The organism is Microbacterium sp. NPDC055502 (assembly GCF_053643635.1).
In genome coordinates this window covers 1-114,230 of record NZ_JBSHKJ010000002.1, presented here as the reverse complement: position 1 = coordinate 114,230, position 114,230 = coordinate 1, and the positions used below count along the sequence as shown (strand labels likewise).

Sequence of the window (114,230 nt, the reverse complement as noted above, 5' to 3'; positions counted from 1 at the left end):
TGTCGTACGTGTAGCGCACGGGCAGGCGGCTGATGATGTCGCCGGACAGCTTCTGCGGGTCGGTCTGCCACTGCTTGGCGGTGTAGTCGCGGAAGAACGCCTCGAACAGCGGACGGCCGACGAGCGCGATGCCCTTCTCCTCGAAGTTCGCGGCGGACTTCACGTCGAACTCCCCCGCCTGCTCCTTCACCAGAGCACGCGCCTGGTCCGGCGTGTAGGCCGCCTGGAAGAACTGGTTGATCGTGCCCAGGTTCACCGGCATCGGGAACACCGTGCCCTTGTGGGTCGTGTAGACCCGGTGCACGTAGTTCGTGAACGTGGTGAAGCGGTTGACGTACTCCCACACGGTCGCGTTCGACGTGTGGAACAGGTGCGCCCCGTAGCGGTGCACCTCGATCCCCGTCTCGGGTTCCGCCTCACTGTAGGCGTTGCCGCCGATGTGGGGGCGGCGGTCGATGACGGTCACCTTGCGGCCGGCTTCCGCGGCACGCTCAGCGATGGTGAGGCCGAAGAAACCCGACCCGACGACGAGAAGATCCATGCCTCAATCGTATCGGCGCGCGGCTGGGAGCTTCAGCCGCGGCGCCCGGTCGCGGGTCGTCAGACCGTGGCGGAGGCGCGGCCGGCGCCGACGACCATGCGCGGCGTGCCGGCCCAGGCCTCCGCGTCGGTCACGGCGCGGCCGTCGACCAGGAGCCGCACGCCCGGCAGCTGGACGGGACGGAGCGTGCGGTACTCGGCGTGATCGGTCTGCACGATCGCGAGGTCGACGCCCTCCCCGAGCGCGTAGGGCTCGAGTCCCAGGGCGCGCAGCTCGTCGTCCGTGTACAGCGGGTCGTGCACGCGCACCTCGGCGCCACGGCGTCGCAGTGCCTCGACGGTGGGGAAGACACCGGAGAACGCGGTCTCCTTCACCCCGCCGCGGTACGCCGCGCCCAGCACGACCGCCCGGAGTCCGGACAGGTCGCCGAGCATGCCCTCGGCCTGAGCCACCAGGCGCTCTGGCATCGACTCGTTGAACACGCGCGCCGTGCGCACGATGTCGGCGTCGGGGTCGGTCGACAGGTACAGCTTGGGGTAGACCGGGATGCAGTGGCCGCCCACCGCGATGCCGGGGCGGTGGATGTGACTGAAGACCTGCGAGTTGCACGCCTCGATCACCTGGTACACGTCGATGCCGTTGGCACCCGCGAAGAGGGCGAACTGGTTCGCCAGGCCGATGTTCACGTCGCGGTAGGTGGTCTCGGCGAGCTTGGCCATCTCGGCCGCCTCGGCGCTCTGCAGGTCCCACACCCCGTTCGTGCGCGGCAGGTCGGGACGCTCGTCGAAGTCGAGCACCGACTCGTAGAACGCGACGGCGCGGCGGGCCCCCTCGTCGGAGAGCGCGCCGATCAGCTTGGGGTACTTGCGCAGGTCGGCGAAGATCCGCCCCGAGAACACACGCTCCGGGGAGAACACCACGTGGAAGTCCTCCCCCTCGCGCAGCCCGGAGACCTCCTCGAGCAGGGGCTTCCAGCGGCCGCGCGTCACCCCGACCGGCAGCGTGGTCTCGTACGACACCAGCGTGCCGGGGGTCAGGTGCTCGGCGAGCGAGCGGGTGGCCGCGTCCATCCACCCGAACTCGGGCTCCGCGGTCTCCTCGTTCACGAACAGCGGCACGACCACGACCACGGCATCAGCCCCGGGGATCGCCTCCGCGTAGTCGGTCGTCGCCCGCAGCCGTCCGGCCTCGAGCGCCGCCGTCAGCTTCTCCTGCAGCTGCGCCTCGCCGGGGAACGGCTCGACGCCCCGGTTGACGCTGTCGACGAGGGCCGCATTGACGTCGACCCCGACCACGTCGTGTCCCTTGCTGGCGAACTGGACGGCGAGGGGCAGGCCGATCTTTCCGAGGGCCACGACGGCGATACGCATGGGTTCGAGTATATTCCGGCGCGGGTACCCGGCTCCTCGCGGGTGGGCCTCAGCGACGCTCGGACAGCACCGCGATCACGCGCTCGGCGGCGTGCCCGTCGCCGTACGGTGCCGCGTCCGTGACCGCCGGTCGAGGACGCGTCACGGCCGCCGCGATCTCCTCGCGCGTGTTCGCGAGCACGTTCCAGCCCAGCTCCACCGTCTCGACCCACTCCGTCTCGGTGCGCACGGTCGTGCACGGCACGCGCAGCAGGAACGCCTCCTTCTGCAGCCCGCCCGAGTCGGTCACCACACCGGCACTCGCCGCCGCGGCCGCGATCAGGTCGGGGTAGGCGAGCGGCGGGCGGGAGGTGAGCGAGCCGCGGTCGAGGTCGATGCCGTGCGCGGCCGCCTTGGCCACCACGCGCGGGTGGGCCAGCAGCACGACGGGACGGTCGAGCCCCGCCAGGGCCTCGACCACCTGCCGCAGCCGCGCCGGGTCATCGGTGTTCTCGGCGCGGTGGATCGTCGCCAGGTAGTACTTCCCCTCGGCGGCGTCCAGGCGCTCCCCCTCGTCGGCGGCACGCCGGGCGACACGGTCGCGCACGTCGAACAGCACATCGGTCATCACATCGCCCACCAGCACGGTGCGCTCGGCCAGCCCTTCGCGCGTGAGGTGGTCGACGGCGACCTGCGTCGGTGCGAGAAGAAGGTCGGCGGCGTGGTCGGTCAGCACGCGGTTGTGCTCCTCCGGCATGCGACGGTTGAAGCTGCGCAGCCCCGCCTCCAGGTGCGCCACAGGGATGTGCAGCTTGACCGCGCTCAGCGCCGCCGCCACGGTCGAGTTCGTGTCGCCGTACACCAGCACCCAGTCGGGGCGGTGCTCGTCGAACACCGCGTCGAGGGCACCCAGCATCGCTCCGGTCTGCACGCCGTGCGAGCCGCTGCCCACGCCGAGGTGCACGTCGGGGGCGCCGATCCCCAGATCCTCGAAGAACACGTCAGACAGCAGCGGGTCGTAGTGCTGTCCGGTGTGCACGATCACGTGCTCCACCCCGGCCGCGCGGGCGGCATGGTGGATCGGGGCGAGCTTGACGAACTGGGGGCGCGCGCCGACGACGCTGACGATCTTCACGAGCATCTACTCTACGGAGCCCGGCGGCTCACGCGTCGAGGAACGGCCGCAGCGCCTCCGCCGACATCGTCCCGTCGTGCACCGCGCGCACGAACGCCGGCCCCGCGGCGGCTCGCGTCGCAGAGCGCGCGCGATTCGCGGCGACCTCGCGCAGCACGCTTTCCAGCTCCGCCGCCCTGGCCTGCACCACGGGGAGCTCGTGTCCGCTGGCCGCGCGCACCGCACCGCGGGTCTCGTCCGACACGTGGCTGACCACCAGGCGACCGGCCGCCAGTGCCTCGCACACCGCGACGCCGTAGGCACCGGCGAGGAACTGGTCGAGGACGACGTCGGCGCCGCCGTACAGCTCCGGCATCCGCTCGGCGGGGACGCCCCGCACCTCGGTGTAGTCGATGAGGCCCTCGGCCTCGAGCCGCTGCACGGCTGCGGCGATGCGGTCGCTGCCCTTCAGGCCGGCGCTCGACGGGGCGTGCACGACGCGCAGTGGCCCGTCGCCCGAGAGCGCAGGGCGGTCCCCCGCCGCGGCCCAGGATCGCGGATCCACCACGACGGGGAGCCAGGTGGCACCCGGCGCGAACGGCAGCAGATCCGGAGTCGAGACGAACACGGGCACCCCGGCGGCCTCTGCGAAGCGCGCGTGCCGCTCGGCGATCTCCTCCAGCACGGCTGTCCCGGCGTAGCGATCACCGTGGAAGGGCGAGTCCGGCTCGCGCGCGGCGTGCGCACTCGGGAGACGGATGTCGCTCCCGTGCCACACGAGCGCCACGCGGACCCCCGCCGCCTGCAGCTCTCGCACCAGCTCCAGCGGGTCGCCGTCGAGCTCGGAGAGGTGCCGCCCGGATTCGATCAGCACGTGCGTGAAGCCTTGAAGGATCGCACGGTGCTGCGCCCGGCGCCAGCGAGCGTTGCCGACCAGTGCCGTCGCGGGGATGAGGTGATCGGCGTGGAACCCGAACACGTCGTCACCCCCGCGGAACATGGCGCTGGCGGCGGCGACGCCGGGCAGCGTCTCGGCGGCGCGCGCCCACGCGTACCCCTGCCCCGCCGAGTTCACCGGCGCGATGAGCAGTCGCCGCGGGGCGTCGCGGGCCACGGTGACACCGGTCTCGCGGAACTGGCGCACGTGCCCGGGGAGCACATACCCCGCGACCGACGAGGGCACCAGCTTCTGCGCGAGGCGATACGCCCGCGCTCCGAGGTCAGGCACGGCCCGCCGAGCCGGCGACGATCTCCTCCACGGCCCGCGCCCACACCTCGACCTGCCGCTCCGCGGAGAGCGCATCGGCCGCCCGCATCGCGGCCTGCTTGAACCCGTCGACGCGCTCGGGGGTGAGCGCATCGATGGTCGCGGCGATCGATGCCTCGTCGAAGCCGTCCGTGACGACGCCGAGGCCATGGTCGCGCACGATGCGCGCCATCTCGACCGACGGGCCGACCACGATGCCGAGGCGCGCCTGGACGTAGTCGAAGAACTTGTTCGGCAGTGCCATCACGTTGTTGGTGCTCACCGGCTGCAGGATGTGGATGCCGAGGTCGTACTCGTTGAGCGTCTCGATGAGCACGGACTGCGGCACGGGGTCGTGCACCGTGATCCGCGGCCCCAGCTCCTCGGCGAGCGCCACGAACTCGGAGCGCGTCTTCTCGGGCTGCCACGTGAGGTAGAGGTCGAAGGTGACCTCGACCGGGGACGCCGCCACCGCACGCATGATCTCGCCGAGGCTGCGCTCGTGGAACGGGTTGCCGCTGTGCACGAGCCGGATCGCGGAACCCACGGGACGGTACGGGAGGTCGCGCAGGTGCGTCGAGTTCGTCACTACCCCGGGCTGGAGGCCGTACTCGTGGTACCGCTTGGCGATCTCGCCGCCGACCGTCGTGGACGAGTGCGCCTGCGACACCAGGTGCTTCGTCATCCACGACCAGTAGCGCTGGTGCCGACGGCCGAGCGGCGTGTCCTCGAAGCCCATGTCCGGGAAGAACTCGTGCAGGTCGGCGTGCACGCGGTCGGCGCCGAAGAGCCGGCACGCGACGCCCACGGTCTCGGCGTCGTTGGCGATCACCGCGTCGAAGCGCCGCCCGCGCAACAGGTGGATGGTCTCGAGCACACCGGGCGACTGGAAGTACATCCGGCGGAACCCCTCGGTCCGCCGCGCGAACTCGTCGCGCACCCTGGTCACGATGTCCTGCTTGGGCGGGAGGTCGCCACGGATCTCGACGTGCGTGACGCCGGGGTGCGGCGACGGTCCGGGCGAGCACGTCGTCACGTCGTACTCGTCGACGAAGCGGCGCACCTGCTTGATGACGCGCGGGTCGCCGTCGATCGGCACGAAGGACAGGATGAGGAGCGTCGGGCGCGGGGCGGAGGCGCTCACCACGTCGCGACCAGCCCACCCCAGGAGAGACCGACACCGAAGCCGAGGAGCATCACGCGCATGCCGGGCACCAGGGCGCCCTGGCGTTCGGCGTCGGCGAGCGCGATCGGGATGGTGGACGACACCGTGTTGCCGGACTCGGCGAGCGACACGAAGAACTTCTCGGCGGGCACCTTGAGCTTCTTGCGCAGGTGCTCGAGCATGAAGGCGTTCGCCTGGTGGAACACGAACAGGTCGATGTCGTCCTGCTCCAGCTGCGCCTTGGCGAGGATCTCCTCGACCGTCTCCGGCACCACGCGGAGGGTGAAGTTGAAGATGTCGGGGCCGTCCATGTACAGGTCGTAGCCCGAGGCCACGAGCTCCCGCACGGCCGTGTCGGCCTTCGGCTGGAGTGCGGCGCCCGCGCGCAGCCCGCCGTTCGGGACGATGAGGCTCTTGCCGCCCGAGCCGTCCGTGCCGTACGTCATGGCGGTGAGCGAGGTGTCGGAGCCGTCCGCGGTCACGAGGGTCGCTGCCGCGCCGTCGCCGAAGATCGTGCGCACGGACTTGTCGGCCGGGTTGATGAACTTCGTGTACGTGTCGGCCGTGACGACCAGGACGTTCGCCGCCTGGCCCGACTCGATCAGGCCCTTGGCGAGGCCCAGGGCGTAGATGTAGCCGGAGCAGCCGAGCGTGATGTCGGTCGCGCCCGCCGAGGTCGGGATGCCCAGGGCGTCCTGCACGATGCAGGCGGTCGAGGGGAGGTAGTAGTCGGGGCTCTGCGTGCAGAGGATCACGTAGTCGATCGACTGGGGGTCGATGCCCTCGCGCTCGAACAGACGTCGTGCTGCCGCGATGGCCAGGTCGGACGAGAACTCGTCGGGACCGGAGATGTGGCGGCGGTCGATCCCGGTCTTGCCGGAGATCTTCTCGACGCTCCACTCCGGGAACTCTCGGGAGAGATCCTCATTGCTGAGGACGGCCTCGGGCAGGTAGTAGTCGACGGCAGCGATGCGGGCACCCATGCCCCCAGTCTACGGGTCGGGAGCGGTCACCTCGCGGTGTACCCGCCGTCCACCACCATCACCGAACCGGTGACCCAGCGCGAGACCGGGGAGAGCAGATACAGCGCCGCCCCCGCCACGTCTTCCACGGTGCCGAGGCCGAGCGGGTGTGCCGCCTCGATCTCGTCCCAGGCCGCGGCACCCACCGAGGCGCGCAGCCGTTCGGTCAGCGCGGTCTCGACGATCCCGGCGGCGATGCTGTTGACGCGCACACCCTCCCGCGCCAGCTCGAGCGCGAGCGATTTGCCGAGGGACGCCACGGCGGCCTTGCTCGCCGCGTACGCGCTCACTCCGGCTTCCCCGACCAGGCCGACCGCCGACGACAGCAGGACGATGCTCGACGACTCGGCGCGCACCTTGGGGTGACGGAACGCCTTCGCGAGCATCAGCGCGCTCGTGACGTTGATGTCGAACACGGCCGAGGTCTGATCGGCCGTCGCGATCCGCAGCGGAGCGGTCACGTGGACGCCCGCCGCGTGCACCAGGCCGTCGAGCGGTCCGAGCTCCGCGGCGATCCCGCGCAGCAGCGCCGCGACGCCCGCGTGGTCGGTCAGGTCGAACGGCGCCAGCAGGTGCCCCTCGCCCGCGAGCAGGTCGCGGCTCTCCTCCAGCTCGGCCTCGCGGCGTCCGATCAGCGCGACCCGGGCGCCGTGACGCGAGAGGTCGATCGCGGTCTGCCGACCGATGCCCGAGGTTGCGCCCGTGACGACGACCGCGCGGCCGTCGAGGTGCAGGTAGTCGGAGGTCTCAGGCACCGGCACGGGTGAGTGCGTGCAGGTCGGAGACGGTCTTCGCGTTCGCGAGCTCGTCCGCATCGATCGTCACGCCGATCGCCTCGTCGACCTCCGCGATGAAGCTGATGTTCGCGAGCGAGTCCCAGCCCACCGCGTCCAGCTCATCGGTCAGTGCGACCTCGTCCACCTCGACCTCGAGGATCTCCGCCACCAGCTCCAGAAGCGCCTTCTCATCCATGCGTCGATCATATCCGCCGCCCCTCGCACCGCCGGGGCGCCCCGCCGTTCGCAGTAGGGTCGGAGCATGAACGCGCCCCACGTCACCGCCTCCGCCCTCGCCCAGCAGCTGTCGGGCGAACTCGTCGGCACGGATCGCTCCGTCACGGGTCTCGCCCCGCTCGGCGAGGCCGGCGAGGGAGACCTGACGTTCGTGGTCGATCCGGTCGCGGCGGCGGCCGCTGCCGCGAAGGCGCTGGAGGCCGGAGCCGTGCTCCTCGCCCCCGCCACCCTCCCCGACGACGCCCGCTCGGGGACGGCGGTGCTGGTGGAGAACCCGCGCGCCGCCTTCGCCCTGGCCGTCGCCGAGCACTTCGCCCGCAAGCCCGTTCCCGGGATCGCACCGACCGCTCGCATCGACTCGACCGCCGAGGTGCACCCCGGCGCCCACATCGGGGAGTACACCGTCGTCCGCGCCGGCGCCGTGATCGCCGACGGCGCCGAGATCCGCGATCACGTGGTGATCGGACACGACGTCCGCATCGGGGCGCACGCTCTCATCAAGAGCCACGCCGTGATTGGCGAGGAGGGCTTCGGCATGGAGCGCGACGCCGACGGCGACAACATCCGCATCCCGCACCTCGGCTCGGTCGTCATCGAGGACCACGTCGAGGTCGGCAACTTCACCACGGTCTGCTCCGGCACCATCGCCCCGACCCGCGTCGGCGATCACACCAAGATCGACGACCACGTGCACGTGGCCCACAACTGCCGCATCGGCCGCAACGTGATCATCACGGCCTGCGCGGAGATCTCCGGCAGCGTCGTGATCGAGGACGACGCCTGGATCGGCCCCAACGCCTCCGTCATCCAGGGCGTCACGCTCGGCCGCAACTCCCTGCTCGGCATCGGTGCGGTCGCGGTGAAGTCGGTGCCCGACGACGAGATCCGCATCGGCAACCCCGCCCGTCGGCTCGGCGACAACAAGCGCTGAGCCGGGGCGGCCGGCTGCGGACTCCGTCGTTCCGGCCGGATCAGTAGTTCTCGGCCGGAACCTTCTCGAACCACCAGAACGGGTGGGTGAGCACCTGCACCACGGGCACCTTGCCGACCCACTCGGCGAAGTGACCCTCACGCCAGTTGCCGCTGCTGTCGCTCAGGTACTTCATGTTCGGCATCATGAACCGCGGCTCGTAGGCGTGGTAGCGCACCGTGTCGGACCAGCGGTCGAGGAGCTCCGCCGCGAACTCGAATCCGCCCAGTCGCGCCGGCTCGTGCAGGCTGAACCCGCCGACCGGTCGGCCGACCGCCGTCTCGAAGACCGTGCGCTGACGCTCGGCCCACTCGAAGTTGTCACCGCCGAGCACCTCGCCGATGCCGCCCTCGAGGTGCAGCTGGACCTCGTGCCCGAGCTCCTCCATCTCGCGGATCATCATGAGCGACGGCAGACTCATCAGGCTGTAGCCGCGGGCGTGCACGCGCAGGAAGATGCTCGACGAGCACCCGGCCTCCGCGTCGACCCGCGCGACGCGCATGGCCTGCTCGATGCTGTTGTCGATGTCGTGCCGGAGGATGAGGTGCTTCTCCTGCGGGGCATCGAGGTACTTGTCGAAGCTCGTGACGGCGTATCCGTCGTCGAGATAGGCGTGAAGCGTCTCCGCGTAGTCCTTGAGCGAGAAGCCCTTCTTGCCCGGCTCTGACGAGGCCATCGATCCCACCGTTCCATTCGGTCCCGGTCCACCGGAACGGGACCGCGGCAACCCCGCCCATGATAGTCGCCCGCCGTCGGACCGCCGTTGCGCCCCCTCGGTATACTGACGGGATGAGTTCCTGTCCCCCGGAGAATGCACGCACGACGTGAACCGGAACAGACTCCCCCGGTGGGTCAACGCCACGATCGACCGCATCGCCGACTCCCCCACCAGCCCCCTCGGGCGGATCGCCGCCCGCCGCTACGGAAAGCCCGTCCCCGGAGCCGTCGGCACGACCGCGTTCGACGACCGAGCCGTCCGCGTCCTCATCGCGCCGGTCAACTACTCCGGCCAGGCGTTCGCGTGGAGCAGGGCCCTGGAGCGCCGCTCGCCGCGCATCTCGGCGCGCACCATGGCCATCGAGGTCCCGGGCGGCTTCGACTACCCGTCCGACCTGCTCGTGCCGATCCCGACCTACCACAACGACACCGCGTGGCAGCGTGACCAGTTCGCCGCGGCGACCGCGGCCACGCACGTGCTGATCGAGGCGGAGGAGCCACCCTTCGGTCGCCTCCTCGGTCGCTCGGTGGCCGCGCAGGCGGCAGCGCTCGTCACCCGCGGCGTGGACGTGGCCTACCTCGCCCACGGCACCGACGTGCGGCTGCCGTCGCGGCACATGCGCGACCACCCGTGGTCGCACTACGCAGACCCCGAGATCTACGCCGCGCGAGACGAGGTGGTCGCTGCGCGCAACATCGCATTCCTGGAGAGCAGCGGGCGCCCCGTGTTCGTCTCCACCCCCGACCTGCGCGAAGACCTCCCCACCGCACGGTGGCTCCCGGTGGCCGTCGACGTCGCACGCTGGGAGCGACCGCGGACGGCGCGCGCGCCCGGCGCGCGTCTCCGGGTCGCCCACGCCCCCTCGGTGTCGGTGATCAAGGGCACGCACCTCATCCGCGACACGCTCGAGCGGCTGCAGGCGGAGGGGGTCATCGAGCTCGACCTGATCCAGGGCGTGCCGACCGCGCAGATGCCCGACCGCTTCGCCGCGGCCGACGTGGTGATCGATCAGCTGCGCATCGGCTCCTACGGCGTGGCGGCGTGCGAGGCCCTCGCGTCCGGCTGCATCGTCGTCGGGCACCTGAGCGAGCGGGTGCGCGCGACCGTCCGTGAGGAGACCGGGCTGGAGCCGCCCATCGTCGAGGCCACGCCCGACACGATCGAGGGCGTCCTGCGCGAGCTCGCCGCACACGAAGGCCTCGACGCCCTCCGCGCCACCGGCGACACGTTCGTCCGCGCCGTCCACGACGGCCGTCGCTCCGCCGCCGTGCTCGACGAAGCCTGGCTGCATGCCACCGCCCCTGATCCGCACGAGGAGGACACCGATGCATCCCCGCGTTGAAGCCGCCTGGAAGCTCGTCCCGAAGCCGGTGCAGGACGCGATCGCGTCGACCGTCGACCGGGCGAAGGGCGTGACCCCGCCCCCGCCGCCGCTGCCCGACCTCTCCCGTCCGATCCGGATGCTGGTGGGACCGGTGAACTACGCCGGCCAGGGGTACCGGTGGTCGCGCGCGGCCGAGTCGACGGGTGAGGTGTCCGCGGTCAACTACGTGCACGCGGGCAACAACCTCCTGCAGTACCCCGCCGACTACACCGTGACCTGGCGCACCGCGGAGCACTCCCGCGCATGGCAGCGCTCGATGCTCGATGCGATCGCGACGAACTACACGCACGTGCTCATCGAGGCGTGCTTCCCCATCCTCGGCGGGATGTTCTCCGGCGACCTGCGCCGTCAGACCGCACTGCTGCAGGAGCGCGGTGTGCGCGTGGGCATCGTCGGACACGGCACCGACGTGCGACTGCCGTCGACCCACCTGGAGTCGACGCCGTGGTCGCTGTTCGTCGACAGCGAGGACTGGGTGCCCTTCGACCTCGCGGAGAAGGCCGTGGCCGACAACCTCGCGGCGATCGCCGACCTCGACGTGCCCACGTTCGTCTCGACCGCCGGCCTGCTCGTCGACCTTCCCCGCGCGCACTTCCTCGGCGTGGTGATCGACCAGGAGCAGTGGATCAACGACGAGCCGCTCCTGGAGCGCGAGCGCATCCGCGTCATCCACGCGCCCACCAACGCGCACGTCAAGGGCACGCCGCTCATCGTCCCCGTAGCGCAGAAGCTGCACGACGAGGGGCTCATCGAGTTCATCCAGCTGGACCGCGTCCCCAACCACGAGATGCCGGCCGTGGTCGCGTCAGCCGACGTCGTGCTCGACCAGTTCCGGGTCGGCGACTACGGTGTCGCGGCGTGCGAGAGCATGACCGCCGGGCGGGTGGTGCTGGCCCACGTCACGGAGCAGGCCCGGCGCGAGGTGGAGGGGCACGCGGGCATGACCCTGCCGATCCCGGAGACCACCCCGGACACGCTCGAACACATGCTGCGCGACATCGCCGTGCGACGGGACCACTACCGCGCGATCGCCGCGACCGGGAGGGAGTTCGTCCGACGCGTGCACAACGGCGACTTCTCCCGCGCGCAGCTGATGACGCACTTCCTCTCCGCATGAGCATGAGCATGCGCCTCGCGATCGTCTCGCGCATCTACCGCCCCGAGCCCTCGGCCGCGTCGTCGTTCCTCGGCGCCGTCGCCGACGAGGCGGTCGCCCGCGGGCACCGCGTCACCGTGCTCACCGTGCGTCCGCCGCACGGCCTCGACGAGGGGACACCCGTCGAAGACGTGCGCATGGCCCCGGTGCTGCGCGACCGCAGCGGCTACGTGCGCGGCTACCTCCCGTACGCCAGCTTCGACGTGCCGCTGTTCTTCCGACTCCTGTTCCTGCGGCGCCCCGACGTGGTGTTCATGGAGCCGCCGCCCACCACGGGGTTCGTGGTGCGGCTCGTGTGCGCGCTGCGGCGCATCCCCTACGTGTACGACGCCGCCGACGTCTGGTCCGATGCCGCGGAGCAGGTGACCTCGTCGCGCCTGGTGATCCGCGTGCTGCGCGCGACCGAGCGTTTCGCGATGCGGGGAGCGCGGCGCATCGTCACGATCTCCCAGGGCGTGCTCGACCGGATCGCCGCGCTCGGCGTGGACCGACCGGCCGTCGTGACCGGGTTCGGGGCGGACACCGGTGCCTTCCTCCCCCCGGCCGACGCCGAGGCGGAGGCGCCGACCGAACCCGTGTTCCTGTACGCCGGCACCTACTCGCACTGGCACGGCGCCGACATCGCCGTCGACGGGTTCGCCGCGTTCAGCCGCAGCACCCCCGGGTACACCCTGCGCTTCATCGGCAACGGCAGCGAGCGCGCCTTCCTGGAGCAGCGGGCCCGCGAGCTCGGGGTCGCCGACTCCGTGGAGTTCGTCGAGACCATGCCCAGCAGCGAGCTGGTCCCGCATCTGCACCGCGCCGTCGCGACCATCGCCACCCAGCGCCCCGGCACCGGCTACGAGTACGCGTTCGCCACGAAGGCGTACTCGTCGATGGCCGCCGGATGCCCCGTCATCTTCGCCGGTCCGCCGAACGGACCCACCGGCGCCTACCTCGACCAGGCGAACCTGGAGGTGCGCGGCGGCATCGTCAGCGGCTACGCCGCCGAGTCGGTCGCGGTGGCCATGGCCGCCCTCGCGGCCCGCCCGCTGAGCGCGGCGGAGCGGCGGAGCGTCGCCGACTGGACGGCGGAACGGCACTCGATGGCCGCGGTCGCCGGCCGCGTCGTCGACGTGATCGAGTCGGTCGGCCAGACGAGGGACGGACGCTGAAATGCGCGCGCGGCTGAACGCGATCGCCGGCTGGATCATCCGGCACCGCTCCCGACTGCCCCGGTGGGTCAACCGCGCCCTCGACTCGGCGGCGCGCGACCCGGACGGCCTGATCGGTCGGCTGGCGCATCGCGCGCTCGGCGGCGGCGACGCCCCGGTGGCCGACGTGCCGGATGCCGGGGTGCGGGTCTTCATCGGCCCGACGAACTACTCGGGCCAGGGGTATCGCTGGGCGCGCGCCCTGGAGCAGGCGGACCCGGAGATCGCCGCCCGCAACATGGAGGAGGTCTTGCCCGGCGGGCTCTCCTTCCCCGCGGACGTCCCGGTCCCGATCTCCTCCACCTCGTCCACCGAGTGGCAGCAGTCGGAGTGGGAGGCCGTCAGCCGGTTCTCGCACGTGCTGATCGAGGCGGAGCGCCCGCTGTTCGGCCGCCTGTTCGACCGGCAGGTCCGCGCGGAGGTCGCGGCGCTGGAGGAGGCGGGGGTGTCCGTCGCGTACCTGTGCCACGGCACCGACATCCGCAGCCCCCGCGACCATGCGCTGCGCACCCCGTGGTCGCCGTACCCCGACGATCCGCGCACCGCCGTGCTGCAGGCCGATGCGGACGCCAACCTCGCACTGCTGACGGAGCTGCGTCGCCCGACGTTCGTGTCCACACCCGACCTGCTGCACGATGTTCCGTGGGCGACGTGGTGTCCCGTGGTCGTCGACACCGCGCGGTTCCGGGCGCGGCGCCCCGCCATGGACCGCGACCGGGTGCGGGTGATCCACTCCTCCACCTCCGTCGTGCAGAAGGGCAGTCACCTGATCGAGCCCGCCCTCGCCTCCCTCATCGCGAGCGGTGACATCGAGTACGAGCTCGTGACCGGCGTCGCCGCCGACCGGATGCCCGAGGTGCTGAGCGACGCCGACATCGTGCTCGACCAGTTCCGCGCCGGCTCCTACGGAGTCGCGGCCTGCGAGGCCATGGCGACGGGTCGCGTGGTGGTCGGACACGTGCTGCCCGACGTACGCCGCGCCATCGAGGCGGAGGTGGGACTGCCGCTGCCGATCGTCGAGGCCACGCCGGACACCCTCGGCGAGGTGGTCGCCGGACTGATCTCCGACCGTGAGGCAGCGGCCGCCGCGGCCGCGGCGGGGCCGGTGTTCGTCGAGGCCGTGCACTCCGGGCGCCGGAGCGCCGCGGTCCTGCTCGACGGCTGGATCCGCGCCTCAGGCTGACGCGACCGCCTCTCGCGTGCGGCGGCGCGCGTCCCGGTCGTCCTTCCAGCGGCGCATGCGCTTCTCCAGCGTGCGCTCGACGAACGTGTGGAGGGCCCATGCGGCCACCAGGTCGACCACGAACAGGGCGGCGAACCAGAGCAGGTTGCTCCACGACGCGGGCTGGTAGCCGAAGACGCGCAGCGCCACGTAGATGAACGTCGCGTGCACGAGGTAGAAGGCGAAGGACCACTCACCCAGCCGCACCTGCCACTTCGACGCGAACCACAGCCGTCCGCCGCGCAGTGCATGCACGGCGAGCGAGACGATCGCGATGCCGCACGCGACCGTGAACAGCTCGTTGAGCATGCCACTGATCGCCGGGGTCACGCTCCAGGTCGGGATGAACCGCCCGGAGGCGTAGTGCGCCAGAATCACCGCCACGGGAGCGGCGACGCCGATGAGCGGGTGGATGCGCGGTCGCCAGCCGGAGCGGATCGCCCACGCGAGCGCCATGCCCAGCACGAACTCCGGAAGCCGCTGCACGGGCACCGGGAGCGCGGCGAGTCCGAGGTCCGGGGCGAACAGGACCACCGCGCGGTACACGAACGCGTAGGCGACGACACCGACCGCCAGCAGCAGCGCCCCGCGCTTGGCCATCGGCACCAGGACCCGGGAGATCCACGGGTGCAGCGCATAGAAGAAGGCCTCGCAGGTGAGCGTCCACGCGGCCGGGTTGCCGGAGAAGAGGATGGCGGGGTTGGACCACCAGGCCTGGATCACGACGACCGACAGCAGGAGGATGCCGAGGTCGAACGGCTTCAGAAAGCTCCCCTCCGGAACCGGCGCCAACGTGTAGAACACGGGGATCGCGATCAGGAGCGCCACCATGTGCGATGGCCAGATGCGTGCGAAGCGACGCCAGTAGAACGTCGAGGTGGGCACGTTCGGCCGCGCCGACCACGTGAGCACGAAACCGGAGAGCACGAAGAAGAACGTCACGCCGAGATAGCCGTTCAGCAGCACCGACTGCACCGAACCCGGCAGAGGTGCGAACACATTCATGTGGTACAGGAAGACCGCGAACGCTGCCCACCAGCGCAGCCCGGTGAGCGAGTCCAGCCGCTGCGTGGGCTGAGCGAGGGTGGAGGCGGAGTGCACGCGACGAGACTCTCTGATCGAGGACAGGGCTCCGGAAAGGATACAGTGCCGACCCCCGCGCCCCGTCCGTCCGCAACGCCCGCGATAGGATCGACGACATGCCGTCGCCCGACGTGGACGTGGTCATCCCCGTGCACACGCCCGCTCGTCCCATCCGCCGCGCGGTCTCCTCCGTGCTCGACACGACCGCCGCCGTGCGGGTCACCGTGGTCGCGCACAACACCGATCCCGAGGCGATCTCCGCCAACCTCGGCGACCTGGGCACGCGGCCCGAGGTGCGCGTCGTGTCCCTGCAGGACGGCATCCCCTCCCCCGCCGGGCCGATGAACCACGGCATCGCGCTGGCCGAGGCGCCGTACTTCTCGGTCATGGGCTCGGACGACGAGCTGGAGCCGGGGGCACTCGACTCCTGGCTCGCGGTCGCCCGCTCGACCGGCGCGACCACCGTCATCCCGCGCGTGCGCGTGGACGAGGCGGCAGAGCCGACACCGCCGCGACGTCGCGGACGGGTGCGGGAGCTCGACGTCGATAAGGACCGCCTCAGCTACCGCTGCATGCCGCTCGGCCTCATCGACCGGACGCGCTTCCCCGACCTGCGCTTCACCCCGGGCCTCGAGTCCGGCGAGGACCTCGAGTTCACCGCGGAGCTGTGGTTCACCGGCGCGCACATCGCCTACGACCGTACGGGCCCGGCGTACGTCGGCCACGACGATGCGGTCGACCGTGTGACCCGCACCGTCCGACCCCTGTCGGCCGACTTCGCGTTCCTCGACATCGTCGCCGCCAAGCCCTGGTACCGGGCTGCCTCGCGCTCGGCGCGCCGGGGGTTCGGCGTGAAGAACCTCCGCGTGCACCTCATGGATGCCGTCGCCTCCCGGCTGGACGCCCCGGGCGGGATCGCCGCCTACCGCGCCGAGCTGCTCGACACCGCCGCGGCGATCGAGCGGATGTCCCCTGGCGCGACCGCGCTGCTGTGCCGCGCGGACCGGAAGGTGCTCCGTGAGCTCGAGACGAGCGCGCCGTCGGCCGACCGGATCCGCGCCCTCCTCTCGGCCCGCTGGGGCGGCGGGCTCGATGCGCGGCTCACGGCGAACCCGTTCCTCGCCCTGCACCGGCACGCCCCGTACCGGACCCTGCGCGACATGATGGCGTAGGCCTCCGCGGTAGCATCGATCCGGTATGGAATCCCCACTTGTCGACGTCACGATCGCCGTCCACTCCGCCACCCGGCCCATCGCGCGCGCCGTCGCCTCGGTCATCGAAGGCACGACCGCTCCGGTGCGCGTGAACGTGGTGGCACACAACATCGACCAGGAGATCATCCGCACGAACCTCGGCACCTGGTCGGAACACCCGGCCGTCCGGCTGCTCTCCCTCCGCGACGGCATCCCGTCGCCCGCCGGCCCGATGAACCTCGGGATGGCGGCGGCGACGGCACGCTTCCACACCCTGCTCGGCTCCGACGACGAGTTCGCCCCTGGCGCGATCGACTCGTGGCTGGCGCTGCAGCGCGCGACGGATGCCGACGTCGTGATCGGTCGCATCCGCCTGGTGACCGGAGGCCCCGACCCGTACCCGCCCGTGCGCCGCGGACGCCGCACGACCGGCCTGAGCGCCGACCGCGACCGCCTGCACTACCGCAGCGCGCCCCTCGGCCTCATCGACCGCGAGCGCTTCGGCGACCTGCGCTTCACCGAGGGCCTCACGTCCGGCGAGGACCTGCCGTACACCTCTGAGCTGTGGATCACGGCGACGAGCATCGCCTACGACCTCTACGGCCCCCCGTACGTGGGCCACGACGACGCGGACGACCGCGTCACCTCCGCTCCGCGCGACGTGGCGGCCGACTTCGCGTTCCTCCGCGTGATCGAGGAGGCGGACTGGTTCGCGGCCGCCTCAACCGCCGACCGCCGCGCCCTGGCCGTCAAGCTGCTCCGCATCCACTTCTTCGACGCCGTGGCCGCGCGCCTGGAGACTCCGGGCATCGCCGCGGTCGCCGCCGAGCTCCTCGCCGTGGTCGACCGCGTCAGCGCCTGGGCCCCCGGAGTGCTGTCGGTGCTGTCGATCGCCGACCGCCGGGTCATGGACGAGCTGCGCCGCGGGGCGCCCGATCCCGAGCGCACTCGCGCGCTGCTCGGTCGTCGGTGGATCTATCTCTCCCCCGCCGCTCAGCTCCCCCGGAACCCATTCCTGGCGCTGCACCGGCACGCCCCCTTCCGCACGCTCGCCGCGGGCGCCCGATCGCAGCGGGTGGGGCAGCTGTGACCGCGTCGCCCCTGGTCGACGTCACGATCGCCGTCCACTCCGCCACCCGACCGATCCGTCGTGCGGTGGCCTCGGTGCTCGACGCCACCGCCGCTCCGGTGCGCGTGCTGGTGGTCGCGCACAACATCGACCCCGCCGTGATCCGCGGCAACCTCGGCGAGTACGCGGGGGACGAGCGCGTGGTCCTGCTCGAGCTGCAGGACGGCATCCGCTCGCCGGCCGGACCGATGAACCTCGGCTTCGCGTCGTCCACCGCCCCGTTCATCGCGCTGCTCGGCTCCGACGACGAGTTCGCGCCCGGCGCGCTGGACTCCTGGCTGCGCATCCAGCGCGAGACCGGGGCGAGCGCGGTGATCCCGAAGATCACGCTCGTCGGGCGCCACAACAACCCGCTTCCTCCCGTGCGGAACGGACGTCGATCGCGGCGGCTCGACGCCGCGAAGGACCGCCTCTCCTACCGCAGCGCGCCGCTCGGCCTCATCGACCGCGAACGGTTCGGCCATCTGCGCTTCACCGAGGGCCTGTCGTCCGGAGAGGACATCGCCCTGACCGGAGAGCTGTGGTTCCGCGGGCGCGACCTCGCCGTCGACATCGACGGTCCCGCGTACGTCGGGCACGAGGACGAGGGCGACCGCGTCACGTTCACGGCACGTCCGGTGCGCGAGGACTTCGCCTTCCTCGACGGCCTCGAAGCCGCGCCCTGGTTCCGCGCCCTCGGCCGCCGCGCCCGCACCGCAGCGGTCGTCAAGCTGCTGCGCATCCAGTTCCTCAGCGCGATCGGCGTCCGTGCGACGACGACGCCGGAGCTGGTCACGCACCAGGCCGAGCTGCGGGAGACCCTGGACCGACTCGTGGCCCTGGCCCCCGGGGCCCTGCGGCTGCTGTCGCGGGTCGACCATCGCATCATCGACGAGACCTTCTCGGCGGCGCCCGACGTGGAGCGGATCCGCATCCTCGCGAACGACCGCTGGAACCAGCGGTCACTGGGGGCGCTGCTCACGCCCAACCCGCTGTTCTCCCTGCACCCGCAGGCGATGGCGCGGCTGTTCTACGCCGCGAACCGCACCGACCGGATCGTCTGACCGACCCGGTCGGGCGGCGGAGTCACGCCCGGCGCTCGAGCTCTCCGGAGAGTCCGGCCAGCAGCACCTGCTCGGCGAACGCGGGCAGCGAGGAGGCGACCTCCACGAAGGTGCCCTGCGCGGCGATCACGCCCTCGTCCATGTAGCAGATCCGGTCGTAGTCCTTGATGGTCGACAGGCGGTGCGCCACCGAGATCAGCGTGACCTCGCCCTGCAGCGACCGGATCGCCTTGGTGACCTCGTCCTCGGTCTTCGTGTCGAGAGAGCTCGTGGCCTCGTCGAGCACCAGCACCAGCGGATCGGTGTACAGCGCGCGGGCGATGCCCAGACGCTGCTGCTGACCGCCGGACAGGGACACGCCCCGCTCGCCGATGCGCTCGTCGATGCCGTTCGCCCGCGACGCGACGAGCGAGCTGAGCTGCGCGCGTTCCAGGGCGTACTCCACGCGGTCCCGGTCGATCTCATCCGTCCAGGTCAGGGCGACGTTCTGCGCGATCGAGGCGTCGAACAGCGCCACCCGCTGCGGCACGTAGCCGACGCGCCCGCGCCACTGACGGAGCACGCTCGAGAGCGGGTGCCCGTCGATCTCGATGTCGCCGGTCGTGGCCTGGCTGAGGCCGAGGAGCAGGTCGATCAGCGTCGACTTGCCGGCTCCGGACGGCCCGACGATGCCCAGCGAGCTGCCGAGGGGGATGTCGAGCGAGAGCCCGCGGATGACGTCCTCGTCGGCTCCCGGGTACCGGAAGTGCACGTCCGACAGGCTGAGCAGCCGAGGGTTCTCCGCCAGCTCCGCGGTGTCGGCGGGCGTCTGCGACACCTCCATGTCCTTCTCCGCGGCGGTGAGGTCACCGATGACGTCCTGTGCCGAGGGGATGCTCGCGACACCCTGCACGATGCCGCCCTGGATGCCGCTGATCGCCGGGATCAGGCGGAAGCCGGTCGCGGTGAACAGTGCGACGGACGACAACGCGGCCGCCAGACCGCCCTGCCAGTACGAGACGCCGCCGATGATCACGACGCCGCCGATGAGGGCGGACTCGAACGCGAACGACGGGACGACACCGAGGAACGACGCGTTCGCCCTGGCGCGGACCGAGTGGTGGCGGCTGTCCGTCACCAGCTGTGCGACGTCGGCGAGCCGGTTGCGGAGGCTGAGCTCCTTCAGCGCTTCCATCATCTCGGTCATCAGGATCGCGACGCGGTAGCTGTAGTTGCGGTTGACGGTGGCGGCCTCCAGCGAGCGCTTCGTCACCACCTGGTGCACGATGAGCGCCACGAGGATCAGGTACACCATGGCGATGAGCGCGGTGATCGGGTCGACCACCAGCAGCACGACGATGATCAGCACGAACGTGAAGATCGAGCTCGGGACGCGCATGAGCGGCAGCAGGAAGCCCGACATCGTGTTCGCGATGCCGCCGTCCGCGATGCGCGTGATCTCGGCGACCGTGCGCTTCGAGCGCTCCTCCCAGCTGGAGTTGATGTACGCCTTGAACATCCGGTCGCCGATCTCGAGCTCGTAGCGCGCGAACCGGCGCGTGGCGAACCAGTGCAGCGTGACCGAGAGCACCGACTTCAGGATGATGAGCGCGCAGGCGCCGAGCACCAGAAGCGGCGTCATGTCGGGTGAGACCTCGCCGATCAGCGGGAGCCGCAGCGCCCCGCCGGTCAGTGCCGGGCCGATGATCACGGCCAGCAGCGACATCGCCACCACGTCGAGTGCGGTGATGAGCGTCGTGGCGATCATGTACCCGACGAAGTACCGCTGCGCGCCGGTCGGCAGCAGCGGGAGGAGATCCTTGAGGACCGGCCAGATGCGTTTCATGTTCTCGCGTTCAGAGGGCGACGGATGCGCCGTTGGCGGCGGAGGAGAGAGCGCCCTCGACGACCTCGAGCGTGCGCAGGCCCTGCTCCATCGTGACGACGTCGTTCGGCTTGCCGAGGACGGCGTCGCGGAAGGCTTCGTGCTCGACCCGCAGCGGCTCGCGCTTGGCGAAGGAGAACCGGGTGATGTCGCCCTCGGACACGCCGCGGAACGCGAGCATCGACTCCCACTCGAGCGGGATGGTGCCGTTGGCGTAGAACGTCAGGTCGCCGGTCGCGGTGTCGGCGATGAAGGTGCCGCGGTCGCCGGTGACGACCGTGATGCGCTCCTTCATGGGCGAGAGCCAGTTGACGAGGTGGTTGACGATCACGCCGTTGGCCAGCCGGCCGGTGACCGTGATCATGTCCTCGTAGTCGCGTCCGCTCTTGTGCGCGGTCTGCGCGAACACCGTGGTGTACTCGCTCTGCGCGACCCAGCTCGTGAGGTCGATGTCGTGGGACGCGAGGTCCTTCGCCACGCCCACGTCGGCGATGCGGGCGGGGAACGTGCTCTGGCGGCGGGTCGCGATCTGGTACACGTCACCGAGCTCCCCCGCTTCCAGGCGGCGTCGCATCTCCTGCAGCGCGGGGTTGAAGCGCTCGACGTGGCCGACGGCTCCGACCAGGCCCCGGGCGGCGAAGGCGTCCGTCATCCGGCGCCCCGCCTCGAGCGAGTGCGCGATCGGCTTCTCGACGAGGGTGTGCACCCCGGCGTCGGCCAGCTTGAGCGCCGCGTCCTCGTGGAACGCGGTCGGCACGGCGACCACGGCGATGTCGATACCGGCGGCGATGAGCGCCTCGATGTCGGGGAGGATCTCGAGCTCGCCCGCGACCTTGTGCGGGTCACCGCCCGGGTCGGCGATCGCGACCAGGTCGATGCCCTCCACGTCACGCAGCACGCGGGCGTGGTTGCGGCCCATCATCCCGACGCCGAGCAGTCCGGCGCGCAGATTCGCCGCCATCAGGCGCCTGCCCCCGCGACGGCGTTCACCGCGGTGACGATGCGCTCGAGGTCGTCCTGGCTGAGCGACGGGTGCACCGGCAGCGAGGCGACCTCGCGGGCGGCACGCTCGGTCTCGGGGAGGTCGAGGCCCGGGGCGAAGCGCGTGAGCGAGGGCAGCCGGTGGTTCGGGATCGGGTAGTACACGCCGGCGCCGACGTTGTGCTCGTTCTTGAGCGCCGCCACGAAGCCGTCGCGGTCCTCCGGCACCCGGACCGTGTACTGGTGGTACACGTGCACGGCACCGTCGGCGACCGGGGGCACGACCACGCCGCGCAGGTTCGCGTCCAGGAAGGCCGCGTTCTGCTGACGGGTCTTCGTCCAGGCGTCGACCTTGTGCAGCTGCACCCGGCCGATCGCGGCGTGGATGTCGGTCATGCGGGCGTTGAAGCCGATGATCTCGTTCTCGTACTGCCGCTCCATGCCCTGGTTGCGCAGGAGCTTGACCTGACGGGCGATCTCGTCCGTGGCCGTGGTGACCATGCCGCCTTCGCCGCTGGTCATGTTCTTGGTCGGGTAGAGGCTGAACATCGCGAAGTCGCCGAACGAGCCGACCGGGCGACCGTCGAGCGAGGCGCCGTGCGCCTGCGCGGCGTCCTCGTACAGGGCCACGCCGCGCTCGGCGGCCAGGGCCTCCAGCTCGCGCATGCGGGCGGGGTGACCGTACAGGTGCACCGGGAGGATGCCCTTGGTCTTGGGCGTGATCGCGGCCGCGACGGCTTCGGGGTCGAGCGTGAAGGTCTCCGGCTCGATGTCGACGAACACCGGGGTGCCGCCGGTGAGGGCCACGGAGTTGCCCGTCGCCGCGAACGTGAACGACGGCACGATGACCTCGTCGCCGGGGCCGACGCCCGCGGCGAGCAGACCCAGGTGCAGACCGGCGGTGCCGGAGTTCACGGCCACGGAGGGCCGCCCCGGCACGAAGTGCGCCGAGAACTCCTGCTCGAACGCGGCGACCTCGGGGCCCTGCGCGACCATGCCGCTGCGCAGCACCCGGTCGACGGCCTCGCGCTCTTCGTCGCCGATGATCGGCTTGGCGGGGGGAATGAACTCGCTCACACGGTCTCCTTGGTCAGTGTTCCGTCTGTCTCGGTGTACCGTCCGCCGGTCGCGGGGCACACCCAGGTCTTGTCGTCGTCGGCGCGCGTGAGGGGAACGCCCGCTTCGCCCACCCAGCCGATGCGGCGCGCCGGCACCCCGGCCACGAGCGCATAGGAGGGGACGTCCTTCACCACGACGGCCCCGGCCGCCACCGTCGCCCAGGCGCCGATGGTCACGGGCGCGACGCAGGTCGCCCTGGCACCGATCGAGGCACCACGCTCGATCGTGACGCCGACGGGCTCCCAGTCGTGCGCGCTCTTCTGCGTGCCGTCGGCGTTGATCGCCCGCGGGTACGTGTCGTTCGTGAGCACGACGGCCGGTCCGATGAACACGCCGTCGCCGAGTCGAGCGGGCTCGTACACGAGCGCGTAGTTCTGCACCTTGCAGTTGTCGCCCATGACGACACCGGTGCCGATGTAGGCGCCGCGGCCGACGATGCAGTTCTCGCCGAGCTGCGCGTCTTCCCTCACCTGGGCCAGATGCCAGATCGAGCTCCCTGCTCCGATCTTCGCCTCGGGGGACACATCGGCCGAATCGACGATCCGGACGTCGGTCGGTGAGGGCATGCGGGATTCTCCTCGCGGCTCGGGAAGGGGACTCGGTCATCCTATCTGCTCGCACAGGCGTTTCCTGAGAGGATAGGGGTGTGACCAACCCAGCCACTCCCGACCCGCATACCTGGGTTGTCGTACCGCTGTACAACGAAGCAAGCGTCATCGCCGGCGTCATCGCGGGGGTCCTCCCCCACTTCCCGAACATCGTGTGCATCGACGACGGCTCCACCGACGGCTCCCTGGAGGTGGCTCGACGCGCCGGAGCCCACATCGTCGAGCACCCGATCAACCTCGGTCAGGGTGCGGCCCTGCAGACGGGCATCGAGTACGCCCTGTCCCAGCCGGGCTGCGAGTACATCGTGACCTTCGATGCCGACGGCCAGCACCGCATCGACGACGCGGTGGCGATGGTCGCCGCGGCGCGTGCCAGCGGCGCGGCGATCGTGTTCGGCTCGCGCTTCCTCGACGACCGGACGAACCCGGGCTGGATGAAGCGCGTGATCCTGAAGACCGCGGTGTGGGTGACCAACATGACCACGAGCGTCAAGCTCACCGACGCGCACAACGGCCTTCGCGTCATCCGCGCCGACGCCGCCGCGCGCCTGCAGCTCAAGCAGGACCGGATGGCGCACGCCACCGAGATCGTGCTGCAGCTCGGCGACACGGGGCTGCCGTGGATCGAGCACCCGGTCGAGCTCCTCTACACCGACTACTCCAAATCGAAGGGCCAATCGGTGCTCAACTCCGTCAACATCCTCGTCGACCTGATCGTGCGGTGAACGCCATGTGGATCCAGATCCTTCTCATCGCGGCCGTCATCGCCATCGGCGCCGTGTTCATGCGCCGGACCGGTGCGGACAGCCACCTGGCGATCCGCCGTCTCCTGTACGGCGGCTTCGTGCTCGTGGCGATCGTGTCGATCCTGTTCCCCCAGTGGCTCACCTGGGTCGCGAACCTCGTGGGCGTCGGGCGCGGTACCGACCTGCTGCTGTACGCACTGGTGGTCATCTTCATGGTCTTCGTCTACACGCAGTCGAGGAAGAACGCCGCGCAGCAGCGCAGCCTCACCCTGCTCGCGCGCAAGCTCGCGCTGCTGCAGGCGTCGCAGGACCCGCAGGACGGCGCGCGTCGTGCCGCCCCGGACGACGGCCAGCCCGAGGATTAGCCGCAGGCGGTGATCCGCCAGAGGCTCGCGTCACCCTCCGAGGCGACCTCCTCGAAGCCCGGCCGGTCCTCGAAGTCGGTCATGCCGGGCATGAGGTACTCGCCGGGACCGGTGCCGCCGATGCCGAAGTCGAGCACGTACTCCGGGTCGCCGTAGGCGGCGAGGGCCTCGCACACCGCGGGGTCCTCCGCGGCGTCACGCAGGTGCGCGGCGATCACGTCCCACGCGGCGGACTGCGGCGGCGCCCACGTGCGAGGGACGATGTCGCGCTCCCCGAGCACGTAGGCGAAGCCGGCTCCCGTGGAGGGGTTCGCGATGATCAGCGAATCCCGCGACACGAGGTCGGGAAGCTCGGTGAGCAGGCGGTACTCGTCGTCGGAGAGGTAGCTGTCGGCGTTCATCGCGTAGCGGGACTGCTCGTCCGTCTCGTCCGCGACGCGCAGTAGCACCACCGGGGAGAGCGCGACGTTGACGATCCCGACCACGGCGACGACCGCCAGCGAGACCAGCGCGACCGCGTCGCGACGCGCTCCCGTGAGCCTCGGGACCGCGGCGGACACCATCCGCACGATCATGGCGAGGCCGAAGGCGGCGAGGGGGACGACGACGATCGGCACCATCGCCGCGAGCCGGAAGGAGTCGCCGTACCAGGGACCGGTGAGGGCCCTCTTGATGAAGGGAAGGTCGGTGCCGACGCTCACGATGTAGAGCAGCGAGAACCCGGCCCATCCCACCGCCAGCCACCGCAGTCGCCGGTCGCGCACGGCGGCGATCAATCCGGCCAGCAGCAGCACGCTCATCCCCCACGCCGCGGGCAGCAGCGAGTGGCTGTTCACCAGCACGTCGGCGATCGCGCCGAACACGCCGCGGTACGACCGCCACAGCACCGGTCCGGCGAGGTAGGCCAGGACGAGCCAGACGACGCCCACCGCGGCCCAGCCGATCACGATCACGCTCCACCGCAGCACAGGGCGCGCGCCGGGGCGGCGGATGCCGAGCAGCAGGCTCCCGGAGAACCACAGCATCACCAGCGCACCCCACGTGAGCACGGACGACGGCTGCGACAGCGTGGCCGCCGTCACCGCCAGGAGCGCGGCGACGCCCGGACCCGCAGCGGCCAGAAGGCGTTCACCGCGCCGTGCGCCCCGCCACGACCGCACCGCGACGATCGTGAGGGCGACCGCGGCGGGGACGACGGCGAGCGAGAGGGCGTAGGGGTACAGGACACCCCACTCGAACATGAGCTGCGGGAACGCCATCAGGCCCGCCGACAACCCGGCCGCCAGCGCCGTGACCAGTGCATCCCCGCGGCTGACGACGTGGGCGAGCAGCGACACGCTCAGCGGCCACACCACCGCGGCGATCACCAGCGCGACGATGTTGGCCGCGACCGGGATCGAGCCGATGTCCAGAGCCACCAGCGAGGTCATGGCGTGCCAGGCCGCGGGATAGAAGGTGGATCCGCCCAGCACCCCGGAGAGGTCGAGCGACGAGACCGTGCCGGACTCGGCGGCCCAGCGCAGCGCGTTCAGGTGGAAGACGGCGTCGTTCGTCTGGGAGATCGCGGTCGGCGTGCCGACGTACGCCATCAATCGCGCCGCGTTGAGGCCGCCGCCGACGATGAGGCCGACGGCCAGGAGCGCGAGGTGCCGCGGCTGCCGTCGTGGCACGTCGGCCACGCTGCGACCGCGACGAAGCAGCAGCGACACCGCGAACACCACCGCCACGACGACCGCGACCGCGATGCCGACAGAAGCGAGACCCCAGTGCACCCCGAGGAACGGGAAGACGATGGCCAGCACCGCGAGCGTGCCGACCGAGAGGCTCGGGGCCGACGCCCAGAGCGTCAACCCGCGCAGACGGAGAGCGGCGCCCAGCAGGAGACCGGGGACGAAGAAGACGAGGAGCGTCAGGGCGATCAGCCCCGACTGCGCGACCCAGTCGCCGATCATTCGTCGACCAACGCGATCGCGCCCTCGATCTCGCCGTCGTACACGACCTCGCCCTTGTTGATCACCACGCCTCGGGTGCAGAGCTCACGCACCATCTCCATGTCGTGGCTCACGACGACGAGGGTCTTCTTCTGCGCGATCAGCTCGCCGAACTTCTGCCGGCACTTCTCCCGGAAGGGCGCGTCGCCGACCGACAGGATCTCGTCGACGAGCAGCACGTCCAGCTCGACGTGGATCGCCACGGAGAACGCGAGCCGCATGAACATGCCGGAGGAGTAGTGCTTGACCTCCTGGTCGATGAACTGCTCGATCTCGCTGAACGCGACGATCTCGTCGTAGCGCTCCTCGATCTCCTTGCGCTGCATGCCCAGGATCGCCGCGTTGAGGAACACGTTCTCGCGCCCGGACAGCTCGGGGTGGAAGCCGGCACCGACCTCGATGAGACCCGCGACCCTGCCGCGCGTGAGCACCTCGCCCGCGTCGGGTTCCATGACCCCCGAGATGAGCTTGAGGAGAGTGGACTTGCCCGAGCCGTTGAGCCCGAGGATCGCGACCGACTCCCCCTCGTTGATGACGAGGTCGAGCCCCTTGAGCGCCTCGAAGGTGCTGGAGGTCTTGCGACGCCGGATCCAGGCGACCACGGTGTCCTTGAGCGACAGCGCGTGGTTCAGCGTGAAGTTCTTCCGCACACCGTCGACGACGATGCTCGGGCGGGGGGCGATGGCGGTACTCATAGGTCCTGCGCGAACCTTCCCTCGAGTCGGCGGAAGACGAGCTGCCCGATCAGCAGCGTGCCCAGGGCGATCAGGAACGTCCACAGCGTGTTCCAGCCGAGGCCGGGCGGCAGCGGCATGGTCGTCTCGGTGACCGGACGCCAGAAGGCGTAGTGGAACAGCTCGACGCCCTGCGTGATCGGGTTGAGCATGTAGAGCTCGAGGATCCAGTCCGGCCAGCCGAGCGTGCGGACGGCCTCCTGCACCATCGTCCACGCGTAGAGCACGGGCGAGGCCCAGGTCGCGAGCAGGAGCAGCAGCTCGACGATGTTCTCCGCGTCACGGAACCGCACGTTGATCGCGCCGAAGAACAGGCCGAGCCCCAGCGCGAACAGCGTGACGATGACGATGCCCGCCAGCGCGGCGAGCACCGAGAGCACGGTGATCCCGGGGATCCAGCCGAGGAAGAGGCACACGATCAGCAGCAGGGCCAGCTGCGGGAGGAAGTGGATGAACGCCACCAGCACGGCGGAGACGGCGAAGAGCTGCCGCGGCAGGAACACCTTCCGCACGAGCGGGGCGTTGTTCACGATCGACGTCGTCGCGTTCTTGAACGCCTCGGAGAAGAGGTTGATGACGACGATGCCCGAGAACAGGTAGACGGGGTAGCTCTCGATGTTCCTGTTCAGGCTGAGGAACAATCCGAGGACCACCCAGAACACCAGGAACTGCGCCCCGGGTCGCACGTACGACCAGGTCCAGCCGAGCACCGAGTTGCGGTAGCGGGTGGTGACGCCGGTCCGCACGAGCAGGTACAGCAGATACCGCCAGCGCACCACATCGATCAGACCGCGACTCGTGCCGGGGGTGTCGAAGGAGGAACGCGGGACGACGGCGAAAAGATCTCGGGTATCTGTCACGGCCCCACTCATTCAGCTGCGGCGGCGGTCGCCGCGGCGCACTCCAGTATCCTATGGCACCCGTCCGGACGCCTTCACGGCACGCGCTCAGCCGAGGGCGGTGAGCGTGTTCCAGCCGTTCCCGATCACGCCGCTCGCGCCCCAGCCGCCACGGCCGTCACCGCGGAACAGGTAGAGGTTGCCGTTCGTGTGCCGCCCGAGGAGGTCGGAGGTGCCGTCGCCGTCGAAGTCGCCGGGGCTGAACAGGGCGTTGAAGCCGCCCCACCCGACACCGATCTGACGCGGCGTGCCCCAGCCGCCCGTGCCGTTGGTCGGGTACACCCACAGGCGCGCGTCGGTCGTGCGCATGATGAGGTCCGCCCGACCGTCGCCGTCGAAGTCGCCGCCGTTGACGGCCATGTCGAAGCCGCCCCAGCCGTAGCCGATCTGGATGGCCTGGCTCGCCCAGCCGCCCCTGCCGTCACCGCGGTAGTACACGAGGTGGCCGGCGGAGTTGCGCGCGATCATGTCGGTGTTGCGGTCGCCGTCGAAGTCGATGCCGCCCACGAGGAGCGTGTGGTTCTGCCAGCCGTTGCCGATCACGACGGGCTGCCCGTAGCCGCCCGCGACACCGGGGATCAGCCAGAGCCGTCCGTCGGGGGTCACCCGACCGAGGTCGCGGTACCCGTCGCCGTTGAAGTCGCCCATGGGGATCAGTCGGTCGCCCGCCGTCCACCCCGAGCCGATCTGCTGGGAGCCGCGCCAGGCACCGGCGCCGTTCCCGCGGTAGAGGTTGAGGTTCCCCTGTGCCGTGAGCCCGAGCACGTCGGGTCCGCCGTCACGGTCGACGTCGCCCACGCCCGATGGCATGGCCCGCGGCTTGGTGACGAGGTCGCCCGAACCGGTCAGCGCCGACAGGATCTGCCAGCCGTTGCCGATCTTGCCGCTCGACGTGATCGCTCCCCGTCCGTCGCCGGGGTACATGTAGAGGTCGCCGTTCGCGGTGCGCGCCGCCACGTCGTTGACGCCGTCGCCCGTGAAGTCGCCCGGCACGAAGATCGCGGTCATGCCGCCCCAGCCCTGCCCGAGCTGACGGGAGCCGGTCCAGCCGCCGCCGCCGTCTCCGTAGTAGGCGAACAGTCGACCGGCGGCGTCCCTGCCGATGAGGTCGGGGTTGCCGTCGCCGTTGAGGTCGATGTTGCCGACGAGCATGTTCATGCCTGCCCACCCCCAGCCGACGCGGATCGCAGGCAGGAGGCCGCCCTTGTCGTTGCCGCGCCACAGCATGAGGTCGCCGTTCTTGGCGGTGGTGAGCACGTCGGGGATGCCGTCGCCGTCGAGGTCGCCCGCGGCGGTGGAGAGCACCACGCCGCTCCAGTCCAGGTTCAGCGACTGCGGTGCCGAGAAGCTGGCGCCGCTGCCGCGCATCACCGAGACGCCGTTGCCCTGGCGGATGATGAGGTCGCGCGTGCCGCTGCCGTCGAGATCGCCGACCACCATGGCCGCGCTGACCCCGGTCAGGCCGCTCGCGAGCTGCTTGCGGTTGCCCCACACGTTCTTCGCGAACGGGTATCCCCACAGCACGCCGGCACTGTCGACGCCGACCATGTACGACGAGGAGCTGACCGAGGCGAGCGAGGGCACCTGGGGCGCCTGGGTGGAGCCGAACCAGTCGGTGAAGTAGTTGTAGAAGTTGCGGTTGCCGTAGGCCGAGCAGGTGTCGCCGTCGCCGTATCCGGCGCGCAGCGCCGCGGCGTTCGGCTGATACGGCGTGTAGTAGTAGAGGGCCGAGGTCGCCTTGTTGGCGATGTACACCGGCGAGGAGCCGCACGCGCGGTTCGGGTTGAAGAGGATGTTCCAGGTGCGGCCGGGCGCGTAGTACTGGAACCACTTGCCCTCCATGTAGATCTGCATCTGGCGGGCGGCGCCGTAGATCTGGTGGAAGAAGCCGACGTACTGCGGGTCGCAGGGCGCGTCGTCCGGGCAGCCCTGTCCGAGCGCGATGTCGTAGCGCCAGGCGCTGGGCCACGTGTGGTTGACCAGGCTCTGCTCCTTCTGGAGCATCACGATGAGCACCTGCGGGTTGATCCCGCACGACTGCGCTGCACGGTAGATGATGCGCGCGGCACTCTCGTTCGCGGCGCCGGTGTATCCGTCGCAGTACTGGTCGGCGGCCCGAGTGACCGTGGTCATCTTGAAGTCCTTGATGCACACGATGGGACGACCGTCCTCGTCGGTGCCGCCGAGGCACCGCGAGACGCGCGCGTTGAAGAAGGCCTGGATCTGCGCCTCCGTCATCGTGTCCTTATTGGTGAAGACGGCGTCGCTGATGATGTTGCCGGGCGTGAAGCCGGCGAGCGTGCTCTTCGCGATCCCCGACGCCGCGGGGGCGCCGACCGCGCGGGCGACGGGCGCGGAGGCGGAAGCGGCGGCCGTCGCGGCGGTGGCCGGCACGACGGTGCCGACGAGGAGGGCGGAGACGGCGAGGAAACAGGTGAGGAGTCGGGAGGTCCTCAGGGTGTTTCGCGAGCGTGGGGCACGTCGAGACATGTGACCAGTGTGACGGAAGTTGCGAGATGATGCCACTGTTGCGACGTTTCCACCAGGGGAATTCGGCGTGTCGCCCGATTGTGCAGCGTCTTCTCAGCCGTTCACAGGTCGGCGTGCAGGCTCCACACCCTCTCCGCCGCGCCCGCCCAGGAGAACGCGCGCGAGCGGTCCGATGCGAGCACCCGCAAGCGCGCAGAACCGTTGCCCGCCGCATCGGCGAGCGCGTCGGGCAGGTCGTCCGGCGCGGCGAACATCCCGCCGTCCGCGATCACGTCACGGTGGCATCCGGTATCGCTCGCCACGACGGGCACCCCGACGGTGAGCGCCTCGACGGCGCGCCACGGCCACCCCGCGACCGTCCTCGTCGCCGCGTAGGCGGACGCCCCCGAGAGCACGGCAGCGCGGTCCGCTGCCGACAGCGCACCGCGCACGTGCGCGCGCCGTTCGGGCAGGCCTGCGGCGGAGGCGACCTCGGCCAGCCGCGGCTCCGAGCCCTCCGGGGCGTCGAGCACCACGGCATCGACGCCGGCGGCGACGGCTCCACGGAACCCCGCCGCGAGGGTGTCCGCCGATCCGGTCAGGACGATGTACTCCGACGGCAGGGACAGCGCGCCCCGCCGGGACTCGGCGTCGGCAGGCACGGCGAAATCGTGCGGCGGTGCGCCGGCGATGACGCGGATCCGGTCGCCGAGTCGGGCGATCTCGGCCAGACGCTCCCCCACGGCGTGGGTCGGCACGACCACGGCGTCCGCGTGCCGCGCGGCACGGCGGAGCATGCCGCGCTGCCAGGCCACGGCCGACTTCGACAGGGCGCCCGGGTCGTCCCAGGCGCACAGGTCCCACACCGTCACGGTGGTCTGATCGTGGTCGTGCACCCTGTCGTGGCGCACGAGCGGCGCCATCAGCGTGGGCGCATGGATCATCCCGCCGCCCACACCCGGAGCGATGCCCAGCTGCCACGAGGCCGCCAGTTCCCGGCGACCGAGACCGAGCGTGCGCACCTCGTCGACCCCGGTGACGTCCACTTGCGCGCCCGCCGGTACGATCGCGTCGACCGCGCAGCCGGACGGGGCCGTCGCGACGAGCCCCGCCGTCAGCTCACGTGCCGCCGTGGCCTGGTCCTGGTCCACGACGTGCACCAGTTGATCCAGAACCACACGCAGCCGAGCACCCATGGGTTCAGGCTAACCGCGGCATGCTGCGGAGCCGTGGAGCGCACCGCCCGCCGGTCCGCAATTTCAGCGTTCCCACAGCAACGCATGACCTCACGTGCGCGCTCCATGGCCTCGCGCGTACCCACCGTGCTTGAATGCTCGAGTGAGCGATGGCCGACTTCCTGCCCGACGCCGATGGATCGGATGGACCATCGGCATCCTCCTGACGCTGCTCGTGATCGCCATCGGCTGGGTCACGGTCCGCGGCATCGGCGCGGTGGACGATCTGCGTCAGGTCGCGAAGGGCGCGACCCAGCTGAAGCAGGCGATCGCGGAGGGCGATCTCGACGGCGCGGAGCCCATCTCCGATGCCATCGCCCGCAACGCGGCCTCCGCCCATGACCTCACCTCCGATCCGATCTGGCACGCGTTCGGCGTCCTGCCGTGGGTCGGTCCGAACTTCCAGGCCGTCAGCGAGATCGCCGAGATCGCGGACGACGTATCGACCGAGGCGCTGCGACCCCTGCTGCAAGTCGGCGCCGATCTCGACCTGTCGAGCCTGGGCTTCACCGACGGCGCGATCAACCTCGCGCCGTTCGCCCAGGTCGAGGAGCCCCTGGCCGCCGCCGCGGCGTCGCTCACCTCCGCCGACGACCGAGCCAAGCGCATCGACGCCGATGCGACGCTGCCCCCTCTCGCCGATGCCATCCGTCAGATGCGAGGATCCGTCACGCAGGCGGCGACGGTCGTGGGCTCGCTGCACGGCGCTGCCGTGCTCCTGCCCACGATGCTGGGCGGCGACGGGCCGCGCACGTACGTGCTCGCGATGCAGAACAACGCCGAACTGCGCTCCTCGGGCGGCATCATCGGCTCGATCGCCCTGCTGCACGCCGAGAACGGGCGGGTGACCCTGCAGAGCCAGGCATCGACGCGCGACTTCCCCGCCCTCGATGTCCCCCTCCCGGTGAGCGAGTCCACCACGGCGCTGTTCGAGGATCGCCCAGGACGGTTCCTGCAGAACATCACCAGCATCCCCGACTTCCGCGAGGCCGGCGAGACGATCGCGGCACGGTGGGTCGGGCGTTTCGGTGGCCAGGTCGACGGGGTGATCGCCGTGGACGCCCTGGTCGCCGAGCATCTGATGGAGGTCACGGGCGACCTGACGTTCGGGCCCTTCACGGCGACGTCCGACACGATCACGAGCATTCTGCTGTCCGAGATCTACGCGGCCGTCCCCGACCCCGTGGCACAGGATGACATCTTCGCTCTTGCAGCCGGCGGCCTGTTCGGAGCAGCCCTGTCGGGCGGCGATCCCCAGGCTCTGATCGGCGCGCTGGCCGATGCCGCGGGCGAGGGTCGGATCCGCATCTGGAGCGCGCACGAGGACGAGGAGACCCTGCTCGCCGCGAGCGCCCTCGGCGGCACGATCCCCCCGGACTCGGCCGACACGAGTCACGTGGGCGTGCTGTTCAACGACGGCACCGGCGCGAAGATGGACTACTACACGCGCGCCACGATCGCGACCGCCGTCGGGCGCTGCGACGGAGAGCCGACCACGCAGATCACCGTCACCTGGACGAACACCGCACCCGCCGACGCGGCGACCTCCCTGCCCCCGTACGTGACGGGCGACGGGTTCTACGGCGTGCCGCCCGGCACCGTGCGCACGCTCATCGCGGTGTACGGCCCCGAGGGCGCCACCCCGTCCCACGTGGACAGGGACGGTGAGGACGACGGCGTGCAGACGGCGATGCTCGGCGACCGGTCCGTCGTGCAGCACGAGGTGCAGCTGGCGCCCGGCGAGTCGACCACCATCACCGTCGAGTTCCAGGGCACGGGTGCCGGTCAGCGGCTCACCGAGGTGCTGCACACCCCCCTGATCACGGGGCCGGAGCTGACCAAGGACACACTCCACTGCGGTTCGTGACAATCTCCCTCGAATGGGGTACTGTCATCTCACTGGGGAATAACTGGGGTCTGTGAACCTGCCGTGGGGGCAGGAGACCTCACGCAGTCGGACGCAGGGGTGTGTCCGGAGGCGATTCCGCGTGACATTTCTGGGGAGAGATCATGCTGAAGAAACTGGCTGCCATCAGCCTTACCGCTGGCGCGCTGGTACTCGTCGCGCCGACCATCGCAACCGCTGCGCCGACGATTCCGGACGCATCGAGCGATTCGTACCCCTCGCCTCCCGGTGTGAAGGTCGGCGACCCGATCATCGACGTGTGCGAGGTCTCCACCATCGTCTTCGGCCCCGGGTACTTCCTGCCGTCCGAGAACGTGGCGGTCTCCGTTTCCGGCAAGAACGCGGGCAAGGCCGCGACCTCCGGCAACACCGCCGGCGCCGACGGCAGCATGACGCTGACGTTCCGCCCGCCGGCCGACGGTGAGGGCTCCTACGCCGTCGCCTTCGGGGGCTCGCGTCCGTACACCGCCACGATCACCGTGTCGCACGGCCACGACGCCGCGTCCAGCTGCGATCACGACCCTGCCGTCGCACCCGCGGGTACCGAGCTGCCCCTGACCGGCGGCGGCATGGAGCTCGCGCTCACCGGCGGCTCGGTCTCGCCGTGGGTGCTCGGCGGTGGAGCTGCCGCCCTGGTCGCCGGTGGGGCGCTCGTCGCCACCGGGATCGTTCGCCGCAAGCGCGCCTGAGCCTGGCTGCCGCCTCGCGCGGTGGTCGGCTGGACGACGGTGATCCCTCCCCCTCCGATCACCGTCGTCTGGCGAATCCGGTGCTGCACCGGACGCCCACGGGCGACGACCCTCGGGAGCGTCGCCCGTGGGCTGCGCCATGCCCACGCGGAGCGGGCCCCCTCCGTCAGGGGCTGGGCGTGGGGGTCGACGTCGGCGGGTGCAGCGCCTGCTGGATCATCTGGTGGATGTACCCGTAGTCGGGGTTGTGCTCGTCCACGCCCGAATCCGGGGTCAGCTCGATCGTCGTGACCTGCTGCTCCTTCGCCTTGAGCATCAGATCGAAGAACTCCGGAAGCTTGTCCTGGGGCAGATCGGTGCTGATCAACGCCGTGCCCGCCGCGGCGACCTCGTTGAACCGCGTCAGCACGGTCTGCGGCGTGAACTGAGCCAGGATCGCCTCCTGAAGTTCCCGCTGCCGCTTCATGCGGTCCCAGTCGCTGGTCGTGTAGCGCGAGCGGGCGTACCACTGCGCCGTGTCGCCGTCCATGTGCTGCTGTCCCGGCTCGATCCAGCCGATCGCCCACTCGTTCACGTCCGTCCCGGTCCATCCCTCGGGCGGACCGCCCTTCGGGAGACGCTCGGTGACGTTGATATCGACCCCGCCCAGCGCGTCGACCAGGTCGGCGAAGCCGTGCATGTCGACGAACACGTAGTACGGGATCTCGATCCCGAGGACGCCCTCGGCGGCATCCTTCGTCGCTTCGATGCCCGGCTCGGAGCCCTGGGCGACCGCCTTCGGGTACAGCTCCGCTCCTCCGTCGTCCCGGCACACCTCTGCGGCGTAACGCACGTGGTTCATCCAGCCGTTCCACCCGCAGGTCGACGAGCTGTGCCCCTCGAATCCGTTCGGGTACTGCGCCTGCATGGGACTGCCGTCGCTGAACGGCGCATTCGGGAGCTCACGCGGAATGCCCGTGATCGTGACCGCACCGGTCTCGGCGTTCACCGACACGACCGAGATGCTGTCGAAACGCATGGAGTCGCGGCCGTCCCCGCTGTCCGCACCGAGCAGGAGGATGTTGTAGTAGCCGTCGCTCGGCGGGAGGCTCGGTCCGCTCTGCCCGAAGATCGCCCCGACGGTTCCCCGCACGGATCCCACCGATGTCGCGGCGTAACCGGCGGCGCCGCCGACCAGACCGAGGAGCACGAGCGCCACCACGGGGATCGCCAGCCGCGAGGGGTTGGGGACCTTGACCAGCCGCACGAGGCGCAGGGTGTCGAGGGTCAGCACGATCCACAGCACCACGTACGCCACCAGCAGCACCTGGACGATCGTCAGCACCACGGCGGAGAAGAACCCGCCGGCGACCGTGAGCCACAGGAGGACCGGTCGGGCGAACAGGGCGAGACCGACGGTCACGATCACCAGCAGCCAGGCCGTGAGCGTGGCGCCGAGACCGAACCGACCGAGACGGCGGTTGCCCGCCAGCACCTGAGCGGACCCCGGAAGAAGAAGGTTCATCGCGATGAGCCACCACCCGCGTTTCGACATCATCCCGGGGTCGGTGGAGTCCGGGTGCCGCAGCGGCCGGGTCTCGATGATCGGGCGCTGTCGTGCGCGCGGAGGCGCAAGGGTCACAGCGAGTCCTTCAGCCGTTCGTTCTTCGCCGCGACCTGCGACTCGAGATCGGCGGCGTAGGCCTCGACCCGGTCGGCGAGCTCCGCGTCGGCGGCGCCGAGGATGCGGGCGGCCAGGAGGCCGGCGTTGCGGGCCCCGCCGATCGAGACGGTCGCCACGGGGATCCCCGCCGGCATCTGCACGATCGACAGCAACGAGTCCATGCCGTCGAGGTACGCGAGCGGCACGGGAACACCGACCACGGGCAGCGGCGTCATCGACGCGAGCATCCCGGGCAGATGGGCCGCTCCGCCGGCCCCCGCGATGATCACGCGGAGCCCTCGCGCGCGGGCCTCCCGCGCATACGACATGAGCTTGTCGGGGGTGCGGTGCGCCGAGACCACCTCGACCTCGTGCGGGATCCCGAAGTCCGTCAGGGCCTGCGAGGCGTCACTCATGACGCGCCAGTCGGAGTCGGACCCCATGACGACGCCGACCACGGGCGCAGCGGAGGAGTGAAGTGGCTCTGTCACCAGAACAGGCTACGGGCTCGCGCTGGGAGAACACCCCAGCGGCACGCGGCTGCGCCCAGGTCCCGTCCGCCTCGCGTCACGCGAAGTGCGCGGCGGCCGCCCGAGCGACGTACACCGCGTCGTCCAGGTCCTCCCCGGCGACGTTGACGTGTCCGACCTTGCGACCCGGACGCGGCGCCTTGCCGTACGTGTGGATCTTGGCGCCGGGGTGCTCCGCCATCGCCGACGCGAACCGCTCGTCGAGCGTGGCACCGATCGGGCCGCCGAGGATGTTCACCATCACCGACCACGACGCGCGAGGAGCGGTGCTGCCCAGCGGCAGGTCGGCGACCGCGCGCAGGTGCTGCTCGAACTGTCCGGTCACGGCGCCGTCCTGGCTCCAGTGCCCGCTGTTGTGCGGACGCATGGCCAGTTCGTTGACGAGGATGCGCTCGTCGTCGGTCTCGAACAGCTCGACCGCGAGCATGCCGGTGACGCCGAGACCCTCCGCGATGGTGCGTCCGATCCCCTCCGCCACCTCGACCAGCCGATCGCCGGCGGCCGGGGCGGGCGCGATGACCTCGGCGCACACCCCATCGCGCTGGACGGTCTCGACCACGGGGTACGCGATCATCTCTCCCCCGCTGCGCCGGGCGACCTGCTGGGCGAGCTCGCGGACGAACGGCACGAGCTCTTCAGCGAGCAGTGCCTCCCCCTCACCGAGGGCGTCCAGCCAGTCCCGTGCGTCGTCGGCGGAGCGGACGACGCGCACGCCCTTGCCGTCGTAGCCACCCCGCGGGGTCTTGACCACGGCCGCGCCACCCTGGGCGTCGAGGAAGGACTGCAACTCGGCGACGTTCCGCACCGCTGCCCACTCGGGCTGCGGCACCCCGAGGTCGGCGAGACGGGCACGCATCGCGAGCTTGTCCTGGGCGAACTGGAGCGCGTCGGGCCCCGGGTGCACCGCGACGCCGTCGGCGACGAGGGCCCGCAGCACGTCCTGCGGCACGTGCTCGTGATCGAAGGTGATGACGTCGACACCCTCGGCGAACGCGCGGACCGTCGCGAGGTCGCGGTAGTCGCCGACGGCCGTGGCCGCGAGCCCGGCGGACATGCCCTCGTCCTCCGCGAGCACCCGCAGGTCGATCCCGAGCTCGACCGCCGGAGCGATCATCATCCGTGCCAGCTGTCCTCCGCCGATCACGCCAACGCGCAACGCCATGTGCCGCCTCCATTCGTTGGTCCCATTCTTCCGCACTCGAGGGCGCGCGAGGGAACGCGGGTCAGAGGGCGTCGGTGTCGTCGGCGGTGGCCTGTGCGTCGCGGTGCGCGAGGATCTGCCCGACCTCGATCTGGTCCGCCAGCGTCTCGTGCACCAGGGTCACGTTCGGGACGTTCGGCAGCCGCAGCGGAGCGTCGACGCCGTTGGACAGCGTCACGGTGCCGCACCCCCACAGGCGCTGGAGCGGTCCGCGGCGCACCCCGATCGTGTACCCACGCGCGTGCGACATCTCCCTGCGCTGCCGGGAACCGATGCCCTGATGCGCGATCACCCGTCGCGTCGTGATGGTGGTGGTGCGCGAGTACCAGACGACGAAGGGGACCACGACCGCGAGCAGGACCACGGCGCCGGCTGCGGCGAGCAGCATCCAGTTCTCGAACCCGGCCGGCAGGTTGCCGTACAGGTAGGCAGTGAGCCCGAACGTCGCGATGAGCACCACTGCGGACCAGAACAGGCGTCGCGCGTGGCTACGGAAGCGCGCGATCAGCAGCTCTTCGGCGGGGGCCCCGGGCGGCGGCATCAGCGGCCGCCCGCCGAGCGTCACGGGCTGGGTCACCCCACCATTGTGCCCCGGGACACCGACAACGCCGGTCGCCGGGCGGCGTGTCCCGCGTCACGCGGGCCGCACGTGCACCACGTCGCCCGCGGAGACCGCGCGCGTCGCGCCGTCGGCGACCACGAGCAGCCGCCCGTCCGGGTCGAGGGCGCCGGCGGTTCCTTCGAGAGAGCTGCCGTCGGGCAACGAGACGCGCACCGCCTGGCCGACGGTCGCACAGCGCGCCGTCACCGCGGCGTGCAGTCCGCTGGTGAGGGCGTCCTCCCCCGCGGCGAGCGCGGTCAGCCACCGGTCGAGCCCCATGAGGTAGGTGACGAGCAGCAGGTCCTCGTCGACGGCGGCGTCCTGCGCTGCGAACGAGGTGGCTGTCGGCACCGGCAGCTGTTCCCGCGACATGCGCGTGTTCACCCCTGCGCCGACCACCACGGCGTCGGCAGTCGCCTCCGCCAGGATCCCGGAGATCTTCGCACCGTTGACCAGCACGTCATTGGGCCACTTCACGGCGACCTCGCAGGCGGGCAGCTGTGCGGCGACCGCATCGGCCAGTGCGAGCCCGGCGGCGAGCGGGATCCAGCCGCGAACAGCCGGATCACGGGGAAGGTCACGGAGGAGCACCGAGACCGCGAGCGCGGTACCGGCGGGCGCGACCCAGGTGCGATCCAGGCGTCCGCGCCCCGCCGTCTGATCCTCCGTGACGAGCACGGACAGGTGCGGCCAGGCCCGCTGATCTGCCGCGGAAGCGCGCAGGTCGGCATTCGTCGAGCCGGTGGCCTCGACGACCACGAGCCGGGAGGCGACTGCGGCGGTGCGCGGCAGATCGAGGCTCATGCGTCCTCGTCCTCGGCTTCCTCGTCGTCGTCGTTCTGATCGTCGCGCACGGTTCCCACCTCGTGGGCGCGCCAGCGATCCCACTCCTGCATGAGCTGTTCGATCGCCCCGTGGAACTTCGCGGTCGCGACTCCGGGGGTGGTGTCGCCGAAGTAGTGCTGCACCCACATGCGCAGCCGCGCGACGGCCGCCTCGTCGGCCCGCACCCGGTCGACCTCGGAGACGATGTCAGTCGCACCCTCGACCGTCAGCCACTCGCAATCGGAGAGGTAGCCGGTGGTGTCGACGGCGGCCTCCGGGTCGACGGGGCGGGTGATCATCAGCGGCTTGCCGGCTGCGAGCCGGTCGTAGACCATCGCGGAGATGTCGACCACCGCGACATCGGCCGCCGCGAGCTGCCACCCCAGCTCGGGACCGTCGTCGTACACGTGCTGCGCGGCGGGATCGGCCGCGTTGGCGGCAGCGATCGCCGCGAGGATCCGGCGGTGCGCGGCACCGTAGGCCTCGTCCACCACACCGCTGCGCGGATGGGGCCGGTAGATCACACGATGACGGCCGCTCGCGAGCAGCGCCGACACGAGCGCCTCGCCGTGCGAGGCGATCGACCCGTAGTGGGCGCTCGGCCGGTCGCCCTCCCACGTCGGCGCGTAGAGCACCACGATCCTGTCGTCGGGTGCGTAGGGCAGCACGCCCGAGTAGTGGTCGGCCTGCGGGCGGCCGATCTCGATCGTGCGACGGTCCACGTCGTAGTCCCACAGCGTGCGCGACAGCCGGTCGCGGGCGGCCTGCCCTGCCACGAACGCCCAGTCGTACGCCTTGTACTGGTTCGTGGTCATGTACATCTTGTCGGACTCGCCGTGGTTGATGAACACGTGCCAGCGGCGACCGTAGCGGAACATCTGGAAGTTCCGGGTGTTCTGGTTGACGTACAGCACGATGCGGATGTCCTGCGTCGCGATGAAACGCTCCAGATCGCGCACCTTCGGGACGAACGCGACGGGAGGTGCATCTTCGTCGAGCAGCTTCTCGGCTCCCGTCGCCTGGCGCGAGAGCACCACGACGGGCCAGCGCTTCGAGAGCTCCGCGAGGGGTCGGTACCACTGGCGCATCTGGTACATGTTGACCGCACCGTCGGCGAAGTACACCGCGATCTGGAAGTGCTCGGGCGGATAGGGTTCCCGTTCGGCGAGCCGACGGCGCACGCGCTGCACGGCAGAGCGGGACTCGAGTGCCCGTCGCAGCAGACGGTAGGCCTTCTTCGCATCAGACAGTGCACCCATCCCTCCAGGATAGTTCGTCGCTCGCGCCCCTCCCGGCGGAGGGACGCGAGCGGTGGACAGCCCTCAGCCAGCGAGGGAGCCGCCGTGACATGATCGACGTGTGCCCCCAGAGAAGACGACCGACCCCGCGACCGGAGTGTCGTTCGTGATGCCGGTGCTCAACGAGCGCGCCTACCTTCGGCACGCGGTCGAGTCCGTCCTCGCGCAGGAGGTCGGGGGTCCGACCGAGCTGGTCCTCGCTCTCGGCCCCTCCTCCGACGGCACGACCGAGCTGGCACGCGGTCTGGCCGCCGCCGACGACCGCATCCGGCTCGTCGAGAACCCCGCCGCCCACATCCCGGTCGGACTCAACGCCGCCATCCGCGCAAGCCGCTACCCCACGATCGTCCGGGTCGACGCGCACTCCGAACTCGCCCCCGGCTACGCGGCCCACGCCCTGCAGACGCTCGCACGCACGGGAGCGGCGAACGTGGGCGGCGTCATGCACGCGGAGGGCCGCACGCCGTTCCAGAAGGCCGTCGCCCGGCTCTACAACTCCCCCGTCGGACTCGGCGGAGGCGCGTACCACGGAGGCCGCACCGAGGGCGAGGCCGAGTCGGCCTACCTCGGGGTGATGCGCCGCGCGGTGCTCGACGAGGTCGGCCTGTTCGACGAGACCATCCGCCGCGGCGAGGACTGGGAGCTCAACCTGCGCATCCGGCAGGCGGGCCACGCGGTCTGGTTCGACCCGGAGCTGTCCGTCACCTACTGGCCGCGCGAGAACTGGCTGCGCCTGGCGCGACAGTTCCGAGCGACCGGGGCGTGGCGTGGGGAGCTCGTCCGGCGGTTCGGCCGCAGCAACGGCCTCCGCTACTTCGCGCCGCCCGCCCTCGTGCTGCTCGTGGTGCTGGCGGTGGTCGTCGGCGTGCTGCAGCTCACGGGCGTGCTCGGCGGGGTGGCGTCGATCCTGGCGTCCGTGCTCGTCTACGGTCCGATCATCCTGTACGTCCTGCTCGTGGTGGCCGTCGCCTGTGCGCGCGGCGGCGGAGACCTGCGGCAACGACTGTGGACTCTCGCGGTGCTGCCCACCATGCACCTGTCCTGGGGGCTCGGGTTCCTGACCGGCGTGCTGCGCGGTGCCAGAGACACGGTGGACGCCTCGCGCCTGGGCAGCCGCAACACGCCGCTGCCCTGACCTACGGGGTGATCAGCGGGTCACGAACCCCAGGTCGAGGATGCGGTCAACGACCCGTCGCGCCGCGTGCCCGTCGTCGCGCGTGTTGAACTGCCGACGCCACGCCGCATAGCGCTCCGCGTACCTCTGCTCGTGCTCGGGATCGTCGAGCGCCGCCACCAGCTCGTCCTGCGTGCGCACCAGCGGACCGGGAGCCCGCTCGGCGAGGTCGAAGTAGAACCCGCGCAGCTGCCCGCGGTAGTGGTCGAGGTCGGGGACCAGGAAGTAGAGCGGCTTGCCGGTCACGCTGAAGTCGAACATCACCGACGAGTAGTCGGTGACGAGGGCGTCGGCGGCGAGCAGCAACTGGGATGTCTCCGGGTAGCCCGTGACATCGATCACACGGGCCCCTGCCCTGTCCCTCCCCTGCTCGAGCGTGCGGGAGTGCCCGCGGACGAGCACCACCGCGTTCGCCTGACGGGCGAGGAGCTCGGGGTCGACGAAGTCGACCATCTCCGCGCGGTCGTCACGCCAGGTGGGCGCGTACAGCAGCACGCGCTCCTCGTCGCCGATGCCGAGCGCCGCACGCACCGCCGCAGGGTCGCCCGTGATCAGCGCGTCGTTGCGGGGGTAGCCGTCGACCCAGATCGGACGACCGAAGAACGCGTAGGCCTTGCGGAGGATGCGCTCGGCGTAGGTGTTCTGCGCCAGCAGCACGTCCCACCGCCGCGATTCCTTCACCACGGCCGCCATGCGGCGCGGGTCGAAGCCGGGGCGGTGCAGGGCGAGCCGCTTGAGCGGGGTGCCGTGCCACGTCTGCAGCACCTTCTGTCCCGGCTTGCGCGCGAACCGTCGGCGCAGCCAGTCGTTCACGATCAGCAGACGTGCGGCACCGCGGGCACGCCACCACTCCGGGCTGCCCTCCACCACCGCGATCGCACCATCGGGCACGGCGACCGACAGATCGACCACGCTCCAGTAGCGCCGCACCTCCGGCGCCCGCTGCGCGAGCTCGCGGTCGATGGCCCGCGGGTTGCAGCCGACGCTGCGGCCGTAGAAGCTCTCGAAGAACACCGCGTTCTCGGTGCCGCCGGCCTGCGACACGTAGCGCTCCTCGAGCGTCGATCGCCCCTCCGGGGTGTCGTACACCGGATCGATCGGCGCCGCGATGCGCACCGTGGCGCCGTCGACCGCGATCCGCACGCCACGCAGCACGACGGGAGCGATGCGGAGTTCCGTCACATCCACGCCCTCGATCGACAGCGCGTACTCGCCCGACGGCAGCGGCAGCTCGGGCCCGCCCCACCGCGACGCCTGCAGCGGGAACGTCGCCTTCCACGTCTTGCCGCCACCGGTCAGGCGGGCGGACACCCGTGCCCGCGGTCCTGCGAGCTCGGCGATACCGGGTCGCTGGCCGGGCCCGGCGATGATCAGCGCCTCCGCCTCGACATCGATGCGGGCCGTCGTCATGCTGCTCCCTTCGGCGCGGGCACACCCCGCGAGCGGATCGCCCGGTAGACGCGACGGGTGTTCTCCCCGTCGCGGAACGCGTGCATCTCCGCGCTGAGCGTAGCGGACCGCGTCGCGGCATCGGCGAAGGCGGCGGGATCCCCCAGGAGCGCGTCGAGCTCTGACAGCAGCGCCTGCCATCCCTCGGCCGCACCGGTCGTGGCGACATCCGCGTAGCGTCCATAGAAGCCGCGGGTGCGGGCGTACTCCTCCGCGTCGGGCGCCAGGAACGCGACCGGCATGCGCAGCAGTCCGACGTCGTACGCCAGCGACGAGTAGTCCGTGACCAGCACGTCGACCGCGGCGAGAGCCGGTGTTACATCGGGGAGCACCGCGCTCGGCAGCATCCGGACCCTGGCGGTCGGCAGGGGCGGCGCGTAGGAGCCGGCGCCCAGGGGGTGCGACCGCACCAGGAGCACAGCATCGTGGCGCTCCAGCAGCCGCACGACCTCGATCCACTCCTGAGCGGTCGGGACGGACGGATCGGGAGCGCCGTCACGCCACGTCGGCGCATACAGCAGCACCCGAGCGGCGGGCGGCAACTCCCCCGCGGCACCGGCCAGCACGGCGCGCGCCGCCGCGCGGCGTTCCGTCTCGGTGCCGGCCGAGAGCACGTCCACCCGCGGCTCGCCGGTCACCACGACCCGGTCGTCGCCCAGTCCGAATGCCGACTCCAGGCGCCCGCGGGCCCGGTCGGACGCCGCGGGCAGCACACGGATGCGCTGCGCCGTTGCGCGGTAGAGCACCCCGATGAGGCGCCGCAGCAGCGGGGCACCCGGAACCGGCGGAACCTGTGTCGTCGCGGGCGAGTCGAGCCCGATGCGCTTGAGCGGGATGCCGTGCCACAGCTGCACCACGAACGCACCGCCGTTCGCGTACCGGTTCACATCACCGAGTCCGTGCGTGACCACGACGACTCCGGCCCGCGCGGTCGCCCACCAGCCGCGCAGCCCCGAGCGGGGAACGGTGCGGATGCCCAGCGCAGCGGCGTCGCGCGCCTCGCGGTCGTCGGCCGTGAGCCAGAGCGTGTCGTGACCGAGAGCGGCGGCGTGACGCTGGAGCGCAAGAGCTCCGTCGCCGATCCCGGCGCCGCAGCCGAAGACCCAGCGCCGGCCCCGGGGGACGAGCAGTGTGCCGAGGCGTCCGAGGGCGTACAGCGGGATGCGGAGCAGCTTGGCCGCATTGCCGGTGCCGAAAGAGAAGGACGCCACCCCGCGAGCCTATCGCGCGAGGTGGCGTCCCTCCGTCCGGAGCAGGGTGCCTCAGCCGGCGAGCGTCCCGAGCGTCAGGTCGACGTCGTACTCCTTGCCGCCGCGCACGTAGGTGACGGTGGCTTTGCTGCCCGCAGCCGCCGCGCGCACCTGCGCGGTGAGGTCGGTTGCGCCCGTGATGGGGACGCCGTTGAACTCGGTGACCACGTCATCGGCCTTCAGACCGGCGTCCGCCGCGGCGCCCCCGGGCGTGACGTCGGCGATGTACGCCCCGGACACCGTGGCTCCCTCAACACCCGAGGCGTCGCGGACCGAGGCGCCGAGCAGCCCGTGCGTGGCGGCACCGTCGGCGATGATCTCCTCGGACACGCGCTTGGCGATGTTCGAGGGGATCGCGAAGCCGATGCCGATCGATCCCGAGTCCTCGGAGTTGCCCGAGCTGGCGATCGCGACGTTGATCCCGATCAGCTCGCCCTTGCTGTTGACGAGCGCACCGCCGGAGTTGCCGTGGTTGATCGCGGCGTCCGTCTGGATCACGGCCACCGAGATGGAGTCCGTCATCTGCTGGCCGCCGCTGCCCGGGATGTCGAACTGGAACGGGCCCTGGCCCTCCTGTGGCGACTGCTGCTCCGGCGCATCCTCGGACGAGGAGTCCGGCAGCGCCGACGAGGCGATCTGGATGCTGCGGTTCAGCGCGCTCACGATACCGGTCGTGACCGAGTTCGCCAGGCCGAGCGGGGCGCCGAGCGCGACCGCGGTGTCTCCGACGTTGAGCTTCGACGAGTCGGCGAACTCGATCGGGGTGAGGTCCTTCGCGTCGGTGAGCTTGATGACCGCGAGGTCGTAGATCGGGTCGGTGCCCACGACCGTGGCGTCGTAGATGCGGCCGTCCGATGCGGTCACCCGGATGGTCGGGTCGGCCACGGCACCGCCGAGCGTCACGACGTGCGTGTTGGTGAGCACGTAGCCGTCCTTGCTGATGATCACGCCGGAGCCGCTGCCGGCCTCCTGCGATCCCGCGACCTCGATCGTGACGACGGAGGGGAGGGCGGCGGTGGCGACGGCCGTGGTCTCGTTGACCGATCCGGGGTTGTTCACGGTGACGGTCTGCGGGCCCTGCGCGGTGCCGGACGACGGGCGATCCTGCAAGCCCGTGAGAAGCGCACCGCCGCCGAACCCGGCGACACCTCCCACGAGGGCGGCCGCCACGACGAACGCGGCGATGCGCGTTCCTCCGCGGGACTTCTCCTTCGTCGCCGCGGGGGCGTTGCCGTCGGACGGCGCGTGGGCGCCGGAGGGCGCGGTGGCGGGGACGCCGAATGCGGCGCCCGGAGCGTTCGGGGTCGAGCCCGGCGCGGCGAGGCCGTGCGGAACCGGCGCGACGATCGGGGCGACCGGGGCGTGCGACGCGAACGTCGACGGCACCTCGTGTCCCTGCGCGGGCGCGGGCCCCGACGTGTGGTTCGCGTTCGGTGCGGTCGGGCCGGCGGCGGTCGAGTGGCCGTCGCCGGACGGGATCGGCGGGACGGGCGGGGTGGGCACGGCATCGCTCGACGCGGGTGCGGTGTGGTCCTGGGGGTTGTCTTCGTTCATGGTGTCTGCTCCTTCGACGCCCCTTCAGGATGGCGCGTGTGCCTGTGCGTTTCGTATGTCGAGCGTGAGTTTCGGCTATGGCCTTAGCCTGTTCTTCATGAGTGTCATACCCGGCGCATGGCAGCGCACGGCGGCCGGTGCGGGCCTGCTGTCCGCAGACGGGACCGTCGCGCCCACCATCTTCGCAGAGATGTCCGCCGCGGCGGCCAGAACCGGCGCGATCAACCTCGGCCAGGGCTTCCCCGACGAGGACGGGCCGGCGGAGGTGCTCGAGGCAGCGAGGGCAGCGATCGCCTCCGGCGCCAATCAGTACCCGCCGGGACGAGGCGTCCCCGACCTGCTCACCGCGATCTCCGAGCACCAGCGGCGGTTCTACGGTCTCGAGGTCGACCCGGACACCGAGGTCATCGTCACAGCCGGCGCGACCGAGGCGCTCACCGCGACGCTCTTGGCACTGATCGACGGCCCCGACGACGAGGTCGTGGTGTTCGAGCCGTACTACGACTCCTACGCCGCAGCGGTCGCCCTGGCCGGGGCCCGGCTGCGGACCGTCCCCCTGCGCGCGCCGGACTTCCAGCCCGATCTCGCACAGCTCGCCGCGACCGTCACCGACCGCACGCGCCTCATCCTCGTCAACGACCCCCACAATCCGACCGGAGCGGTGTTCGGCCCCGAGGTGCTGGCCGAGATCGTCCGGCTGGCTGAGCTCCACGACGCCGTCATCGTCACCGACGAGGTGTACGAGCATCTGACCTTCGACGGCCCGCACACGCCGATCGCGACCCTGCCCGGCGCGGCCGAGCGCACGCTGACCATCTCGTCCGCGGGCAAGACCTTCTCGGCCACGGGATGGAAGATCGGCTGGGTGCACGGACCTGCGGCGCTCATCACCGCCGTCCTCACCGTGAAGCAATACCTCACGTATGTGAACGGCTCACCGTTCCAGCCGGCTGTGGCACGGGGACTCCGCCTCGACGACGCGTTCTTCCGCGACGCCACCACCACGCTGGCCCACAAGCACGAGATCCTCGGGGACGGCCTGCGCGCCGCGGGCTTCGTGGTGCACGCGCCCCGGGGCGGCTACTTCACGGTGGCCGACGCCAGCGCACTCGGCGGGTCGGATGCCGCGGCGTTCTGCCGCACCCTCCCGGAGCGGGCGGGCGTCGTCGCGATTCCTCTCACGGCCTTCGTGTCGGCCGAGCATCGGGCCGACTACGCCGGACTCGTGCGTTTCGCCGCCTGCAAACGCACCGAGGTGCTCGAGGAGGCCGCCCGCCGCCTCGCCTCCGCCTGACGCGGGTCCTCAGCGCGGCACGACGTCGTAGCGGCGCAGGCGCAGCGCCGGGTTCACCTGCCGCACCCGCTCGACGGCCGAGCGCTCCATCACGCCGACCGCCATGCCGGGCGCGCTGCCCACTCCGGCCAGGACGACCCCCTGCGGATCCACGATCTGCGAATGCCCGACTCCGATCGGTGCCGGGTGATCGGCCGCCACCGCATAGACCGTGTTCTCGATCGCGCGCGCCGCGAGCAGCGTCGTCCAGTGATGCTCCTTGAGCGGACCGCGCACCCACTCCGCCGGGACGACCAGTGCGTCGACGCCCGCGACCGCCAGGAGCCGGGCGACCTCGGGGAACCGGAGGTCGTAACAGGTGAGCAGCCCGAAGCGCAGCCCAGCGACCTCGAACACCGCGGGCTCCGTCAGCTCGCCGGCCTCGATCCAGTCGGACTCGGTCTGACCGAAGGCGTCGTACAGGTGCTGCTTCCGGTAGACCGCGAGCACGCCGCTCCCGTCCACGGCCACGACGGCGTTGCGCACGTGCCCCTCGGTGGACGCCCGCTCCACGAGCCCGGCGACGATCACGACCGCGTACTCCCCCGCGAGAGCGGTGAGCGTGGACACAAAGTCGCCGTCGAGTGTCTCCGCGTGCGTGGCGAGACTCTCGTCGAGCGGGTCGACGAAGTAGCTCGCGTACTCGGGGAACACGACGAGCTTCGCGCCACGCGCCGCCGCCTCGGCGGTGAGCGCCGCGATCGTGTCGCGGTTGTCCTCGCGGGAGGCGGTCGGGGCGAACTGGCACACGGCGACGGCGACGGCGGTCTCGGACATGGCCCCATCCTCTCGCACCCCCGGGACTCCCGCGCTCGATTCGACGACCCTCGGAATCCGTGATAAGTTACTTCTTGTGCCGCGGGGTGGAGCAGTTCGGTAGCTCGCCGGGCTCATAACCCGGAGGTCGCAGGTTCAAATCCTGTCCCCGCAACAAGAGAAGGCCCCTGATCAGGAGAAATCCGATCAGGGGCCTTCGCCTTTCCCTGCGCGCGCTGGCCCCGCCCGCCCTCTGTCCGTCCGGCGGATACGCGAATGGGCGCCCCCGCAGGGACGCCCATTCGTCTCAGCCTCGCAGGATCACTGCCCCGCGGCGCCCTCCAGCTCCAGGAGCTTCTCGACGGCCGCCGTGAGGCGCTTGTCGGCCTCACCGAACTTCTCGAGGTCACCCTCGGCCAGCGCGGCCTGCCGGTCGAGCAGGGCCTGCTGCGCGGCAGCCAGCGCGTCGGCCTGGGCGTCCGTCGGCGCGGTCGGCTCGGTCGGGGTCTCCCCCGTGTCCGGATCCGTCGTGCCCGGATCGGTGCCCGGATCCGTCGGCTCGACCTCGTCATCACCGCCGGTGGCGCCGGAGTCCCCGCCGAACAGCGTGTCGAGCGCCTCGGTGAGCGTGTTCTCGAAAGCGACCCGGTCGCCGAACGCGACCAGCACCTTCTGCAGACGCGGCAGCTGCGTGCCCTCCGACGACTGCACGTACACCGGCTGCACGTAGAGCAGACCGCCGCCGACGGGCAGCGTGAGCAGGTTGCCGTAGATCACCTCGGACTCCCCCTGCTGGAGGAGGTTCAGTTGGGGCACCACGGCGGTGTCCGAGTTGTAGGTGTTCTGCACCTGACCGGGGCCGGGCACCGTGGTGTCGGTGTCGATCTCGAGCATGCGCAACTGCCCGTACCCGTCGGCCTTCACGCCCTTCTCCGACCCGGCGTCCGAGTCCACCGCGAGGTAGCCCATCAGCACGTCTCGGCTGCCTCCCGCGCCCTGCGACGCCGGGATGAAGGTCGAGAACATCGAGAACCGGGGCTGGTCCTGACCGGGCATCTGCATCGTCAGGTAGTACGGCGGCTGCAGCATCGCCTCGCTGCGCGGGTCGTTCGGCGTCTGCCAGCGGTTGTCCTGCTGCGCGAACGAGCCGGCCTTGTCGACGTGGTAGATGCCGAGGATGTCGCGCTGCACCTTGAACAGGTCGGTCGGGTAGCGCACGTGGCTCATGAGCTCGCCCGACATGTCGCTGATCGGCTTGAGCGTCGACGGGTACACCTTCTGCCACGTCTGCAGCACCGGGTCCTCCTCGTCCCACGCGTAGAGCGTGACCGAGCCGTCGTAGGCGTCGACGGTGGCCTTGACCGAGTTGCGGATGTAGTTGATGTCGTCGATCGCGAGCGAGGGCGAGGTGACGTTCGAGTCGGCGATCGCGTCGGACAGGCTCACGCTCGTCGAGTAGGGGTACGTGGAGCTGGTGGTGTAGCCGTCCACGATCCAGACGATGCGACCGTCCACGACGCTCGGGTACGGGTCGCTGTCGAGCTCGAGGTACGGAGCGACCTTCTGCACGCGCGTCTTCGGGTCGCGGTCGTACAGGATCTGCGACTCGTCGTTCACCAGGTTCGAGAACAGGATCTGCTCCGACTGGAACTTCAGCGCGTAGAGCAGCTTCGTGAACGTGTCGCCGATCTTCGGACCGCCGTCGCCGTCGAAGGTCGTCTTCGTCTCGCTCGAGCCGTCCTTGCCGCGCGGGTAATCGATCTCCGCCGGCTCGGAGCCCTCCGGGGCGCCGACGATGGAGTACTCCGGGGAGTTCTCGCCGAAGTAGACGCGCGGCTCGAAGTTCTCGCGGTCGGTCAGGAAGCCCGAGCTCGGGATGCCGCGCTCGAGGAACACCGGCTCACCGTCGCTCGTGCGCTGGTTGCCCGCCGCGGCCACGAGGCCGTAACCGTGGGTGTAGACCGCGACGCGGTTGTTCCAGTTGTCGCCGTCGCCGAGGCCCGACATGTCGAGGTCGCGCACCGAGACCACCGTGTCCTGCATGACGCCGTCGATCTCATAGCGGTCGACGTCCATCGTGGTCTGGAACTGGTAGTAGCCGCGGTACTGCTCGAGCTGACGCACGGTCGGCGGGATGACCTTCGGGTCCATGATGCGGATCGACGCCGTGGTCTCGGCGTCGGCCCGCAGCTGGCCGGCCGCCGCATCGGTCTCGGCCTCGAAGGCGGTGGTCTCGAGGTTCGCGACCCCGTAGGCCTCCTTCGTGCCGTCGATGTTCCGCTGGTAGTACTCCGCCTGGTACGCGTTCTGGTTCGGCTTCACCTGGAAGGTGGTGACCACCCAGGGGTAGCCGACGCCCACGACCAGCGAGGCCACGATGAGCAGCGCCGTCGCGGCGAGCGGGAACCGCCAGCGCCCGATGACGGCCGTGACGAAGAAGAGGATCGCGACCACGGCGGCGATGATCGCGAGGATCGCCAGGCCGGGGATCGTCGCGTTCACACCGGTGTACGCGGCACCCGTGATGCGGTCGTCCGGCGTGACGAGGGTCTTGAAGCGGTCGAGCCAGAGGCTCGCGGCCTGCACCAGGAGATAGAGACCGGCGATCACGGCGAGCTGGATGCGCGCCGGCTTGGAGATGCGCAGCTCGCCCTGGCCGATGCGCACGGAGCCGTACAGGTACGACACGAGCGCGGTGACCAGCAAGCACAGCAGCAGCACGGCCGACACGAACGCGAGCAGGATCGAGTAGAACGGCATCGCGAACATGTAGAAGCCCGTGTCGACGCCGAACTGCGGGTCGACCGTGTCGGTGGCGACACCGTTCGCCCAGAGCCACACCGTCTTCCAGTTGCCCGCCGCCGCGAAGCCCGCGAACAGTCCGAAGAAGATGGGCATGCCCCACATGGCCAGGCGGCGCAGCGGCTCGATGACCTCCTGATAGCGGTCGAGCTGCGAGCTCAGACGCACGTAGACCGGGCGCAGACGGTAGGCCAGCTGGATGACGACGAACAGCGGGACCGCCATGCCGAGGAAGCCGACGACGAACATCACCGCCGTCGCGATCCACTGCGTGGTCAGCACGCCGGTGAACCCGACCTGGTCGAACCAGAGGAATTCGGTGTAGAGCGAAGCGAAGACGAAGAACGCCGCGATCAGCGCGGCGATGATCACCAGCGAGATGCCGAGGATTCGTCGAGAGGTTCGTGGCGTGGCCGGGTTCGGGGCTGAGGTCGAGGTCACCCCTCCATCCTAGGCACGGGCGGCTGTGCGCAGGCTGTCACGCCGGTCACGGCGACGTCACGGCGCGGAAGGCCACCCGGCTCAGGTGGCCGGGATCTCGCACGTCGGGAGTCCGCTCGTGTCCCCGCCGTCCGCGATGACGTCCAACGCCGCCAGCGACTCCTCCAGCGTCGCCGTCCGGATCACCTGCAGGCCATCGGGCACGTGCCCGACCACCTCGTCGCAGTTCGACGCCGGAGCCAGGAAGTAGTCGGCACCCGCGTCGCGCGCACCGTAGAGCTTCTGCCGGATGCCGCCGATGGGGCCGACGTCGCCCTCCGCGTCGATCGTGCCCGTTCCCGCGACGTCCTTGCCGCCGTTGAGCTCGCCGGGCGTGAGCGTGTCGATGATGCCCAGCGCGAACATCATGCCGGCGCTCGGGCCGCCCACGTTGTCGAGCTGGATGGTCACGTCGATCTCGAAATCGTAGTCGGTGCGCAGGGTGATGCCGACCAGCCAGGTCGTGGTCCCGCCCTCCTCGTGCTTCTCGGGCGTCACCTCCACCACCTGCTCCGCGCCATCGCGCTGCACGGTGAGGGCGACGGGGTCGCCACCCGCATCCTGGATCGCCTCGCGCAACCGGGTGGCCGAGGTGACGGGCGTGCCGTCGACCGCGGTGATCACATCGTCGGGTTCCAGCAGCCCGTCGGCCGGCGAGTCCTCGACCGCACCCACGACGACCACCTGCGCGCCGGTGTCGTAGCCGAGCTCGTTGAGCGCTGCAGCCGTGGCCTCGTGCTGCGAGTCGACCATGAGCGTCGCGTTGCGCTCGTCGCGCTGCTCCGTGGTCACCCCCTCCGGGAACACGGAGTCGAGCGGGACGACCGCCCGCGAGGAGTCGAGCCAGGCCAGCGCGAGCTCGAACCAGCTGGGCGTGCGCTCGCGGTTGCCGACCACCTGCACCGTCGTGAGGTCGAGCGTGCCACCCGTCTCGTACGTCTCCGCACCCTCCACGCTGATCAGCGGTACCTGCTCGCCGTCGGCGTTCTTGGCGGTGCCGAGGGTGTCGTACACGGGACCGGGACGCTGGATCACGTACGGCGACGGCAGGAAGGTGAGCACCGCCAGGGCGGCGAGCGCGACGATCAGCGCCCAGACACCGAGTCCGAGCTTTCCTGCGCGCGGTCGTTCCACAGCATTCCTCCGTCGTTCGCGAGCGGCGTACAGCGATCTGCCCGCACCGGGGTCACGCACTGAAACCTGTGACTAGCGTAGATGCCACGGCTACAGACGTGCTGAGAGGGCGAGCGACATGGCAGACAACGACCCGAACCCGGAGGACTTCCAGGAGTTCCTGCGCCGGATGCTCTCGAACCAGGGCGGCGGCGACATCGACCCGGAAGCGCTGCGGGACGCCTTCCAGGGCATGGACGGGTTCACGCTCGACCCCGCGATGATGCAGACGATCATGGCGCAGCTCCAGGGTGCGTTCGGCGGCGACCCGTGGGAGAACGCCCTGCGGCAGGCGCTGCACATCGCCAACCGCGAGGGCCAGGGCATCTCCGACGGCTCGCGCACCTCGATCGCGGACTCCTTCGCGCTCGCCACCCTCTGGCTCGGCGAGGCGACCACGATCTCCGAGCTCGCCGAGGCGCCCACCGCCATGACCCGCGGCGAGTGGGTCGAGAAGACGTTGCCGGTGTGGAAGGAGATCGCCGGCCCCGTGTCGACCAGCATCGCCGACGCGCTGACCTCGGCCCTGGACACGCAGGTGCCGGAGGAGATGCGCGGCGTGGTGCAGGGCGCGGGGCGGCTGATGCGCGGACTCGGCGGCTCGGTGTTCGCCGCGCAGTTCGGTCAGGTGCTGGGCAACCTGTCGCTCGAGGTCGTCTCGGGCGGTGACGTGGGGATCCCGGTGCTCCCCGCCGGCACCGCGGCCGTGATCCCGCAGAACCTGACCGCGTTCGGCGAGGGCCTGGAGATCCCGGAGGACCAGATCGCACTGTACCTCGCGACGAGGGAGCTGGCGTACGCCCGGCTGTACCGGCACGCCAAGTGGCTGCACCTGCACGTGATGGCGCAGATCACCGACTTCGCCCGCGGCGTGACGGTGGACGTCGACGCCCTGGAGGACGTGGCGAGCCGGCTCGACCCCTCCGATCCGGAGGAGCTGCGCGCCGCGATCGAGGGCGGCGCGCTGCTGCCCACCCAGACCGAGGCCCAGCGCGAGGCGCTCGCGCGGCTGGAGAACCTCATCGCGACGATCGACGGATGGGTCGACGTGGTCACCGCGCAGGCGACCTCTCGGCTGCCGGACGGCGCGCGGATCGCGGAGGCCGCGCGACGTCGCCGCGCGGTCGGCGGCCCGGCGGAGGACGCCCTCGGCGCCCTGGTCGGGCTGAAGCTCCGCCCCCGGCGGATGAGGGAGGCCTCGGCGATGTGGCAGGCCGTGACCGACGCGGTCGGCGTGGCCGCGCGCGACTCCCTGTGGGACTACCCCGACCTCATGCCGAGCGCCGAGGACATCGACGACCCCACGGCTCTCATCGCGCGGCTCCAGGCCGCCGAGCGCGGCGAGCAGCCCGTGGCCGACGAGTTCGATGAGGCGCTCGCCCGTCTGCTCGACGGCGACGACTTCTCCGGCGAGGAGGAGGGGCGCGACTCGACCTCCGCCGACGGCACGGAGGAGCGCGACGACCGCGATCAGGACGGCGATGCGGCACCGGAGGGCGACCGCCCGGTCTGAGCCCGCCCGCCGTGGCGCGACCGTCGCGGCACTCCTCCTCCCCGGGCGCGGGCACCCGCCCGAGTTGTCCACCGATGCGCACGCGTGCTCTCCGCGCACGGACGGTCCGCACGAGAATCGGACGGATGCCACTCACCCCGCCCACCCTCACCCGCCTCGACCCGGCGCGACCGCTGCTGTGGCGCGACGCCACCACGCTGCAACTCGGCGACGACGGGACCCTCCGCCTTCCCGCGGAGCAGTCCTGGGTGGAGCCGCTCCTCAGCCGTATGCGCCGCGGATTCCGGCGCAGCGCGTTCGACGTGATCGCCCATGCGGCGGGCGCCCCCTGGGACGACGCCCGACGGCTGCTCGCCCTCGTCGACCCCGCACTCACCGACGACCTGTCCCCCCTCCGGGCCGTCTGGACGAGCAGCCTCGGTCTCACGGATCCGCGGGCCGAAGGACGACTGCGGGAGGCCCTGGCCGACGAAGGCGTTCCGGCGGGCGCTCCGGATCAGGCGGATGCCGTCGCGGTCGTGCTGGTACCGGGAGCGGCAGCGGCCGTGCAGTTCGCCGTGCACCTGCGCGAGGACCGCCCGCACCTGCCCCTGGCCTTCGAGCCGGGACGCGTGACCGTGGGCCCGCTGGTGATTCCTGGCGAGACGCCGTGTCTCAGCTGCCGCGACATCGAGGACACCGAGCGCGACCCCGCGTGGCCCCTCGTGCACAGTCAGTTGATCGGGCGCGACCCCGGGCGCATCCCCGCGTCGCGAGTCGGCGAAGCCGCTCGACTCACGGCCGTCCTGCTCGCCTCGTCCGACCCCGCCCGGCTCGTGCGGGTCAGCGCCGACGGGCGGCGCGTGTGGCGTTCGGTGTCGTTTCGCGCAGAATGCCTGTGCCGCGAGCCGTCGTCCCCATCTCGGCCAGGAACCGCGACGGTGCCCGCTCCCCTCGACCTGCCGATCGCGACCAGGAGATCTCCAGCGTTCGCGCGGCCCGCGTGACGCCCACATACGCCAGCCGCCTCTCCTCGTCGATCGCCTCGAACGTCGTGGCGTAGGAGATCGGCAGCGCGCCCTCCGCCCAGCCCGCGAGGTATACGTGCGGCCACTCGAGGCCCTTCGCCGCGTGCAGCGTGGACAGGGTCACGGTGCGCAGCGTCGGCTCGTGCTGGTCCTTCGCCCGCGCCATCAGCGCGTCACTGAACGACCGCAGCGTCTCGTCGGGTCCCGCCTCCTCCGCCAGGCGCAGGATCGCCCGGCGCGCCTCCCAGCCGTCGCGCTGCGCACCACCCGCGGCGGGCGGCTCCTCCGTCAGACCCAGCTCCTTCAGCACGCGGCGGACACCGGGCAGGAAGCCATGCTCGGTCGGGGCCACGGCCGCGGCCCGCAGTGCGAGGATCGCCTGCCGCACCTCCGGCATCGCGAAGAACCGGGTGCCGCCGAGCACCGAGGTGGCGATGCCCTCCGCGGCGAGCGCCTGCTGCAGCACGGCCGACTGGGCGTGGGCGCGGTACAGCACCGCGATCTCGGCGGGCGAGGCTCCGGCCGCGATCCGGGCAGCGACACCGGCCGCGATGCCCGCCGCCTCGTCGGACTCCGAGTCGTACGCCGTGACGGTCGGGGCATCCGCAGTGAACTGCTCGCGGGCCGGGACGAGCTCGAGTGCGCCGGGTCGACCCCGCATCAACGCATTGGCCGCCGTCAGGATGGGCTCCTGCGACCGGTAGTTGGTCTCCAGTCGCACGACCGTGGCATCCGGGTGGCGGCGCTCGAACTCGAGCAGGAACCGCTGCTCGGCGCCCGCGAAGGAGTAGATCGTCTGGCTTGCGTCGCCCACCACGCAGATATCGCGGCGGTCGCCCAGCCACAGCTCGAGCAGTCGGTTCTGCAACGGGGAGACGTCCTGGAACTCGTCGACCGTGAAGTGGCGGTACTGCTCGTGCACCGAGGCCGCGACCCGCGGCTCCGCCTCGAGCATCCCGGCGCACGCGAGGAGCACATCCTCGAAGTCGAGCTGATGCCGCTCGTCCTTCAGCGCCTCGTAGCCGCGCATCAGCTCGACGAGCTGTCCCGCGTCGATCCCGCTGATGGGTCGGCCGAGCTCCGCGTACCGGTCGATCGACAGCATCGACACCTTGCGCCACTCGATCTCGGAGGCGATGTCGCGCAGGGTCGCCGTGCTCGGTCGCAGGCGCAGCGCGTCGGCCGCCTGCCCGAGCATGCGCACCTTGTTGTCGATGATCGACGGCGCGGGCGAGCCAGCCAGCGTGGGCCAGAAGAAGTTCAACTGCGCGAGCGCCGCCGCATGGAACGTGCGAGCAGCGACGCCCTCCACGCCCAGGGCACGAAGGCGTCCGCGCAGCTCGCCGGCCGCCTTCGCCGTGAACGTCACCGCCATCACGCGGGACGGCGAGTACGCGCCGGTGTCGACGCCGTGGGCGATGCGGTGCGTGATCACACGGGTCTTGCCCGTCCCGGCCCCCGCGAGCACGGCGACGGGGCCCCGCAGGACGGAGGCCGCTGCCCGCTGCCGCTCGTCCAGGGCGTCGAGTGCGCTCACGCGCGCTCCTCGTACCACTGCACGATCAGGGCGCGCGCGATCGACGCGGGGCCGGGGAGACCGACCGGCCCCTCCCCCGCGAGCGCGGAACCGATCTCGTCGCGCGTGAACCAGCGCACGTCGATGATCTCCTCGCCGTCCGCGCGGGCGGCCGCCTCGTCCTCGACGACGGCCCGGAATCCGACCATGAGCGAGCGGGGGAACGGCCACGCCTGCGAGGAGACGTACCGCACGTCGGAGAGACGCACCCCCGACTCCTCCTCGATCTCCCGGTGCACCGTGGACTCGAGCGACTCGCCCGCCTCCGTGAAGCCCGCGAAGCACGAGTACATGCGGCCGCCCCAGTTGGCGTTCGCCCCGAGCAGCAGCCGTTCACCGTCGGCGCTCTCGACCGCGACGATCACCGCGGGATCCGTCCGGGGGAAGTGCTCGCGCCCGCACACCAGGCAGCGGCGCGACCAGCCGGCCTGACGCAGCTCGGTACCGCCGCCGCAGGTCGGGCAGAACGGCGCGTCGCGCAACCAGCCGGCGAGCGCGACGGCTCCCACCAGCACCTCCGACTCCCCGGCGTCGATGCGGCCCCCCAGGTCGCGCAGCCCGAGCCAGATCTCGTCCGGAGCGGCGTCGAGGGCGTCGGTCTCCGGCGGCGCGGCGGCCAGGAGCAGCACCGCGCCGTCGGCGTCGCGGCCGAGCAGCGCCCAGGTCGCCTCCCCCACGGCGTCGGGCGCGACGCGGACGAGCGTTGAGTCGACCACGCGCACGCGGCCCTCGCGCACGACGATCACCCCGGCCTCGGCCTCGCTGCGCAGACGGTCGATCACGCCGGGCTCCTCACGGAGCTCCGCTGCGCGGTCGAAGAACGGACGCGGAATGCTCATCGACTCCCCCTTTCACGGGCGTGGCGGAGGCGGGACCGCCCCTGAGCCCACCTACCCTGGGGGCATGGGACGCTCTCCATTCACTCTAGCCGCGGCGGTGACGGCCGCACTTCCCGGCGCTGAGGTCACGGGCACCCGAGCGCTCACCGCCGACGGCGACGGCCGCTTCGACTCCGCCGTCGCCTCTCTCGCCGACGGCAGGGAACTGGCGATCCGCGTGGCCGACGACGACGATGCGGCGCGCGAGCTCGCGGCCGAGGCCATCGCGTTGCGCGCGCTCACCGACGGCGCCCGCGCGATGCTGCCCTTCCGTGCCCCGGCGTACGTGGGCGAGACACGCCTGGGTGACGGACGTGCGCTGGTGACCGAGCTGCTGCCCGGCTTCCAGATCGACGCCCCGATGGTGCCGGCGGGTCGTGGCGCCGCCGAGTCGATGGGCGCCGCGATCGCCGCCGTGCACGGCATGCCCACCTCCGTCGTCCGCGGCGCGGGGCTCCCCACGCGCAGCGCCGACGAGAGCCGCGCCGAGCTCGAACGACTCGTCGACACCGCCGCCGCCACCGGCCGCGTCCCCGCGCGGCTCACCGTGCGCTGGCGCGACGCGATCGCGGACGACGAGCTGTGGCGCTTCGAGTCCACCGTCGTCCTCGGCGGGGTGCAGGCGACCTCCTTCCTGTTCGACGACGACCCGCACGAGGGCCCCCGGGTCACCGGGCTCGTGGGCTGGCACGGGCTCGCGGTGGGCGACCCCGCGGTCGACCTCTCCTGGCTGTCGGCCGCGCCGGAGGCCGCCACCGATGTGCAGGCTGCCTATGCCCGCACCGTCGACCGTGGCCCCGACGCCGGGCTCGACGCCCGTGCCCGGCTGCTCGCCGAGCTCGAGTTCGCGCGCTGGCTGGTTCACGGCGACGCGCTGCACCGCCCCGACATCGTCGACGACGCCGCCGCACTGCTCACCGCTCTCGCGGAGGGCCTGAACGACCGCGGGATCGCGACCGCCGAGCGCCGCAGCGGCGTGGACTCCGCGATGGAGGCACTCGACCGGGTCCCTGTCGCCCGCGCGCCCGAGGTCGACACGTCCATGCAGACCGACGCCTACAACCCCGACGACCTGTGGGTCGCGGACGCCGAGGCGCGGGACGACGCGGAGCCCGGCTCCGCTCCGGCAGAAGCGGACGCGGCCAGGCCGTGGAGTCGTGCGACGCGGAGCGACGCCGAGGCTCCGGCGGGCGACGCCCCGCGCTTCAGCGCGGTCGAGCTCGACACCGAGGACCTCTCCGGCGTGCGCTCCGGGTTCGCGGGGACGCACGGCTCGCGTGACGTCGACGCGGCGCCCACCCCGGGCGGCCACGACGGAGGCGCGGACGACGGGGACGACTCCGAAGAGGCTCAGCGGGCGGCGCGCGCGGCACTCCAGCGCTGGAAGAGCTCCTCCTCCGAATAGACCCGGTCCCCGCGGATCACGAGGTCGTCTGCGACGTAGTACAGCGCCACGTCGATCTCGTCGAGCGGCACCCCGAAGCGCCGGTGGTACGCGAGGCGGTACAGCGCGAGCTGCAGCATCCGCTCCTCCCGCTCCTCGGCCGTCTGGGGCGCGCGGCCGGTCTTCCAGTCGACGATCTCGATGCGGCCGCCACGGTCCGCGCGGCGGTACACGGCATCGAGTTTGCAGATCACGATGTGTCCGCGCTCGTCCTCGTACCCTTCCCCGCCCGCACCGAGCGCGAAGTCGATCTCGATCTCGACCGCCAGGGGCTGCAACGACCCCCACTCGCTCTGCTCGAACGTGCGCTGCAGCACCGCGAGGTCGGCGGCGTCGGCCACCGCGCCGGGGCCGGCGCCGTCGAACACGGCGTCGGCGAACGGCTCGTCCTCGTCCTGCTCCCACAGCGCCTCATCGACGCGGGAGCCGACCCCCACCAGTTCGGAGCGCTGCTCGACCCAGGCGTGGAACAGCGTGCCCAGGCGCGTCTGCCGATAGGGACGCTCCGGCATGGGGCGCACGATCGACGCGAGCGTTCCCGCGTAGTCGGTGACGTAGTCCTTGAAGCGCGACGCAGGGACACGGGTCGGAGCGTCCGCCGCAGTGCCCCGCTGGCGGGCCTCGCGTTCCGCCAGCAGTCGCTGCAGCTCGGGCGTGGGGGTCGCGGTGCCCGATCGCAGCTCCTCCTCGACCGCCGCCGCGGCAGGCATCACCACGGGTCGCCGTGCGCCGAGCGGGTCGAGCGGCCAGTGCAGGGTCGCACCCGGACCGTCGTACGGGTTCTCGTCGGGGTCCACGCCATCGATCGGCGCGAGGCCCCGCACCTCGATCGCCTCCAGCAGATACGGGCTCGGAGTGCGCGGCGCCTTCTGCCCCGCCCAGTGCGCCCCGGTCAGCAGCAGGTCGCTCCGGGCGCGGGTGATCGCGACATACGCCAGGCGCCGCTCCTCCTGGCGCTGGTACTCGCGGTAGGCGTCCTTGAAGCGCTTGAGTGCGCCGCCCTGAGGGTTCGCCTGGGTGGCGCCGCCCGACAGCGAGGCCTGCGCGAGCTTCTGCCGCTTGACCGGATCGGTCTCGGCACCCACCGCGTCCTCCGGGTCCCACGTGAACCTCGGCAGCGCGTCACGGTCGCCGCGCAGCTCGAACGGCACCACGCCGAACCCGAACCAGCCCGACGTGTCGGCGATGCGACCGGGCAGTTCGTCCACCACGAGTCGCACCACCGCCACCGCATCCCATTCGAGCCCCTTGGAGCCGTGGATCGTGAGCAGCTGCACCACGCCCGGCTCCGGCGGCTCGGGGCGCGGCATCAGTTCGTCCGTGCTCTCCGCCTTGTCGAGCCACGCGAGGAGGCTGCCGATCGTGCCGCGGTCGTCGGCGGCGAGGAACGCACGGACCTCGTCGGCGAAGGCTCGCAACTGCGTCGCCGCGATCCGCGCCGGTCCGCGGGTCTCGTTCGCGGCGAGCTCGATGTCGAGACGGAGCTCCAGCTCGATCAGACGGATCAGTTCGGGGATCGGTTGCGACGACGCGCGGCGCAACCGCTCCAGCATCTCCCCCGCGGCGCGGATCCGCGCCCTGCCCTCCGGGGTGATGGCCTCGAGCAGGCGGTAGTCGTCTCGCACCGCGCGCACCACGTCGACCGCGTCCACGATCGACACGGCCTCGTCCGCTCCGCGCGACGAACGCAGCCGCACCCGCACCTCGTCCGGGAGCGGGAGCATCGTCGTGTCGCGCTCGGCCAGCGTGCGGCCGAGGTCGTACAGCGCCGCCATGTCGGCGACTCCCACCCCGAAACGCGGTCCGGTCAGCAGCCGGATGAGGGCCGAACCGGCGGTGGGGTCGTGCACGACCCGCAGTGTGGACACCACGTCGACCACCTCCGGCGTGGCGAGCAGGCCGCCCAGCCCGAGAATGCGGTGCGGCACCCCTCGGGCCGCCAGCGCCGCTGCGAACGTCTGCATGTGACGCTTCGAGCGGAACAGGATCGCGCCCGTGTGCGGGGATCCGGCCCGCGCCCCCTCCCCCGCGTCGTGTGCGGCGCGGCGCTGCACGAACCAGTCCGCCACCGCCGCCGCCTCCTCATCGACCGTGAGCGGGAAGCGCACCTCCACGCCGCCGTCACCCGCTCCGGGACGCGCCTCCAGCGGCGGCACGTCCAGTCCGGGGCGCTGCAGCGGCTCCAGCACCCGGTTAGCGATGTCGAGGATGCCCCGGTCGTTGCGCCAGCTCGTCATCAGGCTGTACGTGCGCACCGCCCCCGCGCTCGCGAACGACCGGGAGAACGCGTAGAGGTTGTCGGCGCTGGCTCCGCGCCAGCCGTAGATCGACTGATGCGGGTCGCCCACCGCCATGACGGCCGTATCGCGGAACAGCTCGGCGAGGAAGCGGGTCTGGATGACCGAGGTGTCCTGGTACTCGTCGAGGAGCACGACGCGGTGCTGCTCGCGCAGTTCGGCCCGCACATCAGGGGCCGACTCCACGATGTCGTAGGCGCCGCCGACCTGATCCGCGAAGTCCAGCACCCCCCGGCGCTGCTTCTCCGCGATGTACTCGCGCACCAGGGCGGTGAGCGTGGGCAGGCTCAGCAGGTTGATCGCCGCCTTCTCGACGTCGGCGTTGCTCCGGTACGGCTCGAACGCGCGCGCCTGCTCCACCGCGATGCGCTCGGCCAGCGCGAGGTCGACCCGGTGGTCCAGCGCGTCACCGGCCAGGCGCTGCACCGCGTCGATGACCGTGCCGAGCGCGTAGTCGATCTCCTCCAGCTGCGGAAGGTCGCTGCGGAGCACCACCTCCCGCGCCAGCATCCAGGACGCCGCCTGACTGAGCATGGCGACATCGGGATCACGGCCGATCCGGGCCGCATGCTCGCGCACGATCCCGTCCGCGAACGCGTTGTACGTCGACACGCGCGGTCGGATCATCAGGTCTTCCGCCGTCCGCGGCGCTGCCGGGTCCCAACCCGTGTCGAACCGACGGGCGAGGTCGTCGAGGACCGTGGCGCGCACCAGGTCGCGCTGCCGTCCCGACGCCGCCTCCGCCACCCGGTCGAGGGCGTCGCTGCGGACGATCGCGGGCAGGTGCGGCAGCAGTCCCCGTCGGCCGTACTCGTCGACGACCGCGAGACGCGCACCGATCCGCTCCGCCAGCTCGCCGGCGGCCTTGCGGGTGAAGGTCAGCCCGAGGATCTCGTCGCGCCGCACGCGACCCGTCGCCACGAGCCACACCACGCGCGCCGACATCGTCTCGGTCTTGCCGCTGCCCGCCCCGGCCACCACGAGCGCCGGCTCGAGCGGGGCCTCGATCACCTCCTGCTGGGCGGGAGTCGGCGTGGGCAGGCCGAGCGCCGCGGCGATGTCGGTCGCCGAGAGCACCACCTCGGACGCCGCCACGGTCACGAGCTCACCGCCGGGACCGTGTGGATGCGGCACGGGTGCACGCGGCGCTGCGTGTCGGCGCAGTGCGACTCGACCTGGGCCGTGAACCCCGCGGCCGACATGCCCCGCGCCACCTCCGCCACGCGCTGCAGGAACTGCCGCCGCGCATCGCCGTCGAGCGCGTGCTGATGGGCGATGCGGTAGTCGCTCTTCGCCAGGGTCTTGGAGACGATCACGAGTCGCGCGCCGCCGAGCGACCCCGGGGTCGCGCCCGGCACCAGCCCCTGTTGCACCGCGATCTGGTACGCCGCGAGCTGCGCATGCTCCCGCACCGCACCGTCGGTCTCCGGGTCGGTCTTGCCCGTCTTGAGGTCGACGACCACGGTCGTGCCCTCGGCGTCGCCGGTCATGCGCTCCCATCCCCGTCCTCGCGCGTGCGGGTGGTCACCCGCACCGGTGGGATACGACTCCACCCGATCGATGTACCCGTGCACGATCGCCCGGTGTGCCCGCTCCTCGTCGACCGGATGCACGGTCGGCTCCTCCGCGCCCTCCCGGGCATCGACCGCGAATCGGAACTCGACCTCGCTGCCGAGCACCCGGCCTCCGTCGCGCGCGACATCGCCGAGATACGTGTGCAGCCGGTCGACGAAGAGGTCGGCACGACGACGCTCCTTGCGTCCGATCCACTCGGTCTCGAAGTCGAGTTCCGGCCAGTGCTCGGCGACGATCGCCCGCATGCGCTCGAGGTCGCCGTCGGGCACGCGCTCCATGGCCTCGTGCACGATCGTGCCGATTCCCGCCGTCGGGGGCATGACGGTGTCGCCGCCGAGGGCCGAGACCACCCAGTTCAGGCCGCACTCCTCGAACGACTCGACCGCCGACGGCGACACGCGGGCACCCGAGGTCGCGAGGTCGCGCAGCGGAGCCCGCGTGGATGCCGGCCGCACGCCGTACCACTCGGCCGGGTCGGCTCCCGGCACGCCCTCCCGCGCCAGCACCGCCAATTGCGCTGCGGCTTCGCGCCGCAGCGGCTCGGCCGTCACCGTGGTGAGCGTGCGCCGGTGGCGCGCGACCAGGCCCCGCAGGGTGAGCGGGTGCTCCGCGGACGCATGCCTTTCCGGGGGCTCCGGGGGCGGAAGGAAGCCGAAGAACGGGCTGGGGGTGAGGTCATCGTCGTCGACCGCCGTGATCAGCAGTCGGCCGCGGGCGCGCGAGATCGCCCGCACGAACAGACGGAGCTCGTCGTGCAGGGCCGCCCGTCGGCGGTCGAGCACACCGGGCGGCTCGTCGGGCACACCGGTGCGGGCGGCGGCGAGCGCCCCGGGCAGCCGCCACGTCTGCAGGAGCCCGCCGCGCAGCCGTACGTTGGGCCAGACGCCGTCCTGCACCCCGGCGACGACGACCGCGTCGAACTCCGTGCCCAATGCGGTCGCGGGGGTGAGCAGGGTGACCGTTCCGGGACGCTCCGGCGTCGACAGCGTGTCCTCCGGGACCTCGCTGTCGAGGATGGCGCGCACGAACACTTCGGGCTTCTCGTTCGGCGTGCGCTCCACGAACCGCTTGGCCGCGTCGAACAGGGCCACCAGCGCGTCGAGCGAGCGCGCGGTCTCCGCCCCGGTCGGCAGCAGCGAGATCTCCCGCCACGCCACCGACAGCCGGCGACCGTCCACCGCCCTGGCCTGCTCCCACACGCGCCACAGCAGATCGTGGATGGTCTCGCCCTCCGCGGCGGCCCTGGCGACCGCCTCGACCGTCTCCGCGAAGCGCTCCGCCGTGCGCGACTCGGGGGCGTCGATGAGGGTGAGGGTCGCGGGCTGCGACAGAGCCTGACGCAGCAGTTCGCGCGCGGGCGTCGATCCCCCGTCGGCGAGTTCGAGATGCCGCAGCCGCGCCCTGAGTCGGCGGAGGGCGATCGCATCCATGCCCCCGAACGGCGTCCGCAGTGCGTCCTCCCATGCCTGCACCGTCCGCTCCTCGTCGGGGGTCAGCGCGAGACGGACGATCCCGACGATGTCGCGCACGATCCCCTCGCTGCCGAGCGGTCGCTGCACCCCGGCGGCTCGCGTGGGGATCTCCCGCGCCGCCAGCTCGGTCTCCAGGGCGGTGACCTGACGGGTGTCGTGGGCGATCACCGCCATCCGATCCCACGGCACTCCGTCGCTCAGGTGCCAGTCGCGCATCACCCCCGCGATGCGGTCGAACTCCTCGTAGGGCGACGGCGCGAGGAAGGTCGACACGACGGCGGCCTCGTCCTCCCCCGTGAGCGGCGCGGGCGCCCGCCGATGCTCCACGCGCCCCGACACCCCGATCGCCTGCGTCACGGTGCGGGTGAGCGCGGTGAGCGCGGCGTGCTGTCGGTGCGCCCCGTCGAGCACGTGCACGTCGCCGAGCGCCCCCGCCAGCTGCGAGAAGAGCTCGGGGCTCGCGCCACGGAACGCCCCGGACGAGATGTCGGGGTCGCCGAAGGCCAGCACCGCGACCCCGCGGTCGAGCAGGGCGCGGACGACCGCGATGCCCCCGCGCGTGAGCTCCTGCGCATCGTCGATCAGCACCGCGCGCACGGGCGCGAGCGGGCCGAGGGTGGCGGCATCGGCCGTGCGCAGGATCGCGCTCGCCTCGCTGAGCAGGTCGGCCGCGTCGCGGTGGGCCGACCGCAGGGCGTCGAGCACCGTGCGGTACTCCACCAGGAACTCCGCAGCGGCCGCCCACACCTCGTTGCCCGACGACCGCAGCTCCTCGGGGTGCACGCCCAGCTCGGTGCACTCGGCCAGGAACGCGCGCAGCTCCGACCGGAATCCTCTCGACGCCCGCACGGAGGCGCTGAGCGACTCGGGCCAGGCGATGCGGCCGTCCTCCGTGTCTCCCGCGAGCAGCTCCGCGATGATGCGGTCCTGGTCGGCGCCCGTCAGCAGCGCGGGCGGCTCGGCGCCCTCGCGCACCATCGCCCCGCGGACGAGCTGGAAGGCGAACGAACCGAGCGAGCGGGCGAGCGGGCCGGGGGTCGCCTGTCCCACGCGCACGCCGATGCGATCGCGCAGCGCCGTCGCGGCCTGTCGACTCGGGGTGAGCGCGAGCACCTCTTCCGGCCGCAGCCCCTCCTCGTCGATGAGCCGCACGATGCGGTCGACCAGCACCGTCGTCTTGCCGGTGCCCGGGGCACCGATGATGACGCCGGACGCGGTCGGCGGCGCCATGATCACGGCACGTTGAGCGGCATCCGAAGTCATGTCCTCCACGCTAACGGGAGCGGCCGACATGGGCGTCGCCCGCCCCGCGCGGGCGCGCTGTGCGCTGCTGGCGAAACCGGCGGCGACGGCCGATCCGGCCCCGGTGCCGCGCGATAGAGTTGGCGAGTCCGACGAACTTCAAGGAGCACGCGTGGAAATCCGCATCGGCATCATCAACACCGGCCGCGAGCTGAGCTTCGACACCGCCGCCTCGGCGGACGAGGTCCGCACCCAGGTCTCCGCGGCGCTGGAGCAGAGCGCGAGCCACCTGAGCTTCGCCGATGTGAAGGGCAACTCCTACATCGTGCCGACCGCGAACCTCGCCTTCATCGAGCTGGGCACCGAGGAGTCGCGCCGCGTCGGCTTCGTCGCCTGACCGCCGATGTACATCCTCCTCGCCCTGATCGCGGCGTGCGCGCTCGGCATCGCCGTGCACTACGTCGTCGGCGGCCGTGAGCTCCGGGGCGTGGCCCTGGCTCCGGCCGTCGCCACCGCCACCGCGGCGCTCCTCTACACCGTGCTCCAGTGGGCGGGCGTCGGCGAGGACAGCCCGTGGCTCTGGCTCGCGAGCATCCTCGGCTCCGTGGTGGTCTCGGCCGCGGTCGCGGTCGGGGTCACCGCCCTGCGCCGGCGCTCGGACGCCGAGACGAAGGCCGCGCTCGGGATCTGACCCGGCGGGCCCGCCCGCTCAGGAGGCGAGGCCCATCGCGTCCATGCGTCGAGCATGCGCGCCCATGAGCTCGGTGTAGACCGGCTCGATGCGCTCCTCCTCGACGGCGAGCAGTTCGGGTCGCAGCGCGGCACGGCACACGAGGATCGTGTCGCCCACGAGGCGCCGCGCCCACATCGACAGCAGCGACCGCCACTCCTCGTCGCTCTCGATCGTCTCCTGGATGATCGCGACGATCTCGTGCCTGGCGTCGTCCTCGCGCAGGATCTCGGCGACGCGCCGCCCCGGCTCTCCGTAGCTGGACGCGAGGGCGAGATAGAAGTCGTCGAGCATGCCCGCGGTGATGTACACGGCGAGGAGCGTCTCCCGGGGGCGCGCGCCGATGGTCTTGCGGCGGAACGCGTCGAGGTGCTCGCGGAAGGGGAGCATCAGCTGCGTGGGGTCGTCTCCGCGCTCGGCGATCAGGTCGACGATGCCGCGGTGCTTGGTGAGTGCGGCACCCGCCGCGCGCGACAGGGCCTCCTTCTCGGACAGCTCGGGTGTCGCGCGGATGAGTCGCGTCAGCGTCTCGAAGTAGCCGAGCTGCAGGTAGGCGGCCTGACCGAGGAAGCGCGGAAGCTCGGGCGCCAGCTCGGCGAAATCGACCCGGGTCGCATCGCCCTGCTCGCCGCGACTGCGCAGTGCGAGGGCGCGCCGCGGCGCACGGTCGCGCTGCCAGAACCACTTAACCACGAGGCCGTCCTCCCGAGTCCACCACGTCGTTCACAATACTCGGGCCCGCGCTTCTTCCTGGCGGAGAGAGGGGCTCCGGTAGGCTGTCCCTGTCCCCGCCGTCGGAGCGGGGCCCCGCGCCTGTGGCACAAGAGACGGCGTGGCTCCGTTTACGTGGCGATCCCCGCGGGTCGCCGGACAGGCAATCTGAAAACAGTGACAACTTTCGCCGATCTCGGCATCGATCAGGACATCGTCGACGCACTGGCCGCGAAGGGCATCGTGGATGCCTTCCCGATCCAGGAGCAGACCATCCCCCTCGGCCTGCCTGGCCAGGACATCATCGGCCAGGCCAAGACCGGTACCGGGAAGACCTTCGGCTTCGGCATCCCCGTCGTGCAGCGGCTCGGGAAGGACCCGGAGCACGGCGTCAAGGCGCTGATCGTCGTCCCCACCCGCGAGCTCGCGGTGCAGGTGTACGAAGACATCGACCTGCTCACCAGCAACCGCTCGACCAGCGTCGTCGCCATCTACGGCGGCAAGGCCTACGAGGGTCAGATCGACCAGCTCAAGGCGGGCGCGCAGATCGTCGTCGGCACCCCCGGCCGTCTGATCGACCTGGCCGGTCAGCGCCTGCTCGACCTGTCGAACGCGACCGAGGTCGTGCTCGACGAGGCCGACAAGATGCTCGACCTGGGCTTCCTCGCCGACATCGAGAAGATCTTCCAGAAGGTCCCGGCCGTGCGCCACACCCAGCTGTTCTCGGCGACCATGCCCGGGCCGATCGTGGCACTGGCCCGCCGGTTCATGACCAACCCGATCCACATCCGCGCGAACGACCCCGACGAGGGTCTCACGCAGGCCAACATCAAGCACCTCGTCTACCGCGCGCACTCGCTCGACAAGGACGAGGTCATCGCCCGCATCCTGCAGGCCGAGGGCCGCGGCAAGACCGTCATCTTCACCCGCACCAAGCGGGCCGCTCAGCGTCTCGTCGACGAGCTGGGCGACCGCGGGTTCAACGTGGGCGGCGTGCACGGCGACATGGGTCAGGACCAGCGCGAGCGGTCGATGGCGGCGTTCAAGGCGGGCAAGAAGGACGTGCTGGTCGCGACCGACGTCGCCGCCCGCGGCATCGACGTGGACGACGTCACGCACGTGATCAACCACACGATCCCCGATGAGGAGAAGACGTACCTCCACCGCGCGGGTCGCACGGGCCGGGCGGGCAAGACGGGCATCGCGGTCACGTTCGTCGACTGGGAGGACCTGCACAAGTGGGCCCTCATCAACCGAGCGCTGGAGTTCGGCCAGCCGGAGCCGATCGAGACGTACTCGTCGAGCCCGCACCTGTACACCGACCTCGACATCCCCGAGGGCACCAAGGGCCGTCTGGTCTCCGCGCCGAAGAAGGAGCCGGTCAAGACCGAGCGCTCCCGTCGTCCGGAGCGCGCCGCCGACGCCGCGGCCGAGGGCACGGGCGAGGCGGGCACGCGTCGTCGTCGCCGCCGCCGCACGGGCTCGAGCCAGGTCGGTTCGACGTTCGCCGAGGGTGCCGCCGACGGCACCGCGTCCGAAGGCTCCTCCGCTGCGTCCGCTGACCGCGGCGCCGAGGGGGCCGGCACGCACGACGGTGCGGGCAAGGAGCACCACGACGGCAAGCCGGCTCCCGCCCGCCGCCGCCGTCGTCGTCGCGGGGGCTCCGGTGCCGCCGGCGCCGCGCCCGTCGCCGGCGCCTGAGCCGGCCGCATCATCGTCCGAGGGGCGCCGCACGGTCATCCGTGCGGCGCCCCTCGTCTTTCCTCACGGGTCGCGCCGTCACGGCCACTCGACGGCAGCGCGTCGTCAGGGGTAGCGCGGTGTGGAGCCCGACGCCCGGTCGATGAGGCGCTGCACCATGTCCTCGGCCGTCGTGTTCTCCCCCGGGCGGTTCGGCTTGCCGCTGCCGTGGTAGTCGCTCGACCCCGTGACGATGAGGTCGTGCCGTGCCGCGAGCTCGCGCAGCATCGTCTTGCCCTGCGCGGTGTTCTCGCGGTGGTCCACCTCGAAGCCGCCGAGCCCCGCGTCGATCAGCCGTTCGACGTACGCCACGGGCATCATGCGGTCGCGGCCGGCCGTGACGGGATGGGCGATGACGGCCACCCCGCCCGCGGCGGTGATGAGCCGCACGGCGGTGAGCGGGTCGGGGGCGTAGTGGGGTTCGTAGTAGCCCTCGCGCGGGTGCAGGATGCCGTCGAACGCTTCGGTGCGATCCCGCACGATGCCGCGCGCGACGAGGGCGTCGGCGATATGCGGTCGGCCGACCGTGGCGTCGAGCGTGGTCTGGGCGACGACGTCGTCCCACTGCAGGTCGTAGTCGCGACCGATGTTGCGCACGATGCGCTCGGCCCGTCCGATCCGGTCGTCGCGGATGCGGTTCGTCTCGGCGCGCAGCGCGGCGTCGTCCGGGTCGAAGAGGTAGCCCAGCACGTGCACGCTGCGCCACTCGTGCTTGGCGGAGAGCTCCATTCCGGGCAGGAACGTCATGCCGAGGGCGACCGCCGCATCGCCCGCCTCGGTCCAGCCGGTGGTGCGGTCGTGATCGGTCAGTGCGGCCGTGCGGACACCGTGCGCGTACACCTGCCGCATCACCTCGGCGGGCGACTCCGTGCCGTCGGAGTGGTTGGAGTGCAGGTGCAGGTCGGCGGGACCGGCGAACCTGTGTGACGCGGCGGGCATCCTCCGAGCGTAGCGAGCGCCGGGACCCGCGGATCCGCAGCCGCGCTGATCGGCGTCGCGGCAGGGCTTTCACAGGCGTCGCTTCTAGGCTGGAGGGGATGTTTCGTCTCCTGGGGATCCTGTTCACCGTGCTGTTCGCGATCGCGACGGCCATCGTGGTGTGGCCGCAGTTCTTCCGCCTCGAGCAGACCTACCCGTTCGCGCAGCTGGTCGCCGCCCGCGGCCTGGTGCTCGGCGCGCTCCTCGTCGTCGCGGTGCTGGCGCTCCTGCTGCTGCTGGCCCGGCCGCTCCGAGGGTTCGCGGCGTCGATCCTGATCGTGGCGCTGCTGGGTGCCGGGGCCACCGGGGTGATCGGCGCGACGCGCGGCTTCACCGGCGCCACCCTCCCCGCCGCGACCGACAGCAGCCTGCGGGTGCTGACCTGGAACACGGCGGGCGAGGCCGTTCCCGCGGAGGAGATCGCACGACGGATCCTGGAGCAGGGTGCCGACGTCGTCGCTCTGCCGGAGACCACCGAGGCGGTCGGCGAGCGCATCGCGTTGATGCTGCGGGAGCAGGGGCACCCGATGTGGGTGCACCACGTGCAGTTCCGGCCCGACGTGCCGAACGGCCCGCAGTCGTGGCAGACGACCGTGCTGGTCGCTCCCGAGCTGGGCGAGTACTCCGTGATCGAGTCCGCCAGGGACGGCAGCAGCAACACCGGGTCCGTGCCGAGCGTCGTGCTGATGCCGGTGGACGGCGACGGGCCGACGATCGTGGCCGTGCACGCGGTCGCTCCGCGCATGGAGGAGATGCAGCAGTGGCAGAGCGACCTGCAGTGGATCGCCGACCAGTGCCCGGCGGGCGACTTCATCCTCGCGGGTGACTTCAACGCCACGGTCGACCACATGGCGTCGCTCGGCGTGGAGGGGGGCGACATGGGCTATTGCCGCGACGTCGCCTCTCGCACGGGCAACGGTCTGTCCGGCACGTGGCCCAGCTCCCTGCCCGCGCTGGCCGGGGCCCCCATCGACCACGTGATGGCCTCTCCGAACTGGCGCCCGACGGGGTCCGTCGTCCTGGACGACGCCGGTGGCAGCGATCACCGCGCGCTCGTGGTGCAGCTGGAACCGGCCGGCTGACCCTGCGCGTGCGCCCCGGGGTGAGAGACTGGAGCGATGAGCACCGGAGAACGCGACACGATCGCTGACGAGACCGTCGAAGCCCCCGTCGAGAACAGCTCGACCAATCGCAAGCAGCCCTTCCCGCAGGGCTTCCTCGACACCATCTCGACCGGATGGGCCGAGCGTCCGGAGACGGTTCCGGCTCCGCGCGCGCAGGCACCGTTCGCGGCGAAGCGCCGCGCCGCCGTCTCGGCCGCCTTCCCCGGGCAGCGCCTCGTGATCCCGGCGGGCTCTCTCAAGCAGCGCAGCAACGACACCGACTACGTGTTCCGCGCCCACTCGGCGTTCGCGCACCTCACGGGGTGGGCGTCGGACGCCGAACCCGACTCCGTCCTGGTGTTCGAGCCGACCGACGGCGGCCACGACGTCACCCTCTACTTCCGCGAGCGCGCGGACCGCACCACCACCGAGTTCTACGCCGACGCGACGATCGGCGAGTTCTGGATCGGCCCGCGCCCCTCGCTGGACGGCGTTGCCGCCGACCTGCAGATCGCCACGGCACACCTGCACGAGTTCCGCCCGAGCGAGGGCGAGCTCGTCCTCGACGAGGACGAGACCCTCACCCGCGTCGTCTCCGAGCTGCGCCTCATCAAGGACGAGTTCGAGATCGCCGAGATGCGGCGTGCGGTGGAGATCACCGCGAACGGCTTCGACGACATCATCCGCGAGCTTCCCGCCGCGATCGCGCACGCCCGCGGCGAACGGGTGGTCGAGGGCGTGTTCCACCGCCGCGCGCGCGAGGACGGCAACGGCGAGGGCTACGACACGATCGCCGCGTCCGGCCCGCACGCCTGCTACCTGCACTGGACGCGCAACGACGGTGTGGTCGCTCCCGGAGACCTGATCCTGGTGGATGCGGGGGTGGAGGCGGACAGCCTGTACACGGCGGACATCACGCGCACCCTGCCGGTCTCGGGCACCTTCACCGACGTGCAGCGGCGCGTGTACGAGACAGTCCGTGAGGCGGCCGACGCCGCGTTCGCGGCAGCCCGGGTGGGCGTGCGGTTCCGCGACGTGCACGCCGCCGCGATGGCCGTGATCGCCGAGCGCACCGCCGAGTGGGGTCTGCTGCCGGTCACGGCGGAGGAGGCGCTGGACGCCGACGCCGGCGGTCAGCACCGCCGCTACATGGTGCACGGCACCTCGCACCACCTGGGTATCGACGTGCACGACTGCGCTCAGGCCCGCCGCGAGATGTACTACGACGGCATCCTCGCCCCGGGCATGGTCTTCACGATCGAGCCCGGTCTGTACTTCCAGATCGACGACCTCACGGTGCCCGCCGAGCTGCGCGGCATCGGGGTCCGGATCGAGGATGACATCCTGATGACGGAGGACGGCCCCGTGAACCTGTCGGCCGACATCCCGCGCACGGCCGACGAGGTCGAGGCGTGGATGGCCCGGCTCCGCGGCTGACCCGGCGATGCACGACGGTGAGCTGACGGTCGACGACACCCTCACCGACCGTCTGCTCGCCCGGGATGCACCCGACCTGCACGGTCGACCGCTGCGCAGGGTCCCCGCGGCGGGCACGGTCAACACCATCGTGCGGCTCGGCGACGACCTCGTGGCGCGCTTCCCGCTGTTGCCCACCACCGAGCAGCAGCTGCGGAGGGAGGCGGCCGCCCTGCACGAGTTCGCCGAGGCGACGCCGTTCGCCGCCCCGGTCCCCGTGCGCGTCGTGCCGCCGTCGACCGACTACCCGTCGGCGTGGTCGGTGCAGACGTGGGTGCCCGGACGACCGGCCGACCCGCTGGCCCACGCCGATGCCGCGGACCTCGCGCGTGACCTCGGGGCGCTGATCCGTGCGCTGCGCGCGGTCGACGTCGCAGGGCGCGGGTTCGACGGTCGGGGCCGCGGCGGAGTGCTGGCCGACCACGACGAGTGGGTCGCGGAGTGCCTCGCGCGCAGCGGGTCGCTCTTCGATGTCGCCGCGGCCACCGCCCTGTGGTCGGAGCTGCGGTCGCTGCCGTCCGCCGAGGACGTGGTCATGAGCCACCGCGACCTCACCCCGTTCAACCTGCTGATCGCCGAGGACGGCGGCACCCGCCTGGTCGGTGTGCTCGACGGGGGCGACTTCGGTCCGGCCGACCCCGCCCTCGACCTGGTGTGCGCGTGGCACCTGTTCGACGCGCCGGTGCGCGAGGTGCTGCGGGGCGCGGTCGACGTGGGCACGACGACCTGGTTGCGCGGCGCGGCCTGGGCCTTCCAGCAGGCCGCGGGCCTCGGCTGGTACTACGAGCGCTCGAATCCGGCGATGAGCGCGCTCGGCCGCACCACGATGCGCCGGCTGCTCGCCGACGCGGACCTGCGCCGCCTGATCTAGCCGGCGCCTCCGGTTCCGCGGAGTGAGGGGTGGTGGGCCGCCGTTCTCCCCAGATCGGCGGCCCGTCCCCCTGAATGGAAGCGGGCCGGGCCGGGAACTCCTCCCCCGAGGCTCCCGGGCCCACCCGACCGGCGCAGAACCCCCCGCACCGGCGCCCGAACTCCGCCCCCCGGAGGAGTTCGTGTGGCGTCTCCACCTGATGAGACGGGCTCGCACACGATTCATTACGCGAATCGGAGAAAAAGTTCTGGGGAATCTCGTCAGCGGCGTCGGGCGACGATGAAGTCGCGGATCACCGGGGCGAGCGCGGCCCCGACATCGGCCGCGGGGCGCTTGTGTCCCGCGATCTCGAAGGAGTGACCGCCGCCCTCGATCCAGTGGACCCGGGCGTCCTGGCAGGCGGCGAGCGCCTCCTCGAACTGCGACAGCGGCTGGATGAACGGGTCGTTCGTCCCCTCGATGAACAGCTGCGGCACGGCGATCGCCGGAAGGTGCTCGGTGCGCGGACGGTCCGGGCGCCCCGGCGGGTGCAGGGGGTAGCCGAGGTACACGAGCCCGTCGACGGCGAGCCCCTCGGCGACCGCGAGCGACGCCATGCGCCCGCCGTACGACTTGCCCGCGGCCCAGATGCGTCGACCGGGGTGGGCGGCCCGGGTGGCCTCGACGATCGCGCGCCAGGTGGCGACGGCGTGGGCCGCCGGACCCGGCATCTTCCGCCCCTGCTCGCTGTAGGGGAAGGAGAACCGTGCCGTCGCGAGACCGAGACCGTCGAGTGCCCCGGCGAGGCCGACGAGGAACGGGTGGTCCTTGCCCGCGCCGGCGCCGTGGGCGATCAGGACGATGTCGTCACTCTCGGCGTCCGTCCGATCGACCGACACCGTGACCGTGCCGTTGGGCAGCGCGACGTCGAGGGTGCTCATCGCTCGTCGTGCCGCGTCAGCGGATCGTGCCAGCGGCGCCGGGATCGGCCGGCCGGGGCGGCACCCCGGGCTCGGGGGCGGGAGCGGGCTCCGGGGCGGGAGCGGGCTCCGGGGCGGGAGCGGGTTCGGGGGCGGGAGCGGGTTCGGGGGCGGGAGCGGGTTCGGGGGCGGGCTCCGGGGCGGGAGCGGGAGCGGGCTCGGGGGCCGGAGCGGGGGCGGGGTCGGCGCCCGGCTCAGGCTCGGGGGCCGGAGCGGGGGCGGGTTCCGCGCCCGGCTCAGGTTCGGGGGCCGGCGGAGCGGGCGCGGGAGCCGGGGCAGCCGGGGGTGCGGGAGCGGGAGCGGGGGTACCGGCGCCCGGGGTGATGCGCTCCCCGTAGCGCGGCGGCTCGTCCAGGTTCACGGGCGGGCGCACCGGAGCGACCCGCGTGGCACCGAGCACCTGGCGGGCCTTGGCCAGCGACGCCGCCTGCACCGTGACCTCGTAGTGATCGGCGGCGAACTGCGTGACGCTCGCGAAGTCGCGGCGCCGGCGGACGATCGCGTACGTCACGAGGCTCAGCAGCATGCCGACCGCGACACCGATGAAGACGAATCCCACGAACAGCTGGATGGGGACCTCGGGGTTGCCGAGCACCAGGATGGCCGACAGGAAGAGCCCGATCAGCACGCCGTTGATCGCGCCCGATCGGGCAGCGGCGGCATAGCCGAGGCGCCCCGTCACCCGCTCGACCGTGCGGACGCTCTGCCCGACGATCGCGATGTCCCGCGCCGGCACCTCTCCGGCGATCAGCTTCGACACCGTCTTCTGCGCGCTCTCGTAGTCGCGCATCGAGGCGACGATCTCGCCGGTGTCCGTGCCGTTCGCTGGGCGATTAAGCATGCTCATCAAGCCATTCTTCCATGCCGTGCTCACGGCCGCCGCGGATGGCGTGCGGCCGCCGCGGGCCAGACCCCCGGGATACGCTGGACGAGTGAGCACACAACGGGTCTTCGCCGCGCGCCTCGCAGGGTGCGCCGTCTTCGATCCCGTCGGCGACCGGCTCGGCAAGGTCCGGGATGTCGTCGTCGTGTATCGAAGTACCGCGGCCCCTCGTGTGATCGGCCTCGTGGTCGAGATCCCCGGCCGCCGCCACGTGTTCCTCTCGATCGGGCGGGTCACCTCGATCCGGTCGGGGCAGGTCATCACCACGGGCCTCATCAACGTGCGCCGCTTCTCACCGCGAGCCGGTGAGGTGCGGGTGCTCGCGGAGATGCTCGGGCGCCGCGTGAGCCTCATCGACGGCAGCGGCACCGCCGTCATCGAAGACGTGGCGATCGAGCCGAACCGTCTGGGCGAATGGGCCATCAGCCAGCTCTTCCTGCGGCGACCGAAGACCGGGGCCTCCCCCTTCGCCAAGGGGCCGACGACGTTCGCCGCCTGGAACGAGGTCGCCGAGGAGCGGGCGCCGGGCGAGGCGCAGTCCGCCGAGCAGCTCGTCGCGTCGTACTCCGAACTGCACGCCGCCGACCTCGCCAACACCCTCCTCGACCTGCCGCAGCAGCGCATGATCGAGGTCGCCGAAGAGCTCTCCGACGACCGTCTCGCCGACGCCCTGGAGGAGATGCCGGAGGACGAGCAGGTGCACATCCTCGACCGGCTCGGCGACGAGCGCGCCGCGGACATCCTCGACCAGATGGAGCCGGACGACGCCGCCGACCTGCTCGCACAGCTGCCGCCCAACCGCCTGGAGCAGCTGCTCGAGCTGATGGAGCCGGAAGAGGCAGAGGACGTCCGGATGCTGCTCCGCTACGGCCCCGACACGGCGGGCGGTCTGATGACGCCGGAGCCGATCATCCTCTCCGCCGACGCGACCGTGGCCGAGGCCCTGGCGCTCATCCGCCGTCACGAGCTGCACCCCGCCCTCGCCGCCGCGGTGTTCGTCACGCTGCCCCCGTTCGAGACCCCGACCGGACGCCTGCTGGGCCTCGTACACTTCCAGCGGATGCTGCGCTACCCGCCGCACGAGCGCCTCGGCGCCATCCTCGACGACAGCCTCGAACCCGTCCCGGTCACGGCCTCCGCGGCCGAGGTCGCCCGCATGCTCGCCAGCTACGACCTGGTGTCGCTCCCCGTGGTCGACGCCGCCCACCGCCTCGTCGGCGCCATCAGCATCGATGACGTGCTGGACTACCTGCTGCCCGACGACTGGCGCACGCACGACAGCGACGACGCGTCGCCCACGACGGGGGCGCGCTGATGGCGAGGATGAGCCGGTCGACGCCGCGCCTGGACGCACCGGGGCGGGGAACCACGCGCCCCCGCACCACCTCCCGCGACCGCTTCGGACGGTTCACGGAGTGGGTGGCCCGGGCCATGGGCACGCCCGCCTTCCTCGTGATCCTCAGCCTGTTCTGCATCCTTTGGATCGGGTGGAACACGCTCATGCCGCACCACCTGCGCTTCGACGATGCGGCCCTGGGGTTCACGGCGCTCACGCTCATGCTGTCACTGCAGGCCTCGTACGCCGCCCCGCTGATCCTGCTCGCGCAGAACCGGCAGGACGACCGCGACCGCGTGCAGATCGAGCAGGACCGCCAGCGGGCCGAGCGCAACCTCGCCGACACGGAGTACCTGGCGCGGGAGATCGTGGCGCTGCGCATGGCGCTCGAGGAGCGCAATTCGCAGGCGGTCACCCGAGACGTGCTGCGCCAGGAGCTGAAGGCGCTGCTGGCCGAGCTGAACGACGCCGAGGACGAGCCGGCGGGCGGCGCGACCCCATGACCGCGGCCGACAGCGTCCGCAGCGCCGTCTCCGCCGTCACGGACCCGGAGCTGCGACGCCCCATCGGTGAGCTCGACATGGTGCGGGACATCGAGGTCGACGGCACCGTCGCGCACGTCGGGATCGCGTTGACCATCGTCGGGTGCCCCGCCGCTGACCGCATCGAGCGGGATGTCCGCGCCGCGGCCGCCGCGGTGCCCGGCATCGAGACCGTCGAGGTGGACGTGGGGGTCATGACCCCCGCCGAGCGGAAGGCGCTGACCGAGAAGCTGCGCGCCGGTCGCCCGCCGCGCCACATGCCGTTCGGACCCGAGTCGCTCACGCGCGTGATCCTCGTGTCCAGCGGGAAGGGCGGCGTCGGCAAGTCCACCGTCACCGCGAACCTCGCGGTCGCTCTCGCCCAGCGCGGGCTCGCGGTCGGCCTCGTCGACGCCGACGTGCACGGGTTCTCGATCCCCGGTCTGCTCGGCATCCCCGCCGGCACGCAGCCCACGCGCATCGACGACCTCATGCTGCCCCCGGTCGCGCACGGCGTGAAGGCGATCTCGATCGGGATGTTCCTGCGCGACGGCGAGTCGGTCGTCGCGTGGCGCGGGCCCATGCTGCATCGGACCGTGTCGCAGTTCCTCACCGACGTCTTCTTCGGCGACCTCGACGTGCTGCTGATCGACATGCCGCCCGGCACGGGAGACATCGCGATCTCGATCGGTCAGCTGCTCCCCCACGCGGAGGTCCTCGTGGTGACGACGCCGCAGGCGGCCGCATCGGAGGTGGCGATCCGCAGCGGACTGGTGGCGCGGCAGACCGGACAGCGGGTGATCGGCGTGGTCGAGAACATGGCGGCGTACACGCTCCCGGACGGCACCGTGGTCGATCTGTTCGGCGCGGGCGGCGGGGCGGCGGTCGCCGAGGCCCTGTCGGAACCCGGCTCCCCGGTGCCGCTGTTGGCCTCGATCCCGCTCAGCCCCGCGCTGCGGCGGGGCGGCGACGTCGGCGACCCCGTCGTGATCGCCGAGCCGGACGACGCGGCGGCGACCGCCATCCGCACTCTGGCCGCACAGCTCGGACGACAGGGACGCGGCCTCGCCGGTCGACCGCTGCCGATGTCGATCTCCTGACCCGTGGAGGATGCCCGGATGCCGCACCGCTCCGTGACCGTGGACGAGAGACTGCTCCGTCACATGGCGAGGGACGCCGCGATCTACACCCTCACGCGCCCGGTCGCCATCGTCATGTGGCTGGCGCTGGCCGCCGCCCTGATCATCGGCGTGCTCAACCTCACCGCGACCGCGCGCGCCGGGCAGGAGACGTCCGCCATCGTGGCCTTCACTCCGGCGGTCGCGGTCGCCCTCGGCCTCTACGCGGTGCTGCTGTCGGTGTCCAGCGCGCGCCGTGCGGTGCGGGCCGCCATGCCCGTGGAGAGCGTGGTGTGGGTGGCGCTGGAGGACGACCGGCTGCAGCTGGGCAGCGACCGGCGGCGCTCCGAGATCCCCTACTCCGAGTTCCAGCACGTCCGCGTCGGGCGCGACGCCGTGCTGCTCAAGGTGCGCGATGCCGCCGTGGCGACCGCGATCCCCCGCGTGCTGCTGAGCGACGACGACATCGCACGACTGCGATCCCGCGTCTCCTGAGCCGTCGGGTCAGGTGGCCTCGGAGTCGAACGGAGGACGGTTCTGCGCATCGAACACCGGCGGCGCGGTGCGCGGGGCCACCGGTTCCGCGATGGTGGCGGCGACCGCGGCCGGGGTCGTCGGCTGCGGCTCCTCGAACAGGGCGTCGCGGATGATGCGCCGGGGGTCGTACTGCCGCGGGTCGAGCTTGCGCCAGTCGACGTCGTCGAGCTCCGGGCCCATCTCCTCCCGCATCCGCGACTTGGTGTCGCGCAGGTACTCGCCGGCCTTGCGGACGAGTCGCGCGAAGCTCTCGGCCGCACGGGGAAGACGTTCGGGTCCGATGATCAGCACCGCGATGAGGCCGATCAGCAGCAGCTTCTCGAAGGTCAGACCGAACGTCATGTGACCAGGCTACCGCCGCGCCTGCGGAGTCTGCGCGCAGACAGCCCATACCCTGGAGGCATCACCCACGCAGGCAGGGAGAGTCAGCCCATGAGCGAGCACGACGCCAACGCGCGCTTCCTTCGAGAATCCATCGTCGAACCGGATTCCCTCGCGAGGGCGCGCGCGCACGCGGTCGAGCTCGGTGCCGCCCCGGTGAGCGCCGCGGTCGGTTCGCAGATCGCCGTGCTCGCCGCCGCCGCGGGGGCGCGGTCGATCGTCGAGATCGGCACCGGTGCCGGCGTGTCCGGCCTCTGGCTGCTGCGCGGCGCCCCGCAGGCCGTCCTGACCACGATCGACAACGAGCCGGAGCATCTCGCCGCGGCACGCCAGGCGTTCGCCGACGCCCGCGTCCCGTCCACCCGCGCCCGCCTCATCACGGGTCGCGCGAGCGACGTGCTGCCGCGCATGAACGAGTCCTCGTACGACATCGTGCTGGTCGACGCCGACCCGGAGAACGTGATCGAGTACGTCGAGCACGGTTTGCGGCTCGCACGGGTCGGCGGGCTCGTGCTCGTGCCGCGCATCCTCGCCGGCGGTCGCGTGGCCGACCCCGTGCAGCGCGACGACGTGACCTCCGCCTACCGCTCGCTGGTGCAGGCGACCCAGGAGTCCTCCGCGGTGCTGGCCACGGTGTCGCCGGCCGGTGAGGGACTGCTGCAGCTGGTGCGCCTCGACGACCAGGACTGACCGCGGGCACGGGGCCGGAACAGCGAAAGAGGGCGATGGATCCGCGGATCCATCGCCCTCCTGGTTCCGCACGAGCGGACCCGGTTCGATCAGGCCGGCGTCACGACGGCACCCAGCACGTCGTGGAGCTCCTTCGCTTCGGCGTCGTTCACGGAGACGACCAGGCGGCCGCCGCCCTCGAGCGGAACGCGCACGATGATGAGTCGTCCTTCTTTCACGGCCTCCATCGGTCCGTCTCCGGTCCTCGGCTTCATCGCTGCCATCGTGGCTCCCTTTCCTCCGGTGGTATGGAACGAGTTTATCGGGTGACACCGCGCCGTGGACGTCACGCCGACACAATCCCGTTCTCCCGCGCGATCAGGGAACCTGCCAGAACGTGCTGCCGAGCGCATACACGTGGTAGATCCACACCCACTGACCGAGCAGGCACAGCACCAGCACGCCGAGACGCCAGGCGCGCGACCGGGGCACCGCGACCGCGCCCCACACCGGGCTGAGCGGCAGCAGCAACCGGAACGTGCTCGACTGCGGGAAGAACACCGCCAGCAGGTACAGCAGGTAGCTCGCACTCCACAGGCGCAGGTCCGCACCCAGTGCCCGCACCGGGCGGGCGAACAGCAGCGCGAGGGCCGCGGCCACCACGAGCAGCACGAGCGCGACGGGTCCCCCCGCGGCGGGAAGCCCCCACAGCGAGAACCAGAACTGCGACGCCTGCACCCACCCCTCGAACGGCACGAAGCCGTCGACGCCGCCCACGATCCAGTGCCGGCGCCAGGCGAGCTCGGTCGCGAGATACGCCCCGGGGTCGCCCGTGACGACGGCGGCGATCACCTGCCACGCGAAGCCGGTCGCGACGGCGAGCGCGCCGGCCGCCACGATGTGCACCACCTCGCGCAGCGCGAGCGGATCGTCGCGGCGGTGGATCCAGCGGAGGATGCCGTGGAGGCCGAGGTACAGCGCGAACGCCAGAACCCCGGGTCGCGTGAAGCCCATCACCGGGATCAGCAGGTACAGCCACGCGTACTGCCGGCGGATCGTCGCGTCCAGGGCGAGGAACAGCAGCAGCAGGAACAGCGTCTCCGCATAGCCCACCTGGAACATCGCGGCCAGCGGCCCTGCGGCGAAGAACACGACCGCCCAGAGCGCGGCCCCGCTGCCGATGCGATCGCGCAGCAGGCGATGCAGCGCCAGGCAGGCCAGGTAGCCGGCGACGAGGGCGAGCACGAACGCTCCCGCTCCCCAGGAGCCGAGCACGAAACCGAGCGCCTTCGCGGCGTATGCGAACACCGGCATGAACGCCCACGCGTTCTCGGCGACCTCGCCGGCGTCGGTCAGCGGCAGCTCGCTCGGATACCCGTGGACGGCCACCTGCCAGTACCACTGGGCGTCCCAGCCGAGCACGAAGTCGATCAGGCCCGCGTCACCGCCGAAGCGCGAGAAGACGGTGGACAGCGACGCCGCCGCGATCAGGAACCCCGTCGTCACGACGCGCGCGCCGAGATAGATCAGGCCGATGCGCAGCGGAAGGGGAAGCCGGGCCCAGCGACGTGCCGTGCTCAGTGCGAGGTGAGCCATGCCCGCAGGCCCTGCTCGACCGCCGCGATCTGCGCGAGCGGCACCCGCTCCTCGTCGTGGTGGGCGAGGTGCGGGTCACCGGGGCCGTAGTTCACGGCGGGGATGCCCAGCGCCGAGAAGCGCGCCACGTCGGTCCAGCCGTACTTCGGTCGCGGCTCGGCGCCGACCGCCGCCACGAAGTCCCGCGCGATGTCGGCGTCCAGCCCGGGGCGTGCCCCCTCGGCCGCATCCGTGATCTCCACGTCGAACCCCGCGAGCACCGCGCGCACGTGGGCCTCGGCGTCGGCGGCCGACTTGCTGGGCGCGAAGCGGTAGTTGACCTCGACCTCGCACGCGTCGGGGATGACGTTGCCCGCCACCCCGCCGGCGATGCGGACGGCGCTGAGGCTCTCGCGGTACAGCAGCCCCTCGACCGGGACCTCCCGAGCGCGGTACTCGGCCAGACGGGTGAGGATGGGCGCGGCGCGATGGATGGCGTTCTCGCCGATCCACGCCCGGGCACTGTGGGCGCGGACACCCGAGGTACGCACGATCGCCCGCAGCGTGCCGTTGCAGCCGCCCTCGACCTCGCCGTTCGACGGTTCGCCCAGGATCGCGAAGTCCGCCTGGAGCAGGTCGGGACGTGCCGCCGCCAGCAGCGCGAGCCCGTTCTTGGTCGCCTCGACCTCTTCGTTGTCGTACCACATCCACGTGATGTCGACCGCGGGGTCGGTCAGCTCGGCCGCGAGCTTCAACTGCACCGCGGTGCCCGCCTTCATGTCGACCGTGCCGCGCCCCCACAGGTAGGGCTCGCCGTCGACCTCGATGTCGCGCGTGGGAAGGTTGCCGTTCACGGGCACGGTGTCGATGTGGCCGGCGATCGCCACGCGACGGTCTCGGCCGCGGTCGGTGCGGGCGACGATCGTGTTCCCGTGCCGGATGACCTCGAGGTGCGCGAGGGGGGCGACGGCCTGCTCGATGGCGTCGGCGAGCGTCTCCTCGTCGCCCGAGACGCTCGGGATGTCGCAGATCGCGCGGGTGAGGGCAGCAGAGGACGCGGTCAGATCGAGCACCATGCCCTCAGCCTACCGACCGTCGTCATGCGGGCGGAGGCCCGGGTCGGCCCGCGATACCGTGGAGGTATGAGTGACGCGAGAACTGTGTGGGGCATCGGACTGACCACGACCGCCGGCGACGGCACCGTCCTGGACGCCTGGTTCCCCGAGGTGCGCACCGTCGCCCCCTCGACCGAGGACGCCGCGGCCGCGGTCGACGCCCTGGTCCCGCTCGCCGGGCCGGACGAGCGCCGCAACGTGACGGTCGAGGTCGTCCAGCTCCAGGTCGACCTCGACGCCGCCCCCGCCTCCACCGCGGACGCGTACCTGCGGCTGCACGCGCTGTCGCACCTGGTCGCACGCCCGAACGAGCTGAACCTGGACGGCATCTTCGCCCACCTGCCGAACGTGGCCTGGACGAACGCCGGACCTGTCCTGCCGTCCGACGCGGCCCGTCTGCGCCCGCAGCTCCAGCGGGCGGGCATCCAGGTGCAGGGGCTCGACAAGTTCCCGCGCCTGACCGACTACGTCCAGCCCGCCGGTGTCCGCATCGCCGATGCGTCCCGCGTGCGCCTCGGCGCCCACCTCTCCCCCGGCACCACCGTGATGCACGAGGGCTTCGTGAACTTCAACGCCGGTACGCTCGGCGCCTCCATGGTCGAGGGCCGCATCTCGCAGGGTGTCGTCGTGGGCGACGGCAGCGACATCGGTGGCGGCGCCTCCATCATGGGCACGCTCTCCGGCGGCGGCACGCACCGTGTCTCGATCGGGTCGCGCACGCTCCTGGGCGCCAACGCGGGGATCGGCATCTCGCTGGGTGACGACTGCGTGGTCGAGGCCGGGCTCTACGTCACGGCTGGCACCAAGATCGTGCTGGCCGACGGCCCGGTCACTCCGGACGGCGGCCGTCCGACCGTGAAGGGCGCGGAGCTGTCCGGCCGCGACGGCCTCCTGTTCCGCCGCAACTCCCTCACCGGTGCAGTCGAGGCGGTCCAGCGCGCCGGCGTCGGGGTCACGCTGAACGACGCGCTGCACGCCTGACACCGGGCATGCGGCCTCCGGCATGCCGCCACTGGTAGACTGACACCGCTGCTCGCGCCGCCGGCCGGTCAGCATCGTCGTCGTCTAGGGGTCTCCGAGGACCGAAGCGAGCGCCTGGCGCTCCCATCACCAGCCCGAACTGGCCATACGTACGGCGAACGGACGCGCGATCCGCCGCGTCCTCGCCCACCTCACCCCACTACCGCGCCCCTGTCGGGCGCTGACGGAGTTTTCTGCATGCCTTCCTTCCTCGATCTCGGCGTTCCCGCCGAGCTCGCCGCCGTTCTCGCCGCCTCCGGCAAGACCGAGGCGTTCGCGATCCAGCGCGACACCCTTCCCGATTCGCTCGCCGGCCGTGACCTCCTCGGTCGCGGACGCACCGGCAGCGGCAAGACCATCGCCTTCGCCCTTCCGCTCGTGGCGCGGCTCGCGGCCTCGGGCACCAAGCGCCGCGCCGGGCTCCCCCGCGGCCTGGTGCTCGCGCCGACCCGAGAGCTCGCGACGCAGATCGCCGCCACCGTCGCCCCGCTCGCCGAGGCCGTCGGGCTCCGCGTCACCACCGTGTTCGGCGGTGTCAGCCAGCGTCCGCAGGAGAAAGCGCTGCAGGGCGGCGTCGACATCGTGGTGGCCTGCCCCGGTCGCCTCGAAGACCTCATGAAGCAGCAGGTCGTGCGTCTGAGCGCGATCGAGGTCGCGGTGCTCGACGAGGCCGACCACATGGCCGACCTCGGCTTCCTCCCCGGCGTCACCCGCATCCTCGCGGCGACGCCCGCCGACGGACAGCGCCTGCTGTTCAGCGCGACCCTCGACCGCGGCATCGACACCCTCGCCCGCCGGTTCCTCTCGAACCCGGTCAGCCACGAGGTCGATGAGGCGAGCGTGCCCGTGGGCGAGATGACGCACCGCGTGCTGGTGGTCGACTCCACCGAGAACAAGACCGTGCTCGTGCGCGACCTGGCGTCCGGCACCGGCCGTCGCATCCTGTTCACGCGCACGAAGCACCAGGCGAAGAAGCTCGCCAAGCAGCTCACGGCCGCCGGCATCCCCGCGGTCGACCTGCACGGCAACCTCTCGCAGAACGCGCGCGAGCGCAACCTCGGCGCGTTCTCGACCGCTCCGGAGGACGGCGGGGTGCGCGTGCTCGTGGCCACGGATGTCGCGGCGCGCGGTGTGCACGTCGACAACGTCGACCTCGTGGTGCACGTCGACCCGCCCGTCGAGCACAAGGCCTATCTGCACCGCTCCGGCCGCACCGCGCGTGCCGGCGCCGCGGGCACGGTGGTCACGGTCGTGCTCCCCGAGCAGCGCCGCGACGTGAAGGACCTGCTGCGCAAGGCCGCGATCTCGGCCCCGCTCGAAGAGCTCACCCCGGCCGCGGTGACCGAGCTGGTGCCGGAGCGCGCGCCGCACGTGCGCCCCGCACCGGTGCAGCAGGCGCCGCAGCGCCCGGCCGCCAAGCAGCGCCCCGCCGGTGGCGAGCGCAGCTCCGCGGCGACCCCGCCCGCGCGACGTCGCCGCCGCCGCTCCGGCGGTCAGGGCGGCGGCCAGGGCGCCAGCTACTCCACGCAGACCGGCGGCGCTTCGCGCCAGGGCGGCCAGTCCCGCCAGGGCGGTGGCCGCGGCTCGCAGGGCCGCTGACACCCCTGCCACCCGGAACGGTGCCCCTCTTCACGGAGGGGCACCGTTCTGCGTTGCGCTGCCGGACGCCGAAACGCCCCCTCCGATGTGACGGAGGGGGCGTTTCGGGTGACGGCTCAGCGCGTCGGGAAGGACCGCTCGGGCGAACCCGTGTACAGCTGCTGCGGGCGGCCGATCTTGGTCTGCGGGTCGAGCTGCAGCTCACGCCACTGCGCGAGCCAGCCCGGGAGCCGTCCGATCGCGAACAGCACCGTGAACATGCGCGTCGGGAAGCCCATCGCCTTGTAGATCACGCCGGTGTAGAAATCGACGTTCGGGTAGAGGCGACGCTCGCGGAAGTAGTCGTCGGCGAGCGCGAGCTCCTCGAGCTCCTTCGCCAGATCGAGCAGCGGGTCTGTCACGCCCAGCGAGGCGAGCACCTCGTCGGCCGCCTCCTTGACGAGCTTGGCGCGCGGGTCGTAGTTCTTGTAGACCCGGTGCCCGAAGCCCATCAGCTTCACGCCCTCTTCCTTGTTCTTCACCCGCTCCACGAAGCGCGCGACGCTCTGCCCCGAGTCGCGGATCTGACCGAGCATCGTCAGCACGGCCTCGTTCGCACCGCCGTGCAGCGGGCCGGAGAGCGCCTGGATGCCGGCGGACACGGAGGCGAACTGGTTCGCGCCCGTCGAGCCGACGAGGCGGACGGTCGACGTGGAGGCGTTCTGCTCGTGGTCCTCGTGCAGGATCAGCAGCAGCTCGAGCGCCTTCGCCATGACCGGGTTGATCTCGTACGGCTCGGAGTTGACCCCGAAGTTGAGCTTGAGGAAGTTCTCCACGAACCCGAGGGAGTTGTCGGGGTACAGGAACGCCTGCCCGACGCTCTTCTTGTGCGCGTAGGCCGCGATCACCGGGAGCTTGGCGAGCATGCGGATCATGTTCAGCTCGACGTGCTCGGGGTTGTGCGGGTCGGTCTGGCCCTCGTAGTACGTCGACAGGGCGGCGACCGCCGAGGACAGCACGGACATGGGGTGCGCGGTGTGCGGCAGCGCGGAGAAGAAGCGCTTGAGGTCTTCGTGCAGCAGCGTGTGGCGGCGGATCTTCTCGTCGAACTCGGCGAGCTCGGATGCCGAGGGCAGCTCGCCGTAGATGAGCAGCCACGCCACCTCGAGGTAGCTGGTGCTCCCGGCGAGCTGTTCGATCGGGTAGCCGCGGTAGCGCAGGATGCCCTTGTCGCCGTCGATGAAGGTGATCTCGGACTTGGTCGAGGCGGTGTTCACGAAGCCGTAGTCGAGTCCGGTGTACCCGGTCTGCCTGGTCAACGTCGAGAAATCGATGCTGTCGTGGCCGGCCGTGCCGCGCACCACGGGGAATTCGGCGGTGGTGTCACCGATCGTCAGCTTCGCCGTCTGGTCTGCTGCAGCGCTCACGCGCCCTCCTCCTTTGTCTGACCGCCTGCGCGTCGCGGGGGTGTCAGCACGTTCGTGATCAAGCCGGAAGTGGCGATCTCTCGGCGCCGAGCGCCTGGTCGGGTGACGACCGAATCGCTTTTACAGCCTAGTAGTCCCACCGGCCTACTGTGACAACCGCCAAACAGATCGCCGCTGAGCTGAGGGAAGCTACAGAGCGCCGTCGTGCAGGCGCTCTGCCGCCGCGCTCACCCGCTCGGTCGGCGCGGTCAGCGCGAGCCGCACGTGCTGCGCCGCGTCGGCACCGTAGAAGGGGCCGGGACCCGCGAGGATGCCCAGGTCGGCGAGCCGCCCCAGCGACTCCCACGCGTCGCGTCCCTCCGTCGCCCACAGGTAGAGACCCGCCTCCGAGCCGTCGATGCGGAAGCCGGCGGCCTCCAGGGCCGGACGGAGCAGGTCGCGCCTGGCGCGGTACAGCTCCTTCTGCGCGGCCACGTGCGCGTCGTCGCCGAGCGCCACGGCCATCGCGTGCTGCACCGGAGCGGGCGGCATGAGGCCGAGGTGCTTGCGGGCGGTGAGCAGCTCCCCCACGATGCGGGCGCACCCGGCCACGAAGGCGGCGCGATACCCCGCGAGGTTCGACTGCTTGCTGAGCGAGTACACGCTGAGCAGGTTGGCGCGGCTGCCGTCGGTCACCCGCGGGTCCAGCACGGACGGGATCGGCTCCGTCGACCACGGGCCGTCCCACCCCAGCTCCGCGTAGCACTCGTCGCTCGCCAGGACCGCGCCCAGCTCGCGCGCGCGACGCACGGCGGCCGCGAGCTCCGCGGCGCTCCAGGTGCGCCCGTCGGGGTTGCCAGGGGTGTTGATCCAGATGAGCTTCGTGCCCTCGGGCCACTCCGCCGGATCGTCGGCCGCGAGCGGTGTGGCTCCGGCGACGCGGGCGCCCACGTCGTACGTCGGATAGGCCACGCGCGGGTGCACCACGATGTCGCCCGGACCGAGACCGAGCAGCGTGGGCAGGAGCCCGACGAGCTCCTTCGAGCCGATCGTGGGTAGCACGTTGTCGATGCGCAGATCCGGCACGCCGCGGCGGCGCGCATACCAGGCGACGATGGCCTCGCGCAGCGCGGGCGTGCCGACCGTCTGCGGATAGGCGTGGGCGTCTGTCGCCTCGGCGAGCGCCCGGCGGATGATGTCAGGCGTCGGGTCGACGGGCGAGCCGACCGAGAGGTCGACCAGACCGCCCGGGTGCTGCGCTGCGCGGTCACGGAACGGGACGACCGCGTCCCACGGGTAGTCGGCGAGGTCGCGGACGCTCACGGCCGGCGCCTACTCGCCCTGCGGCGGCAGCGCGGCGATGATCGGGTGGTCGAACGGGTAGACGCCGACCTTGGCGGCGCCTCCCGGCGAGCCGATCTCGTCGAAGAACTCGACGTTGGCCTTGTAGTAGTCCTGCCACTCGTCGGGCAGGTCGTCCTCGTAGTAGATGGCCTCGACGGGGCACACCGGCTCACAGGCACCGCAGTCGACGCATTCGTCCGGGTGGATGTACAACGACCGTTCGCCCTCGTAGATGCAGTCAACGGGGCACTCGTCGATGCAGGCGCGATCCTTGACATCGACGCACGGGAGGGCGATCACATACGTCACCGCTCCAGTCTACGTCGCGCTCGGCTCCCGGTCCTCCGTCGGCGCGCTCGCGGGTCGTGCGGGCGGGCGGGAGAACGACGGCCACGCGACCACGAGCAGCACGATCCCCGCCGCCAGGTAGGTCCAGATGCGACCGGCGAGCGAGTCCTGCACGACGACGGAGCCGCCGGGGCCCACACCGGAGATCATGACCAGCATGCCGAGCATCCCGAGCCCTGCGGCGACGGCCGCCCAGCGATCGTGGGTGAGCGCGCGGATCGCCACCAGGATGGCGGCGCAGGCGATGGCCGCGACGATCAGGCCGACCGGGATCGGGCCCCACATCACGCTGTGCGCGATGGTCCCGGCCACGCCGTAGACACCGCCGACCAGGGCCGCGGCGACCCACGACAGCACCCTCGAGATCCCGTTCACGCGCACCCCTCGATCCTATCCGCGCGGCGGTCGCGGCACCCGCCGATCAGCTCGCGAGCCCGAACAGGCGCAGCAGCGCCGCCACCAGCGCCGCCGCCACGACCACCACGAGGAACGACTGCCGCAGCCACAGCAGTCCGGCCGCCACCAGCAGCGCGGGCACGCGGGCGTCGACCGCGACGGCCTGGCCGTCGCCGAGGGTCTGCACTGCGACGAGCGCCGCGAGCAGGGCCACCGTGAGCAGATCGGAGATGCGGGCGGGACGCGGCGCCTCGAGCACCTTCGGCGGCACGAGGTAGCCCGCGGCCTTGAGCGCGAGGCAGATCAGGGCGGCCAGCAGGATGGCGCTCCACAGGCTCATGCGCCGGCCTCCCGCGTCTCGAGGGGCTCGCGTCCCGCATCGTCCCGCCCGAGCCAGTTGAACCACCCGACCGCGATCGCGACGACTGCGGCGATCAGCACCGGCAACCCCGGCATGAGGAACGGGGTCAACGCCGCCGCGACCACTGCCGCCGCCACGCCGACGGCCACCGCCTGGCGCTGTCGGAGGCGCGGCCACAGCAGGGCGAGGAACGCTGCCGCGGCCGCCGCGTCCAGGCCCCAGGCCTTCGGGTCGCCGAGCACGTCGCCGACGAGGGCTCCGGTGAGGGTGGTCAGGTTCCAGCCGATGAAGATGCCCACGCCCGTGACCCAGAAGCCCACCCGGCGCAGGCGGGGGTCGTTCTGGGCGATCGCGACGGCGGTGGACTCGTCGATCGTGAAGTGCGCGGCGGCCGCACGGCGCCACGGTCCTCCCCCGACGAGGGGCGACATGCGCATGCCGTAGGCGACGTTGCGCACGCCGAGCAGCGCGGCCGAGGCGATCGCCGACGGGAGGGCGGCGAGTCCGCCCGAGGCGAAGACGCCGATGAACGCGAACTGCGACCCGCCCGTGAACATCAGCAGGCTCAGCACGCAGGTCTGCCACACGTCCAGCCCGGAGGCGACGGCGAGGGCACCGAACGAGATGCCGTAGGCGCTGGTGGCGAGCACGACGCCGAGCGCCTCGCGCCACACCTCGCGTTCCGCGGTCACCGGGACACCGCGCGCGCTGTTCGTTTGAGTGAACGCATGACCATCATTCTGAACAGCTGCTGGTGGATAGTCAAGCGAACGATCGTTTGACATGATGAACGCATGGAGGATCTCCGCACCCGCCTCGCCCGCACGCTCCGCCGCGAGCGCGAGGCCGCGAGCCTGTCCGTCTCGGAGCTCGCCCGCCGCGCCGGCGTCTCCAAGGCGACCGTCTCACAGCTCGAGAGCGGCGCGGGCAACCCCAGCGTCGAGACGCTGTGGGCCCTGGGCGTCGCCCTCGGGGTGCCCTTCGCGGTGCTGGTCGACCAGCAGGCCAACGCGCCCACGCTCATCCGCGCCGACGAGCTCGCGGGCGTGCCCTCGTCCGCCGCCGCCTACAGCGCGACCCTCCTCTCGGCCAGCCCGCCCGGCGCCCGGCGCGACGTGTACCTGATCCAGGCCGAGCCCGGAGACCCCCGCCGTTCCGACCCGCACCACCCGGGCACGATCGAGCACGTGATCCTGATCGCGGGCCAGGCCCGCATCGGCCCGCCCGACGAGCCCGTCGTGCTCGACCCCGGCGACTACCTCACGTACGCCGGAGACGTGTCGCACATCTTCGAGGCCACCAAGCCCGGGACGAGCGCGGTCCTCATCTCCGAGCTGCGCTGAGCGCCGCCTCAGTCCGAGCCGCTCGACGGCGACGGATCGGGGATCTCGTGCGGCCGGTACTGCGGCAGCCGCGACGCCGGGAGGATCGCCAGGGCGCTCACCGCCGCCAGCAGCAGCAGTCCGAGCTTGAGCGTGCTCAGACGCGCCTGCTCGTTCACGGCGACCGCAGCATCCACCTGCTCCTCCGTGGCGTCCGTCGACTCCAGCACCACGCGCAGGTCGTCGTTGCTGATGAAGTTCACGTCATCCATCGGCACCTGCGCCACCAGCGACGGCGGCAGCTCCGGATGCTCGACCACCGCGCGACCGACGTTCAGGGCGAGCAGCGACACCAGCAGCGCGCCGGCGAGAGCCGTCCCCACCGCCGATGCGAGGTTCTGCGTCGTGCCGCGCAGGGAGCCCACGTCGCCCGCCAGCTCCGCGGGGGCCGCGGTGACCAGCACGTTGAACACCAGCGTGACCAGGGCGCCCTGTCCGATGCCGAACACGATCAGCCCCGCGATCGTCGGCACGGTCTCCCAGTTGTTCGTCACGACGACCGAGAGCCACACGAGCGCGGCGGTGGTGAGGATGAAGCCGAACACCCCGATGGTGCGCGGGGGGTAGCGCTTGTAGAAGCGCACGACCAGTGTCGCGGTCAGGAAGACCGTGAGGTTGAACGGCATCATCGCCAGCGACGTGTCGAACGGGGTCCTCCCCTGCACGATCTGGATGTACAGCGGGATCGTGAAGTTCACGCACGCCTCGAGCCCCACGACGATGAACATGGCGTAGACGGCGGCACGCTCGCGCGACGACCCCAGCACACTGAGGTCGATGAGCGGTACCTTGCCCTCCGCCATGCGCCGCCGCGTCCACAGGAAGAACGCCTGCCCCAGCACGAGGCCGAGCACGATGAACAGCGGTGCCGGCGACAGCCCCAGCACGCTGAACGGGGCGGCCGGCGATGCGGCCAGCGCACCCCAGCTGTTGAGGTTGTTGAACCCGAGCGTCAGCAGCACGATCGCGCCGCCGATCAGGAGCGACGCCACGAGGTCGATGCGGATGGAGGCGTCGCCGCGGTCGCCGCGCAGCGTGAAGCTCAGGGCGAAGACGGCGACCGCGACGGCCAGCACGATGAAGAACAGCGGGCGCCAGCCGACGAGCGTGCCCAGCGTGCCGCCGATGAGGAAGGCGCTCACACCCGAGATGGCGCGGGCGGAGCCGATGGCCCCGATCGCGGTGGCCTGCTGGGATCCGCGGTAGTTCTCGGCGATCAGCGCCACGATGGACGGCACGATGATGGCCGCGGCCGCCCCGGCCACCGCCTGACCGGCGATCGCCCACCAGATGCCGGGGGCGGTGAGCATCATGATCGCGGAGCCGGCGAACAGGGCGACCACCACCCGGAAGATCAGCACCCAGCCGACGCGCTGCCCGAGCTTCGCGCCCGTCATCACGAGCGCCGCGACCGCCAGGCCGTACATCACGATGGTGGTGCTGGCGAGTGTCGGCGGCACGCCGAACTCACCGACCATGCCGCCCAGGGAGATGGGCAGCGCCGCCACATTGAACGACATCAGCACCTGCGCGAGGAACAGACTCACCATCGGCAGCCACGAGGTCTTCGCTGGCGCCTGCACCGTCTCCGTCATGATCGCTCCTTCTCCGCCGGTCGGGGACCGCTCCCCGAGTCGTCCGCCTGCGCGGGTGCGGAAGCGAACAGATTGAGCCCGAGCGAGCGCGACAGATGGCCGATCGCCATCTGCGACCGCACGGAGTTGCCCGCGTCGTCCAGCCGCGGCGAGAACCCGGCGGCCGCCCCTTTGCCCGGCGAGACCGCGACGATCCCTCCCGCGACACCGGACTTCGCCGGGAGACCGATCTCGAACAACCAGTCGCCGGAGTTCTCGTAGAGTCCGCTCGCTGCGACGACCGCGAGCGTGTCGCGGCACACGTCCGCCGTCACCACGCGCTCCCCCGTGATCGGGTTCACGCCGCCGTCGGCGAGCGTCGCCCCCATGACGGCCAGGTCGTGCGCCGTCACGCTCAGCGCGCACTGCCGCGTGTACACATCGACGATCTCGTCCGGGTCGCCCGCCAGGCGTCCGTAGCTCTTGAGCAGCCAGCCGAGGGCGCGGTTGCGGTCGTTCGACGCCGCCTCCGACGCGTACACCTCGCCGTCGAGGCTCAGCGGCCGTCCGGCGAACGCCGACAGCCCCTCCCGCACCCGTTCCCACTGTTCGACCGCGGTCGCGCCCGGCATCAGCGCCGTGGTCGCGATCGCGCCGGCGTTGACCATCGGGTTGCGCGGATGGCCCTCGTTCAGCTCCAGCGCGACGACCGAGTTGAACGCGAGCCCGGTGTTGTTGACGCCGACGATGTCGCGGACGCGCTCGTGCCCGTGCTCCTGGATCGCCAGGGCGTACACGAACATCTTCGAGATCGACTGGATCGAGAAGGGGTGCAGCGCGTCTCCGGCGTCGTGCACCCCGCCGCCGACCTCGATGACGGCGAGACCGAACAGCTCGGGGTCCACCTCGGCCAGCACCGGGATGTAGTCGGCCACGCGCCCTCCGCGCTCACCGGCATAGCGGGCGTGGGCCTCCCGGACGATCTCGTCCACGCGCTCCCAGCCGGGCAGCGTGCCTGTCGAGACCTCCTGCGGGACATCGAGCCAGGCGACGGGATCGAGCACCACTCCTCCTCGGATTCGCGACGCTCCCCAGCCGTCACAGTCACCGTAGCGCTCGACCGCCTCTCAGGATAGGCCCGTCACGGTGCGTGACCTTCGGCCCGCTCGGGCTCAGTACCAGTTCATCGCCTGCGAGTGGCCCCAGGCGCTGCACGGCGTGCCATAGGCATCGGCGATGTACTTCAGGCCCCACGCGATCTGGGTGGCCGCGTTGGTCTGCCAGTCGGCGCCGGCCGAGGCCATCTTGCTGCCGGGAAGCGCCTGCGGGATCCCGGTGGCACCGCCATCGGCGTTGTACGCCCGGTAGTTCCAGCCCGACTCCTTGTTCCACAGCGAGTTCAGGCAGGAGAACTGATCGCCGCCCCAGCCGTAGCGGTCGGCCATCATCTGCTGCGCCGTCGCCTTCGCGCCGTCCACCGTGTTGGCCGCGGCGAGCGCGGCGGCGGCCGCAGCGGCCTGCTCGGCGGCGACGCGCGCCGCCTCCTCCGCGGCCTTCTGCTCCTGCGCCGCGGTGTACGCCTGCTGCAGCGCCGCGGTCTCCGCGACGACCTTCTCGGTCTCGGCGGCGGCCTGCTCGGTCGCGACCGTCACGAGGAGCAAGGGCAGGGTCGCACGGTCGTCGAGGGTCTCCAGGTCGTCCTCGAGCGGCGTCGTGTCCACCGGGGCCGCAGCGCTCACGTCGAGGCCGGACGCGGAGACCTCGGCGGTCAGGGCGTCCGCCGCCGCGACCGCATCCTTCCCCTTCGACACCGTCATCACGGCCTCGTCGGCGATGCGGGTGAGCGGTTCCGCGCCGAAGGCCTGGCTCGTGATCGCGGCCGACGCGGCCGGCTGCGCGGTGCCCGTGGCGGGGGCGGCCGTCACCCCGACCGTGAGGGTGATCCCCACGAGGGCGGCGGCCGCGGTGCCCAGGACGAGCAGCGGGGTACGGGTGACGGCGGCGCGCGCGGCAGCCACCTCGGAGGCGCGCCGAAGCGCACGGGTCTTCTGAAGCATTGGGTTCGACTTTCGGGTCGTCGTGCGCCCGATGCGGGACACTCATCGGGAGATTGCCCCGGACGCAAGTGAACGAGTCTGCGTCATCGACCTAGCCCCCACCTGGCATTTTCATGAGAAGAGGGCCCCACGCCGGAGCGTGGGGCCCTCTCGGAAGGGTGCGGGGATGCCTCAGGCGTTCGCGTCCTGACGCTTCAGGCGCGAGGCCTCGCGACCGCGGACGGTCTGGTCCAGGATCACCTTGCGGATGCGCACCTTCTCGGGCGTCACCTCGACGCATTCGTCGTCACGCGCGAACTCCAGGCTCTCCTCGAGCGTGAGCAGCCGCGGCGGCGTCATCGACTCGAAGTTGTCGGCCGTGGAGGACCGCATGTTGGTGAGCTTCTTCTCCTTGGTGATGTTCACGTCCATGTCGTCGGCGCGCGAGTTCTCGCCGATGACCATGCCCTCGTAGACCTCTTCGGTCGGCTGCACGAAGAACGACATGCGCTCCTGCAGGGCGATCATCGCGAAGGGGGTCACCACGCCGGAGCGGTCGGCCACGATCGAGCCGTTCTGGCGCGTCGTGATCTGACCGGCCCACGGCTCGTACCCGTGCGAGATCGCGTTCGCGATACCGGTGCCGCGGGTGGTCGTGAGGAACTCGCTGCGGAAGCCGATGAGACCGCGCGAGGGCACGACGAACTCCATGCGCACCCAGCCGGTGCCGTGGTTGGTCATGTTCTCCATGCGGCCCTTGCGGTTCGCGAGGAGCTGCGTGATCGCGCCGAGGTGCTCCTCCGGCGTGTCGATGGTCAGGTGCTCGAACGGCTCGTAGACCTTGCCGTCGATCTTCTTGGTGACCACCTGCGGCTTGCCGACCGTGAGCTCGAAGCCCTCGCGACGCATGTTCTCGACGAGGATGGCGAGCGCCAGCTCACCGCGGCCCTGCACCTCCCAGGCGTCGGGACGGCCGATGTCGACGACCTTGAGCGAGACGTTGCCGATGAGCTCGCGGTCCAGACGATCCTTCACCATGCGGGCGGTGAGCTTGTGCCCCTTGACCTTGCCCATGAGCGGCGACGTGTTCGTGCCGATCGTCATGGAGATCGCCGGGTCGTCGACCGTGATGGCCGGCAGCGGACGGATGTCCTCGGGGTCGGCGATGGTCTCGCCGATCGTGATGTCCTCGAAGCCTGCGATCGCGACGATGTCGCCGGGGCCCGCGGAGTCGGCCGGGTAGCGCTCCAGGGCGCGGGTCTTCAGCAGCTCGGTGATCCGGGCGTTGCTGGTCGTGCCGTCGGAGCGGACCCAGGCGACCGTCTGGCCCTTCTTGAGCGTGCCGTTGAACACGCGCAGCAGGGCGAGTCGGCCGAGGAACGGGCTGGAGTCGAGGTTCGTGACCCAGGCCTGCAGCGGCGCCTCGTCGTCATAGGACGGCGCGGGCACGTGCTCGAGGATCGCCTCGAACAGCGGCTCCAGGTCGTCGTTGTCGGGCAGCGACCCGTCGGCGGGACGGTTCTGCGAGGCGGCGCCGGCACGGCCGGAGGCGTACACGACCGGAACGTCGAGCAGCGCGTCGACATCGAGGTCGGGCACGTCGTCGACCAGGTCGGACGCGAGACCCAGCAGCAGGTCGTGCGCCTCCTCCTCGACCTCGGCGATGCGGGCGTCGGGGCGGTCGGTCTTGTTGACCAGCAGGATCACGGGCAGCTTGGCCTCGAGGGCCTTGCGCAGCACGAAGCGGGTCTGCGGCAGCGGGCCCTCGCTCGCGTCGACGAGCAGCACGACACCGTCGACCATGGACAGGCCGCGCTCGACCTCGCCGCCGAAGTCGGCGTGGCCGGGCGTGTCGATCACGTTGATCGTGATCTCCTTGCCGTCGGCGTGCTTGCCCTTGTAGGTGATCGCCGTGTTCTTGGCGAGGATCGTGATGCCCTTCTCGCGCTCGAGGTCGTTCGAGTCCATCGCCCGCTCCTCGACGTGCGAGTGTTCGCCGAAGGAGCCCGTCTGGCGGAGCATCGCGTCGACGAGCGTGGTCTTGCCGTGGTCGACGTGGGCGACGATTGCGACGTTGCGGAGGTCAGAGCGGAGGGCGTGCGCCATACAAGGGTCCTCAAAGAGTGTGGGGTTGCGCCGGGAAGCCGACGTTCCAGGATAACGTACGCGCCGGATCGGATCTCCGAGGCACGTCGTAGCATCGACTCCGTGACCCCCGCTCCCCCGATGTCCTCGCGCCGCGAGGGCCGTGCGCGCCTGTGGTGGGAGATCGCGATCGTGCTGGCCCTGGGGCTCGGGCAGTCGGCGGTCTACGCGATCGTGCAGCTGGCCTACCGCCTGACCGACGACGTGCCCCTGGCCGACCAGACCGCGACGCTCAACCCGTCCCGCAGCGACCGCGAGGTGTTCGACCTCGTCTATCAGCTGCTCTCGATCGGCTTCTCGCTCGTGCCCGTGGTGCTGGTGTGCTTCCTGCTGTGGCAGCGCCGACGACCGCACCTCGGGCGGCTCGGGCTCGACGGCACCCGCATCGGCGTCGACGTGGCCCGCGGCGTGCTGCTCGTGGTGGCGATCGGCGTGCCGGGCCTCGCGCTCTACCTCGGCGGCCGGGCGGCCGGCCTGTTCGTGGCCGTGAACCCCGCGGGACTCGACGCCCACTGGTGGACCGTGCCGATCCTGCTGCTCGCGGCGGCCCGCGCCTCCCTGCAGGAGGAGTTCGTGGTGCTCGGCTACCTCTTCGCGCGGCTGCGGCAGCTCGGCTGGTCGCCGTGGACGATCATCGTCGCCACCTCCGTGCTCCGCGCGACCTACCACCTGTACCAGGGGCCGGGGGCGTTCGTCGGCAACCTCGCGATGGGGCTGCTGTTCGGGTGGCTGTACCAGCGGACGGGACGACTGCTGCCGTTCCTGGTGGCGCACTTCCTCATCGACGCGACCGTGTTCGTCGGCTACCCGTGGGCGGCCGCCACCTGGCCGGAGCTGTTCGGGCTGCCCGGGTGAGCCCGGTGCGCCGGGTGCTCAGCCGAGGTTGACCACGACGAGCGCGGCGGCGGTCCACAGCACGATCACCGCGAGCGCGATCAGCGCGGGGCCGTCCCACGTGCGACGGATGGGCGCGTCGGCAGCCGCCGCCTCCGACCAGCGGTCGCGGATGTCGGTGAGGGCCCGCAACCCGGAGGGCACCCGCGGCTCCGCGTCCTCGTCACGACGCTGACGGGGCGGGCGGGCGCGGGCCGGGCCACCCCAGGAGGTGAGCGTGCGGCCGTCGTCGAGCGCGAACTCGAGCTGCCAGCGCAGGTCGATGTCGCGCACGTGCCCCCAGCCGAAGCTCGTCCGGCGCAGGAGGTTCTGCACGGTCGCCCCGTGTGCGTCCACCCGCACGTGCGACACGAAGCTGATCTCGTACACGATCCACAGGGCGAGGAGCATCCACGGAGCGATCAGCAGCGCCTGCACGATGCTGCCGTTGACGACCGTGTCCCCCAGCAGGAACAGCACCAGCAGCACGCTGAGCACGAGGATGACGGTGCCCGAGGACGCACGGTAGGTCCGTGCGTCCTCGGGCTGTGCCGGCGATGCCACGCTCAGTGGCCGCCGAGAGGGATCGACGCACCCGGGATCGCCTGCAGCAGGCGCTCCGTGTACTCCTCCTGCGGATTCGCGAAGATCTCGTCGACCGTGCCCTGCTCCACCACGCGGCCCTTCTCCATCACACACACCAGGTCGCTGGAGACCCGCACGACCGCGAGGTCGTGGGTGATGAACAGGTACGTCAGGTCGAGCTCGGACTGCAGGTCGGCGAGCAGCTTCAGGATCTGGTCCTGCACCAGCACGTCGAGCGCCGACACCGCCTCGTCGAGCACGATGATGTCGGGCTTGAGCGCGAGCGCACGGGCGATCGCCACGCGCTGCCGCTGACCGCCCGACAGCTCGTTCGGGTATCGCGTGGCGAGGGACTGGGGCAGGGCGACCTGCTCCAGCAGCTCCTCCACGCGCGCCCGCTGCGAGGCGCGGTCGCCGACGCCGTGGATCTGCAGCGGCTCGGCGATCGTGTTGCCGATGTTGCGCAGCGGGTCGAGCGAGCCGTACGGGTCCTGGAACACCGGCTGCATCCGGCGACGGAGCCCGAACGCCTGCGCGTTCGACAGCCCCGACACGTCCTGGCCGTCGATCTCGATCGTGCCGGCGGTCGGATCCTCGAGCTTGAGCACCATCTTCGCGACCGTGGACTTGCCCGATCCGGACTCCCCGACCAGTGCGAGCGTCTTGCCGCGCGGGATCTCGAACGACACGTCGTCCACCGCCCGGAAGGCCTCGCTGCGGAAGTTGCCCTGGCGGATCTTGTAGTCCTTCGTCAGACCGGCCACCCGGACGGTCGGCGGGATGTCCGCGAGGTCCTCGAGCGTCTCGATCCCCCGATCCTCCACGACCGCCTGGATGCGCTGCGACGCCACACTGGGCGCCGCGGCCACCAGCCGCTTGGTGTACGGGTGCTGCGGGTTCTCCAGGATCTGACGGCTCGGCCCCGCCTCGACGATGTTGCCGCCGTTCATCACGATGATCTTCTCCGCGCGCTCGGCCGCGAGACCGAGGTCGTGCGTGATCAGGAGCACCGAGGTGCCCTTGTCCCGCGTGAGAGAGGCCATGTGATCGAGGATGACCCGCTGCACCGTCACGTCGAGGGCCGAGGTCGGCTCGTCGGCGATCAGGAGCTTCGGGTCGGCCGCGAGACCGATGCCGATCAGCGCGCGCTGGCGCATCCCGCCGGAGAACTGGTGCGGATACTGGTGCAGCCGTCGCTCGGCATCGGCCAGACCCGCCTGCTGCAGCACCTCGATCGTGCGTGCCTTGACAGCGGCACGCCCCTGGGCGATGCCGTTGGCGCGCACGGCCTCCTTGACCTGGAAGCCGATGCTCCACACCGGGTTGAGGCTCGACATGGGGTCCTGCGGCACGAAGCCGATGTCGCGACCGCGCACGGCCTCGATGTCGCGTCGGCTCAGGCCCGTGAGCGGACGGCCCTCGAGCGTGATCGATCCTCCGGTGACCTTTCCGGTCCCCGGCAGCAGGTCGACGATGGCCGTGGCCGTGGTGGACTTGCCCGAGCCGGACTCCCCCACGATCGCGACGGTCTCGCCGGGGAACACGTCGAACGTGACACCGTGCAGGACCTCGCGCATCCCCTCCTGCGAACGGAACGCGACCTTGAGGTCGCGGACACTCAGCAGCGGGATCTGGGCGGCGTTGTGGTCGCTCATCGGCGGGCCCTCGCCTTCGGGTCGAGGGCGTCTCGGATGAGCTCGCCGAGGCCGACGAACGCGAGCACCGCGAGGGTGAGCGCGATCGATGGATAGATGAGCGACATCGGGGCGATGCGCAGAGCCGCCTGTGCCTGGCTGATGTCGTTACCCCACGACACCACCGTGCCGCCGAGCCCGACACCGAGGAACGACAGGGTCGCCTCCGCCACGATCGCCGCGGCGAGTCCCAGGGTCGACACGACCAGCAGCGGCGCGATGCCGTTGGGGATCACGTGGGTCAGCAGCGTCTTGAACCGGGACTGGCCCAGCGAGCGCGACGCCATGACGAAGTCCGCCTGCCGCACCCGGAGGATCTCAGCGCGCACGACGCGTGCCGTGGACGCCCAGGAGAAGCCACCGATCGCGAGCGCGAGCGTCCACACCGAGCGATAGTCCGAGAGCACCGTCATCACGACCAGGGCGGCCAGGATGTACGGGATCGCGAAGAAGATGTCGCCAATGCGGGACAGCAGCGCGTCGATCCAGCCGCCGTAGAAACCGGCCAGCGCACCCATGATGAGGCCGAGCACCGCGGAGATCACGGTGGCGATGAGACCGACCGACAGCGACGTCTGGGCGCCCCAGACGACGCGGGCGTAGATGTCGCAGCCCTGGAAGTTGAACCCGAGCGGGTGGCCGGGCGTCGGGCCCTCGTTGCTGTTCATCAGGTCGCACACGCGCGGGTTGACCTGCGTGAACAGGGTCGGCCAGAACGACATGACGATGAACAGCGCGGCGAGCAGCACCGAGAACCAGAACATCGGGCGACGGCGCAGGTCGCGCCACGCGTCGCGCCACAGGTTGCTGGGCTTCTCGGCGACGCGCACCGCATCGATGGCGATCGACTCGGTCTCGACCGGGGCGACGTAGTGCTTCTGCGTGGTGGGGTCAGACATAGCGGATCCTCGGGTCGAGCAGACCGTAGAGCAGGTCGATGACAAGGTTCACCAGCACGTACAGGATGACGAACACCGTGACGAAGGAGACCACGGTGGGCCCCTCACCGCGGATCGCCGCCTGGTAGAGCGTGTTGCCGACACCGGGGATGTTGAAGATCCCCTCGGTCACGGTCGCGCCCACGAGGAGCACGCCGAAGTTCGTGGCGGAGTTGGTGATGACCGGGAGCAGGGAGTTGCGCAGCACGTGCACCGGGATCACGCGGGTGCGCGAGAGTCCCTTGCTGTACGCCGTGCGCACCCAGTCCTGGTTGAGGGTGTCGATCACCGAGCTGCGCATCAGGCGCATGCTGACGGCGAAGAGGCTGAACCCGAGCACGAGGGCAGGCAGCCAGAGGCCACCCCAGTCGTTGTCGGAGCCGACGGTCGGGCTGAACCAGCCCCACTGGATCGCCAGGAAGTACTGGGCCAGGAAGCACAGCACGAAGATCGGGATCGCCAGGGCGACGAGCGCGACCAGCAGGGCGGTCGTGTCGAACAGCTTGCCCTTGCGCAGCGCCGAGATCGTGCCGATCGTGATCGCGAGCGTGAACTCGATCCCGATCGCCATGACGGCGAGCCGGCCGGTGACCGGAAGCGTGTCGACGAGCACCGCGGAGACCGGGCGACCCGAGAAGGTCGTGCCGAGGTCACCCTGGAAGACACCGGTGATGTAGTACCAGTACTGGACCAGGAACGGCTCGTTGAGGTGATACTCCTCGCGCAGGGCGTTGACGAGAGCCTCATTGGGCGTGCGATCGCCGAACAGAGCCAGGATCGGGTCGCCCGGCATGGCGAACACGAGGAAGTAGATGAGCAGGGTGGCCCCGAAGAACACGGGGATCACCTGGAGAAGACGTCTGATGATATAGCTGGGCATCCGCAGTCCCTTTCGGGAGGGCGCGAACAGACCGAACGGGAGCACCCGACGAGGCGGTGACGGAAACCGTCACCGCCTCGCGGGTGCGAGCTCCGTCAGGCCTATTCGGCAGCCTTCGTGATCTCGTAGTACAGCGGGACCGAGTTCCAGCCGAACGTGACGTTGTCGACCGTGTCGGCGTAACCACCGGTCACGTTGGAGTACCACAGCGGGATCGCGGGGAGATCGTTGAACAGGATCTCCTGCGCCTTGGTGAACTCCTCGACCTGGGCCGCGGTGTCGGTGTTGCTGATGCCCTCGGCGATCAGCGCATCGAACTCGGGGTTCGAGTAGTCACCGTCGTTGGAGCCGGCGTTGGTCGCGTAGAGCGGGCCGAGGAAGTTGTACAGACCGGGGTAGTCGGCCTGCCAACCCGAACGGGCAGCGGTCTTGATGCTGTTGTTGTTGATCTCCTCGCGGATGACCGAGAAGGTCGGGTACGGGTCGCCCGATGCCTCGATGCCCAGCGTGTTGGAGATCGCGTTGGTCACGGCGTCGACCCACTCCTGGTGGCCACCGTCGGTGTTGTAGGCGATCTTGAACTCGCCCTCCCACGGGGAGATGGCGTCGGCCTCGGCCCACAGCTCCTTGGCCTTCTCGGGGTCGTACTTGAGGACCTCGTTGCCCTTGATCGAGTCGGACCAGCCGTCGATGACCGGCGACGTGAAGTCGGAGGCCGTGGTGCGGGTGCCGAAGAAGATCTTGTCGGTGATCTGGTCGCGGTCGAACGCCATCGAGATGGCCTGACGACGGAGGATGCCCTCTTCGCCGGAGAAGTGCGGCAGGAACTGACCGATCGTGAACGACTGGAAGACGGCCGACGGCTGGTTCACCGCGCGGTCGCCCAGGTCGTCCTGGAAGGTCGGCAGCGACACGGACGGGATGACGTCGATGACGTCGACCTTGTTGCCCTGCAGGTCGGCGTAGGCCGCGTCCTGCGTCGCGTAGAAGATGATCGACAGGCCGCCGTTCTTGGCCTTGCGACCGCCGTCGTAGTCGTCGTTGCGGACCAGGTCGATCTGCACGTCGTGCTGCCAGGCGCCCTCACCGTCGAGCTTGTACGGGCCGTTGCCGATCGGGTTCTCGCCGAACGCGTCGATGTCCTCGAACGCGACGTCGGGCAGCGGGTAGTAGGCCGAGTAGCCGAGGCGCAGCGCGAAATCGGCGGCCGGCTTGTTCAGCGTGATCGTGAACGTGTAGTCGTCGACCTGCTGGAGACCGGACATGTCGCCCTGAGCGCCGTACACGTCGGGGGTGTTCTGGAAGCCCTCGATGTCTTCGAAGAAGTAGCTCGAGAGGTGGGCGTTCTCCGCCTGTGCGCCGTAGTTCCACGCCTTGATGAAGTTGTCGGCGGTGACCTCTTCGCCGTTGGAGAAGGTCTGACCCTCCTTCAGCTTCACGGTGAGGTGCTGCGGGTCCTCGGTGGTGATCTCCTCGGCCATGTCGTTGACCGGCTTGCCCTCGGCGTCGTAGTAGACGAGCCCGGCGAAGATCTCGTCGAGGATCTTGCCGCCACCGACCTCGTTCGTGTTGGTCGGGATCAGCGGGTTCTCCGGCTCCGAGCCGTTCGTCGTGATGATGGCATCCGGGTCGGCCTTGGCCCCACCGTTGCCGCCGTCACCGGTGTTGCCGGATCCGCCCGCGCAGCCCGCGAGCGCCAGAGCGCCACCCGCGAACAGCGCGACGCCCGCCAGGGCGATCTTGTTGCGCTTCACTTTGTGTCCTCCTGTGGACGTGGGAATTCTGCGTGCGCATCGTCGAGCACGCAGGGATACCTGAGCGTAACCCGCGAGTCCGCCCGCCGACGCACTCGGCTAACGAACTGTTACTGAGTGGTGACCAATCGTCACACGCGCGAAACATGGGGAGACGAGGACGGCGCCGCGCCACCCGGAGGTGACCGCGACGCCGTCCGCGGATCAGCAGGGACTCAGGCGAACGCCTCCACCGGCGGGCACGCGCACACCAGGTTGCGGTCGCCGTACGCCTGGTCGATCCGGCGCACCGGCGGCCAGTACTTGGCGGCCACGAGCGAGCGCACCGGGTAGGCCGCCTCCTCGCGCGTGTAGGCGTGCCCCCACTCCCCCGCGATGAGCGACACCGCGGTGTGCGGTGCGTGCACGAGCGGGTTGTCGTCGGCCGGCCAGCGTCCGGCGGCCACCGCGTCGGCCTCGGCCTTGATCATGATCATGGCCTCGATGAACCGCTCGATCTCGTCGAGGTCCTCCGACTCGGTCGGCTCCACCATCAGGGTGCCGGCGACCGGGAACGACATCGTCGGCGCGTGGAACCCGTAGTCGATGAGGCGCTTGGCGACGTCGTCGACCGTGATGCCCGTTGCCTCCTTGAGCGGACGCAGGTCGAGGATGCACTCGTGCGCGACCCGGCCGTTCTCGCCCGTGTAGAGCACGGGGAAGTGCGAGCCCAGCCGCTCCGCGATGTAGTTCGCCGAGAGCACGGCCGCTGCGGTCGCCCGGCGCAGCCCGTCGGCTCCCATCATGCGCACGTAGGCCCAGGAGATCGGCAGGATGCCCGCGGAACCGTAGGGGGCCGCCGAGATGACCGCACCGTCGAACGTGTAGCCGCCGAAATGCTCGGCGCGCTGTGCCAGCGGGTGCGAGGGCAGGTACGGGGCCAGGTGCGCCTTCGCCGCGACCGGGCCGATGCCGGGGCCACCCCCGCCGTGCGGGATCGCGAACGTCTTGTGCAGGTTGAGGTGCGAGACGTCGCCGCCCAGGTCACCGAAGCGCGCGTAGCCGAGCAGCGCGTTGAGGTTCGCGCCGTCGACGTACACCTGACCGCCGGCCTCGTGCACCGCCGTCGTGATCTCGACCACCTGCTCCTCGTACACCCCGTGCGTCGAGGGGTACGTGATCATCAGCGCAGCGAGCTCATCGGCGTGCTGCGCGATCTTGGCGCGGAGGTCGTCGAGGTCGACGTTGCCGAGCGCATCGCTGGCCACGACCACGACCTTCATGCCCGCCAGCACGGCAGACGCAGCGTTCGTGCCGTGCGCCGACGACGGGATGAGGCACACCGTGCGGTGCGCGTCGCCGTTCGCGTGGTGGTAGCCGCGGATCGCGAGCAGGCCGGCGAGCTCGCCCTGCGACCCCGCGTTCGGCTGCAGCGACACCGCGTCGTAGCCGGTGATCTCGGCGAGCCAGCTCTCGAGCTGATCGATCAGTTCGAGATAGCCCTGCACGTCGTCCGCCGGGGCGAACGGGTGGATGCCAGCGAACTCGGGCCACGTGATCGCCGCCATCTCGGTCGCCGCGTTCAGCTTCATGGTGCACGAGCCGAGCGGGATCATGCCGCGATCGAGCGCGTAGTCGCGGTCGGACAGGCTCTTGAGGTAGCGCATCATCGCGGTCTCGCTGCGGTGCGCGTGGAACACCGGGTGCGTGAGGTACTCGTCCGCGCGGCGGAGAGCCTCCGGCAGCGCGACCGAGACACCCGCGACGAACGCGAACGCGCGCTCCGTCGGCCCGCCGAACACCAGCGCCACGCGGTGCAGGTCGGTGAACGTCGTCGTCTCGTCCACCGCGACACCGATCGTGTCGGCGTCGGCGACTCGCAGCAGGATGCCGTGCTCCTCGCGCGCGCGGGCGGCATGCTCCGCCGCCGCGCCAGGCACCCGCACCGTGAGCGTGTCGAAGAAGTGCTCGTGCACGACCTCGGCCCCCGCCTCGACCAGCCAGTCACGCAACAGGGTGGCCTTGCCGGCGACGCCCTGGGCGATCGAGCGCAGCCCGTCGGGGCCGTGGTACACCGCGTACATCGAAGCCATGACCGCGAGCAGCACCTGCGCCGTGCAGATGTTGGACGTGGCCTTCTCCCGGCGGATGTGCTGCTCGCGCGTCTGCAGCGAGAGCCGGTACGCGGGCTTGCCGTCGGCATCGACCGACACCCCGACCAGTCGCCCCGGCAGCTGGCGCTCGAGGCCGGAGCGCACCGCCATGTAGCCGGCGTGCGGTCCGCCGAAGCCCATCGGCACGCCGAAGCGCTGCGTGGTGCCGACCGCGACGTCGGCGCCCATCGTCCCCGGGGCCGTGAGCAGTGTGAGCGCCAGCAGGTCGGCCGCGGCCACGGCGAGACCACCCGCAAGGTGCGCGGCCTCGAACACCGCCGTCGGATCCCACACGCGACCGGACCCGCCGGGGTACTGCACGAACACGCCGAACAGCTCGTCCGGCAGCTCCTCGCCCGCCGCGAGGTCGACCGTCACGAGCTCGACGCCGAGGGCGTCCGCGCGGGACGCGAGCATGGCCCTGGTCTGCGGCAGCGCGTCGGCGTCGACCACGAACACGTTCGACGAGGACTTCGAGGCCCGCCGCGCGAGCAGCATCCCCTCGACCACGGCCGTGGACTCGTCGAGCATCGACGCGTTCGCGGTGCTGAGGCCGGTGAGCTCGGCGACCATGGTCTGGAAGTTGATGAGCGCCTCCAGGCGCCCCTGCGAGATCTCGGGCTGGTACGGCGTGTAAGCCGTGTACCAGGAGGGGTTCTCCAGCACGTTGCGCTGGATCACCTGGGGCGTGATGGTGCCGTAGTACCCGAGGCCGATCATCGCGCGGCGGACCGTGTTGCGCGACGCGAGCGCCCGCAGCTCGGCCAGGGCCTCGGTCTCGCTCGCGGCGGCGGGGATGCGCGACTCCGCGACCGCGGCCTCCGGCCCCGTGTAGATCGAGGCGGGGACGGCCTGGCGCATGAGCGTCTCGACCGGGCTGGTGGGCCCGTCCTCCGCGCCGCCGAGCCCGAGCGCGTCGAGCATCGTGCGCTGTGCGGCCTCGGTGGGTCCGATGTGACGATCGGCGAAAGCAACCACGTGTGTCTCAGCCCTCCGTGAGTGCGACGTAGGCGTCGCGGTCGAGCAGTCCGTCCAGGGCGCCGGCGGCGACCGAGACCTTGAGCAGCCAGCCGCCCTCGAAGGGCTCGGCGTTCACCAGCGACGGGTCGTCGACCACGGCGTCGTTGATCTCGACGACCGTGCCGGCCACCGGGGCGTAGAGCTCGCCGACCGACTTGGTCGACTCGATCTCGCCCACCACGGAGCCGGCGGTGATCTCGGTGCCGACGGCGGGGAGCTCGACGAACACCACGTCGCCCAGCTTCTCGGCGGCGTAGTCGGTGATGCCGATGGTCACGGTGTCGCCGTCACCGGCGATCCACTCGTGCTCGTCGGTGTAGCGGAGTGCGCTGAGGTCGGTCATGAGTTCCTCCGGTAGAAAGGCAGGGCGGTCACGGTCGCGGGGATACGGGTCCCCCGCACATCAAGGAATACTGCGGTTCCCTCTTCCGCGGAAGAAGGGTCGACGTAGGCCATCGCGATCGGATGACCCAGCGTCGGGCTCAGGGCGCCGCTGGTGATCTCCCCCAGCGGGGCACCGTCGGCGTCGACCACCGCGTAGCCGGCGCGGCCCGCGCGGCGACCCTCGGCGGTCAGTCCGACCAGGACGCGCGCGTCGGCCGCCGGGGCGGGGGCGTCCTTGCCGACGAAGCGCTCCTTCGCGACGACCACCACGCGACCGAGGCCCGCCTGCGCGGGCGACGTGTCCAGGCTCAGCTCATGGCCGTACAGGGGCATCCCGGCCTCGAGCCGGAGCGTGTCGCGCGCCGCGAGGCCCGCCGGCACCAGGCCCAGGGGCGTCCCGGCGGCGAGCACGGCATCCCACAGCGCGGCCGCGTGAGCCGCCGGCACCAGAAGCTCGAAGCCGTCCTCGCCCGTGTAGCCGGTACGGGCGAGGAACAGCGGCCGCCCCGCGAACGTCGCGGACGCCCAGGCGTAGTAGCGCTGCTCGGCCCACGGCACGCTCACCTCGCCGATACCGGCCGTCGCGGCGAGGATCTCCTCGGCGCGCGGACCCTGCACCGCGATGAGGGCGTAGTCGTCGGACACGTCGGCGACCTCGACCTGCTCGACCCCGGAGTGCGCGACCCGGTCCGCGAGCGCACCACGGACGGCGTCACGGTTGCCGGCGTTGGAGATGATCAGGTAGTCGTCGTCGGCGAGCCGGTACACGATCACGTCGTCGACGATGCCGCCCTCGGGCGTGAGCAGCAGCGAGTACTTCGCCTTGCCGACCGCGAGAGCCGACAGCCGTCCGGCCAGTGCGTAGTCGAGGAAGGCACCCGCGTCCCCTCCGCGCACGGTGAACTCGGCCATGTGCGAGATGTCGAAGATGCCCGCCGCCTGGCGCACGGCGTGGTGCTCGGCGAGGTCGGATGTGTAGCGCACCGGCATCTGCCAGCCGCCGAAGTCGGTGAAGGATGCGCCGAGGGCCTCGTGGCGCTCGCGCAGCGGGGTGAAGCGGGGGTCGGACATGGAGTTCTCCCGGGCTGGGTCGGGCGGAACGGCGGCAACGCCGTTCCAGGGAACTCCCCCTCTGTCATGGGCCTGAGAGCTTCGCCCGCACGAGCACGCGGGCTTTCACCGTCGGCGGATCCCCGACAGCTCGGGATCGCTTTTCAGAGCGGCCGGACCCCCGCGGTACGCGTACCTGAGAGATTGGCGGGGAGGCTTGCTCCTTCGGTGCCCGGCTGCGTGCGCCGGGGCTCTCCCGCGTGGGTCGTTCGGCCTGTCTTCGATTGTGGCTTCAGTCTAGCCCGAGGCGCGCGTCGGCCTCGCTCGCGGATCGCGCGTCGTCGAAGGCGTCGTCGACGAGCACCGACCAGATCGGAGATGGGACGCCCGTCCACTCGGCGATCGCGTGCTCGAGGTTGAGGCGCGCGGCCGCCGGGTCGAGCGTCCTCCGGCAGTGACGCGACACCCTGCTCGCTTCACGGACCGTCCCACGGCACGCCAACCAGAGCAGGGCAAGGTCGCGCGGTTTCACCTCCGCCCCGACATCGCCCGCCAGCTCGCGTGCGCGCTCGGCGGCCGTGCGCACGACCTCGACAGGATCCTCCCCCGCCGCGCGGAGCCCGTCGTTCACGCTCCGCACCCGCCAGGCGACGTCCTGCCCCCGCTCCAACCAGCGCAGCAGGAGCTGCCCATCGCCTCCTCGCCGGTCGATCACCGGGAACGCCGAGACCGCATGCGTGGTCGAACCTGCGAGGGCGTCACCGCCTCCGCGCGAGACCGCGCCCCGGCTCCCCTGCCGATCGTTTCCCACGAGGCTCGGCAGCTGCCCGTGGTCGGCAGCCGACGGATAGCACGCCCACACCTCCCGACCGCGTTCGGCGAGTGCATGACGCAGATTCACGTCGTCGAGCAGCGACGTGGGCGGCCGGCGAGCGATGTCCCGCGCGAGGTCGGCCGGCATGCTCACGCAGACGGCGGGCAGGTAGGGGTCGACGATCTCACCCCAGTGCGGAAGCGCGCCGGATGCCCTGACCAGCTGCGCGGACGCGGTCGACCAGCCGACGTAATGAACCAGCACATCGTCCGGCCTCTCGGTGATCGATGATCGGATGCGATCGACGGCATCGGGCACCAGTTCGGCGTCGTCCTGCACGACGAGGTGGTGCGTGGCGTCCGTCCTCGCCCCGCCCCAGGCGAGGAGAGATGCGGCGAGCGCCGACGGCGGCCCATCCGGGTCGGGGTCGAGCGCGAGGGACGGCTCGAGCGGCTCCAGGCGCTCGAGCAGGCTGCGGGCCGCGTCCGCACGGGACGGATGACTCATGACGGCGGCGGACAGCTCCACGGTCGCCTCCTTCGGGTCGGGGAAGGTGCCGCCCGGGTTCCCCGGGCGGCACCCCTCATGCGTCCCGGCTCAGTGCCGGGGGTCGTTGCAGTTACACGGCAGCGCGCAGCAGTTGCCCGGCGCCACACAGGACATGCATCCTCCACAGGCGATGCAGCCGGAGATATCGATGTTCTCCTCCTCGGTCGCCTCGATCAGCGCGCCGAGCAGCGACTCGAAATCGGCCGCGTCACCGGCGGGCCCAGTGGCCCTGCTCGGGGCCTCGATGTCGACAATGCTCATACCTTCTCACCCCCTTTCCTCCGTTCATCCATGAACGCCCCACGACTCCGGTCCTCGAGGACCAGGTCGCCGAGCGCGTCGGGAGAGATGTAGGCGGATCGCAGCTCCGCGAGCCGTGCGTCGTCGCCGGCGCCGAGCACCCGCTCGGCGAGACGCGCGAAGTCCCCTTCCGTCGCCTCGGGTCCGGCCACGGCGAAGGGCGCGTACCGGGCGAGCAGCGCGGTGCGCCGGACCGACACGGGATCGTGCACGTCGCCGTACACCGGCGCGAGGGAGGCGATGGTCGGTACACCCAGGTACGCCAGCTCGCACGTCGTCATCCCGTTGCCGTTGCACACCGCCAGATCGGCGCCGGCCAGGATCTCTGCGGCATCGGGGCGACGGCCGAGCCACCGGACCCGGCGATCGGTCAGCGCCCCCGCGGTCGGGTCGTCGCCGAGTATCAGCAGTTCATCGTCACCGCGCGCCCACTCGAGCACCTGCGGCACCAGGCTCTTCAGCATCCGCAGCGACGCCGGGTTCGACGTGCTTCCTCCCAGTGTCATGACGATCCGTCGCCCGGTCGCGTCAGCGACGGCGGCCGGGGCCCGTCGCCTTTCGAGGAGCGGCGGTGCCACCGGGCCGACGAACTCCACCCGCGAGGCGGTGTACGGGTCGAGCGGATGCGCCTCCGCGAAGTCCACTACGAGGGTGCGGCGGGCCGGATACAAGACGGTGTCGACGCCGAGATCCCGTTCGGCGAAGAGCCAATCGGTCAGCATCACGATGGGCGCCGCAGTATGCTCGCGGATCACCGGCGGAAGATAGTGCAGCTCATCGACCACGAACAGCTCGGACCCTGCGAGCCCCGGCAGGAGGCCGGCGAGCGCGGCCACCGCTTCCGGGGCGAAGTCGCGCCGATCCACGATGCCGGCGTCCTCGCATTCGACGCCCATCATCCGGAAGTACTCCGCACCGTATCCGTAGCTGACCACGTCGACCATGTGGCCCCGACGCTGCAGTGCCGCCACGAGCCGCAGACTGCGCGAGGCGTGCCCGAATCCGTGGCCGCGGCAGAAGACGGTGATGATCATCCCTGCGTCGCCCCTTCGCTGGGGACGCCGACCGCGAGAGTGAACAGGGGCCGAAGCCCGGACGGCGCGAGATCGTGTCGGCGCCCGCCCTCTACCCGCCCGTACGGCACGCAGCCCAGCCCGACGCGCAGGAGCGAGAGCCACAGCAGTTGCGCCGCGTGCCCCAGCGCGACGTGCAGATCGACGTACTCGTCCTCCGTGAGCCGACCGAAGGCGGGCGTGTCCATTGCGAAGCAGACGAAGGCCGGGGCCGCACCGTAGACGTCGCCGAACCGTCGGTGCAGCGCCGGGTCGGCATCGGGCGAGACCAGGACCGCATGCACGTCCGGGCGGAGCGGACCGGAGAAGGGCGGGAGCGCGGCGATGGCCCGCTCGATCGGCGCGAGGTCGACGTGGCTCCTCCAGGTGCGCACGCTGCGTCGCGGTGGCCACGGTTCCCGTGCCCCCGGGCGCGGCTCCGGAGCCGACACCACTCGGGTGTATGGTTCGCCCGCCGTCTCGACGAACGCGAAGAAGTCCTCCTGGGCGCTCATGCGTGCTCACCCCCGGCATCCGACGCCACGAACACGGCCGCCGACAGGCGGCGCCGGGGCAGAGCCGCGACGGCGTCCTCCCATCGGCCGAGGCCCTCGAACCGGATGCCGGTGTGTGAGGCTCCGACCGCCTCCTGCAGCAGTGCGAGGCACATGCCCAGTTCGAGCGCCGCGAGGCGCGGGGCATTGCCGGCGTACTTGGGCAGCAGAGCATCGATGTCGGTCACGGCGATCAGGGCCACGCCGTCGGGCGCGTCCAGGACGAAGGGGGTGCGCACCTGGGCCAGACCGCTGCGCCCCTCCCGTCCTTCGAATGCGAAGGTGTGGCAGAGGCCGTCCACAACGGATGCCACGTAGCACCCGGTCGCCCGCAATCCGCCGGCGCTGGGCACGCCGCGATGCACTCCCCCGGCCTCCCCGAACAGGTCTCCCACGATCGCCACGAGGCCCTCGAGCGCCGCCGGCCGCACCGAGGAGGGGTACACAGGAGAGTCCTCGACGGCTCCCCTCTTCACCCGGATGCGCGGCCGCTGCGGTGACGACGGGGGCGCATCCTCCGTGCTCGGCAGGGGCGGGGAGAGGAGACCGTCCACGTCGAAGGCGTAGGGCGATGCGATCCGCTCCTCGTACGCGAGCGCCGGGAACGGAGACCCCTCGTCCGCCCCGCGGCAGCGCCGACAGTCCAGACGCGCACGAAGCACCTCGTGCTCGAGGAGCCCGGTGGCGAGGTCGAGCCGGAGCGCCGAGCCGTTGGCGACCGCGCCGAGCTCGAGCCGCTGGAGCATCGTGACGACGGCGGCGGCGACCAGCGGCGCCCGCGCGTCTCGGCTGATCCGCGACGCGCCGGTCAGGCCGCGCAGTCCTGCGCCGACGCAGTCAGTGCAGGGCGCGGCGCGGAGGGCCGTCGGGGCTGCGCACACGATCGCCTCGTCCGACGCGCGGAACATCACGACCAGCGTCTCCTCGGGCAGCGGTGGCAGCGGACTGTCCTCGTCCACCTCCACGAACAGCACGTCGCCGACCGAGGCACCCTCGATCCCGACTGTCACGTCGACCCGCGAGGCGACCAGATCGCCCAGTTGCTCCTGCAGGTGCGTCGCGAGGTCGGCGGAGTTCGTCCGCGCCGCGGACGCTTCGCTGATCAGGGATCGGGTGTGCGCGGACACACGACGAGCGGCGCCCCCGAGCTCGGCCCACGTCTCATGCACGTGCCCGCACTCCCGGCAGGGAGCGGCGAGAAGATCGAGCCGTCCGAGTCCGCGACGCAGGTCTGCATCCCCCGCTCTCTGCTCGGAGCGCAGCGGCGTCACGACGCGGACGATCTGGCCGAGCGCGACCGAGACCTTGCCGTCGGGAGCACTCCACACCTCCACGCCGGTGCGCACGGGAATCGACGTGGTGTCAGTGGTCGACGGCACAGTGGCACTCCTCATCCGGGATCAGCCGCCACGAACGCACGGTCGCGGTCCGCGGATCCACCTCGCGGAGCGCCGACCGCCCGTCCTCCGGGGTCTGCAGCAGGACCAGCGCCTGCAGCGCCACGAGCCAGGCCGTGGCCGCGGTCATCGTGCGCCCGCGCGCCACGAGCACGTGATCGGGCCCCACGAGACCGCTACCCAGACCGTGCTGGGTCCGGCGCGCGATCGCGCAGCAGGGGCAGCCGGGGGCACCGCGCCGCACCGGGCCCACCAGGACCCCTCGACCGTCCAGCAGGACCGGCACCACCGGAGTGCTGCCCTCGATGCACAAGCCCTCGGTCGAGCGGCGCGCGATGGCGAGCTCTCCCACCACCCCCGCGTCGCGCGCGAGCCCCTGGAAGGCACGGCGCATCAGGTCGAGTTCGGGATCGGGCGTCGACGGCTCTAGGCGAACGGCTGCGGCCATGTGTTCAACTCCTCTTCCGGGTGCACGGGGTGACCGAGGTCGGCCGGGGCCTGGTAGAGGCGCGGATGCCGCCGATACTGCGCGTGGCGATGCGGGGTGAAGGGCATGAGCTCGGGGATCACCACGGCGTAGGCGTGCAGACCGAGCTGGCGGGTCCAGTCCGTGTCGCGGCACTGCGCGTACACCGCGTGGCCGCGCGAGGCGGCGGTGTCGAGGATCCGGCGCAGGGCGGCCTGCGCATCTGCGGCGAAGGGTGCCGTCGGCGCCTCGATCTCGACCGTGCCGCGGCGGAGGAAGTCGAAGACGTGGTCATTGGCGGGCGCTCCGCACACCGAGGCGCCGAATCCCAGCGAATCCTCCGCCGGTGTGCCGAGCTGGGCGGCCGTGTAACAGGTGAACGCCTCGGTCAGCGCCTTCGTCACCGCGACATCGAAGGTCAGCCCGGTGCCCGCGCTGACGATCGTACGGACGGCGGGGTCGAAGGGGGCCGCGAGCAGCACGTACACCGCGGGGACGCCGTACTCGTTGCGGAGGTCGTACACCTCGATGTCGAAGAACTGCTCCGTCATGCTCTCGATCCGCGCCCGGACATCGCCGCCGAGCGAGGCCGTCCTGATCCGGGGCAGAGGCAGTCGCTGGAGCCAGGTCAGGGCGATCATGTCACGCTCGATCACCTCCGACGCGGCGCCGAAGAGGGCCTGCTCGCGAGTGGCGTGCACGGCATGGCCGGTGGAGATCGGGAACCAGAACCGGTCGTGAGGGTTCCGACCGTGGTCGCGGTAGGTGACCATGATCCTCGGGAGGTACGCGGCCCCGCCGCGGACGAGGTCCTCGCCGAGGATCCAGGTCACAGGTGCGTGCGGGTTCACCGGTTCCAGCGGGCAGTCCGGGTGCGCGAGCTCGGCCGGACTGCACTCGGCGACGGAGGCGAGATCGAGGTGCGGATGGTCGAGCTCGGCGGCCGGTGCGACCACCACCGTGTCCCCGGGCAGCTCACGCCCGAGGTAGCGCTCCACAGCCTCCGCGAAGGCCTTGATCTCGGCGGTCTCGCGGTGATCGTCGATGCCCCCGCAGAACACGAAGCGGCTCCGAGCGGTCGACCGCCCGGCGAAGCCGCTGCCGATCGAGGAGAAGATGCAGTGCCCGGATCCGAACTGCCACGTGTGGCTGTTGTCCTGCATGCTGCCGATCGCGGAATAGGGGCCCACTGCCGCCCGCAGAGCATCCGAGAATTGTTCCTCGGCTTGCAATTCTGCAAATGGCGCTTCTCTTCTTCGAGACATATCTACCGTGCGTTTCGATGTTTATCCGTCAGGGGGCCGATAATACAGTCACGCTTATCGGTACGAGCGACCATATATCGGCTGGCACCACTTGTCAACGGATCGACGCGCAAGCATGCCGATCAATATCTCGCAGATCAGCGACCTTTTCGCGTCACGCCCGCGCGCACGTATCGGCGCGAGCGGACCGCGACAGCATCGTCGCGCTCGCGCATTCGCACGCCGTCTACAATGGCGAAAGGCGACATTTTCGGACACCACTCCGAAATGTCCAGAGAAATGCGTCGCGAAACGCGAAGAAAGTGTGCTCGCCCTCCTGGGCGGCGTCAGCGGCCAGCGAGCTCCGCACGCACCTCATCGCGAAGACGGCCGAGGTTCTCGGGTTCGGGGGCGGCGCCGAGGAGGGTCTTGGTGTACTCGTGCTGCGGGTTCAGGATGACCTGGTCGGCGGGTCCGCGTTCGACGACGTCGCCCTTGTAGAGCACCATGATCTCATCGGAGAAGTGGCGGGCTGTGGCGAGGTCGTGGGTGATGTACAGCACGCCCAGGTTCTCTTCCCGCTGCAGCTCGGCCAGCAGGTTCAGGACCCCGAGCCGGATCGACACGTCCAACATGCTCACCGGCTCGTCGGCCACGATGAACCGTGCCCCTGGGGCCAGCGCCCTCGCGATCGCGACCCGCTGCCGCTGCCCGCCGGACAGCTCGTGCGGGCGGCGCTCGGCGAAGCTCTCCCCCGGGGTCAGCCGGACCCGTTCGAGCAGCTCGATCGCCCGCGCCCGCACCGCCGTCCCGGACAGCTTCGGGTGGTGCAGGCGGATCGGACGCTCCAGGTGATGCACGATCGTGTGGAACGGGTTCAACGACGCGAACGGGTCCTGGAACACCATCTGCACATCCGACCGGTACCGCTCCAACCCCCGACCCCGGGTGCCCGACTCGACACCGTCGAGGAGGATGGACCCGGAGGTGGGCGTCTCCAGCTTCATCAGCATCCGCGCGATCGTCGACTTC

General features: G+C 71.3%; 100 protein-coding genes, 1 tRNA gene and 2 riboswitches (1 of these 103 running past the window's edge). Of the genes, 32 read left to right on the top strand and 69 right to left on the bottom strand.

Annotated features, from left to right (window positions below):
* The 8 genes in view from glf to ACWH95_RS11510 are tightly spaced (at most 59 nt apart) and all read right to left on the bottom strand, a layout consistent with a single transcriptional unit that may run on beyond the window.
* On the bottom strand, nt 1-541 hold the 5' end (the start) of the coding sequence (gene glf, locus ACWH95_RS11545) for a UDP-galactopyranose mutase (protein WP_136029879.1). The gene continues 596 nt to the left of window position 1, outside the view; only the first 541 of its 1,137 coding nucleotides appear in the window; it begins with the start codon at nt 539-541; its stop codon lies off the left edge, out of view.
* A gap of 59 nt (nt 542-600) precedes the next feature.
* Complete coding sequence (locus ACWH95_RS11540) at nt 601-1,911, bottom strand: nucleotide sugar dehydrogenase (RefSeq protein WP_378803577.1); 1,311 nt, start codon at nt 1,909-1,911, stop codon at nt 601-603.
* Between the two features lie 49 nt (nt 1,912-1,960).
* Nucleotides 1,961-3,025 carry a non-hydrolyzing UDP-N-acetylglucosamine 2-epimerase gene (wecB, locus tag ACWH95_RS11535; RefSeq protein ID WP_378803576.1) on the bottom strand — a complete coding sequence of 355 codons (1,065 nt, stop codon included), beginning with the start codon at nt 3,023-3,025 and terminating at the stop codon, nt 1,961-1,963.
* 28 nt (nt 3,026-3,053) lie between these two features.
* Nucleotides 3,054-4,232 (bottom strand): hypothetical protein, encoded by a 1,179-nt coding sequence (locus tag ACWH95_RS11530; protein WP_454120687.1) that lies wholly within the window; start codon nt 4,230-4,232, stop codon nt 3,054-3,056.
* Entirely contained in the window at nt 4,225-5,394 is a 1,170-nt protein-coding gene (locus tag ACWH95_RS11525; protein ID WP_366626882.1) for a glycosyltransferase family protein, read from the bottom strand. The genes ACWH95_RS11530 and ACWH95_RS11525 overlap by 8 nt, the downstream gene beginning before the upstream one ends.
* Complete coding sequence (locus ACWH95_RS11520) at nt 5,391-6,398, bottom strand: 3-oxoacyl-ACP synthase III family protein (RefSeq protein WP_206251487.1); 1,008 nt, start codon at nt 6,396-6,398, stop codon at nt 5,391-5,393. Before ACWH95_RS11520 ends, ACWH95_RS11525 begins: the two co-directional genes overlap by 4 nt.
* A gap of 26 nt (nt 6,399-6,424) precedes the next feature.
* A complete protein-coding gene (locus tag ACWH95_RS11515) occupies nt 6,425-7,192 on the bottom strand; it encodes an SDR family NAD(P)-dependent oxidoreductase (RefSeq protein ID WP_206251488.1) in 768 nt (255 codons plus the stop codon).
* On the bottom strand, nt 7,185-7,409 hold the full coding sequence (locus ACWH95_RS11510) for an acyl carrier protein (protein WP_136029893.1): 225 nt from the start codon (nt 7,407-7,409) through the stop codon (nt 7,185-7,187). Before ACWH95_RS11510 ends, ACWH95_RS11515 begins: the two co-directional genes overlap by 8 nt.
* A 66-nt stretch (nt 7,410-7,475) precedes the next feature.
* Between ACWH95_RS11510 and ACWH95_RS11505 the strand changes: the two genes are divergently transcribed.
* Nucleotides 7,476-8,381: an LpxD N-terminal domain-containing protein gene (locus tag ACWH95_RS11505; RefSeq protein WP_136029895.1), complete on the top strand. Its 906-nt coding sequence runs from the start codon at nt 7,476-7,478 to the stop codon at nt 8,379-8,381.
* A 40-nt stretch (nt 8,382-8,421) separates the two neighbouring features.
* Here ACWH95_RS11505 and ACWH95_RS11500 read toward each other — a convergent pair whose 3' ends face one another.
* Nucleotides 8,422-9,096, bottom strand: coding sequence for a GCN5 family acetyltransferase (locus tag ACWH95_RS11500; protein ID WP_136029897.1), 675 nt, complete (start codon nt 9,094-9,096; stop codon nt 8,422-8,424).
* A gap of 148 nt (nt 9,097-9,244) precedes the next feature.
* Between ACWH95_RS11500 and ACWH95_RS11495 the strand changes: the two genes are divergently transcribed.
* Genes ACWH95_RS11495 through ACWH95_RS11480 form a run of 4 tightly spaced genes read left to right on the top strand, consistent with a single transcriptional unit; the run spans nt 9,245 to nt 14,054 of the window.
* On the top strand, nt 9,245-10,480 hold the full coding sequence (locus tag ACWH95_RS11495) for a hypothetical protein (RefSeq protein WP_454120686.1): 1,236 nt from the start codon (nt 9,245-9,247) through the stop codon (nt 10,478-10,480).
* A complete protein-coding gene (locus tag ACWH95_RS11490; RefSeq protein WP_247638597.1) occupies nt 10,464-11,639 on the top strand; it encodes a glycosyltransferase in 1,176 nt (391 codons plus the stop codon). Before ACWH95_RS11495 ends, ACWH95_RS11490 begins: the two co-directional genes overlap by 17 nt.
* On the top strand, nt 11,636-12,832 hold the full coding sequence (locus tag ACWH95_RS11485; RefSeq protein ID WP_168442798.1) for a glycosyltransferase: 1,197 nt from the start codon (nt 11,636-11,638) through the stop codon (nt 12,830-12,832). Before ACWH95_RS11490 ends, ACWH95_RS11485 begins: the two co-directional genes overlap by 4 nt.
* A 1-nt stretch (nt 12,833) precedes the next feature.
* Nucleotides 12,834-14,054 (top strand): glycosyltransferase family protein, encoded by a 1,221-nt coding sequence (locus ACWH95_RS11480; RefSeq protein WP_247638596.1) that lies wholly within the window; start codon nt 12,834-12,836, stop codon nt 14,052-14,054.
* On the opposite strand, the gene ACWH95_RS11475 is transcribed toward ACWH95_RS11480, so the two are convergent.
* Complete coding sequence (locus ACWH95_RS11475; protein WP_136029907.1) at nt 14,046-15,194, bottom strand: acyltransferase family protein; 1,149 nt, start codon at nt 15,192-15,194, stop codon at nt 14,046-14,048. The two genes, ACWH95_RS11480 and ACWH95_RS11475, sit on opposite strands and share 9 nt — an antisense overlap.
* 98 nt (nt 15,195-15,292) lie before the next feature.
* Here ACWH95_RS11475 and ACWH95_RS11470 point away from each other — a divergent pair, with 98 nt between their 5' ends.
* Genes ACWH95_RS11470 through ACWH95_RS11460 form a run of 3 tightly spaced genes read left to right on the top strand, consistent with a single transcriptional unit; the run spans nt 15,293 to nt 18,541 of the window.
* The gene (locus ACWH95_RS11470; RefSeq protein ID WP_136046079.1) at nt 15,293-16,348 is read left to right on the top strand and encodes a glycosyltransferase family 2 protein; all 1,056 of its coding nucleotides are present in this window, start codon (nt 15,293-15,295) and stop codon (nt 16,346-16,348) included.
* A 25-nt stretch (nt 16,349-16,373) separates the two neighbouring features.
* On the top strand, nt 16,374-17,459 hold the full coding sequence (locus ACWH95_RS11465; protein WP_136029911.1) for a glycosyltransferase: 1,086 nt from the start codon (nt 16,374-16,376) through the stop codon (nt 17,457-17,459).
* Nucleotides 17,456-18,541: a glycosyltransferase gene (locus tag ACWH95_RS11460; protein WP_136029913.1), complete on the top strand. Its 1,086-nt coding sequence runs from the start codon at nt 17,456-17,458 to the stop codon at nt 18,539-18,541. The genes ACWH95_RS11465 and ACWH95_RS11460 overlap by 4 nt, the downstream gene beginning before the upstream one ends.
* A gap of 22 nt (nt 18,542-18,563) precedes the next feature.
* Here the strand turns inward: ACWH95_RS11460 and ACWH95_RS11455 are convergent, their stop codons facing one another.
* The 4 genes from ACWH95_RS11455 to ACWH95_RS11440 are packed head-to-tail and all read right to left on the bottom strand — an operon-like array spanning nt 18,564 to nt 23,071.
* On the bottom strand, nt 18,564-20,366 hold the full coding sequence (locus tag ACWH95_RS11455) for an ABC transporter ATP-binding protein (RefSeq protein WP_136029914.1): 1,803 nt from the start codon (nt 20,364-20,366) through the stop codon (nt 18,564-18,566).
* Nucleotides 20,367-20,376: 10 nt separating this feature from the next.
* Entirely contained in the window at nt 20,377-21,366 is a 990-nt protein-coding gene (locus ACWH95_RS11450; RefSeq protein ID WP_136029915.1) for a Gfo/Idh/MocA family protein, read from the bottom strand.
* Complete coding sequence (locus ACWH95_RS11445; RefSeq protein WP_136029917.1) at nt 21,366-22,463, bottom strand: DegT/DnrJ/EryC1/StrS family aminotransferase; 1,098 nt, start codon at nt 22,461-22,463, stop codon at nt 21,366-21,368. Before ACWH95_RS11445 ends, ACWH95_RS11450 begins: the two co-directional genes overlap by 1 nt.
* Nucleotides 22,460-23,071 (bottom strand): acyltransferase, encoded by a 612-nt coding sequence (locus tag ACWH95_RS11440; RefSeq protein ID WP_136029919.1) that lies wholly within the window; start codon nt 23,069-23,071, stop codon nt 22,460-22,462. Before ACWH95_RS11440 ends, ACWH95_RS11445 begins: the two co-directional genes overlap by 4 nt.
* An 80-nt stretch (nt 23,072-23,151) precedes the next feature.
* On the opposite strand from ACWH95_RS11440, the gene ACWH95_RS11435 reads away from it, so the two are divergent.
* Together ACWH95_RS11435 and ACWH95_RS11430 are read left to right on the top strand one after the other, a co-directional pair.
* On the top strand, nt 23,152-23,838 hold the full coding sequence (locus ACWH95_RS11435; protein WP_136029921.1) for a glycosyltransferase family 2 protein: 687 nt from the start codon (nt 23,152-23,154) through the stop codon (nt 23,836-23,838).
* Nucleotides 23,839-23,843: 5 nt separating this feature from the next.
* The gene (locus tag ACWH95_RS11430; protein ID WP_136029923.1) at nt 23,844-24,224 is read left to right on the top strand and encodes a DUF2304 domain-containing protein; all 381 of its coding nucleotides are present in this window, start codon (nt 23,844-23,846) and stop codon (nt 24,222-24,224) included.
* Here the strand turns inward: ACWH95_RS11430 and ACWH95_RS11425 are convergent.
* The 5 genes from ACWH95_RS11425 to ACWH95_RS11405 all read right to left on the bottom strand — a co-directional run bounded on the left by ACWH95_RS11425 (nt 24,221) and on the right by ACWH95_RS11405 (nt 31,513).
* On the bottom strand, nt 24,221-26,176 hold the full coding sequence (locus ACWH95_RS11425) for a DUF6541 family protein (protein ID WP_136029925.1): 1,956 nt from the start codon (nt 26,174-26,176) through the stop codon (nt 24,221-24,223). The genes ACWH95_RS11430 and ACWH95_RS11425 overlap by 4 nt on opposite strands.
* Entirely contained in the window at nt 26,173-26,910 is a 738-nt protein-coding gene (locus tag ACWH95_RS11420) for an ABC transporter ATP-binding protein (RefSeq protein WP_136029927.1), read from the bottom strand. The genes ACWH95_RS11425 and ACWH95_RS11420 overlap by 4 nt, the downstream gene beginning before the upstream one ends.
* Nucleotides 26,907-27,821, bottom strand: coding sequence for an ABC transporter permease (locus ACWH95_RS11415; protein ID WP_136029929.1), 915 nt, complete (start codon nt 27,819-27,821; stop codon nt 26,907-26,909). Before ACWH95_RS11415 ends, ACWH95_RS11420 begins: the two co-directional genes overlap by 4 nt.
* Before the next feature lie 75 nt (nt 27,822-27,896).
* Nucleotides 27,897-30,338: an FG-GAP repeat domain-containing protein gene (locus ACWH95_RS11410; RefSeq protein WP_136029931.1), complete on the bottom strand. Its 2,442-nt coding sequence runs from the start codon at nt 30,336-30,338 to the stop codon at nt 27,897-27,899.
* 101 nt (nt 30,339-30,439) lie between these two features.
* Nucleotides 30,440-31,513, bottom strand: a complete 1,074-nt coding sequence (locus tag ACWH95_RS11405) for a glycosyltransferase (RefSeq protein WP_206251498.1) — start codon at nt 31,511-31,513, stop codon at nt 30,440-30,442.
* Nucleotides 31,514-31,655: 142 nt separating this feature from the next.
* Between ACWH95_RS11405 and ACWH95_RS11400 the strand changes: the two genes are divergently transcribed.
* Both ACWH95_RS11400 and ACWH95_RS11395 read left to right on the top strand, forming a co-directional pair.
* Nucleotides 31,656-33,419: a DUF4012 domain-containing protein gene (locus ACWH95_RS11400; RefSeq protein WP_454120685.1), complete on the top strand. Its 1,764-nt coding sequence runs from the start codon at nt 31,656-31,658 to the stop codon at nt 33,417-33,419.
* Between the two features lie 269 nt (nt 33,420-33,688).
* Complete coding sequence (locus ACWH95_RS11395) at nt 33,689-34,147, top strand: hypothetical protein (protein ID WP_240744521.1); 459 nt, start codon at nt 33,689-33,691, stop codon at nt 34,145-34,147.
* A gap of 166 nt (nt 34,148-34,313) precedes the next feature.
* Here the strand turns inward: ACWH95_RS11395 and ACWH95_RS11390 are convergent, their stop codons facing one another.
* The 6 genes from ACWH95_RS11390 to ACWH95_RS11365 form a co-directional block, all read right to left on the bottom strand.
* Nucleotides 34,314-35,768 (bottom strand): LCP family protein, encoded by a 1,455-nt coding sequence (locus ACWH95_RS11390; RefSeq protein ID WP_136029939.1) that lies wholly within the window; start codon nt 35,766-35,768, stop codon nt 34,314-34,316.
* Nucleotides 35,765-36,232, bottom strand: coding sequence for a 5-(carboxyamino)imidazole ribonucleotide mutase (gene purE / locus ACWH95_RS11385; protein WP_136029996.1), 468 nt, complete (start codon nt 36,230-36,232; stop codon nt 35,765-35,767). Before purE ends, ACWH95_RS11390 begins: the two co-directional genes overlap by 4 nt.
* Before the next feature lie 124 nt (nt 36,233-36,356).
* A complete protein-coding gene (locus ACWH95_RS11380; RefSeq protein WP_136035339.1) occupies nt 36,357-37,481 on the bottom strand; it encodes a 5-(carboxyamino)imidazole ribonucleotide synthase in 1,125 nt (374 codons plus the stop codon).
* A gap of 61 nt (nt 37,482-37,542) precedes the next feature.
* The gene (locus tag ACWH95_RS11375) at nt 37,543-38,097 is read right to left on the bottom strand and encodes a PH domain-containing protein (RefSeq protein ID WP_168442799.1); all 555 of its coding nucleotides are present in this window, start codon (nt 38,095-38,097) and stop codon (nt 37,543-37,545) included.
* 57 nt (nt 38,098-38,154) lie between these two features.
* Nucleotides 38,155-38,925, bottom strand: coding sequence for a biotin--[acetyl-CoA-carboxylase] ligase (locus ACWH95_RS11370; protein WP_247638590.1), 771 nt, complete (start codon nt 38,923-38,925; stop codon nt 38,155-38,157).
* On the bottom strand, nt 38,922-40,205 hold the full coding sequence (locus ACWH95_RS11365) for a CDP-glycerol glycerophosphotransferase family protein (RefSeq protein WP_136035935.1): 1,284 nt from the start codon (nt 40,203-40,205) through the stop codon (nt 38,922-38,924). Before ACWH95_RS11365 ends, ACWH95_RS11370 begins: the two co-directional genes overlap by 4 nt.
* A 148-nt stretch (nt 40,206-40,353) precedes the next feature.
* On the opposite strand from ACWH95_RS11365, the gene ACWH95_RS11360 reads away from it, so the two are divergent.
* Nucleotides 40,354-41,379 (top strand): glycosyltransferase family 2 protein, encoded by a 1,026-nt coding sequence (locus tag ACWH95_RS11360; protein WP_454121000.1) that lies wholly within the window; start codon nt 40,354-40,356, stop codon nt 41,377-41,379.
* Between the two features lie 12 nt (nt 41,380-41,391).
* Here ACWH95_RS11360 and ACWH95_RS11355 read toward each other — a convergent pair whose 3' ends face one another.
* From ACWH95_RS11355 to ACWH95_RS11345, 3 genes are read right to left on the bottom strand one after another with little or no spacing between them, the layout of a single operon-like run.
* Nucleotides 41,392-42,828 carry a CDP-glycerol glycerophosphotransferase family protein gene (locus tag ACWH95_RS11355; protein WP_136029948.1) on the bottom strand — a complete coding sequence of 479 codons (1,437 nt, stop codon included), beginning with the start codon at nt 42,826-42,828 and terminating at the stop codon, nt 41,392-41,394.
* A complete protein-coding gene (locus ACWH95_RS11350; RefSeq protein ID WP_136029950.1) occupies nt 42,825-44,078 on the bottom strand; it encodes a CDP-glycerol glycerophosphotransferase family protein in 1,254 nt (417 codons plus the stop codon). The genes ACWH95_RS11355 and ACWH95_RS11350 overlap by 4 nt, the downstream gene beginning before the upstream one ends.
* A gap of 51 nt (nt 44,079-44,129) precedes the next feature.
* Nucleotides 44,130-45,671: a S1C family serine protease gene (locus tag ACWH95_RS11345; protein WP_136029952.1), complete on the bottom strand. Its 1,542-nt coding sequence runs from the start codon at nt 45,669-45,671 to the stop codon at nt 44,130-44,132.
* Nucleotides 45,672-45,768: 97 nt separating this feature from the next.
* Here ACWH95_RS11345 and ACWH95_RS11340 point away from each other — a divergent pair, with 97 nt between their 5' ends.
* Nucleotides 45,769-46,965 (top strand): aminotransferase class I/II-fold pyridoxal phosphate-dependent enzyme, encoded by a 1,197-nt coding sequence (locus tag ACWH95_RS11340; RefSeq protein WP_136035597.1) that lies wholly within the window; start codon nt 45,769-45,771, stop codon nt 46,963-46,965.
* Nucleotides 46,966-46,974: 9 nt separating this feature from the next.
* On the opposite strand, the gene ACWH95_RS11335 is transcribed toward ACWH95_RS11340, so the two are convergent.
* On the bottom strand, nt 46,975-47,781 hold the full coding sequence (locus ACWH95_RS11335) for a carbon-nitrogen hydrolase family protein (protein ID WP_136029957.1): 807 nt from the start codon (nt 47,779-47,781) through the stop codon (nt 46,975-46,977).
* A gap of 80 nt (nt 47,782-47,861) precedes the next feature.
* On the opposite strand from ACWH95_RS11335, the gene ACWH95_RS11330 reads away from it, so the two are divergent.
* Nucleotides 47,862-47,935, top strand: a tRNA-Met gene (locus ACWH95_RS11330).
* Between the two features lie 146 nt (nt 47,936-48,081).
* Here ACWH95_RS11330 and ACWH95_RS11325 read toward each other — a convergent pair.
* On the bottom strand, nt 48,082-51,003 hold the full coding sequence (locus ACWH95_RS11325; protein WP_136029959.1) for a UPF0182 family membrane protein: 2,922 nt from the start codon (nt 51,001-51,003) through the stop codon (nt 48,082-48,084).
* 81 nt (nt 51,004-51,084) lie between these two features.
* Entirely contained in the window at nt 51,085-52,176 is a 1,092-nt protein-coding gene (locus tag ACWH95_RS11320) for a YlbL family protein (protein ID WP_206251501.1), read from the bottom strand.
* Between the two features lie 118 nt (nt 52,177-52,294).
* Between ACWH95_RS11320 and ACWH95_RS11315 the strand changes: the two genes are divergently transcribed.
* On the top strand, nt 52,295-53,728 hold the full coding sequence (locus tag ACWH95_RS11315; protein WP_136029963.1) for a zinc-dependent metalloprotease: 1,434 nt from the start codon (nt 52,295-52,297) through the stop codon (nt 53,726-53,728).
* A gap of 822 nt (nt 53,729-54,550) precedes the next feature.
* On the opposite strand, the gene ACWH95_RS11310 is transcribed toward ACWH95_RS11315, so the two are convergent.
* Together ACWH95_RS11310 and nudC are read right to left on the bottom strand one after the other, a co-directional pair.
* Nucleotides 54,551-56,272 carry an ATP-dependent helicase gene (locus ACWH95_RS11310; protein ID WP_136029965.1) on the bottom strand — a complete coding sequence of 574 codons (1,722 nt, stop codon included), beginning with the start codon at nt 56,270-56,272 and terminating at the stop codon, nt 54,551-54,553.
* Nucleotides 56,269-57,150 carry an NAD(+) diphosphatase gene (gene nudC / locus ACWH95_RS11305; RefSeq protein WP_454120684.1) on the bottom strand — a complete coding sequence of 294 codons (882 nt, stop codon included), beginning with the start codon at nt 57,148-57,150 and terminating at the stop codon, nt 56,269-56,271. Before nudC ends, ACWH95_RS11310 begins: the two co-directional genes overlap by 4 nt.
* A 64-nt stretch (nt 57,151-57,214) precedes the next feature.
* Here nudC and ACWH95_RS11300 point away from each other — a divergent pair, with 64 nt between their 5' ends.
* On the top strand, nt 57,215-58,594 hold the full coding sequence (locus ACWH95_RS11300) for a hypothetical protein (protein WP_454120683.1): 1,380 nt from the start codon (nt 57,215-57,217) through the stop codon (nt 58,592-58,594).
* On the opposite strand, the gene ACWH95_RS11295 is transcribed toward ACWH95_RS11300, so the two are convergent.
* The gene (locus tag ACWH95_RS11295; RefSeq protein WP_454120682.1) at nt 58,540-62,064 is read right to left on the bottom strand and encodes a UvrD-helicase domain-containing protein; all 3,525 of its coding nucleotides are present in this window, start codon (nt 62,062-62,064) and stop codon (nt 58,540-58,542) included. The genes ACWH95_RS11300 and ACWH95_RS11295 overlap by 55 nt on opposite strands.
* Nucleotides 62,028-65,240: an ATP-dependent helicase gene (locus tag ACWH95_RS11290; RefSeq protein WP_454120681.1), complete on the bottom strand. Its 3,213-nt coding sequence runs from the start codon at nt 65,238-65,240 to the stop codon at nt 62,028-62,030. The genes ACWH95_RS11295 and ACWH95_RS11290 overlap by 37 nt, the downstream gene beginning before the upstream one ends.
* Nucleotides 65,241-65,391: 151 nt before the next feature.
* Between ACWH95_RS11290 and ACWH95_RS11285 the strand changes: the two genes are divergently transcribed.
* Entirely contained in the window at nt 65,392-65,616 is a 225-nt protein-coding gene (locus tag ACWH95_RS11285) for a DUF3107 domain-containing protein (protein ID WP_136029971.1), read from the top strand.
* A gap of 6 nt (nt 65,617-65,622) precedes the next feature.
* Entirely contained in the window at nt 65,623-65,910 is a 288-nt protein-coding gene (locus ACWH95_RS11280; protein ID WP_136029973.1) for a hypothetical protein, read from the top strand.
* Nucleotides 65,911-65,928: 18 nt separating this feature from the next.
* On the opposite strand, the gene ACWH95_RS11275 is transcribed toward ACWH95_RS11280, so the two are convergent.
* Entirely contained in the window at nt 65,929-66,642 is a 714-nt protein-coding gene (locus tag ACWH95_RS11275) for a ferritin-like fold-containing protein (RefSeq protein ID WP_136029975.1), read from the bottom strand.
* 195 nt (nt 66,643-66,837) lie between these two features.
* On the opposite strand from ACWH95_RS11275, the gene ACWH95_RS11270 reads away from it, so the two are divergent.
* Complete coding sequence (locus tag ACWH95_RS11270; protein WP_454120680.1) at nt 66,838-68,361, top strand: DEAD/DEAH box helicase; 1,524 nt, start codon at nt 66,838-66,840, stop codon at nt 68,359-68,361.
* A 105-nt stretch (nt 68,362-68,466) separates the two neighbouring features.
* On the opposite strand, the gene ACWH95_RS11265 is transcribed toward ACWH95_RS11270, so the two are convergent.
* Nucleotides 68,467-69,339, bottom strand: coding sequence for a PHP domain-containing protein (locus ACWH95_RS11265; RefSeq protein ID WP_454120679.1), 873 nt, complete (start codon nt 69,337-69,339; stop codon nt 68,467-68,469).
* Between the two features lie 98 nt (nt 69,340-69,437).
* Between ACWH95_RS11265 and ACWH95_RS11260 the strand changes: the two genes are divergently transcribed.
* The 3 genes from ACWH95_RS11260 to ACWH95_RS11250 are packed head-to-tail and all read left to right on the top strand — an operon-like array spanning nt 69,438 to nt 72,828.
* Nucleotides 69,438-70,460: an endonuclease/exonuclease/phosphatase family protein gene (locus ACWH95_RS11260; protein ID WP_136029982.1), complete on the top strand. Its 1,023-nt coding sequence runs from the start codon at nt 69,438-69,440 to the stop codon at nt 70,458-70,460.
* A 36-nt stretch (nt 70,461-70,496) separates the two neighbouring features.
* Complete coding sequence (locus tag ACWH95_RS11255; protein WP_454120678.1) at nt 70,497-71,918, top strand: aminopeptidase P family protein; 1,422 nt, start codon at nt 70,497-70,499, stop codon at nt 71,916-71,918.
* 7 nt (nt 71,919-71,925) lie between these two features.
* A complete protein-coding gene (locus ACWH95_RS11250; RefSeq protein ID WP_454120677.1) occupies nt 71,926-72,828 on the top strand; it encodes a phosphotransferase in 903 nt (300 codons plus the stop codon).
* 260 nt (nt 72,829-73,088) lie between these two features.
* Here the strand turns inward: ACWH95_RS11250 and ACWH95_RS11245 are convergent, their stop codons facing one another.
* Nucleotides 73,089-73,748 carry an alpha/beta hydrolase family protein gene (locus tag ACWH95_RS11245; protein WP_136044780.1) on the bottom strand — a complete coding sequence of 220 codons (660 nt, stop codon included), beginning with the start codon at nt 73,746-73,748 and terminating at the stop codon, nt 73,089-73,091.
* Between the two features lie 16 nt (nt 73,749-73,764).
* Nucleotides 73,765-74,634 carry a general stress protein gene (locus ACWH95_RS11240; protein ID WP_454120676.1) on the bottom strand — a complete coding sequence of 290 codons (870 nt, stop codon included), beginning with the start codon at nt 74,632-74,634 and terminating at the stop codon, nt 73,765-73,767.
* A gap of 85 nt (nt 74,635-74,719) precedes the next feature.
* On the opposite strand from ACWH95_RS11240, the gene ACWH95_RS11235 reads away from it, so the two are divergent.
* From ACWH95_RS11235 to ACWH95_RS11220, 4 genes are read left to right on the top strand one after another with little or no spacing between them, the layout of a single operon-like run.
* Nucleotides 74,720-75,985: a magnesium transporter MgtE N-terminal domain-containing protein gene (locus ACWH95_RS11235; RefSeq protein ID WP_136033187.1), complete on the top strand. Its 1,266-nt coding sequence runs from the start codon at nt 74,720-74,722 to the stop codon at nt 75,983-75,985.
* Nucleotides 75,985-76,509, top strand: coding sequence for a DUF1003 domain-containing protein (locus ACWH95_RS11230; RefSeq protein ID WP_136033189.1), 525 nt, complete (start codon nt 75,985-75,987; stop codon nt 76,507-76,509). The genes ACWH95_RS11235 and ACWH95_RS11230 overlap by 1 nt, the downstream gene beginning before the upstream one ends.
* Nucleotides 76,506-77,627, top strand: coding sequence for an Mrp/NBP35 family ATP-binding protein (locus ACWH95_RS11225; RefSeq protein WP_136033192.1), 1,122 nt, complete (start codon nt 76,506-76,508; stop codon nt 77,625-77,627). Before ACWH95_RS11230 ends, ACWH95_RS11225 begins: the two co-directional genes overlap by 4 nt.
* Nucleotides 77,628-77,645: 18 nt before the next feature.
* Complete coding sequence (locus ACWH95_RS11220; RefSeq protein ID WP_136035377.1) at nt 77,646-78,140, top strand: YcxB family protein; 495 nt, start codon at nt 77,646-77,648, stop codon at nt 78,138-78,140.
* A 9-nt stretch (nt 78,141-78,149) separates the two neighbouring features.
* On the opposite strand, the gene ACWH95_RS11215 is transcribed toward ACWH95_RS11220, so the two are convergent.
* Complete coding sequence (locus ACWH95_RS11215; RefSeq protein ID WP_136033195.1) at nt 78,150-78,524, bottom strand: Sec-independent protein translocase family protein; 375 nt, start codon at nt 78,522-78,524, stop codon at nt 78,150-78,152.
* Between the two features lie 90 nt (nt 78,525-78,614).
* Between ACWH95_RS11215 and ACWH95_RS11210 the strand changes: the two genes are divergently transcribed.
* Complete coding sequence (locus ACWH95_RS11210; protein WP_136033197.1) at nt 78,615-79,253, top strand: O-methyltransferase; 639 nt, start codon at nt 78,615-78,617, stop codon at nt 79,251-79,253.
* Between the two features lie 89 nt (nt 79,254-79,342).
* Here ACWH95_RS11210 and ACWH95_RS11205 read toward each other — a convergent pair whose 3' ends face one another.
* The 3 genes from ACWH95_RS11205 to dapE form a co-directional block, all read right to left on the bottom strand.
* On the bottom strand, nt 79,343-79,516 hold the full coding sequence (locus tag ACWH95_RS11205; protein WP_136033199.1) for a DUF3117 domain-containing protein: 174 nt from the start codon (nt 79,514-79,516) through the stop codon (nt 79,343-79,345).
* Nucleotides 79,517-79,610: 94 nt separating this feature from the next.
* A complete protein-coding gene (locus ACWH95_RS11200) occupies nt 79,611-80,828 on the bottom strand; it encodes a hypothetical protein (protein ID WP_378803557.1) in 1,218 nt (405 codons plus the stop codon).
* Complete coding sequence (dapE, locus tag ACWH95_RS11195) at nt 80,810-81,883, bottom strand: succinyl-diaminopimelate desuccinylase (protein ID WP_454120675.1); 1,074 nt, start codon at nt 81,881-81,883, stop codon at nt 80,810-80,812. Before dapE ends, ACWH95_RS11200 begins: the two co-directional genes overlap by 19 nt.
* 66 nt (nt 81,884-81,949) lie before the next feature.
* On the opposite strand from dapE, the gene dapD reads away from it, so the two are divergent.
* Nucleotides 81,950-82,903, top strand: a complete 954-nt coding sequence (gene dapD / locus ACWH95_RS11190) for a 2,3,4,5-tetrahydropyridine-2,6-dicarboxylate N-succinyltransferase (RefSeq protein WP_136033204.1) — start codon at nt 81,950-81,952, stop codon at nt 82,901-82,903.
* Between the two features lie 237 nt (nt 82,904-83,140).
* A complete protein-coding gene (locus ACWH95_RS11185; protein ID WP_206251515.1) occupies nt 83,141-84,541 on the top strand; it encodes a DEAD/DEAH box helicase in 1,401 nt (466 codons plus the stop codon).
* Between the two features lie 116 nt (nt 84,542-84,657).
* On the opposite strand, the gene ACWH95_RS11180 is transcribed toward ACWH95_RS11185, so the two are convergent.
* The 6 genes from ACWH95_RS11180 to ACWH95_RS11155 form a co-directional block, all read right to left on the bottom strand.
* Entirely contained in the window at nt 84,658-85,947 is a 1,290-nt protein-coding gene (locus ACWH95_RS11180) for a citrate synthase (protein ID WP_136028647.1), read from the bottom strand.
* A gap of 189 nt (nt 85,948-86,136) precedes the next feature.
* Entirely contained in the window at nt 86,137-87,249 is a 1,113-nt protein-coding gene (gene dapC, locus ACWH95_RS11175) for a succinyldiaminopimelate transaminase (RefSeq protein ID WP_454120674.1), read from the bottom strand.
* A 9-nt stretch (nt 87,250-87,258) separates the two neighbouring features.
* Nucleotides 87,259-87,579 (bottom strand): ferredoxin, encoded by a 321-nt coding sequence (gene fdxA / locus ACWH95_RS11170; RefSeq protein ID WP_017203330.1) that lies wholly within the window; start codon nt 87,577-87,579, stop codon nt 87,259-87,261.
* Nucleotides 87,580-87,588: 9 nt separating this feature from the next.
* The gene (locus tag ACWH95_RS11165; RefSeq protein WP_247981457.1) at nt 87,589-87,993 is read right to left on the bottom strand and encodes a histidinol dehydrogenase; all 405 of its coding nucleotides are present in this window, start codon (nt 87,991-87,993) and stop codon (nt 87,589-87,591) included.
* A 46-nt stretch (nt 87,994-88,039) separates the two neighbouring features.
* The gene (locus tag ACWH95_RS11160) at nt 88,040-88,354 is read right to left on the bottom strand and encodes an AzlD domain-containing protein (protein WP_247638572.1); all 315 of its coding nucleotides are present in this window, start codon (nt 88,352-88,354) and stop codon (nt 88,040-88,042) included.
* Nucleotides 88,351-89,067 carry an AzlC family ABC transporter permease gene (locus ACWH95_RS11155; RefSeq protein ID WP_136045755.1) on the bottom strand — a complete coding sequence of 239 codons (717 nt, stop codon included), beginning with the start codon at nt 89,065-89,067 and terminating at the stop codon, nt 88,351-88,353. Before ACWH95_RS11155 ends, ACWH95_RS11160 begins: the two co-directional genes overlap by 4 nt.
* A gap of 102 nt (nt 89,068-89,169) precedes the next feature.
* On the opposite strand from ACWH95_RS11155, the gene ACWH95_RS11150 reads away from it, so the two are divergent.
* Entirely contained in the window at nt 89,170-89,718 is a 549-nt protein-coding gene (locus ACWH95_RS11150; protein WP_136036699.1) for a helix-turn-helix domain-containing protein, read from the top strand.
* Nucleotides 89,719-89,726: 8 nt separating this feature from the next.
* On the opposite strand, the gene ACWH95_RS11145 is transcribed toward ACWH95_RS11150, so the two are convergent.
* The 4 genes from ACWH95_RS11145 to typA form a co-directional block, all read right to left on the bottom strand.
* Complete coding sequence (locus tag ACWH95_RS11145) at nt 89,727-91,352, bottom strand: MFS transporter (protein WP_136036700.1); 1,626 nt, start codon at nt 91,350-91,352, stop codon at nt 89,727-89,729.
* On the bottom strand, nt 91,349-92,395 hold the full coding sequence (glsA, locus tag ACWH95_RS11140) for a glutaminase A (protein WP_136036701.1): 1,047 nt from the start codon (nt 92,393-92,395) through the stop codon (nt 91,349-91,351). Before glsA ends, ACWH95_RS11145 begins: the two co-directional genes overlap by 4 nt.
* A 108-nt stretch (nt 92,396-92,503) precedes the next feature.
* Nucleotides 92,504-93,388 (bottom strand): aggregation-promoting factor C-terminal-like domain-containing protein, encoded by an 885-nt coding sequence (locus ACWH95_RS11135; RefSeq protein WP_136028640.1) that lies wholly within the window; start codon nt 93,386-93,388, stop codon nt 92,504-92,506.
* 171 nt (nt 93,389-93,559) lie between these two features.
* On the bottom strand, nt 93,560-95,473 hold the full coding sequence (typA, locus tag ACWH95_RS11130) for a translational GTPase TypA (protein WP_136028639.1): 1,914 nt from the start codon (nt 95,471-95,473) through the stop codon (nt 93,560-93,562).
* Nucleotides 95,474-95,593: 120 nt separating this feature from the next.
* Between typA and ACWH95_RS11125 the strand changes: the two genes are divergently transcribed.
* A complete protein-coding gene (locus ACWH95_RS11125; protein ID WP_136028648.1) occupies nt 95,594-96,367 on the top strand; it encodes a CPBP family intramembrane glutamic endopeptidase in 774 nt (257 codons plus the stop codon).
* Between the two features lie 18 nt (nt 96,368-96,385).
* On the opposite strand, the gene ACWH95_RS11120 is transcribed toward ACWH95_RS11125, so the two are convergent.
* From ACWH95_RS11120 to ACWH95_RS11045, 16 genes are all read right to left on the bottom strand, one after another.
* On the bottom strand, nt 96,386-96,949 hold the full coding sequence (locus ACWH95_RS11120) for a PH domain-containing protein (protein WP_454120673.1): 564 nt from the start codon (nt 96,947-96,949) through the stop codon (nt 96,386-96,388).
* Between the two features lie 2 nt (nt 96,950-96,951).
* Nucleotides 96,952-98,625 (bottom strand): dipeptide ABC transporter ATP-binding protein, encoded by a 1,674-nt coding sequence (locus ACWH95_RS11115; RefSeq protein WP_136028637.1) that lies wholly within the window; start codon nt 98,623-98,625, stop codon nt 96,952-96,954.
* Nucleotides 98,622-99,563 (bottom strand): ABC transporter permease, encoded by a 942-nt coding sequence (locus tag ACWH95_RS11110; RefSeq protein WP_136028636.1) that lies wholly within the window; start codon nt 99,561-99,563, stop codon nt 98,622-98,624. Before ACWH95_RS11110 ends, ACWH95_RS11115 begins: the two co-directional genes overlap by 4 nt.
* On the bottom strand, nt 99,556-100,482 hold the full coding sequence (locus ACWH95_RS11105; protein WP_136028635.1) for an ABC transporter permease: 927 nt from the start codon (nt 100,480-100,482) through the stop codon (nt 99,556-99,558). Before ACWH95_RS11105 ends, ACWH95_RS11110 begins: the two co-directional genes overlap by 8 nt.
* Nucleotides 100,483-100,583: 101 nt before the next feature.
* A complete protein-coding gene (locus tag ACWH95_RS11100; RefSeq protein ID WP_136028634.1) occupies nt 100,584-102,236 on the bottom strand; it encodes a peptide ABC transporter substrate-binding protein in 1,653 nt (550 codons plus the stop codon).
* A gap of 215 nt (nt 102,237-102,451) precedes the next feature.
* Nucleotides 102,452-105,292 (bottom strand): aminomethyl-transferring glycine dehydrogenase, encoded by a 2,841-nt coding sequence (gene gcvP, locus ACWH95_RS11095; RefSeq protein WP_454120999.1) that lies wholly within the window; start codon nt 105,290-105,292, stop codon nt 102,452-102,454.
* A 61-nt stretch (nt 105,293-105,353) separates the two neighbouring features.
* Nucleotides 105,354-105,731, bottom strand: coding sequence for a glycine cleavage system protein GcvH (gene gcvH, locus ACWH95_RS11090; RefSeq protein WP_136028632.1), 378 nt, complete (start codon nt 105,729-105,731; stop codon nt 105,354-105,356).
* Nucleotides 105,728-106,843, bottom strand: a complete 1,116-nt coding sequence (gene gcvT / locus ACWH95_RS11085) for a glycine cleavage system aminomethyltransferase GcvT (RefSeq protein WP_454120672.1) — start codon at nt 106,841-106,843, stop codon at nt 105,728-105,730. Before gcvT ends, gcvH begins: the two co-directional genes overlap by 4 nt.
* A 54-nt stretch (nt 106,844-106,897) precedes the next feature.
* Nucleotides 106,898-106,995: riboswitch (glycine riboswitch) on the bottom strand.
* 1 nt (nt 106,996) lies between these two features.
* A riboswitch (glycine riboswitch) is annotated at nt 106,997-107,091 on the bottom strand.
* 23 nt (nt 107,092-107,114) lie between these two features.
* Nucleotides 107,115-108,164, bottom strand: a complete 1,050-nt coding sequence (locus ACWH95_RS11080; protein WP_136028630.1) for a hypothetical protein — start codon at nt 108,162-108,164, stop codon at nt 107,115-107,117.
* Nucleotides 108,165-108,233: 69 nt separating this feature from the next.
* Nucleotides 108,234-108,446 (bottom strand): hypothetical protein, encoded by a 213-nt coding sequence (locus tag ACWH95_RS11075; RefSeq protein ID WP_136028629.1) that lies wholly within the window; start codon nt 108,444-108,446, stop codon nt 108,234-108,236.
* Nucleotides 108,443-109,519, bottom strand: a complete 1,077-nt coding sequence (locus ACWH95_RS11070) for a glycosyltransferase (protein WP_454120671.1) — start codon at nt 109,517-109,519, stop codon at nt 108,443-108,445. The genes ACWH95_RS11075 and ACWH95_RS11070 overlap by 4 nt, the downstream gene beginning before the upstream one ends.
* Entirely contained in the window at nt 109,516-110,052 is a 537-nt protein-coding gene (locus tag ACWH95_RS11065) for a nitroreductase family protein (RefSeq protein ID WP_454120670.1), read from the bottom strand. The genes ACWH95_RS11070 and ACWH95_RS11065 overlap by 4 nt, the downstream gene beginning before the upstream one ends.
* Nucleotides 110,049-111,470: a hypothetical protein gene (locus tag ACWH95_RS11060; protein WP_454120669.1), complete on the bottom strand. Its 1,422-nt coding sequence runs from the start codon at nt 111,468-111,470 to the stop codon at nt 110,049-110,051. The genes ACWH95_RS11065 and ACWH95_RS11060 overlap by 4 nt, the downstream gene beginning before the upstream one ends.
* Nucleotides 111,454-111,936 carry a hypothetical protein gene (locus ACWH95_RS11055; RefSeq protein WP_454120668.1) on the bottom strand — a complete coding sequence of 161 codons (483 nt, stop codon included), beginning with the start codon at nt 111,934-111,936 and terminating at the stop codon, nt 111,454-111,456. The genes ACWH95_RS11060 and ACWH95_RS11055 overlap by 17 nt, the downstream gene beginning before the upstream one ends.
* Nucleotides 111,915-113,117 (bottom strand): YcaO-like family protein, encoded by a 1,203-nt coding sequence (locus ACWH95_RS11050; protein ID WP_454120667.1) that lies wholly within the window; start codon nt 113,115-113,117, stop codon nt 111,915-111,917. Before ACWH95_RS11050 ends, ACWH95_RS11055 begins: the two co-directional genes overlap by 22 nt.
* A 428-nt stretch (nt 113,118-113,545) precedes the next feature.
* Nucleotides 113,546-114,230 (bottom strand): ABC transporter ATP-binding protein (locus ACWH95_RS11045; protein WP_454120666.1); only part of this gene is annotated, 685 nt, incomplete at its 5' end.

Excerpts from the sequence above, each read along its gene's own strand:
- ACWH95_RS11405 (WP_206251498.1), bottom strand. The coding sequence starts at position 31,513 with ATGGGTGCTCGGCTGCGTGTGGTTCTGGATCAACTGGTGCACGTCGTG.
- ACWH95_RS11225 (WP_136033192.1), top strand. The coding sequence starts at position 76,506 with ATGACCGCGGCCGACAGCGTCCGCAGCGCCGTCTCCGCCGTCACGGAC.
- ACWH95_RS11420 (WP_136029927.1), bottom strand. The coding sequence starts at position 26,910 with ATGAGTACCGCCATCGCCCCCCGCCCGAGCATCGTCGTCGACGGTGTG.
- dapE (WP_454120675.1), bottom strand. The coding sequence starts at position 81,883 with ATGGTGCTCGATCTGACCGCGTCCTCTGCTGCCCTCACCCGCGCGATC.
- ACWH95_RS11315 (WP_136029963.1), top strand. The coding sequence starts at position 52,295 with ATGGCAGACAACGACCCGAACCCGGAGGACTTCCAGGAGTTCCTGCGC.
- ACWH95_RS11125 (WP_136028648.1), top strand. The coding sequence starts at position 95,594 with ATGTCCTCGCGCCGCGAGGGCCGTGCGCGCCTGTGGTGGGAGATCGCG.
- gcvP (WP_454120999.1), bottom strand. The coding sequence starts at position 105,292 with ATGCTCGACGCGCTCGGGCTCGGCGGCGCGGAGGACGGGCCCACCAGC.
- ACWH95_RS11150 (WP_136036699.1), top strand. The coding sequence starts at position 89,170 with ATGGAGGATCTCCGCACCCGCCTCGCCCGCACGCTCCGCCGCGAGCGC.
- ACWH95_RS11070 (WP_454120671.1), bottom strand. The coding sequence starts at position 109,519 with ATGATCATCACCGTCTTCTGCCGCGGCCACGGATTCGGGCACGCCTCG.
- ACWH95_RS11490 (WP_247638597.1), top strand. The coding sequence starts at position 10,464 with ATGCATCCCCGCGTTGAAGCCGCCTGGAAGCTCGTCCCGAAGCCGGTG.
- ACWH95_RS11425 (WP_136029925.1), bottom strand. The coding sequence starts at position 26,176 with ATGATCGGCGACTGGGTCGCGCAGTCGGGGCTGATCGCCCTGACGCTC.
- purE (WP_136029996.1), bottom strand. The coding sequence starts at position 36,232 with ATGGGGTCCGACTCCGACTGGCGCGTCATGAGTGACGCCTCGCAGGCC.
- ACWH95_RS11370 (WP_247638590.1), bottom strand. The coding sequence starts at position 38,925 with ATGAGCCTCGATCTGCCGCGCACCGCCGCAGTCGCCTCCCGGCTCGTG.
- ACWH95_RS11260 (WP_136029982.1), top strand. The coding sequence starts at position 69,438 with ATGTTTCGTCTCCTGGGGATCCTGTTCACCGTGCTGTTCGCGATCGCG.
- nudC (WP_454120684.1), bottom strand. The coding sequence starts at position 57,150 with ATGAGCATTCCGCGTCCGTTCTTCGACCGCGCAGCGGAGCTCCGTGAG.
- ACWH95_RS11345 (WP_136029952.1), bottom strand. The coding sequence starts at position 45,671 with ATGAACGAAGACAACCCCCAGGACCACACCGCACCCGCGTCGAGCGAT.
- ACWH95_RS11440 (WP_136029919.1), bottom strand. The coding sequence starts at position 23,071 with ATGCCCTCACCGACCGACGTCCGGATCGTCGATTCGGCCGATGTGTCC.
- ACWH95_RS11340 (WP_136035597.1), top strand. The coding sequence starts at position 45,769 with ATGAGTGTCATACCCGGCGCATGGCAGCGCACGGCGGCCGGTGCGGGC.
- ACWH95_RS11430 (WP_136029923.1), top strand. The coding sequence starts at position 23,844 with ATGTGGATCCAGATCCTTCTCATCGCGGCCGTCATCGCCATCGGCGCC.
- ACWH95_RS11450 (WP_136029915.1), bottom strand. The coding sequence starts at position 21,366 with ATGGCGGCGAATCTGCGCGCCGGACTGCTCGGCGTCGGGATGATGGGC.
- typA (WP_136028639.1), bottom strand. The coding sequence starts at position 95,473 with ATGGCGCACGCCCTCCGCTCTGACCTCCGCAACGTCGCAATCGTCGCC.
- ACWH95_RS11510 (WP_136029893.1), bottom strand. The coding sequence starts at position 7,409 with ATGGATGAGAAGGCGCTTCTGGAGCTGGTGGCGGAGATCCTCGAGGTC.
- ACWH95_RS11540 (WP_378803577.1), bottom strand. The coding sequence starts at position 1,911 with ATGCGTATCGCCGTCGTGGCCCTCGGAAAGATCGGCCTGCCCCTCGCC.
- ACWH95_RS11300 (WP_454120683.1), top strand. The coding sequence starts at position 57,215 with ATGGGACGCTCTCCATTCACTCTAGCCGCGGCGGTGACGGCCGCACTT.
- ACWH95_RS11115 (WP_136028637.1), bottom strand. The coding sequence starts at position 98,625 with ATGAGCGACCACAACGCCGCCCAGATCCCGCTGCTGAGTGTCCGCGAC.
- ACWH95_RS11485 (WP_168442798.1), top strand. The coding sequence starts at position 11,636 with ATGAGCATGAGCATGCGCCTCGCGATCGTCTCGCGCATCTACCGCCCC.
- ACWH95_RS11210 (WP_136033197.1), top strand. The coding sequence starts at position 78,615 with ATGAGCGAGCACGACGCCAACGCGCGCTTCCTTCGAGAATCCATCGTC.
- ACWH95_RS11265 (WP_454120679.1), bottom strand. The coding sequence starts at position 69,339 with ATGCCCGCCGCGTCACACAGGTTCGCCGGTCCCGCCGACCTGCACCTG.
- ACWH95_RS11365 (WP_136035935.1), bottom strand. The coding sequence starts at position 40,205 with ATGGGTGCACTGTCTGATGCGAAGAAGGCCTACCGTCTGCTGCGACGG.
- ACWH95_RS11470 (WP_136046079.1), top strand. The coding sequence starts at position 15,293 with ATGCCGTCGCCCGACGTGGACGTGGTCATCCCCGTGCACACGCCCGCT.
- ACWH95_RS11505 (WP_136029895.1), top strand. The coding sequence starts at position 7,476 with ATGAACGCGCCCCACGTCACCGCCTCCGCCCTCGCCCAGCAGCTGTCG.
- ACWH95_RS11280 (WP_136029973.1), top strand. The coding sequence starts at position 65,623 with ATGTACATCCTCCTCGCCCTGATCGCGGCGTGCGCGCTCGGCATCGCC.
- ACWH95_RS11415 (WP_136029929.1), bottom strand. The coding sequence starts at position 27,821 with ATGAGTGGGGCCGTGACAGATACCCGAGATCTTTTCGCCGTCGTCCCG.
- ACWH95_RS11355 (WP_136029948.1), bottom strand. The coding sequence starts at position 42,828 with ATGACGACGGCCCGCATCGATGTCGAGGCGGAGGCGCTGATCATCGCC.
- ACWH95_RS11360 (WP_454121000.1), top strand. The coding sequence starts at position 40,354 with ATGCCGGTGCTCAACGAGCGCGCCTACCTTCGGCACGCGGTCGAGTCC.
- ACWH95_RS11220 (WP_136035377.1), top strand. The coding sequence starts at position 77,646 with ATGCCGCACCGCTCCGTGACCGTGGACGAGAGACTGCTCCGTCACATG.
- ACWH95_RS11380 (WP_136035339.1), bottom strand. The coding sequence starts at position 37,481 with ATGGCGTTGCGCGTTGGCGTGATCGGCGGAGGACAGCTGGCACGGATG.
- ACWH95_RS11480 (WP_247638596.1), top strand. The coding sequence starts at position 12,834 with ATGCGCGCGCGGCTGAACGCGATCGCCGGCTGGATCATCCGGCACCGC.
- ACWH95_RS11240 (WP_454120676.1), bottom strand. The coding sequence starts at position 74,634 with ATGAGCATGCTTAATCGCCCAGCGAACGGCACGGACACCGGCGAGATC.
- ACWH95_RS11050 (WP_454120667.1), bottom strand. The coding sequence starts at position 113,117 with ATGCAGGACAACAGCCACACGTGGCAGTTCGGATCCGGGCACTGCATC.
- ACWH95_RS11290 (WP_454120681.1), bottom strand. The coding sequence starts at position 65,240 with ATGACTTCGGATGCCGCTCAACGTGCCGTGATCATGGCGCCGCCGACC.
- ACWH95_RS11105 (WP_136028635.1), bottom strand. The coding sequence starts at position 100,482 with ATGCCCAGCTATATCATCAGACGTCTTCTCCAGGTGATCCCCGTGTTC.
- ACWH95_RS11075 (WP_136028629.1), bottom strand. The coding sequence starts at position 108,446 with ATGAGCATTGTCGACATCGAGGCCCCGAGCAGGGCCACTGGGCCCGCC.
- dapD (WP_136033204.1), top strand. The coding sequence starts at position 81,950 with ATGAGTGACGCGAGAACTGTGTGGGGCATCGGACTGACCACGACCGCC.
- ACWH95_RS11520 (WP_206251487.1), bottom strand. The coding sequence starts at position 6,398 with ATGGGTGCCCGCATCGCTGCCGTCGACTACTACCTGCCCGAGGCCGTC.
- ACWH95_RS11500 (WP_136029897.1), bottom strand. The coding sequence starts at position 9,096 with ATGGCCTCGTCAGAGCCGGGCAAGAAGGGCTTCTCGCTCAAGGACTAC.
- ACWH95_RS11055 (WP_454120668.1), bottom strand. The coding sequence starts at position 111,936 with ATGGCCGCAGCCGTTCGCCTAGAGCCGTCGACGCCCGATCCCGAACTC.
- ACWH95_RS11255 (WP_454120678.1), top strand. The coding sequence starts at position 70,497 with ATGAGCACCGGAGAACGCGACACGATCGCTGACGAGACCGTCGAAGCC.
- ACWH95_RS11185 (WP_206251515.1), top strand. The coding sequence starts at position 83,141 with ATGCCTTCCTTCCTCGATCTCGGCGTTCCCGCCGAGCTCGCCGCCGTT.
- ACWH95_RS11250 (WP_454120677.1), top strand. The coding sequence starts at position 71,926 with ATGCACGACGGTGAGCTGACGGTCGACGACACCCTCACCGACCGTCTG.
- ACWH95_RS11110 (WP_136028636.1), bottom strand. The coding sequence starts at position 99,563 with ATGTCTGACCCCACCACGCAGAAGCACTACGTCGCCCCGGTCGAGACC.
- ACWH95_RS11455 (WP_136029914.1), bottom strand. The coding sequence starts at position 20,366 with ATGAAACGCATCTGGCCGGTCCTCAAGGATCTCCTCCCGCTGCTGCCG.
- ACWH95_RS11230 (WP_136033189.1), top strand. The coding sequence starts at position 75,985 with ATGGCGAGGATGAGCCGGTCGACGCCGCGCCTGGACGCACCGGGGCGG.
- ACWH95_RS11200 (WP_378803557.1), bottom strand. The coding sequence starts at position 80,828 with ATGGCTCACCTCGCACTGAGCACGGCACGTCGCTGGGCCCGGCTTCCC.
- ACWH95_RS11145 (WP_136036700.1), bottom strand. The coding sequence starts at position 91,352 with ATGACGGAGACGGTGCAGGCGCCAGCGAAGACCTCGTGGCTGCCGATG.
- ACWH95_RS11205 (WP_136033199.1), bottom strand. The coding sequence starts at position 79,516 with ATGGCAGCGATGAAGCCGAGGACCGGAGACGGACCGATGGAGGCCGTG.
- ACWH95_RS11335 (WP_136029957.1), bottom strand. The coding sequence starts at position 47,781 with ATGTCCGAGACCGCCGTCGCCGTCGCCGTGTGCCAGTTCGCCCCGACC.
- ACWH95_RS11160 (WP_247638572.1), bottom strand. The coding sequence starts at position 88,354 with ATGAGCCTGTGGAGCGCCATCCTGCTGGCCGCCCTGATCTGCCTCGCG.
- ACWH95_RS11465 (WP_136029911.1), top strand. The coding sequence starts at position 16,374 with ATGGAATCCCCACTTGTCGACGTCACGATCGCCGTCCACTCCGCCACC.
- gcvT (WP_454120672.1), bottom strand. The coding sequence starts at position 106,843 with ATGTCCGACCCCCGCTTCACCCCGCTGCGCGAGCGCCACGAGGCCCTC.
- gcvH (WP_136028632.1), bottom strand. The coding sequence starts at position 105,731 with ATGACCGACCTCAGCGCACTCCGCTACACCGACGAGCACGAGTGGATC.
- ACWH95_RS11245 (WP_136044780.1), bottom strand. The coding sequence starts at position 73,748 with ATGAGCACCCTCGACGTCGCGCTGCCCAACGGCACGGTCACGGTGTCG.
- ACWH95_RS11135 (WP_136028640.1), bottom strand. The coding sequence starts at position 93,388 with ATGCTTCAGAAGACCCGTGCGCTTCGGCGCGCCTCCGAGGTGGCTGCC.
- ACWH95_RS11410 (WP_136029931.1), bottom strand. The coding sequence starts at position 30,338 with ATGTCTCGACGTGCCCCACGCTCGCGAAACACCCTGAGGACCTCCCGA.
- ACWH95_RS11065 (WP_454120670.1), bottom strand. The coding sequence starts at position 110,052 with ATGAGCGCCCAGGAGGACTTCTTCGCGTTCGTCGAGACGGCGGGCGAA.
- ACWH95_RS11215 (WP_136033195.1), bottom strand. The coding sequence starts at position 78,524 with ATGACGTTCGGTCTGACCTTCGAGAAGCTGCTGCTGATCGGCCTCATC.